We start from the raw sequence: 115343 nt of genomic DNA, 5'->3' as shown, positions 1-115343 counted from the left end.
AAAGCGTTTAACTCGAATCCCGGAGCAACTTCATTCCCCCAATATATTAATCCATGGTTGTTTAAAATTTGTAGTTTATCTAAGCTAAGATTGCATTTTGAAAATCTATTGAGGATTTTAGAATTATCAGAAGATGATAATAAAGAAATTGTTTCTTTAAAAATTTCAATATTACAATCATAGCTATTAGTAATAAAGCGTTCAATTACAATATCGAAATTCAAATTCTGTTTGAGTGCTGAAAAATTAGATTCAATTTCTGACAAACTTAATTTCTGAGATATTAAAGTTTTGTTCCAATGAGCATCTGCATGTTCTAAAAGAAATTCTAGAAGTTTATTCGTGTTATTAATTGATAAGTAAGTTGTAATGTTAGGCAATTGATCGAAATTCTGTTTTATAAATTCGTTATCAACTTGTTCATAGAAACTGTTAAGATCAATACCTTGTAGCTTTGTGATACTTGAAAAATGGTCTTTAAAATTGTCTAATGTTACTCTATCAGTTAAAACATCAACATCCCAAGGATACTTGTCAATATTTTCTAGTATAAAATCAATATTTAGGCGATTAGTTAATTCTAGCCAATCAAATTTTTCAATATAAGAATCTATTGTATCTTGAATTATGGAAACAGGTGTCTTAGAACTTATAAGATTCCAATTAACCTGAAATTTTTCAAGTAAATCAATAGAGTTATTGTTCCATATAATATTTGGTTTTTCAAGAACTTCACTCCAATCAATAATTGATATAAAATCAGTTAATTCATCAATTAAAAAAGCCTCTTTAGATTCAACCAATCTTTTACATCTAATCATTAGTTTGAGATAATCCGCTTTTAAAATGTTAGGATCTTTATTAATTTCTTTTGATAGTTGTTCATGAAGTTTGCTCTCATATATTACATTAACCGAATTATTACTTTCTGAAAACTGTAAATTCGTTTCTATCAATTCCAGGTTTGATAGAGGTTCAATATTATCAAATATTATCTCATCATTCTTTTTTAACCTATTCATTTGGAATTGATTAACAAGATTAGTGTCTGGAGCTTCTAATTCGGCTAAGTCCCAAGCCTTATTTAGATTCTGCTCATTTGTTAATCTAACATCAACACCAATTTCTTTAAATGTGAAATTGGATGCTTCATTCGAGAGCTCAATATCAAAAAACTCCGGAATTTGAATGTTTCCTGAGTAAAACGAATATTTACAATCGTCATTTATTGCTTTCTCTCCCCAAAAAGTTAATTGAATACTTTGGCTGTTGTATTCAATTAAATGACTGGTCTTTAGTTTTTTAAGATATGATTCAAAGAGTTGTATTTCAGCGATATCCTTTCGTATATGAAGATTAGGATTATCCTCAACAGCAAATCCTAAAACAGCACCAAGTTCACTAAATCCAAAAACACTATTATTTTGGTGAATCAACCCTAAAATTGCCTTCTCATATTTTTCCAAAGGTAAAGCACGCCTAAAAAGCGTTTTATACCCTCTAAGTCTAATCTTTATTGGCTCTATGATAAAAATATTTTGCATACTATTTTTCAATACGTTTCATAAGTTTTTCAAAATCCCAAACTTCTCCTTGAGGATGATTCTTCATTGTTTCAAAAACATTCTTATAGATTTCCTTTCTACTAAAATGTTTCGAGTTTCCAACCACTATTAATAGACGTTTAGCTCTCGAAAGTGCAACATTTAATCTGTTTGGAGATTCAGCAAAGCCTAGAGAATCATTTAGTGCATATCCATAATCATTATCAAAAGTTTCATAGTCTGGAACTTGATGCTCGTTTTCAGCAATGATGTTGCTTCTTACTAGAGAAACTATCACAATATTTCTTTCCATCCCCTGGAATCTATCAACAGGAGACACTCTAACATCAATACCTTCAGGAATATTTTTCTTAATTAATCCGGCTTGTGCACCGTAAAAAGTGATAACACCTAATTCTTTTTGATCCTTTTCATTCTCTTTCCAATGATTGATGAACGTAGAATAATTTTCATTGGACGTAATGGTGTTAATTATCCATTCAATTGCTTTAACTTCTCCGGGATTTATTCTACTTGTCCCTTTCTTAATTTCCGGAGTTTGTACATCAAACCACATTACATGTGTATCCTTTTTCTTGGTGATACCATGATATCTAGACATGGGATTGTTAAGATTCGGATCATCTACAGAATCCAATGGAAGTCCACATTCTAAATCTATTCCATCCTCGAAATCACCTTTATAGAATTGTTTGATAGTTTCATTAATAGCTGGGTGCATTCTATACTGAGTATCGAATGTTGATTTGAGATTAGTATCAATATTTGTAAAGAGTTTTTCAAAGTGTGAAAGCTCAAAACTTTCTCTATGCTGCTTAATAAAACGAATAAGCTTATTGATTTTTATGACTTGATTATCGTCCTTACTTTTATCCTTTAAATAAATCAAGCTTTCAATAAACTCATTAGTATCAATCATTGGAGGTAATTGTCTATGGTCTCCAATGATCACGGCTTTTTTTGCGAAAGTAAAAGGTAGTGCTAACTCAGGTGGAGAAGCCTTTGAAGCCTCATCCTGAATAACTAACTCAAACTCAATTTTCTTGTTTTTAAGAATACTTGCGGATGACCTGCTTGGAGATGATTTGAATTTTTTGAACTCATTAGGATAAAAAACATTGGAGAAATCTTGAAAGAACCGCGTAAATCTACCCTCTGAGTTTATTTTTCCTATTGAACTACAAGTAGCTCCAATTACGTTACAATTCTTTATATAAGAAGAATAGACATTCTCTCTAAGGACTTTTCCTTTCTCCGATAAATGCTCTTTCCAAAGCTTAATAAATGAATCATTACTTTGGTTTATACATCTGCTGTTTATTAAATCAACCCAGTCATCTAAAATCAAAGAATCACTACCATCCCATTCATTATTTTTCCAGTGATTAATTGCTTCCAAAGAAAACCTTCTCCCCTCATTATCAAGCTTTTCCTCACTACCAAATCGTATAGATTTCATTAACAGGTGCGTCTTACTTCTGAGCTTATCTAATGCATTATCTACGGCTAAGTTGGTTTCCGAAGTAACTAATATTCTGTACCGTTTATCGCTATCATTATTTGCTAAATGTTGCCAAATAAGCTCTGCAATAGCAGTTGACTTACCTGTTCCTGGAGGACCTTGAACAATAAACAGATCATCACTTAATAAACACTTAACTATTGCATCCTTTTGTCTTTCATTGATATAAGGGCTTAATAGGTCACCATTTACCTTTTGATATAATTCCTGGTATTCATTTGTACGAGTAATGTCTCCATCAATAAAAGATTCCAATGAGGATGAATCAATCAGAGCTTGTTTCAAATTCTTATTGCAAATTGAATTTCCCGAATCTGAATATATTTTCTCAACAGCATCTCTTAATCGCTTTACTTTATCTTTTTCACCCTTTAAGGCACTTTTAACTGTTAGATAATCCCCTTCTTCAAGAAGACTTTTGTCTTCAACTAGAAGTGTTAAGTTGGGATATGAAATGGATTTTAAAACACCTAAAGTCTTCTTCGAATCAACATGGGTTAATGACTCACCTCTAAGATTTTCTAACTTTTTTTGCACTTCTTCTTTGTAGCTTTCCTCGTCAAATTGGAAATAGTATTTTACGAAACCTCTATCAAAATCATCCCAATTCAATTGTATATTGTCTTGAGTGAAATTGCCGGCAGCATTCTCGATATTAGCTCTAACAATAGGGAGTAAACTAATATCCGACATCAACCCATAAACTTTTAGCTGATTACCTGATTCATTAAGAATTGTTTTAGTAAAGTTCAGCTTATCCAATTTCTCCTTGACTAGGAATAATGGAGTTATATTTCCAAAGGTTACTTTGTATTTATGATCGTCTCCAAAGCCTAAATAGTTCAAAGAATCATAGGTGTCCAACTTTTGTAGTTTTTCACTTAGTTCTTCCTTCGTTTTAAAATCGAAAGAAATCGTCTTTGCATCTGAACTTATCTGAAATTCTTCATAAGGAATAACTTCTTTAATATGTTCGAAGAACCTTTGTTTATCAATTCTAAAAATGTGCTCATGAACAATCTGTATATGCTCTTTTCCAAAATATCGTTTAAGCGTATTTAGAAAAAAGAAGATTTCAAATTGTAAGTCACTTAATGAAATGGATGCGGAAAAGGTTTGGATGAAAACATTGTTATCCGGATTAGGTAATATTACACCTTCAAGATTAGGTCTGTACTCTGATTTATAATAGATCTTCCTTTGCTTTCTAATCTGTTCAAATTTGTCAAACTCATCTGGAGTAATTGTGTAAGAAACGAGATGAAATGAATTTGAATAGAAGGTGTTTTCTTGAAAAGCTTCAAACGCTTCCTTTTTTAGAAATACATTCTTTAAATGTATTTGCTTTAAGAAACCCTCAACCTTATAAGGTAATAATCCAACATTTTCCTTTAGGTACCTAACAGCAATATCAAATTGCTTATTTATAAAGCTTTCACTTGCATCAATTTTATAAATTGCACCAAGAACCTCTTCGCGATAAACTTCCTGATTCGTTTCCAACTTAGAATCAATATGTTTCAACTCATCTAGAGTTAAAAATTGAGTTTTACCGAGGTTTTGATTAACAGTTGTATTTTGTTCTCTATGCCTGCGAGTAAAATTAGTTCTTGTAAAAACCGTGTTCAGGCTAATTTGGGGTACTCTTCCAATCTTTTCGGTTAAGATTTTAGCTATTTTATGTCTTATTTCTCCAATCTCAGCTTTACTAATCCTTTCATGAAGCTTAATGCTTAACTTGTTTTTTCTCTTAGAATGAGTGATAGCTAGAACATTGTCGGACGATATTGAAATATCAATAGGTGTAGATATTCCCTTAACAGAAAGTCTGTATTCAAAAGAATACGTAGTTCCCCACTCCTTAATTGTTACTCCCTCTAAATAGGTCTCATCCAAAACCACAATTTTCCCTTTGTTTTTCTCCTTGTATGTGGAATTGGGATATTTCTTTTTTATGTGATGAGTTAATGATTTTTCTTGTTGTCCAGCCTCTTCTGTTACGACATGTTCTCTTAAAAAATCTATTAAAGGGGTTTTTGGGTATTTGAAAGTACCCGAAAAAGCTGGCTTTGATGAAAACTCAAAATGGTTTGAATCTGCAAAGGACTTTAAATCCTCAATTTCAGAATTATTAATTTCCTCCACTAAAGGATATAATAGATGGTTGTCTTGATAATTGACATTCTCTTTATTTAAATTTGGAAACACCTTTAATAAACCTTTAAATATTTTGTCTCTTTGATTAGAATCAATATATCTATAAACAACTGACGAATCTTTCTTAGCCTCTAATATCTTAATATCGAAGGGTTCAGAATATTGATTTGTCAATATATCTAAAGCATCTATATATGATTTCCAAACTTCAAAATCATTCATGTGCGAATCTTTTTGAGCGTAGTCATTGATTGCACACTTTCACAAATCTCGGTTTGTAAAACAGTCTGTGCGAATTGAAAATGTATCCAATGTACGATGACTTCCTTAACTGTACCAAAGGGAAAAAGCCGGCGGGAAAAAACTATTATTTTCTTGCACCAACCTTCGATCAATGAGCCAATATTGTCTTTCCCTTCCTTCAAAATATTAATCCATTTATTTATGTGCCTATGTCTTTTTAGCTTCGCCTATAATAACCGAACAGACTCCCTAGGGTGAATTATTTTTATTATAAGTTTATAAATTTAACAATTAAATAAATTGCGAACAAGAGCTTTTAATATTTTGTTAATTCAAGTGGTAGCTTTGTTAAATTTCCCTCCTCTTTTCTGGGTTATGCTGTATTATAAAAACGAACGATCTTAATATTAACGAGTATCATACAATCAGTCTTTCTTAGGATCTAGCCTACATAGGCTGAAACTAAATCAAGATACCTATAATAAAAAAAAATGACCGCCCTATGGCAGTCATTAATATAATTACATATTTAATTGAGATACCCTACCCTTGATCACTTTTCTTCAAGTGAACGAGCAATTGATCCCTTAGTTCCTTGGGTAATGATTCTAGATCCACTCCTTTTATTTTATTTCTACCTGATTCAGTTGGCTTGATTAGCATTGAAAAAATTAAAATCCTTTTCATATCAATTATTGTATTTAGTGTTGAGAATAATTTAATGACCTTTAAACTTCAGAAAAACTTTAAGTAAATCAATAAAAATATCTTCTAAGATAAATAATTATTTTAACATTTAAACAACTACATATGAGAATCATACGTCTTATTGAATGTCTAAAACAATTTTTAATACTGAATTCTTTAGCTAAAATAATTGTGTAATTTAAAATGGGACATTATATTCGCAACTTCAATTCTAAGAAATTGATTTTATAAAAGGTTTTACCTCGTTAAATCAATGGAAAGATGCCCTGGTGGTGGAATTGGTAGACACGCAGGACTTAAAATCCTGTGCTCATTAGAGCGTGCGGGTTCAAGTCCCGCCTGGGGTACAAAAGCTGTTTGAAAGAACAGCTTTTTTTTGTTTAATACTATGGGTATATGGTAGATACGTATCGAATGAATCGTAATGCTCCTTAAATACAATCTTTAAGAATTTAAACTTAATTTCCTAAAAGCTTGATTAGTTCTTGATATAACTTTTGAGCTTGCTTTTCATAACCTGGCTTTAAAAAATGTACTCCGTCACGATTTGCTTCTTTTCTAGCCAGTGCTTTTCTGAAATATCCTTGTCCGCCCATTGCATTATAAAAATCCAAATAAGCAACATTCTCTTCTTGAGCGATTTCAGCTATCCATTGATTAATTAAGGCTATTTTTTGAGCAGATTTTATATTGTCAGTTGGTGATATCAAAAGAATAGGTTGCTTCTCATCTTTTTCTTTAAACCCAGCAATTAATTGTCTTGCATCTGCTTTAAAAGTTTCTTCAGTAATATCACTTAAGGATTCATTAGTACCTAGTGCAATAACCACAAGGTTTGCATTCAGGGCATTCATTTGTTCTAGTGTAAGCGAATATTTAGTAAAGTCGGCGTAGGTAGCTCCATTCACTCCTACCGTGTTTAAAACTACTCCTTTGTCAGTATTATTTAAAAATTGAAATCCATAAAAAACATTATTTCCAAAACCTTCTGTATGAAGCAAGAATTGATTGCGCTTCGTTGGTAGTTCAACAGTGGTGATCCCATGATCGAATTTAGATTTGAGTATCTTGTTTACTCCTTGCTCAAAATCGGTGTTGTATATTATTTTAGTTAACTCAGTTTTATATGAATTACCAGCTTTGTATGGTGTCGATCTATTTAGCTGATATAGTCGCGTGGTTGTAGTATAACTATTAGAGGCTAACTCTGGGAAAGTAACATCTTCTTGAACTTGAATGGTTTTTACTTGCTTATCTTTTTTGATATAATCTTTTAAACTTTTGTAGGTATCCCAAACTTCGAAAGAATCATCGGCCATTTCACGATCATGAAAAATGACAACTTTGTCAAAAGCTTCTTCTGGTTTCAAGGAAAACTCAATTAAAGAAGGTTCTTTATTTCCCATCACAAATCCACTGATGCCCATTTGTGGAAATACATCCTGATCATAAACCAATCTAAAGTTCTCCCAAGTGGTATTACTTACTGTTTTGATATCATCTAATCCATTAGAATTAGCAATAGAATATGGGAAAACCAGTCCTCTTCCTGCATTGCCAAACTTTTGTTGTAGTTCAATTCTTAAATAATCCGTAAACCATCCCGCTTGTATATGAGAATCTCCAATAAATAATATTTGCGTAACCGAATTATTCTCTTTCAGTCTATCTAAAAATGGTGATAGATTCTCTGCATTTATTATTTGTGCATGAGTTTGAAATGAGACAAACATGGATAGGAATATTAAATAAAAAGAATTTTTCATAAACGATGTTTAGATTTCAATGGTGTATTCAAGTTTTATACCCTGATTTAAATTGTTGGATTTTTAAATTTAGAATTGCAAATAAATAGGTAACACCTGTTCCGAAGATTTAAAATATCCATACAAAATCAAGAAACCAAAAAATACAGTTACATAATAAACGAGGGAAACCTTTTTGGGTTTGTCTAAAATCTTATCAATCAAATCATCTGGGATTAAATGAAGTGCCATAGCTAAAGCAATCATCCAAATGACGCTTTGGTAGTTTGCGTAAAATGGCAAGAACACCGACGTATCAAAATTAAAGAAAATTTGCTGGAGCATATTAACTGCGATTTCAAAATCAGCTGCCTTAAAGAAAACCCAACCAAAACATACGAAATGAAAGGTGATCAAGCCCATTACTATTTTATAAGGCATAGAATTGTTTATGCTTCCTAATGCTTTACCTGTTAGCAACATCCAAATTTTGTGTATCGCTAAACCAATTCCATGAATAGCTCCCCAAATTATGAAATTCCAACTCGCACCATGCCAAAAACCACCTAAAAGCATGGTTGTCAATAAATTAAAATTCGCAGCAATTCCTTTTGGATTCTTGGTAATTATCGCCGGAATTAAAAACAATATGAGCAAACCAATGGATATACCTAAGGCTACCAAATCAGAAAAACCAAATAGGTTCTTACTCATAAAAAAAGCTCCTACTAGGAATAAACCAACAAATATGAAGGATGAAATGGAGAATTTACGGTTACCTCCTAAAGGAATATAGAGATAATCTTTTAACCAAGTTGATAATGAAATATGCCAACGTCTCCAGAACTCTGTAATGCTTGAACTTTGATATGGTGAAAGGAAGTTTGCAGGTATATGAAAACCAAGCCATAAAGCTATACCAATAGCAATATCACTGTAGCCGCTAAAATCACAATAAATGACCATGGCATAACCGTAAACCGCAAATAAGTTTTCTAGCCCTGTATATAAATTTGGATTATCAAAAACATAATCGACCATATTAAGGGTGATAAAGTCTGAGATAATGAGCTTTTTAATAAGTCCGGCTATGATTAAATAAAAACCTTTTGCAAAATCTCTATCGCTTACAAAATAAGGCTTATTAATTTGCGGAACAAAATCATGTGCTCTAACAATAGGTCCCATCATTAATTTAGGGAAGAAGGCAAGAAATAGTAGATAATCCGTGAACTTTTTAGCGGGTTTAAAATCTCCTCTATAAACATCTATGGTATAACTTAAATTTTCAAAAGTATAGAATGAAATACCAATAGGTAAGATGAGGTTTAGTGGGTTAAAATCTGTTTCTAACCAATTATTGGAGATTTCTATAAAGAAGTCGGTATATTTAAAATAGAATAACATTCCTAAATTAAATATAATACTCAGCACCAATAAACCCGTTTTCTTAGACTTAGTTTTGGTCCTATAAATCGCATTGGATAAGTAAAAATCTACGATTGCAGAAATAATTACCAATCCCACAAACGCCCCACTTGCTTTATAAAAAAAGTAAAGTGAAAAAAGACAAAACACATATCTACGTGCTTGGTGGCGATGTCTTAATGCAAAGAATAAAACAATAAATAAAGAAAAGAAATAAACGAAAAACCCATTATTAAATAAAAGAGGATTTTTACTATCATATAAAAATTGTTGCCCGAAAGCCGCCCAGTCAAAGGAGTTAAATAGCTTTAAGATAGATTCCATTTAATTTTCTTCTAGTTTATTGTTATCAAACTTTTTATAATCATCAAGAATAGCATTAAACAAATTATTCGCTAAAATTCTTGTTCCTCGATGGTTAGGATGTACATGATCTTTATTGGCCAAAGAAGGTTTTTGACTGGCCCAATCCACAATGCTATTTTCGCCACCCATGCTTGCAAATTGATTATAAAAAGCCATATCATTTTCCTTAGCCATGGTAGCTTGTAATTTTATCAAATTAGGCAAACCAATGGCAGTTTTGAACTCTCCGTTATATCTAAAAGCACGATCAGCACTACTCACCAATAAAAAGTCGGCACCTTCAAAGGATTTTTTTAATTTTTCTATCACAGGCTGCATTCCTGTTTGATAGTAGTCGTAATTGGTATCTTTTGGTCTAAATAATAGATTCACACCATATTGTAAAACAATCAAATCGTAATTATTAACACTTTGAATCGTATTTAATATTTGGCTATTTACTTTGCCTAGTTCAAAACCAGTAGATCCTCTAAAAGAAAAATTATCGATAAAAATACCATCTTCCGACTCAAAGCTCACCCCAAAAAGAGGCATCTCTGCCGTTTTAGAGCTTATTGACAAACGCGTTGATGTATCGTTGGCTAAGACTGTCTTGTTCACTGCCTCTGCCCCATCCAATGTTTTTTCAGTCCCATTATGGTTTAATTTACCGTTATCTACCTTACCATAGATAATTGATTTCTCAATTGGTATTTGATTATTTTTTATAGTTCTATCATTGAATGATGCCTTTCCATTTCCAGTAAAAACATGTCCAGATATATAATAGCCTTTAGAAGATTTGTTCATGAAATGATCATCTTTCCAACCACTTGAATTTGCCGTAACGGTAGTTCTGAAACCAGCAATATTAGAGTAAATTGGCACAAAGCCAACCCCTTCACCCCCAAACTCATCTTGTAGCAACTCTCTCAATGTCATCGTCAACAAGTCACCTTCTATCATACTATCTCCCAAATAAGCGATACGAATTTTACCTTTCTTGGTATTTTTTAATTCTACCAATTTCTTAATGAAATTAGGCATAGCAGGCTGTTGAGAGTTACGCGTGAAATCGGTTATAAGGTGGGGTTCCAAATATAAATTGAAATCATCTACCTCTTCTTCAATAACTTCTTCTATTACATTTTCTTCCATTACAATAGATTCCGCCATTATTTCATCATTCTCAATATTTGGATTATTTATTAAAATAGAATCTGACATCACTTCTGCTCTAAAGATGTCTGAAACTAGATTTACATTCGCCAAAGGTTTCCAATTTGTCCCATAATATTGAGCAACTAAGGAAACTATCAGGTAAATTATAAAACAATAAACTACCAATGCGAAAACCTTATAATTTCTATTCTTGTTCTCTTCCAATGTTTTAATTTTTATAAAAGGAATTAAATCAGCTTTTAATTCAATATTTTAATTGTAATACTATGTTAACTCAATGATTCTATTACGATTACCTAGTGATTCCAAAGCTAAATTAAGTAGAGGTAAATTTAGTTAAATCGTTAATTATTTTAACAAAATAGATAGTCAATTCTACCTAATTCTCGCATGAAATTGTTATTATTTGTTAAAAAATCAAGTTCTATTATATAATTCATAATTTTGCGATATTATTTCTAATAAAAGTTATGTTGAAAGTATTTAAATTAGTCATCGTAAGTTTAGTTTTTGTTCTTTCTTTAGGAACTGCGACTGCACAACATCACAAGTACATCAAAAAGTATAAACCGATTGCAGAAGAATTATCACAACAATATGAAATACCTAGTTCTGTAATTTTAGCCGTTGCTTTTGTGGAAACCGGTGGTGGTACAAGTAAAAACTCTAAAATGTTGAATAATCACTTCGGAATCATTGGTAAAAACAACACTGGTGGAAAATCCGTCTATAAACAATACAGTTCTGTTAGAGCAAGTTACGAGGGGTTTTGTAAGTTACTCACTCGTAAAAAATACTATAAGAGATTAAAAGGTACAGATGATTTTTCGACTTGGGTAAAAGCTATTGCATCTGCTGGATATTCCACACAACCAGATGAATGGAAACGTAGATTGCATTTGATTTATGATACATTTAATCTTCATAATTTATAATTATACTTTTAGTCAATTGAGTTAACTTGAATTAATTAAATCTTTAATATTAAATAGCCGTCTTTCTTATATTTTAGGCGGCTATTTTATTTTTAAAATTTTATATTTTGAGTTTACATAAAACTAGAAACCGTTACTCTCATATAACTGATATATATTGAGTTAGTATTTATAATACCTCCCAATAAGGACTATATTTTTGATTGTAATACATTAACCCATCGGTTTTAAATCTATTATAAGAATCTAATTGCCCTATTGTAGCAACTTTAATACTTGGGCAACACGCAGCGTCCTCGCGCATATAAAACTCAAAAACCAACCATGATTTGCCATCTATAGTTTCTAAATAGGCTCCATTGAAACTCTTAGTTGTACCAACAATATTGTAAAGCTTTGCGAAAACTGGCTGTAGAGCTTCCATTTCATCAATTAAATGATAATAGTTATCGGTATTCTTGATTAAGGAATATCTATTAGAGCTTGCTGTTCCCCAGGATGTATTAATTTGCAACAAATCTTCATTTAGTTTCATAACTTCAATTGTTACGTGCTCAATTCCGCCATCTTCAATATCTGAAGCCCAATATTCTTTGCAATGTTCATAAATTAAAACGCTAAGATCATATTGCGAAATCGTTAGATTTAATTCTTCTATTGCTCTTTTGGATTCGACTTTAAGTAAATTATCAAAATTTGAATTTCCAGTATATAGAGTTTCAGATGAATCTATTTCTTCAATTGCTGAATGAGTATCATCTGAGAAAATTGGAATCTCTGGTACATACATCTGATCAGAATCATCATTATTCACTAAAGTTTCAATACGCTGATAAAATTCTGAATATTTTATTTCATCCCAGTTTTGCCAAACAAAATATCCTCCAATTAATAAAGCTATAATAACTAAGATTTTCCATCGAATTTTTCCTTCATTTGGAGCATAATCTTGAAGATCACTATCAACTTCAACTTCAGGTACGTTATCATTAGTTAATCCACTATCAAATAATAGACTTTCCTCATTAAATTTTGCTTGACCTTCTACTAGATTTAATCTATTTTTAAGATCATCTAAGTCCTTGGAATTTATAATCCCAGAATTTAATAAACCATTTAACTCGTCTAAGAAAACAGATTTGTCCTCTATGTCAAATTGATTAAATGAGTTTAATAATTCTAATTTCTTCTGATCATATTCCTTATTATCAATTATTCCTGCATTAAGCAAAGAAAATAATTCTTTTAAAACAGTAAATATTTCGTCGTTCATAAGTATTTATTCAAGTTGTTTAATATCCTAAGTAGGTTCCGGAATATATCATATACCAAGTTCCATTAGCATATGAGAATATTTTATAAAAGCTTCCCTCATATGTAGAGCATTCATAGATTAATTCTGGAATCCCATCTCCATCAATATCTATTTGTGCTATAAGTGTATCGTCTAATAGGTTTCCTTCTCCATCTTTTCTAGATTCCAATTCTGGTTTTCCTAAATCCTCTATATCTTTAATTCGATTTGTACCTATGATAGGATTATCAGTCAATATTGAAGACTTAGGCTTTTCATCAAGCTTTGCTGAAATATACCCAGGGTCAGATAAATGAAATAAAGTTTTTCCTTTTATCGCAATTGAACCTATTCTCCTTCCATTTTCTAATAAATATAAAGAATCAGCCTTAGAAATCACATTACTTAGAGTGTCAGCAATACTATGGGCATTCATAGAATCATGACCTTCGTGTAATTTAGATAATTCAAAGGTCGCCTCGTCATCCATGGTATAAGGAGGTTCTAGGAATATTTTTTGATTTGTATACAGAGCTATTGGTACTGCAACGATATCCTGGTCATGGTTTTCATAAACTTTAAAAATTACAGATGAGCCAATATCGACCTGTTTCATATATGAATCATAATACCAATAGGCTAAAATAAAAAGCGCACCTATTGCGAAAACGATATAACTCTTTTTATTCGAAGAATTATTAGAACTTTTATTTAAATCTTCCTTCTTTTTATCTTTAATTGCACTATTTGTACTAGTATCATGATGATTGTCGTCCTTCACTAACTGCTCCCTGGTCTCCTCTTCTGGAAATAATACATCTGATTTAGATTCTACTTCAGAGTGCTGTACCTCTTGAGATAAATCCAATAATTCTCTTTTTTTTATCTCAAAGTCTTCCTTACTTAAAATACCATTCTGATATAGTTCGTGAAGCTCTTTAATTTTTTGAATATTATTGTCCATCTAATTTCGAATATTTCTATTTAATTAGAAACACTTTTTCTAACAAAAGTCAACTTTCTATCTCCGACTTTATACGTGTTCCAATAGCATCTACCATAATTCCCCCTTTCTTCTTTTATAATGAAACGTAGTTGTAAAAATTCGGAATATTCGGATACTTTTTCAAAGCCATAGACTTCATAAACATTTGCACAATATCCTATATCAAAATAGTTTGAAATTGTACGCTTTGAATAATTGATTTCTGAAGAACTCTGCAATTCGTTAAATGGACTATGTTTTAATTCCTTAGGATGCTGATATTCTAGATCAAAGACTTTAAAACTATTTCGTGATCTTGTTCCTTTTCCTACCTCTAACAATACTAATTCTTCATCGTTGAAATTAGAAAAATCTATATTCTTGAAAAAAAATGGAACTTCGTCTATAAGGAAGGGATTGCTTTTTGATGTGGAACTTTTATCATAGGATAAGGTCGCCTTATTCTCTAATAATTGAACGACTCCACTACTTTCGTCTACTTTAATGAAAGGCACATCCTTTTCTAATATACTAATATATTGATGTGCTATAGAGAAGTTTTTTTCTTTATCAGGATGTTCAAAGGAAATTATACCTGGACCTTGTAAGTGTTCTCCAAACTTAATTTCTGGACGCCAAATTATAGATACATTAAAGCCATTTATTGGATTATTGTAATCCAAGTGAACTAATTTAGAGGTATTTCCAGATTTCAGCTTTTCAATTGTCTTATTTAATTCCTTTAACTCAGAAGTTAAATTCATATTTTCTAAAGTTGCTTCACTAAAACTCTCTCCCAAATTATGGACATCTAGCTCTGCCTTAGCAAGTTGTTCTTCAGTAGTTTTTAATTTTAAACTAATATTAGAAATTAAACTATCTTTTTTGTTTATTTGACTCTCTAGAACAGTTTTTTGCATGTTCAAATCACTGATAGATTGTCTTAATTCCTTTTTACTTTGGCCCATTAAAAGAGATAAATTTAAGACAAGCGATATCGATAACAAATATTTCATTTTGATTTGTTTATTTTTTTAAAACTAATATTATCATTTTATTACTTCTCCAGAGATCAGTTATTCACTTATTGGATTCTACTAGTTACAATCAGCAATTCCACCAACATAAACATTTATCACATCCAAGTCTTTAGCAACTTCACTACCTTCAAATCCAGAAATTTGATCATAGCTTAATTCTTTTTTATACTGACTTAAAAGTTGACTAGCTAAAGGCATATAAGACCAGTGCCATTTTTCCATTTCATAACCTTTACGGTTCTTTTCCTTTTTATCCGTGTAAACTTGACAGAATCCGTATTTAGGCCCATTCTCTACCAACCATTTGTACTCTTTGAGTCCTTTACCAGATTCAAAATAGCTGTTTTGTAAACTATTAATATCTATATCCGTCCCCCAGTGATGCCTAGAAGTCATTGGCATAGAACTATATCTCAAAATATCTTTAGCTCTAGCTACCGGGTCTTTAATATTTGAAGAATTCCACTTTCTTTCCCAAATAGATTTTTGGTGGTTAAAGTTTCTTGCTCCTGAAATTACGGTTAGTTTAATACCATCCTTTTCAGCTTGCTTAGCCATTTCTAGAAAAGCATTTAAGGTCTCCTTTCTAACATAAATTGATTTACTAGAGAGATTTGATGGAATTTTGGCGAATTTATCATCATTATGAAACTCTAGGTTTCCTATCAGATACTTATTTATATCTTCTACATTACCTAAGTTGATGGTATTTATTGCCCCTTTACCACTTCGAACTGTGCCTTCTGATCTCTCCATTTGGACATCCTCGTTTATAGATCCACTTGGTCTTTCAGAAGATAATATAATCTCATCTTCATTTTCCAGTTCCATATCATTTTCAATGACTATTTCTTCTTCAATAGCATGATTGTTTTCTGATAACTCTTTATTCTCAGATCCACAAGAAATCAAGAATGCAACTAAGCACGTATATATTATTTTTTTCATCGTTTTAAAAATTTAGAAAACACCCAACCTGTTTGTCCGTTATTTCTTCTCACCTTGTACCACTTATCTCCTGAAATAAAATCTAAATCACTCCCATTAACTGTAGCTGTCAATTTACCATATTCAGGATGATCAAAACTAACCCAATATTCACCATGGGTTTCTTCTAGAATCTCTACGGCTTTACCAGGAACCAAAGTATAAAGAAACCTACCATAATCATTATATAAATAAATTTGCTTTTTTGCTATTGCCTCGGTGTTATTTGCTGGATAATATTCATCTAAAATCTCAACTCTTTCTCCTTTAACATAATTACCCATATTATTGGATTTAGTTGTATGATTAGACCTAATAATAACTTTGTTTCCAGTAATCACTCCATAGTTATTTTCCTTTTCAATGGTCTTTTTTGTAGCAAAATCTGCTTCTGAGTTCGATTCAGCTTTTTGAGCTTGCTTTTCAGCTTTTTCTGCAATTTTTAATTCCTTTTCCTTAAGTTCTAATTCCCTCTCTTTTAATTCTAATTCTTTTGCTTTATTATCTTTATCACAACCTATAAACAAAATTGAAGTTAGAATTAAACCTGAATAAAATATTCTTCTCATATGAATATATTTAAAACATTAGCTTTTTAGAAATTTTTCCAAAAAAGTAATTGCTGTTTATAAATTATTGTATTTGAATGTTTATATAATCTTAAAAATCAAAGTAATTAAATACTTTATTAATAAAAAAGTCCAAAGTTGTCCAATTTAGGACATCTTCAAATTGGTATATAAAAATCATTTTCAAGTAATTACAAAAAAAAGTTGTCATTCATTATAAAATGAATGACAACTTTTTATGTAAATCAAACTTCCTATTTCAGGTTAATTGTTAAACCATATGTAAATTCAGGGTCAACTTGAAAGTCATCCATAAAGTTCATTATAGAAACTCCACCGATTAAATTAAAGCGATTACCTAATCTAACAGTCACCCCTCCATACCCTGTATAGTACTCTTCATCTATCAATACATTAGAATAAGAGTTTTCGTTATAGTATGAATCAACATATTTATATGAGGCATAATGATCCTGACCATTTTTAAATTTATAGAATCCATAACCTCCACCAATATTTAATATAAACCATTTAGTTAGATTCACACTCATACCTAATACTGCTTCATTTTTATTGTCGACAAACTCTTCAGTATTTTCTAATTCTGTCAAGTCCATTAAATTAGTCCTTGCATTTATAAAGAAGCCTAAATCTCTATAACCATTCAACTCAAACCTTAACCCATATTTAGCTATAGTGCCACCTTCAAAACCTAATGCAGTATATCCTCGATTAAATTTTCGTTGCCTTTTTGCTTTTCGCCTTTGAGCTTCTTCTCTCTTCTCTCTTTCAATTCGCTGTTTCTCTTCTGCTTTTAGTCTTGCTAAAGTTGCTTGGCGTTTCTTTTCTTCTAATTCCTTAAAGGCTTTAATATCTTTTGGATAATTATTTTTTAAGATGTTACTAACTCTTAATAACTCCCCATAATGTTTACTATTCTTTAATTCTTTATTATTTATTCTATTCTCTACTAAATGTCGAATAGTGGATATATCGTTAAAACTCTTATAGCTTTTTTGATTAAACTCCCAATAATCATACATAGTACGATAAAATAAAACATCTTTTTGATATTTAGTTCCTTCTGGAAATTCTGATAACATTAAGTCCAATTGATAATAATTAGCTTTTTCATATGCATTTTCAATTCTTGCCATCTTATCTTTTAACTCTTGCTCTATCCTCTTTCTTTCCATGTCTTGCTTATAAGCCGTGAATTCATCTATTGTAGCAGGATAGTTAGTATTTAAAATGTTTAAATTATCTTTAATCTGATTTGTGTAATTTATATCTTTGGATGAGTAATTTGTCAAATAGGATCTGAATATCTTTCTTGAATTTTCTATATCATTAAAACTCAAATTAGTCCTATTCTCAAGCAGCTTATAAACCGAATTAGCTTGATAATAATCTAAGTGATAATCATCTATTAAATCGTCTCTTCTTAAGCTAGAAATTTCCTGTAAAATTAAATTGTAATTACCATCTTGAAAATTGTTTTTTAACTCATTAAGTTTTTGAGTCTTCAATTTCAGTCGCTTTTGCCTTTCCTGCTCCTCTTTGATTGCCAAATATTCTTCATAAGATTGGGCGGGTTGAGCACTATTGAGTCTATCTAAAATCATCATAAGGTCATTTGAATAATTCTCATTTTTAGACCTATATAAATTCAAATAGTTTTTAAGTTTTATTCTTAGGCTATGAATTTCTTCAAAATCCTCAATTCCATAAATTTCATAGACTTTTTCAGTAGCTAATATTTGAAAATATTGAACTCTATAATCTGTTTGGTTAGCATTCTTTAAAAGTGATAAAGCCGATTCATAATTCCCACTTTTAATATTTTTCGCTGCCTCCATTACTGCAATATCGGTTTTTGTTTGTCCTTTCAAACCAAGGGAAATAAAAATAAAAATTAGTAATAAAAAGTTTTTCATATTATTTAATGTGTTGATAGTTCTAAATATTTTTACAACTAAAGATTTGTAGTTAAAGCAATTGTTAATGAGTTAATTACATGAATCTAAAGATTTAGACGTATAAGTTCTAACATCTGTGCTCATCTTTTTTATAATAAACTTGAGATATGGGAAGTCATATTCATCTTCTAATTTTTCATATACGGCAGAGAGACTCGAGTTGTTTTCATTTCCGACATTCTTAATCCTATCTAAATACTCCTTCAATTCACATGATTGATTTTTAAATTTATCAATATCCTCTAGAATTTTATCTCGCTGATTCTCGTACACTTCTAAGCCTTCAATATTTAATTGTTTTAGCTTGTATTTATAAATCCTGGCTTCTCTTTCGGTATATTTACTTCTAAAAAAATATTTATACTCCTCTTGCAATTCTTCGAATTCAACACTCTTATAAGTTAAAGATGTTACAACTCTAGGGTCGTCTTCTGCTACAATATTAACTGTAGTATCCTCCTTTACAGTATCACTACTAGTTTTTTTCGGCTGTACAGATTTCTGATAATCTGTACTTCCTAAAAGCTTCTCCTCGAGACTATTTCGAATCTGTCTAACCTGGCTGGTATAATTCGTATTATTCTTAGGATATTTAATGATATAAGCGCTGGCCAAACTATATAAATCTTGGATTTTATCTACATCATATAAACCCTTTTCTACCAAGTTATTACCCGCTATTATCTTAAAGAAGTTAACCCTGTAATCATTCTTATCTGCATCGTTAAGGAGTTTTAAAGCAGATACATTATCATTGGCTTTAATACTTTTAGCAGCATTCATTAAAGCCATATCAGTTTTAGTTTGGGACTGAAGATGGATAGAAAAAAAAAGCAGAACTAAAAGTGTTGTTTTTTTTAACATAATTAATCTATTGTTAAACCATTTTCTTGTTCCTGAGTAGGATTAGTGTCCTTCTTTTTATCCTCACCTTCCTCTTTTACCTTTCCTTTTTTTGAATTTTTCTTTTTATTTTTATCCTCTTTTACTTCATTTTTAGTTTCCTCTTTAGAAGCTTCATTTGTATTCTCTTTAACCACTTCTTGAGATTCCTCTACCACTGATGTTGGAGTATCCTTTTCGTTATTTGCAGCTTCTTCAGCTTTTGTGCTTTGTTCTTTTTCCGCTACAGCGCAGTTGTCTTCTAAAGAATCGGCTGTATAACTAGATAAGTTATTACTCATGTTCCTAACAACAGTTTTTAAATATGGAAATTGATACTTTTTCTCAATCTCAAGATATTTGGAACGAAGGGCATTGTTATCATCTTTAGCAAAGATTTTTAATTTATCTAACTCTTTTTTTAATTGGCAAGATTCTTCTTTATATTTTAAAATATTCTTTATCAATTTATCTCTATCATTGGATAAGCCTGAAAAATCCTGTAAATCCAAACTTTCTAATTTTTGAATATAGTCTTCGGCTGTGGAGAGCGTATATTTATTGTCAAAAAACTCTTTATATTCTTGATTGAGCTTAAAAAATTTTGTGTGAACAACATTAAACTTAAAGGCTTTTTGAGCAATAAGTCTATCTTTTTCTGACTGATCTTTATCAATTACTATACAATGTAAAATGGCATTGTAATTATTCATTGATTTTGTTAAATCCTCTTTAGCTAAAGATGCTTTGTGAAAATCAGGATCTTTTAAGTATTTGTTTGAAAATAAAGTATATAATAACGCATCATTAATATTCTTTATAATGTATTTATATTCATCGATAGAATTTATATTCTCGTTAATTTTAAGTTCCTCGTTAGCAATAGGCTTAGATTCCTTATTATTTTGATTTGATGTATTTTCTACAGATTGGGCATTTAAATTAACTAACTGATAGCTAATGAAAATTAAAGTTATAAGTTTTTTCATTTTTTAAATTTTAATCGAAGCCTGACATAGCCATTTGATATTGAACATAATCATTGTAATATTTTTGCAACCTTGCAAGAGAAGATTTCCTAGAAGATTTAACTGCTGGATGGGATAAAATAATTGGGGATATATTGCTACTCCCTTCAAGTTCGTTTTTCAAACTTAAATATTGATCAGAGTTATAATTTGCAAACGATTTTTTCACAAATGTTTCAACTTTAGATGGAACGCTTACTGTCCAATAATTATATTCTTTTAATATTCTTCTAAAATTTAAAACTTCATTATTTGCTAATCCAATAGTATTTAAATGAGTTAAATAAATTTCAACTTCATTTTGATTAATTGGATTTTTACTTAACTCATTATTTATCTTAGCTATCACTGCTTTTGAATACGCATCTGCTAATCTATTATCTAAATTAGTTTTAATACTGTTAGGGTACATTCCAGCATTGAGACCAGAAGATATTTCGGATTTCAACGTCGTATACTTAGTTGGTGTCACATTATGTTGTGATAAAGAATCGATTTTTTTCTCAATAACAACATGATGACTTATTGTAGAGGAAGAAGAATCCACCCTACTTGGAAGTTTGGTAACTGGGGAATCTAATCCTCCGGAAAAGGCAAATACTAGGAAAGCTAATAATAAACCTACAGCAATAGTTCCTCCTACTATATAATATATTCTATTTTGATTGTTCATTGTAATTTAATTATTTATCCATTATATCCCCTGCCTCTTCTAACATGTCTTTATTGTTATTAGAGTTGTCACCATCTGATGTAGATGTATTTTTATCGGTTGCACCATCCTTTGAACCACCTGTCTCACCTCCAGATTTTTCCTTACTACTTTTAGGTCCACTTCCTGTATTACTAGAACTTTTTGCATTGTTATGCAAATTACTTCCGTTAGTTTTTCTATTTTCAGATCCATCGTTAGAATCTTTTCCAGATGTTTGAGTGCTATTATTACCTGAATTTCCACTAGGGTTAGAATCATTTTCTTTATTACTTGAACCACTATCAGTATTGACTTGATTATTAGATGATTTAATTAAATCAAACCCAAATTCCTTTTCAATTTTTTTAATCTTGTTATCTTTAGATACTTTAGTTATAGTATTTTCATCTATAGCATAAAATTTATTTGTCAGAATGTATTCATATTTACCATTAACATTCCCTTTTAACACAACCCCATTAACAATAGCATATTTATTACCCTGTTCGTCTTTTATTATACCTAATGCATCAGCTTTTTCATAATTTTCTAATTCCTTTTTGACTTCATCTAAATTGGAAATTTCGTTTTGCTTTTCTTTAATCTCTTTTTGCAATGGTTTGTACTTTAAAAAATACAAGCCACCAAGCGATAGAGCAGCTAATAATAAAACTAATCCTGCTCCTAACATAAATGACCTTGGACTGAAGTCTTCCATATTTCTTTGATTATTACTTCTAGATTCAGGTATATCTCTTAACCGAGGACCCGCTATTTTTATATGAGAGTGATTTGGACTGTGTAATGTTCTTTCATTATCCTTATTTATAGATATTATTTCATCATTTTGGTGAACGAGTAATTTAATTTGCTCACCAAGACTTCCACTAACCTCCTGATTATTGATCAATATTTTACTTAAATGAGCCGATGAGTTATCAACAGAAATTATATTTAAACGAGTTTCTAATTGCTGTGCTGGCTGAAAGTTAAAATGAGAGATTGCGTTTGGTATAGCCTCTCCATTTTTAAAGATATAAAGTAGGTTGACATAGCTAGCAGCTTTAGAATTCAATAACTCACTTACACTTTGACCTGCATCTTTTAGAAAATAGTATTTGTCTGAGCTACTTAATTCTCTTGACTTAATTATTTTATTAGTCTCTACCTGAGCTTCAGCCAAAATATCTTTATAGTCTTGAATAGCTTGACTATTGGTCTGAATTGAATTATGATATCTCTGAGCTATTTTATTTAATACATTTTCTACATTCTTAATATTAGAGCTAGCTCCAACAAGTAAACGAACGGCATAAAAACCATCACGCTTACTTACGTCTTTAATAGATGCATTGATAAAAGAATATACTTTTATGTTATTGTAATTCATGACAGAATAATAGACTCCATTCGGAGCAATTTGCGCTGAATCTGTACGCTCATCAATTAATACTGAACTGAAGTTTGATAATTGATTCTTAGGCATTGTAGAATATTCAGTCGACAAACCATTATACGTTCTCTGAATTATTATCGCGATATTACTCATTTTACTACTTTTTATTAAATTTTAAAATTTCCAAAATTTCCCTCCTTTTACGACAAAGCTATCTTCTAGAACATTGCTAACAATAACCTCAGAATACTTAGGTTCGAAGTGAGTTAAAATTTTATCATAACTAACGGATCCAATAGAAAATGGAAAGACCTTAATTTCAAATTTATGTTTACTATTATCTCTAGCGTCTTTACAAATATTGATTAAACTTTTAAATTCCTCATTTAAAAATTGTACAGCTAAGTCGCTTTCCTTTTCAGCACTACCAAAATATTTGGTATTCATTATGGCATCGAATTTATTAGCTACTAAATAAATAGCATCCACGTTTTTTAATACACCTGAATCTTTAAACATGCTAATAATGTTTGAGTATGCAATACTCTGATCAACGTTATCAGTGAATGTTTCCATTTGAGTATGGTGAGCTAAGGAATCAATTACAAATATTAAAATCTTCTTATTTCTATTTTTAATATAATCAACAAATCCCTTTACTTCCTGTGATTGCAGACCATCATTAAAAATTTTAATATAATTTTCACCGGCCACTTCCACTATATTAAATGGATGGGACTTTCCTCCCTTATCCTTAATCGATGCTGCAATGTAATTATAAGATCCAGCTACAGTACCTCTTGGTAATAATCCTTTGTTGATACCACTTATAAGGTATTCACTATAAACATTCCCCGCATTATTATAAGAATCTGGTATCATAATACCTTCTTGATGAACATATTTCATCATACCTGCTAACATAGTAGATTTACCAGCGGCGGGAACCCCAATAAAAAACAAGTCAGTACGACCTTCTTCCATGATAGGTAACTTATCAACTGTATAGGTCTTTACTAATGCAGGTTGAATAAAATGCCTTAAAGAATTTACAATTCTTGGATTAATTCCACCCTCTAATAAATCATCAAAGCTTAATACATTAGATATTAGTAGATCTTTTATATCATCTGCATCTATGGTTTCTTCAAGAATTTTATTTAGCAAATCCTGTTTATTAGCAGCCGAAGATTTAGGTTGGTCTATATGGTTAGGCACAAAGAAATCTTCTTCTTCAACTACTTCTTCTGGAATAAATGTTCCATTTCTTTTTGCTTCTAATTCTAAAAGTTCATTGACTTTAGAAATTTCTAGATTATAATTTTTAAACTCTTCTATTGTTACATGACCTTCAGCCACTATTTTGTCTAGTGAACTTATAGGTAATAAATTACAATTTCTAAGAACTTGCTCCTTTACATGTTTTTCCATTTCAATTTTTTTAGATTCTATGTCCACCTTTAATTTCGCCTTTTTCTCTATTCGTTTTATTATATTTTCTAACCCTATGCGTAAAGAATGGTATTAATATGAAAAGATGCAATAAAACAACACTAACACTAGGAATGATATAGTCAGGTTTGTACATTTCATTTAAAGCAATAGGATCATTCAATGGTAATGTATCCATGCCTTCTTCATATTCAAAGTGTGCAACATCTCTAGGCAACTCATCTAATTTTTCATTTACCGAAGCGTAGCTTCTTTCTATAAATGAGTTTAGTCCCTCATATGAAGAAACGACATTCATTCTTTGCCAGTTTAAAAAGACATTTTGATACTGTTCAGCAGGAAAGACTATAGACTCATCAAGTTCCTTATAGTTCTGATTTATCTGGTAGTTTAAATGCTCTAATCTAGAATCAGTAACCTCTCTTACATTAATATAACTTGGCGTATTTAACACCAGCGAATCTATAGAATATGGAGTCGAAAGCAAAGTGCTCTTTAGTTCATTTGTTGGATTGCTTTTATAAGCCTGTAGCTTGCTAGATAAGTCTCCGTCGAATTCTAAAACTTCATTCTCTGCAACTTCTTTATACGCTTCTGGTAAATTAATTAACTCTTGAATTTTAGCATCGGTATCAGCTATAATTTTATCTTTCGCATTCATTTCAACATTAATAAAATGAGTCAAGAAAAATAAACTCGCCAAGCCAAAGATTATGAACACAAAGAAAAATAAGGTTTCAGGCACCATAAATGATTTATTCACCATTTTTTCTTTATTTCGTTTTAATAACTGTATCACAAAGTAGTAGCATACAACTATAAACAAACTTATTAAAACACTTACCGGGAAGTTGCCGTCTGTAATATATAATAGGCCAAATAAATTCCCGACCATTAAAAGCAATAAAAAGATTGCCGACACAATGTCAACAAATAAAAAGTTTTCTTGTTTCATATTAATTCAATGTTTTGTAGGTTAACACTCTTAACCCATTTTGTATTTCTGAGTTTTTAATTAGTAATTTATTTATTTGATCGAAGTCTCGATTTTTATCAACACTTTTAAGAAGTCCAACAAATCCCGAAACTATGGGAGCTGCCATACTTGTACCACTTTGTGGCTCAAATTGACGATTGGGTTTAGCTCCAAAAATCTCTACTCCAGGAGCATAAATCGTAGTATTCTTTCCAAAGTTTGAAAAACTTGCTTTTTGTCCATTAGAATCAATCGCTCCAACTTTTATAGTTTCTTTTGATCTCTGAAACGGATCAAAGCCTGTTAATATATTATCATTACCAGCGGCTAAAACGCAAATAGTCTTATTGTTTTCAGCATATTCAAATAGTTCTTTCCAAAAAGCTTCTTCATCCTTTGCGCCATTACCTATAAAGTTTTCTTGATAAGCAATTGGAATATTCGAAGTCCCAATGCTAGCTCCTAAAGACAGATTTATAACATCCGCCTTGTTTTTAATGGCATATAAAATTCCTTTAATAATATAATTAGAACTCAAAATACCATTATTATCCTCTACTTTAATCGGCATAATATTACAACTAGGGCATACCCCTTCTATATCGTTTATATTACTCCCTAATGCTATAGAAGCTACATGAGTTCCATGGTTTTTTGGACCCGGTGAAACATCACTTGAACCATCTGTTGCATTAAATGTTTTTGGGTTCTTTCTAGTGAAAGATGGATGAGATAAATCAAAGCCATTATCTATTATAGCTATGGTCACTGAATCAGGTTGAAACACATAATTCAATCTAGAAATGCCAGTTTTATCCAAATGCCAATTGGGTTGTAATGTCGACTTAGTTGCGTTTGATTTAAAAATTGTTTCATCCCAAACTAATAGACTAAACTGATCTAGTTTTGACTTTATACCCGTTTTAAAATTAACTCGCTCCGCCTCAGGTACTTTAATTTGAGCATAATTAATTAATGTATCTACGTAATTGATAACATAATCATTGGTGTCGTATGTAGAATTAAAACTTTGAATAAAATCTTCAATTCTATTCACGGAATCTTTTATTGCAACATTCACCAAATCAGAAACTATTTGTCTTTTACTCTCGTCATCATCTATTAAGTTTGGGTTCTGAATAGGTCTATAACCAATTAAATTAGGGGGAATATTTCCTGTATTATTTCCTGTATTATTTCCTCCTCCTATGGGAATAATTGGATTATTACCAATTCTACTAATAGGGTTATTTTGATCATAATCATATTGTTGATTTGCCCCATGATTAGAATTCCAAAACATGAATACCCAAAGTGCTATGGCTAGTAAAAAAATTAAGCCTAGTATAAAATAATATGTTAAGGGAAACTTTCTCATTGAGGGCAATTAACTACATAATCCCAAGCAGTAGATTCGTCTGGTCCGGTTACTTGAACTATACAAAAGTTAGGTTTACCCTGGCCTGCCTCATATCTAAATGATAATTGGCCCTGACCAGATACAAAGTCGTTGGTTGAGGCTACTTTTTGTCCATTATAAATCACCTCAAATTTATCGGGAATTGTTTGTGCATGATAACTTATAACAACCATCCCAGATCTATTTCCTAAATCATGTTTAGTCGATGTAAACCCATGTCCTCCAGAATTCACCTCTGCATTACATTGAACAATATCAGTTGTTTGGTTATTCTGACATTCTTCTAATGCATTGATTAAATTTTGATTTAGTCTATCAGCATCATTTAACCTCTGAATTAAATCCTTGTTTTGACCTATTAAATTTCTATTTTGAATAGCATTATTATCTAAATTCCTACCCCACAATAAGGCATAAATCAACACTCCCAAAAGCACAAACATTAGGAGATAAAACAGCCACCAGTTTCTATAAAAAAAGTTACTTCTCATTTAATTGGGTTTTAGGAATATGATACTATTAAATAATATATGAATATCAGCGCAATAAGACTAAGTAAGACGATTAATAACCACCAATAATTAGCTGCAAACTCTTTTAAAAACTCTAAAAACCCCTTCTCTTCTTCAACTGGTTCATCTTCAACTGGTACTTCCTCTACTAAGAATAAGTCTAACTCTTCCTCTTTAGGCTCAGGCTCGAATTTTTCTTCAATTGGTTCAGGTATAGAGATTGGCTCTTCTATTTCCTCAACCTCAATAGGTTCTTCTACAAACGGTTCTGGTTCTAAAATTTGAGGAGTATAATTATTATTTTCTTCAAACTTCCATCCCCATATGAGACTTATCTCCTTTCCATTCGTAAAGATGATGTTGTCTTCTGCATTAAATACTTTATTTAATAAATCTGCCCAATTTTGAGCATCTTTATCTTGGGCTACGTTTAAATTTTGGATAAAGCTGTCCAAAGTCTTTTTAAACTTCCAATACTCACGTAATGCAAATTCTCCTTCAACAGCATCATGTTTTTGCAATCCATCATAAGGAGAGAACCACTCAATATTATAATTTCTTTGTACTGGTTTAGCTAAAACATTTCTATACTTAGCGTCTAGTTTAGTCTTGATGAAGTTATTAACCCTATCATAATGATTGAATAAATAACTGTTGTCATGAGATATAGGTGCGTAACTTTCAGTAGAAATATGATAAAATAATTTCATAACAATCAGTTTGGATTATAGATTTGATATTTTTGAGTTAGACTCTTTAATTCATCATTAGCTTTTTCATTATAGTTCACAAAACCACTATTGATAATGAATGAGATTCTCAAAAAGTCCATCCAGCGCTTATACTTCTCCATGGCTAAAGTTCTAACATCTAAATTTTCATTATTAAATAAAGCTGCTATAGTCTGATCATCAACAGGATGTTTATACTCGAAACTAGAGCCAATTCTGTCTGAAGTCATTTTTCTAATCTCTTGCTTCTCATCTTCAGTTATGAAGTTTAAATCTAGGTTATATACAACATCATTTATAATAAGCGCAAATGTCTCAGCTAAGAACTCTTCTTGTCCTCTATTCACATCTATTTCAGATACAACTTCATTTAAGATTTTCACAAGTTTATTAGAAATATTACGCTTTTGTAAAATGGTTTTAAAATGATTTAAAACAAACTCAATATTCGACTGATTTACACCATTTTGAATAAGAACTTCAAAATTATCAAGATCATCTATATAGTCTTCCCAGTGATCTAAGACCAATTCTGTATAGATTTCAGATTTTGTTTTAGTATTAGCTCTACTTTTAAATAAATCTGTAACCTTAACCTCCATTGAATCTAAGTGAGTTTCTACCTCTTCATTAGAACTTAACCACAATCTAGATTTTAAAATATCGTAAACTTCTTCTTGAGATTGTGCATTTTCTAACTCTGGATATGTAATCATTAAAAGTTGCGCTGTAGAATTTTCTTTTACTTCATCAACTTGACCTACATCCACTACCATATTTTCATTCAATAAGTTGAAAATATCTACCGGTTGAATGGAAAGTATGTCTATAAATTTATTGAACAAATTAAAATCTTTGGTAAGCGCCATGGTGAATTGTAACTGAAACTGTGTAACAGCATTCATGTTTTTCTTACGCAATTCAGTGATATCATCTGTATGGATAAATTTCACCAAGTCTAACTTTAACTCCTCAATTGTAGAATTCAATAAATTGAGATAATGATTGATTTTAGCCTTATTGTTCGAAACTTTAGCTAAATTTTCAATGATCAAATTAGATCCGTCTTTATTTAACTCAGTAGCCTCATCCCAAGATTTTTGCGGATTTCTAAAATGTACCTTGACAAAACCAAAGTTTGTAAATGATTCCTTAAGAGCCTGTAAAAAACTAACTCTTTCGTCTCTAATTTTCAGCTCTCTTCCTTCATTCTCAAAACCAGCATAAGTATCATCAGAGTATTTATAATCTCGGAGTAAATAAAAGTTCTTAAAACTACCAGAAGATAAACTCCACTTCTTATGCCAGTTCCTAGCATTAGTCACGATTTCATTTTCAAAGAATCTAATGAACCTCGTTTGCCATTTATTATTTAAAACTTCAGAATTCGTCAAAAAGCCTTCATCATTAGTCGTATCATACCTCAATTGATTATTGAAGAAGGTGAAAATGACAAACAATGGTGGAATCTCTACATCTGCTAATGAATAAGTTCTTTCCTCAACCGATTTCCCAATATTTCTAGATATCCAGTTAAACAACAAGTAGGATAACTCATTAATCTCCAACTGCTTGTCGTTAATACAGAATAATAAATTATTTATACTAAAGTCATCTGTATACTTATTAAATAAGTAAGAAACCTTACCTCTCAATAGCATTTGAGATATATTCTTATGAATACTATTAGCTTCAATTCCTAATCTTGTTCTAGCACCAGGAAAATCTAATAAATCTGAGTTTTCAAGGAATTCCTTTTTATTCTTTAGCTCTTCTGGAATGGTAAAAATCAACTCAGAAATCAAGGCAGATAAATAAGTCTTGTTAATCTGACATTCTTCTCCGTTATCAGCTTTAAATGTGATATAAGCACTATCAGCATTCAGATTCAGTAAATTCTTTACATCTAATATTTCACCATGCCCACGCAAAACGCTTTCTATAGGTAGAAATCCTGTTTTAGCATAATTAACTTGGTGTAAATGATTTATTAATCGATTAAAAAGTTGAGTTAGATCTTCGTTTTTATTCCATAAAATCCCAAAGATTTGCACCCACATATCCTTATCAAAATAGCCTATAATTCTAGCTATTCTTTCAAAAAATCGAGTTTCATTCAACCCTTCGAAAATAATGCTATGCTTAGATAAGTGATTCTCGAAATAGCTTTTAATTTCTAAAACATCATACTCCGAAAGCACATTCTGTTTGAATTCATCTTTAGCTAATTCTAGTTTCTTTATGTGAACTTCTATATCATTTCTATTGATAAAAGAAGTAATCTCTTTCAGATCCAAGAAATAAGCATCCAAAATAATAATTAAGATGTCTTTAGGGCTCAGTAACTTTACCTTAATCGGAAAATCCTGAAACTTGACAACATTATCTATACTAAACCTTGTAACAATTCCTGTACTTTCAGCGCCAGTACCAGGAGGGTTAATATCTTTTAAAAAGTCAAAACTTTTATCACCATATTTAATTAAGAAGGGTTCACTTTCAGAACTTAATAAACTTTTGATTAAATAGGACTTACCCACTTGACTCGCCCCAAAAACAGCCATAACTGGTTTGCTATGGATATTTGTTGAGATTTTCTTTAAAGTATTGTTTGCACCTTTTAATTTGAGTAACAAATCACTCCTATCCTCATACTTCAAGTTTAAATCTACCCAATCAATAGTTTGCTGAATTAGGTTAGACTTATCATCAATATAAGATTTGATTTCGTTTATCTGATTTTCAGTATAATGATTCATACTCTCTTAATTAACTTTTAATATATATTCACAGGTATCTAACCAATATCCAGCCTCATCTGGTAAAGTTTGGAAATTGAGTGAAAAGTAGTTTACAGGCTTATCGTTTCCTTCAGCATCTTCCACACTTTCAATTTGTAATATTTCCTTACTCTCATCAAATTCACGAATTAAACTAATCTTCAAAGGCATATTGGTTAGAATCGCTCCCTTTTCTACATTAATTTGATCCTCAATATACCTTTCGTCTCGCCCAGGATATTTCATGCGTACTCGTCTATCTATTTCTGAGCTATTCAATTGAATACTGTACAAATCAGAATAAGGATAGTTTTTCTCTAAATATTTAGAATAGCCTATTTGGAATGGTAGCTTAGGCACACTTAACATATGATCGTTTTTCTTAGGGGTTAGAATTTCCTTTTTAACACTGTTCTCATTGTTAATAATATAATCCGCCGTAGAAACTAATTTTTCGCGCAAAGGAACTGTATTAAGCCTCAAATCATTTATTTTCATAGTTTTACCCGTCATCAAGGCAATCAATGCCCCAACGCTAACCACCGTTTTAGGCTCTTCTATGTAACCATTATTATCAGCAAAAGGATACCATCTTCCAATCCAATAATTATTTAGATTCACCAAATTAACAGGCGAAATACTTAAGTATTTTCTAAACATATTTTCTAGACTATTCAAAGAAGCTGGTTTCCCAGAAAGCACCACATAATCACAATCAAATTGGTTCATGACTACACTGATTTGTCGTATAAGACTATCAAAAACAGCCTCAACGGTTTCATTTACTCTTTCTTTGGTAATCAACCATTTAATATCTAATATGTTAAAGCCAAAATGCTTTTCGAAATATTTTAAGATTTCCTTGTTTTTGAAAGGACGATCTATAATCTCCTCAAAAGTTTTAATCTTTTGCTCATCGGAGTTGGCCGCTTTTAAAAACTCCATAGCTATTGGAATTGCAATTTGTTGAATAAATGCTTTCCTAACAACCCTAGCCTTATACCCCATTTGGTTGCTATCCTTACCAAAGAATCCGTTTAGCTTTTCTGCAACATCGCTTATGCCGATAGATTTAGCATATTGCCCTACACCATCTACTACATCACCGCCATCTATATTTCTGTTAGGGTCACCTTCAATTACTATACGTTGAATAATCTCACGTAACATATCATCTCCAGCATTTTTAAAAGTATCCCAAAACAAAGGTTGTGGATTTAAGAAATCTATTTCATTTTCTTTTTTGAGGCTGTATCTATTGATCATGATGTCGGTAGTTCCCGCTCCAATATCAATTGAGCCCAAAGTGATATATTCCTTATTTTTAAAGAAATAATGGTCTATAACATAATTGTTAGACTTTAATTTCTTTGCAAACATGCTATACAAGAAAACCAACTGACTACTTGTAGCCTCGTCATAATTCCAATCAACCTTTTCTTCTAACTGAGATAGGTCTTTGGATAAATCTTTAACAGAAGGTGTGATTTCTGGAACCTCGAACCAAAAGCTATCTGATTTTAATTCATAATAATAATCAGCATAGTTATTAAGTAGCTTACATGCATCTTCAGCGGCTTTTCTCAACATAATTTGCTCATGTTGAATCATTCCAGTTGGACACGAGATAGTAATTCTATCTAATCTTCTAGGAACAGTCATATTACCATGTTCTTGCCTGAATTCAAAAGAGTTAATTTGAATATAAGCATGAACTAACATCTCTAGAAACACAAACTTCATTAACGAACTTCTTGAGAATAAAGATTTAGATCCCGACAGTTGATTACCCTCAACTAATTCACCATCTATTTTGATTTGGTCAGAAATCCCACTTAGATAAACTTTCTTAACCTGCTTATTAGATTGTGGATTGAACTCCCACTCTCTTTCAGCTGGCGCATGATCCCATAAATATCTTTTAGGGCTCGAATTATAAGTTTTTAATTCATAACCCAAACTTAAATCCGTGATGGATTGATTAATTAATCTTTCTGCTTCAAATCCAATTCTAACAAAACTTGGTGTTATAAACTTATTATTATGATAGAATTCATTATCTAAGTCACCATAATTGGGCTCGGAAAATATTAAATTCATCGGAAATGGATCATCATACTCCAAATGAGGATTAGAATAATCTTGAATCTTTAATTTTTTAACATTTTCAAACTCAAACGATGAATCATTATCGTTATTTTCAAATAACAATGCACAAGTAGCTGAATTACCAATATCAATCACTAAATCAACAGATTTCTTTTTCCCTTCATTAGCAAAAAGTTGAATTTCTGGCATATCAATTAGTGAACTTAGCCAATGAATTAAAAGTATATAACTAGCTTCAAATTGCTTAACAGGCTTATCATATTGAAGTTCTGGATTTTTCTCGTAATACATCTGAGATAAGTACATCTCTATCCATGAACTAGAGGACTCCTTATTCGCTAAATATTTGGTAAGATTTAAATCATCATGATAAAGTCTAAATTTATTCTCCTCTGGATTTAAACTTAGTTTTGGTCCTGTATAATCATTTTCACTACGAGCAAGTGCAGTGTCTATCGAAAGTACAATTTTTGCACTCTCAAAATTATCATCACAATCAATATAGACACGTACCCAATCCGTAGGATACAATGTATCTCTATTGATCATATTATTTTTAAAAAAGGGTAAAGGAATCCATTTCCTTTGATAATGTTTTAGCGCATTCTTTAAATTACCTTCTACATAAACATTGTGATAACTAGTTAAATCATCTAAATCACTATTCCCAATTAAATTACCATTTATTAACTGGTTCTTATCTAGTAAATCTTGCTTACGATAATATAAATCAGTGCCATTTTTCTTGACCAATAAAAGTGGATCTAAAATAAAACTAAATGAGACTTCATCAAAAGGCTCATGGTAGTAAACCCTATTTTGTTTACCAAAATCAAGGTCTATTTTTGATTTAAATTTATAGTATTGAATACTTGAATTTGCTATTAAAGAAATTCTTTTCATTTATACATACTTGTTTCTCAAACGTTATATCTCCTATTATCTACAATAAGAAATTTTAATAGTTTTTATGATTATTAATGGAGTTGCGATTAAGCTCTACTGAACTTCAATATTACTAAAATTATCTTAAAATTAACAAATAAATACTAAAATATCATGATATTGAACACATCCACACTTATAATCAACGAATTATACATTTATTGTAAAAATTTACTTTTTATTTTAAAATGGCCAACAAAATTAACATATTGAAAGTTCTAGAAAAAGTCCAAAGTTGTCCAATTTGAAAAGATTAAAAATCTAGCAATCTACTTCCATTTTTAATCAGAAATTTAAATCTATAACATCACAAACAGCATTGATTAACAGTATTTTAAACCCATAAAAAAAGCGCTGAATATTTTAATCCAGCGCTTTTAACTCATATATAAATATGATGTTTTAAATCTAAATCATCTACAATTTAATCCTACTCGCAGCATCCGAAGCAATCACCAATCCGGCTGCCATCATAATAATGTCTTTCAAAACTAATCTACCTGCTCCCGATAGATAAGGAAACCCATAATGTGGTGTTGGCATATCTCCTCCTAAATTGGGCACATAAACCTCTGGCGTGGTAATCAAGAAAGATAAGGTTACGATAGACATTCCAAAGGTTAATAATCCTCCGATGAGTCCAACTTTTGGCATCCAGATTCCCAGCAATACAAAAATTCCGATGATCACAATGACTGTTCCTAAACCATAAGAAAATAAATAAGTGCCATTTGATTTATGCCACTCAATTTTCTTTTGAACCATCTTACCCTCCGGATTTTTATGTAATGTATACTCAGCTACCGTTTCGCCCTTATCATTGACAGCGGTGTTACCCGTATTTTGATAAAAGAAACTCATGAATGGACTATTGATTACAAAAGGAACAATGCCATCTGCCTCATATTGAAAGGCTTTCAGTCCTCCTATCCACGCCATAACCACAAAAATAGCGATGCGCAAAAAGTTAATATACTGAGATTGACTGCTGCTTAATAAATTAATTATTTGATTCATTCTTAAATAGATTAAACGCAAAAATACTAATATAGCTAAGAGTATTAAACATGAATTAATCTTTCCCTAGACCTTACACCTCCATCGTGCTTTTGATTTTGTCGATGTTGAGGCTGTTGGCCATGGCGTTGAAGATTTCGTAATAGGTACTCTCGTTTTCATATAAATCTTCGTGGGTACCTTGTTCGATTACTTTCCCTTGTTCCATCACAATCACGTGCTCGGCATCGATGATCTGAGAAATACTGTGGGATATCACAATTACGGTTCTCCCCTTTTTAATGGCGTCTATACTCTTCTTAATCTGTTCGGTGGCGATGGCATCTAGACTGGCGGTAGGTTCGTCTAAGAAGATTATTGGAGGATTCTTCAAAAACAAACGTGCAATAGACACACGTTGTTGCTGTCCGCCCGAGAGTAGCGTTGCTTTAGAATCATAAGCATCGGGCAGCTGCATAATTTGATCGTGGATATAAGCCTTCTTAGCCGCAGTGATAATCTCCTCATCGGTGGCATTGACCTGACCATACAGAATGTTTTCACGAATACTTCCATTAAAAATATGATTCTTTTGCAAGACCAAACCGATGTTATTCCTTAACCACTCAGTATCGTACTCTTGTAAATCAACGCCATCTAATAGAATCTGACCCGATGTCGGTGCATAGAATTTATCCAATAAATTAATCACCGTACTCTTACCTGCCCCACTCAATCCCACCAGGGCATTGATGGTATTCGGTTGTATTTTCATCGACACATCATACAAGGCCTTAGTTCCATTCGGATATGCAAAATCCACATTTTTAACCTCAAAAGAACCTTTGAAATCAGTTGGGATATATTTCCCACTAAACTCCGTTTCTTCGTCCGCATCCATAATCTCAAAGAAGGCATCCGAATAAATAATCGCATCCTGCACTTCATCATAAATTCGATGCAATTGCTGAATCGGCGCTGAAACATTATTAAACAATAGAATATGAAACATAATCGCACCTATCGTCATACTTCCATTCAGTACAAAATAAGCCGTAAGGATAATGATGATCACCACCCCAAATTGTTCGGTTAGTTTCTTCAAACCATCAAACAAGAAACTCAACTTCCTGGTTTCTAGTTGATTTTCGGTAATATCTAATTGAATCGCCTCGTGTTTCTTGCTCTCAAAATCCTCCCTGGTAAAGGATTTAATTACCGTAATCGAGTTAATCAGACTAATAATACTATTATTTTTAGTCTCTCTATACTTCCTCATGGTTCGCCTAAAGCCTTTCAACTTCTTGGCTTGCAAACTACTGATATAAAAAAACAGCGGGATGATCGCCAAACTCACCAAACCTATATACACATTAGCATTGAACATAATTACCAAGGCCACAATCGCATTAAAAAACAAAGGTAAAATGTCGATAAAGAAATTCTTTACCAATTGGGTAAGACTCGAAACTCCTAAATCAATTCGGGTTTGTAGTTTACCACTTTCATTGGTGGGCGAACTATAGAAAGCCATGCGATAAGTCAAGATTTTATCTACAATGTTTTGCGCAAAATCTTTAGAAATATAAATCTTCATCTTTTCGCCGTAGAACTTCTGTCCGAACTGAACAAAAGCATACACTGCCTCTTTCAATAAGAGGATGATACTAATCGTCGTCAATAAAGTGAGACCTTGTTTTAACGCATCATCAGACTCGGTCAATAAAGTCAGTTCATCGACGGTATAGCGCAAAACCAAAGCATTCACCTGAGCTAAAAATGAACCAACAACGGTCAAAATAAGCGAGGCAATCACCAAGTTTTTATACGGCAATACATAAGACCAGAGTTTTTTAATCAGGTCTAATAAAGATTGTTGAGGTTTTTCTTTTTTATTTTTTTTCAATACTTAAGTCATTTTATAGGATGTGATCATTTGAATTTAATTCGCTTTCGCGCTAAATACCAAGCCATGTCAGAACAGAGCTAAAGCATCTTACACAGAAAGCTTGCATTAAAGTTTATTGAAATGAATCACGAATGTTATCCTATATCTGACAAAAAGTTAGCCAAAAGGTTTAATGCATTATAAACAAACAAAAGCCTTCAACCTTTTAAATTAAAGTCATCAGAAAAATAATATACTTAAGATTTTATTTTATTCTAATCTCCTTGACCAAGGAAGAAATAGGAATGACTAAAACATTTTTACCTTTTACTAAAAAGATAACATCTTTGGTTTTTCCAATTAATTTTCCGGTATTGATTTCATTGTCTACTAATTTTATAGATATATCATTTTGCTTTACAATTCTTTCTTTGGTGTATCTACCATAATAATTGGCCGACAAGTATAAATAGAGCATAAAAGTAAGAACAAAAGCAACTAGTTTATAAGTTTTGTACCATGGTTTTTGATCATGCCCTAAGTTGGCTTTTGAATAGGATTTTGGCCAATATTGTTTCCAAACTAAATCTAGTTTTATCAATAGCAAAACAAACAAGATAGATGTTGTTGCAAATAGTAGAATATAAAAATCAGAAAAAGGAGCTATCAGAAAGTCAAAGACATCTGAATAATTAAATATGTTAATCTCAAATTGAGAATATTTCTGATAGTTAAACAACATGCCTATGCCCACAGCAATCACATAAGAAGCTGTTAAAATAGTTTGAATCTCTTTGATAAATAGCTCATAAGTAGCTCTAACGAATCCTTCTCTCATCGAATATCTTAGATTAAAATAGCCCTATAAGTCATCAAATTCGGTAAATTGTTACCAGAAATTCAATGTTTTTATAGGGCTGTCTCTAATTTTTTTTAGACGCTTAAAGCTAAATACTTACGGATTCTCTTCAAGTTTTAAAACAGGGCTACGCCCAAAAATGCACCAAAACTATTGATGTTTTCTTTCATAGGTCCGTAGCGATCTAAATTCGTTCCAACACCAAATTTGAATTCTTTATAGTTCACCCCAGCACGTGCTTGAATATAACTTCTAGCATGCGAATCAGGATTCAAATTTTGTCCATACAATGCTTGCAAACGGGTATATAAATTCCAATTATCGTTTATTTTGGGAGTGTATTCCAAAATGGTTAATCCTTCAATCACACCATCTTTCATGAGGTCTACACGCGGAGAAACCACCAACAAAAACTCAGGTGTCTTATAAGAATACATCAATCCAGCAGTAGGTCTAAATCCAGTTACATTGGTCACATGAAACCCTGCTAAAACATCTAATCCTTTGATGATTTGATAGGTCAATTGTCCTTGTGTCATTAGGTCTTTAATCTCTCTTTGATCCCATTCTCCAACCACGTTGGTAACACTAAAAAAGCCCAATCTCGGAATACTCTGAAACTTTTTATTTACCATCAAATCTACACTCACACCTCTATCGCTGATCAAGGTTTCTAGGTTTACGGGCGGATTTTTTACAGGTTGAGGTGATTCCTGTGCCCAGAGGCTGTGGAGAGTCAAGAACATGAGTAAGGTCAAAAGGTTCTTTTTCATTTATTTAAGGTTTAATATTTAAATTATAGTTAAAAATTTAGATTGTAAAAGGTTGAGATGTCGCTATGGAATTTAATTCCACACGCCAATTCTCTTAAAATTTATTCTAGGTTCTTGAGTATCTTTTGTAGCACTCCAAAGGCTATTTCACGCTCCTCAGCAGATACACCTCTTAACGCATCTTCGTTGGACTGGGCTGCACATTTCGCAGTTTCTTTTTTAAGAGATTTTCCTAAGTCGGTTAAATAAATTCTAAAAACTCGTTTGTCATTCGGGTCATCTCTTCGCTCCACCAAGCCTTTCTTTTCTAAAATATCTAAAATACGTGTTACGTTGGCACGATTGCGATTGGTAGATTGTGCCAGCTCGGTTTGCACCAGACCATCTGTAATCCATAGGTGCGCCAACACACGAAACTGATCTGGTGTAATGGGTAAATCAACTTCTTTCATCAACTTACTCAAATGCCTAAACATAGCCGTATGAGCTAAATTCAACATCCTTCCAAAAGATTCTTCAAAATTAAAGTCCATCTCTAGATTGTTAAGTGCGCAACAAAGTTAAGGCTATAGTTTAATTCTTCAAAATTCTCTAAATTCAATTATATGCTTTATGCGACATTGAGCAAATGTCTTATATCACCCTTAAATAATATCCAAATTCAAATAACCTTAAAGCCTTACTTCTACATCAATCTGTCTACCCTCTGCAAGAGCTTTTTTGTCCAAACGCGTACCAACGGCAATTCCTATCAGCATTCCAATAGGTAAGCCTATCGCCAATAAAGCCATATTATCGAGGACAGCACCAAATGCTACTCCTAGCGGAATACCAAAAGCAGCCATACCTAGAGCCAACCAAAGATTGCGATAATGATTTTTGGTTACCAACTTATGCTCTTTTTCAAGGAGTTTAATGATATGAGATTGAGTACTTTTTATTTCTTTTGCTAAGTCTTTATCTGAATCCGAAACAGCGTTTAACTTTTCAATTCCATTATTAATGGCTTTTAGCGTTTCATTTGATAACTTTTTCGTCTTCAACTCATTTAATAGGTTATTGAATTGAACATAAACACTATTCAGCTTTGTCGACTGATTTATGCCAGGTCTATCTTTTAGTTCTTTTATTTCCATGAGTAGTTATTTAGTTAAAGATCAGAATTTTAATTTAATTATGGTTTATAATTCGCTTTTATAATTCACACTATTAAAGCAAGTCGTACAAGATGTACTTTAAATAATCCTGCTTATTCATTTTCTTATTTAACGCTTGGACTACATTGCGAGCAATTCGCCTCTCCTCTTAGCCTACCCTGTTCGTCTAGTTCATATTGACAGCATTCATTGAACTTTTTCTTTAAAATTTCCTTTGCCCTACTTACCCTAGCCTTAACATTCTCAAGGCTGATATCTAAAGCCTCTGCCACCTCTTTTTGCTTTAAACCTTTGATATAAATCAATTCAATCACTTGATTATAAATTTCAGGTAAATCGTCAATGAATTGATCAAAACAGCAGATATGCTCATACTTTTCTAAAAGAGCTTCCTTAGGGGAATGCAGTTCATCTACATAAATAGATTCTTTGTTGAAATGATTAGAAATCTCATTACGTGCAATTTGAAAAACCCAAGCCCTCGCCTTCTCTTCTTTTTCGAGGCTGGATAAATTCTTATGAATTTTAAAGAAAGTATTCTGAAAAATATCGTTGGTGATATCCTTATCCTTCACCCTTTTTAAGATAAAGAAATAGAGTTCTTCATTAAAATTATCCCAAATATTTTGAGTCTCCATATCCAAAAATAAATAAAAGCCTAGTCTTTCGACTAAGCTTTGTTTTATTTAACAACATTCGCATTTTGTGCATTCACATTTCGTGCATGAACAATTGGCTTCTAAACAATTTCCGCAATTACATTGTGTACATTCGCAGTTGGTGCATTTACATGAATTCATTTCTTTTAATTTTTAAGTTCATTAAGTAGACCAGCGGAACTTAAAAAAGATACATTTTTCCTGTATTATTTTATAAAAGGCTATAAAACTAGAGATTATCCCCCGTTTAATGTTGAGTTTTCTAATGCTTAAAAATCCTTTAAACTCTTAAAACTAGTATATTGTTTTTTGGCACAGCGAACTTTTCCAATTAATTTATGTTGAAAGTACGCTAGCCTGCATCCGTATGAATCTATATAGGATTTGTAGCACTGAGTTCCTTCTTCCTAATCCATTGTACTTCATTTGGCTTAATGGCTAGAATATCGATAGGACCTCCAACGGTTTTAATTCTTTGTTGAAACTTAAAAGTCTCAATAGTCGTCCTCACAGCATAAATAGAAAAGTCAATGGCATCCTGTAGAGTGAAAAAGTTGAAAGGGATATTCGTTGCATTTACATCTGTCCACTCCTCTCCATTATGAATTTTAATATCGTTTAATAATCGTGTCATGACTTCAGTTTCTCCGCCCCAGTTTGCTCCATACTGTATTTGACCACCCGAATAATTAAGCCTTGTAGTGATGCCATGATGAATATCTATAAAATAAATATGAGGAATAGAAATTCCATTCTCTAATTTATAACCACACAAATAAAAACATGTTTCAGGCTTAGCTAAATAATCTCCGAAAAACTCATGAAGAGATTGAGGGATTTCATCAATTTCAGTATCTGTTTTGATTTTCTCCTCTATAAATTGATTGATATAACCCGAAATCGGAATACCATTGATATCCGCTGCACCAAAAGTAGCCAGGCCAAACTTTTCCTTGATCTGAAAAACTTTATTGTTTGAATCACTGGCCGTGATGGAATAGTTATTATTAATTCCATTATTTTCTTGATTCCAATTTAAGGTCAATCTGCTATCTCCCGCTAAAATAATTCCTTCAGGCGCATAGGTGGTAATGATCAATGACATGCTTGTTTAGTGTTTTTAGATGGTAAATGGATCATGAATATGAACGGTCACGAGTTTAAGCAACTAAATTAGCAAATACAAACCGAATAGAAAATCCGTTGTTTCGTTTGAGATAGGATTGTTTAAGCCGCTTTCATTAAGAAGTTTAATTTTTTTAAAAATTCTCTTCTAACTGACTAGGTTGTAATCTTTGTATTTGTAAAAATGATTTCACATATCCATTTCCAAAACTTTTGATTTCCAAGACAATTATTTCATTCTCATTCGCCTCAAAAGTTATTTTATGACTCTTTAGAAGTAATCCGCCTTTTGCAAATAGTGTATGTTTCCCTTTGCAAATGTTCCATTTTTTGATTTCTCCTCTATTTAAACAACCAATTCTCTTATTATCTAAATAAATATTTACACATACTAATCAAAAGGGGAATTCATTTTTTCGTTTGACAATTAATTTAGGCACGTTAATTTATATTAATTCAATACGATTTTTCATTCTCAGTATTGTATAACGTGTTATTGTATGATTTGTTTCGTGCTTCAAGCACCAAAGTTAGCAAATAAATAACTGATTGATAATCCGCGAGTACTTTCGTAAATTGGCTAAAACCAAGCAATTAATAATATACGGAACTGCCAATAGTTTTGATTCAACATTTAATGCTTTTATCGACAAAAACAATATAACTAATAAAAAAATCTTCTTTAACTAGAAATAAACATTAGAAAATCAACACATTAAAATACCTCCTTATATATAGAAGCATTTCCACCATATATTTTGACTAAATGTTTAATTGCTTTTTCCATTCTCTTTGGAAGATTGTTTTCAGAAAAAGTTAATTCCAAATAGATAGGAAGAAGATAATTTATATTGGGATCTTTAGAAGGAATAAATTTATTATTTATAATCTTTCCTTCTTCAATACATTTAATATTGTTTTTACAAAATAAATATATCTTGTATCCATCCTGAGTATTATTACCTTTAAAAGATTGAATTTCAAATTGATTAATTTTAGCTATTTCAATTTTACCGTAAAAATTTGTATCTCCAATTTTGGTTATATAAACCAAGTAGTTGCCATGAAATTCTAAATGACGTGGATAAAGAGATCTATAAGAGTGGTTATTGATGGTTGACTCTATCCAAACTTTTGTTTCATTTTTGGTTTGCCCCAATAAATTTATAGGGAATAATGATAATAGTAGTAAAAGCATTAAAATTTTTGATACTCTCTTCATTTTGTTTATTATTTTTTAATAAATAATCTTCTAAGATTTATACTTTGTAAAAGTATTGTGTTAGAGTCAATTATACCTAACATTTAAAATAGGTTCGTCTAAAGATATAACTCTTTGAATCCATTCAACATTTCCAATCTAATCTAATTCCATTAAGTCTTGTCCCGATTTTCATTAATACTAAATAATGATTATTCGGGATTTTTTATTCTTATACCTCGCCAAATATATCCACTCTTACCAAATTCATAAATTGATACACTCTCAACACCTTCTTGAATTTTGGGAAATGTTAACCAGAAATTAAAAACCTTTGGCTTTTTACTTTTTATTGAATATCTAGTATTCAATTTGTCATTACCTAAATCTGTAATAATACTACCTCCATTCTCCCATTTATAGCCATAGCCATAGGTAGACAAAAGGAGATCCTGTACTTCAACTTTCTTTTGAGCTGTTTGATGATAAAGTTTAAGTAAATATTCACTAGGCATGGTACTAGTAGTTAATTTAGGCATTTCCATTTCATAATCGAATAGTCCCTGTGATTCCATGCTTTTTCCAAGTTCAGATTCCACCATCATAGTCCATCGACTTAATGAGAAAATAGGCCTTCCCCTCTTTTGACTTGGTACTTGTATTAGTATTTTAGTTTTATTCTCATATATTTCTACTCTTTCAATTGTAAACGATGAAACATTTGTAGATTTAACGAATGGTTTGACTGTAACAAACTTTTGAGCATTTGATTTTTGGAAAACGCAAGTAATAATTACTAGCAAGATTAGTTTTACTCTATTCATATTTATTAACTCCTATACAATAATATTTAAATTCTATTTCTACACACTTCTTAAGTTAAGCTCAATAAATCCTTAATTAAATTATTTAATAAAATTAACAATTAAACATGTAGCCCACAAAAATAATTAATATTTTGTTAAAACCCATGCGCTATTGTTAAAATATTATACTAGCTTTTAAACTGTTCCCCTTATCTTAAACGCACAGACAACAATCCAAGCTAAAATCAACAACTCTATCATTCGTTGATATAATCCCACATAGGCCGATGTCAGATTAGAGGTGAATATAAACACAAAAACAGAACTAAGTAGGCCTAAAGCGAACGAGATATAAGCAAAGGTTTTATAGTTCGAGAACTTAATTAAACCAATACCAGCTATAATAATGCTTATGGGTACAAATGTATAAATCATGAGAGCTGATAGATTATGTATCACTTGCGACATACTGGGATTAATAAATTCTGGGTTGCAGCCACTATCACAGGGAAAGATGGAAACCACAACCGTTCCGATACCGTAGAAAATGCCTACTCCATAAAATCCAACCTTAATCATGCTAGATGAAGGAAAATAACGAACGACTAAAAAGCAAAACCATGTCAATAAGATTCCACTGGGTATATATCCTAAAAATCTTAACCAAAAGCCGTAGGCCGTGTCTATGGCAAATGTTTCGCTTATAAACTGACGACTTACACTATAATCCTCAATTAAAAGTCCTCCTGCCACGCAGCTGGCTACGAACAATAGCACCCCGATGATGCCGATTACAAATATACTTTTATGGTTCATGGGGTGGTTTTTAAGTGAACTAACCTATACGAGTAGACTAATTCTATAGATGAAAAATATTACTGTAGATCAGATCTGACGAAAGGCCATGGCTAATTAAATTATTCACTAAGTTAAGCCAATCCAAAGTAAAAACTGAGTATTCCTAAAGTATTAAAAAAGCCATGTATCATAATCAAAAACCACAAATCATATTTTCGAAGGTAGAATATTATGGATAAAAGTGCTCCGATAATCATAACAACAAGTTGCCCCGTAATCCCTTGCTGCATGTGCATGTATCCGAAAAAGCTACAAATTAATAAAATATTAATTGCCAAACTTAGTTTACTATCTCCGAAGAATTTAATGAACTGTTGCATTAGATACCCTCTAAAAATAATTTCTTCTCCAAATCCCGCAGTCGCCCAAACGATTAATAACCAAACGATGGTGACTTCAAGGTTACCTTCCAATTGGCTCATGCTTGAATAATCAATAGGCACTCCTGTCAGCATCTCAATCCCAGGAACTACGGCAATGACATAAAAGATAAATAATCCTAGTGCAACTAACGGCGCATGTACAAGGAGATTTTTAGCATTGAAGTTTTCTCGTTTAAACCCAAGTGCAGAAAATGGCTTTCCCTTGTATTCTATATAATTGGCTATAATAATGATGATAGCGATAATTATATTTTCAAAAGCAGTTCGGATGATAGGCCCAAAATACATAAAACCAATAATCGCTAACGTGATTAATGGAATTACTATTTGTCTTAAGCTAAATTTATTCAAATTTCATTTTTTTAATTATTATGAGTACAACCTGAATTAAATCTAGCTGTTTAGAAAGCTGTTCCTATCGGACGAGCCATCGGGCTAGTAAAATCTTTAATAATTACCCTGGCAATCTTAATATAAATTCAACTTTAGCTTAATTTAAATGTCAATTAAAGAATAAATTAGCCCGCTTATTTCCATTCTTAACTTATAAATCTAACAATTAAATCCATCCTCTGCATCACTCTTTTGCAATTTATAATATTAATCCCTTAACTCGAGATATGCTCATACTTGGCTTTGAGCTTGGTAATGGACATCAAACAATGAAAAAGATATTGGTAAATTCACCAATAACTTTGATAATTACTATTAAAAAGCATTTAAACTACTGCAAATCAAAATATACATTTAGATAGAGACGAAATATAATTTTAGATTAATCTCAGTGTTAACCTATCATAAAACCAATTCGGTTTTATACTCTGGAGTTGATTCATTTGCTAAAAATAAGTCTAATTCAGTTTGGTTATTAAATCCTTGAATTTTGCTTTTATATTTTGATGCAATTTTTGGATCTTCAATTTCTAATTTTCGATTTGTGCTAATCTTCAAGTATTCTTCTTCTTGATCTATACCCAAAAAACGTCTGTTTGCTAAATTCGCAGCAATTCCTGTAGTACTACTGCCAGTAAAGGGGTCTAAAATCCAAGCATTTGGCTTGGTTGAAGCTAAAATTAAGCGAGTCAATACTGATAAGGGTTTTTGTGTAGGATGTTTTGTACAGCTCTTTTCCCACGGTGCAATGGCTGGCAGCTTCCACACATCTTTCATTTGCTTACCCCCATTAAGTTGTTTCATTAATTCATAGTTGAAGTAATGTGGAGTTTTATCATTCTTTCTTGCCCAAATTATTTGTTCCGTTGAATGCGTGAAATATCGACAAGAAAAGTTCGGTGGTGGATTGGATTTCTGCCAAGTAACTATATTCAAGATTTTGAAATTTAATTCTGTAAGTATCTGGCCAACGCTGAAAATGTTATGCAATGTTCCACTTATCCAAATCGTAGCATCCTCTTTCATTATTTCTCGAGCAAATGAAAGCCATTGCCTATTAAATTTATTTATATACTCTGCACCAAGTGATTTATCCCACTTACCTTTATTTACTGAAACAATCTTACCACTTTGAATAGATAAACCATCATTTGATAAAAAATAAGGAGGATCTGCAAAAATCATATCGAATTTATGATTAATTTTTGGCAATATCTCCATTGAATCTCCATGAAGGAGATAGAAATTCTTATCGTTCGATATGTAGTATGGTTTTAACAATTTCTATAACTCGTTTTTTACTCTATTTATAAAATTAGGTAAAGTTTTTAAATTATACACATGAGGAATATGCGTATAGGCTTCTTGTAATTTATTTTTAGCGGTTTTCCAACCTTTGCCATCTGTTATCCAAACAAATTCAAATTTGTCATACTGATTAATTTTAGGCGCAAGATCCGTGTATGATCTTGCAACTTCATTAAGCTTTGAACCTCCAGAGTTATAAAAATTTGTTTCAATGAGATAGGTGTTTTCTTTGGTTTTAATAACAAAATCAAAGCGTTTCACATCTTTACCAAAATGAATTAATTCTGGAAAATTTGTATGTCTAACCTCTGCCTGATAGGGAATATTATTTTTAGAAAACATTTTCCCTATAGCTTTTTCCATATTTTTACCTCCTCTATTCTTACGTGCATTGGTATCAAGCCCAACCTCAATTCCAAAAACAAAATCAACTAAGTTCTTCACCTGTTTATTTTTAAACACATCAGCAAGCCCTGTTTTCACTAAATATTCATAAACCAATTCAGGTGTTTCAAAATAGCTGTAAAGTTCTCTTATATTTCCATCATCATCCAGAACCGCTCGATTGTCTCTAACTGCAATTATTATGTCCAAAACAGAAAAACAACTTTTGTTTTCCTTGAAAAGATTGACTACAGCAGATTCTAAATTTTCTTGACCAATCAAATAATTCAATTGATTTAATTTAATAGAAATCGAATCTACATTCCTTATGATCTTATCAAAATCAACAAAATAGTCAAGAGTAGAATTTGTTGTACTTAATTGTGATAGAAATTCCTCAAAAGATTTAGGCATATTTTATTTGTTATTAGTTATCAATAATTCGGTTAATTTTCCTCTTTTATTTGGATTTGCATTAATACTTCTTCGAGCATTTACTCTATGAATATTAAAATCTGCATATAAATCATCAAAGAAGTTATCGTTTGGATTTTTCCCTTTAACATCTGAATTACTCAATATCCATTGATGGTTCAAGTTATCCAATTTAACACAAAATTCTTTTAACCGTATTTGTTCTAGATCATTAAATTCGTCTTTGGCATAAGAATTAAAACTTGATGTTTCACTTAATGGTTTATATGGTGGATCAAAATAGAAAAATGTATTATCGCTTGCAAAATTAAGCGTATCAGAATAATCTCCATTTAATATTTCCACTCTTTGAAGCACTTCAGAAACAGCTATTAAGTTTTCTTTGTTACATATCAGTGGTTTTTTATAACTACCAATAGGAACATTAAATTCGTTTTTACGATTAACTCTATAAAGACCATTGAAACAAGTTCTATTCAAAAAAATAAATAAAGCACTTTGAGTGGTTTGATTAGAATTCCTTAAATTATATTGGGTTCGTTTGGCATAATAGTATTCCTTTTTTTCTACCTCATTTTCTGAAGCTAAATAATATTCGTTTTGCCAATCTGAAAGAATTGTAATTAAACCATCCACATCTTCTTTTATTGATATGTAGCAATTTGTTAAGTCTTGATTTATGTCATTTATAATTGCACTTTGCAAATTGGGAAACTTTTCCAACATCCAAAATAAAACTGCACCACTTCCCACAAAAGGCTCAATGTAGGTGAAGTTTTTCTCAAAGATATTTTCCGGTAATAAGTTTTCAATTTGTTCAATCATTTGAGTTTTTCCTCCAGCCCATTTTAGAAATGGTTTTGCAACTATTTTTGTCATAATCATTAGTTCATTGACCGTAAAAATACATTATTAATTTCAAATCAGAGGATGTTGAATTTACGCTTTATTACTTTAGAAAGCTCTAGAAGTATTAATACCTGATACTTATAGTTTTTAATATCTCATATTAAAAAAGTATTCTATTTATAAATAGTTATTTAAACACTCTTGCCCAATCATAAACAACATCAATTCGAATTATAAAGAAACAAAACTAGCTAATTCTATACTTAATATTTGAAATTGACATCTCAAAGTGTATTATTTCTATATAGGTTTCTTTTCCTTTCAAAGTTCGACTACCAATCGCTTTGAAACCAAGAATTACAAACTACTTTCATTGAAGCACTTGAGAACAACTGTTTTATATTTTACCGTAATGTATTATTTCATTTCTAAGAAAAATACAAGTAAAAGTCTCAGCGGGGTTATGTAGTTTAAGGAGTAGAAATACCTCTTGTACAGAAGTCGTTCCATATTCTATCTATTTAACTTTTAGTTTCTCGTGTGATCAATTAGTTTATTTTTTCAATTTTTCCAGCATAATAAGGGAATAAATTACTTGTTCTCTTATTTATATTTACATTTATTTCTTTGATTTTTATTTTTTGCCCAACCTTAAAATTTTCTTGAATTAATCTGTAATTAAGATAGTATTCCCCACAATAATAATTTCCGAAATTATCTTGTTCAATAATTCCTTCATATCCTCCCATAGGTAATTCTACTTCAGCTGATATAGAAGTAATATATTTCCATTTGCTTTTATTTTCTAGTTTATTGGAATTATCATCAATAAAGGTTTTTAGGTAATCTAATATTTCGATTAAAGAATAACACAATGATTGATATAAATAAGTAGAATTACTATGACTTAAATAGGAATCTGCCTTAAATTTCCCTCCAAGATTATGTGAAGCATCTTGTGTGATAGCTAGAACATACCTAATGGATTCTGCAATAATAGGATTTATAATCTCTTGATTATATTCATATCTATTGTCAGCGTGTGAAAGAAATCTACTTACACCATTTAAAGATTCATGGTAAACCTCATCAGGTATTAATCCTAGCTCGTTTAATTTTTTAAAAATTGCCTCCAATACTTTACGCATAGGATTTACAGAATCACTTGGATTATAGATGTCTTGAGGTGCTTCTATATCTTTAATGAACTGAAGAATTCTATCATACTCTTTCTCACCTAAATATTCATTATTACATAAGGCAAAAACATTAGGATATTTCAACTTTAACTTCGTTAATACTCTTTTGTCACACGCTTCCTTTATATCGCGCCATAAATCAGCTTGATCTTCGTCACTATTTTTATCATAGGTTCTCTTACCAAAATGTTCATCTTCAAAAAGAGCTTGAAAATTATTTTTACTTTTCACAAAGTTGGGTTGACCAGAAAATACAAACCAAGGAATCAAAATACCTTTTGCCTTCAGATCAGAAATAGCTTTGGCTACCTTACCAAACGCCTGATCTGTTACACTCTCATTTTCAGAATCCTTAACAAAGAACAACCCATCCAACAATATAGCATCAAAACTGCTCCATGAATTCAGTAACATTTCGATTCCCACCTCAGCATTAGAAACACCAATAAGCTCAATATACTCTTCATTTGCGTTGTCTATCGTGTTAATACCCTTGGTATTAAACTCATCATCGAACCATAAAACTCTATACATAATCATCTAAATTTATTGTAAACGGTAATGTAATTTCAAAAGAGGTAGAAATTAAAGGATAATCAATTCCCTCTGGACCACTTTCATCTGTAATTCCAACCTTTCCACCATGGGCTTCTATGATTTTCTTAATTAAGTAGCCGCCATATCCATCTCCGGAACTCCCAGAGCCTTTATGGCCTTTCCTAGTTAAGTCGTCAATGGAAAAAAACTCTGGCAATGTAGCACCATTATTAGCAATATCTAATTGCAACATATTATCAGAATCTAGATCAAACAAAATCTCAAATATTAAAATTGGATTGGGTTCATTTGCAAATGCATGTTTAACAGCGTTTTCTACAACATTATCCAATGCAATACGCAACAATTTGGTATCACCATAAACATTCACAGAATCAATCTTTTGACTATCTATCAAAGATGTGTCATATTTAAATTTAACCTTGTAATTATTAGAATTATTTACACTCAGTATATTGGTGTAATCCTCTATAAATTTAATGAAATTAAAATTTACTTTATTCATATCTAACAAATCAATTTCCAGGCTAGTCCTTTCTAAATTTGATTGAATTTCCTTCAATTCATTTTTAATGATTTCTATATGCTCTCCGAGTGTAATTCTAGAGCGTGGAGACTTTGTGAACTCCTTCATCTCTGGATATTTATCAAAGATTTGATTCTCTAAAATATCTTGTAATTTCATAAATGAATTCCTCATATTGGCAGAACTTCCGGCAATTGAATGCCTTAAATAGGAAATATTATCAGCTTCATTAATACCCGATTCTAGTTTTAACTGTCTCAAGGCATCTTCCTCTTTTCGAATTTGATTAATCTTTTTATCAAATATATAGTTCTCCTGAACCTTTATAGATGGGATAATAATTCTAAGCCCTAAAAGATCTCTTACTGACAATCTATAGTTTTGCGTTCCTTGTCCAGATATAGTCTGAATTTGATTTTGGATATCATCTGAATTAAAAATAAAGAAAAAATACTCTAAGTTCAACTTAACATTCTTCTTAGGTTCTAACAAAACATGATGATAGCTTTGGAAGTAAGTTTTTTCTCCCTCTCTAGTAATACCGCATAAAACCTTTCCACCTATAAGGTTAAATATAAGTACACTTTCATCTACCCATTTATATTGGCTAGGATTGAGTATATCTTTTTCTTCCAAAGAAGGAAGATATGGATTAGCCTTCTCCAAATCTTTAAATTGAACAACTGGAAGTTTTTGAGTTATATTTTCAATTTCTCCTTTTACTACATCAAAGTATTCCGAAATAGATTTCCCATCAAAATTCTGTTTCACTAAATGCTTTCCAACAGATAAGTTAAATTTATCTGATTTAATTTCCTGACGTGTTGAGCTAGTTGAAAAGGATTTATCAAGTGAAGAAACTTTCTTCAATGCTTTTTGAACATCAAAATTCCTTTTTGTTCTAACACTTTTGAAGGTGTCTGATAAATCAATAAATTTAATCGAGGAATTATCACTCCTATTTTTGTCAATCAAAACAATACTACACTTTATTGCTGAAGTAGGGAAAACACCAGAAGGAAGGCTAATAACTTTATCTATTAAATTTAACTCAATTAGCTTAGCCTTTATTTTAATATCCGATTTTAGTGAACTCTGTAAGAACTTCTCGGATACTATAATAGCTCCCTTACCATTAGCATTAAGCACATCTATAGCGTTCAATAAAGCAAAGCTTTCAGCGGTTCTAGGATCGTCTAATTCCTTTTTATTATACTTCAATGATATAAAAGGCGGTGTTGATAAAATAATATCATATTGACCCTTACGTGGCCAACTTGAGATAGAATCAGTAATCTCAACATTTGCATTTATTAACCCATGAACTCTTAACCTCAATTTAGCCAAAATAGCAATAACAGGGTCAATATCTTGACCATAAAAAGATTGATTCTTATCTAGAAGCAATGCATAAGAACCTAATCCCATAAAAGGATTGAAAACTGTACTCTCAGAGTCTATATTGAGACATTTTACAATAAATTCATTAACCTCTATTGAGAAGAAAGAATAACTATAATTACTCCCATAGCTTAATAAATCTAGAAAATACTCAAAAACTTCACTGATTCCATGTTTTGAAATCAAATCTCTATATAAAGAGATGCTTTTTAAATACCCCTCATTTCTAAGCGTAGTTTCAAGCTCCCTATTTGTATTCGAAAGAATATTATATACTTCTCCATAATAGGAGTCTGAGCATAAAGCATCAATCAAAACCTTGGAATTCGCCTCTTCCAATAAATCTATGGATATAAGTTCATCTTTAAGCGCGGATAGCAAGAATAAAGAAACAATCGGATAAGATTCAGCTAACCTATGAACACCTTTTGTTTTGATTGCTAAGCTTTGAAGATCTTTAAAAAATTCAGAACTCATAAAAAATTGACTATTGTACTTCATATCTATCTTGTAAGCAGTTGCAAAATAACACCAAATGTATGCAAAGTAATTGCACAATTAGTACCATTTTATTTAGACTTGTTTTTATCTTATGATATTTAGTAAGAATTACCTGCATTAACTACCTCATTTTTAAACATATAAATCATTCATTCCTATTACTTCATTTCGCATCAAATTAATTAATTCTTCTGGTTCAATTACTTGCACATCTTTACCATAGGACAATAATTGCTGAACCAATTCTCGATTAATTACGGTATCAAACCAAACTTGATCTCGTTTAGTATCTTCTAAGAATTCTTCATAATCTGGTTGAAACGGTTTTGTCTTAAAATAGTGCTCTCTTCCATTGTAAAACTTAAGCACAACCCTAACAATTTCTGCATCGGCATGTCTTGTTATTCCTACCATTGTCCGGAAATAAGAATCCCAATCCGTAGATGATTCTTTATACTCCACATCGTCTAAGACAGTGAAACCTTGTAATCTTTCATCTAAAGGAATGCTCCAATGATCTATATCTCTAGATTCATTTCTACCATAGACAAACCAACGTCTGTTATATTGTTTTAAAATATGTGGATGAAATTCAAATTCAAAAGTTTCTACATCTTTAAATCCTTTATATTTGATTTTTAACACTTGCTTTTTCTTTATCGAGAGATATAAGGGCTTTAAAAACGAAATTCCTTTATATTCCTCGTTATGATCATAAAAAAGTAATTGACTATCATCAATATCCTGATCTTCCTCATCCTGAAATTTAACTAAAGCCTCTGCCAACTTATTATATTTTGGATGATTTTCGAATCTGGCCAACAATTCCTGAGTGGCATTCATCAAATATTGTTCATATTCCAACAATGGTCGTTGGGCTATAGAGAACTCTTCTGAATATTGATAAGTTCTTAAATTAACCGGAAGAGGTGCTCCAAATCCATTTTCTTTATCTCTGAAAAGTTTGATATCATCTCTCAGAGTTCTCACAGAAATTCTTTCTCCTGGGTAATAATCATCTAAACGACTATTAACAAATTCTAGAAGTTCATCAAATTTTAGAGATTTCTCTCTAAAACAATAGTCAAGAATATTATATCTTAAATGTGCATGTGTACTATTAGCCATTAAACAAAAATGGTTTTATGAATAAAAAAGAGAAACTCAACTTCTAAAATAGCCATTTTAAATACATTTTTCATTATTCTTTTACCATACTTATTTATAGAGAACAATAATTTGTAAACATAAACACACAATAAAATTTTAAAAAGTCCAAAGTTGTCCAATTTGAGTTGTTTTTACTCTCCAGATTACTACACTTCTCTTATATGATTTTGGTAGTGCTACTACCCATTCAACGAAGTTTTAAAGGGTTGATAAAAACAAAAAATCATAAAATCCAAATTTATTTTGCACAAAGGCATAATTTATACACAATGCCTTCATCTAAACCTTCTATTTTTATCCCAATTGTTATCTAGAGCCATGGTTTACCGGGTTTTATACCCCGCTCGATGTAACCGATATACAAATTATAAGCTCGTAGGTTTTAGGGGTAGTTTAATTATCTAAAAATTATACATTATGAATTTTCATAATAATTTGAAAGTCCCTCTTGTTATCCAAGAGCGACTAAATCCACAGGATTTAACCGAACCTGGAAAATTTTATGTAAAATCGGTTAAAAGTGGTAATTCTGATCTTAGAAGATTGGCTTACCTAATCTCTAGTCAGTCCACTGTTCGTCAGGCGGATTGTTTAGCCGTGCTAGATGGTCTGGTGCTCAACATGATGGATGAGCTTTCTCAAGGTAGAGCCGTCGAATTAGGTGATATCGGAACTTTCAGAGTTGCGGTGACTTCCAACGGAAGTGCCACCCCCGAAGAAGTGAACGTTTCCAATATTCGATACTCGAGATTGAATTATCGCCCGAGTCGCGTCTTTAAAAAATGGCTCAAAACACTCAACTTTAGCATTATGAGCTAGCCTGCTAAAGTACCGTAAAGGTGAAAACCTTGAAGCCTGATATGTGTGTATCAGGCTTTTTTTATGGTTTTGAGCCAAAAAATAGTCGAAAAACTCCCCCATAAATATAAATTTCTTCAGGGAGTTTTGCTAAAAAGTCCGTGAAGAAATAAAAAAAGTTCACGGACTTTTACTTCAAACTCTACGAAGAAATAAAAAAAGTCTGTGAACTTTTTACAAAAAGCATTAGAGCTATGATTTCAAAGCTTTTGATGTAGCGTTTGAAAGCTTTTGATTGACTTTACTCTACCTAATGAGAGGCATTCCTCTATGCACCACTACAAGCTTCTCTCCAATTCCTATCGAAATTCTCAATGCACGTTTGCTAGAATAGCAATGAAAAGCTTCTGATTCTTCTGTCTAAAAGGGTTACATATTTCTCTCAAATAGTTTAAGTTCTAATTCAGCTATATTAGACAAAGTGCTATCTTTTAATTGAAGTTTAGCTGAAGCAATAATTTTCAAATACTCCTCCTTTCCTTTTTCCCCATCCATTTTCGTCCATGGGATAACTTTCAAACCTAATTTATTTTGAATTATACTATCAACTGGGAAATGTGGTGGTGTAGGTATTCTATCTAAACACCAATGATATTTTAAATAAAGATTTAAGAGCTTTTGAGAAACGCCAAAATTTAAACCATTAATTAAAACCTTATCGAATTGCTTGGTGAATTCACTCAAATTCTGAATATTATCAACATGTCTCTCCTCGGGCACCTCCTGAAAATATTCCGATTTTAGCAACTGATTGAGATGGTTTTTTAAGGCCTCATTAAATTCTCGTTTATCTTCCGCCTTAGCATCTGACCTGTATATCTTAACACGTTGAAATGCACCCAGACGACTAAGTAACCATATTTCGTTGTCTATGTATTTTGTTTTCATAAGGGGTGAGTTATAGAAATTTTAGACTTAATTTTCTTAAATTAAAGAAATCATACTAATTAAATAGCCAACATAAAAAAGCAATAATGTCAAAAACCAGATTAAATAAGACCAATTTGAACTGGTTTAATCATTCCATTCACTACTAGTTCTTACGATTCAACCGATATCTCTAACTTAAATTTATTCCATAAGAATTCCCTTTTGCATCAGCATTTGGTTGTTTGAGTAAAAAGGAACATCTGTTTCACCTAATACAGCTGCTGGAACATTGGTTAATTCATTCAAGTTATCCATTGGAACAATTACTGTTTTAGCTCCATTTTCTGATAACATCGTTATTTTATCAGCAAAATTGTTGGCTCTTTCTACTGCTCCACCTACAGATAAATTCCCCAATACAGCTAAACCAGGTTTTAAATTCTTTTTATAAATAGCAGATATAATCGCTATATAAACCGCAGATCCAATACCTGTTGAAATATTTGCTCCAAGCAAATTAGAAACCTGAATCGTGATATCAAAGTTCTTTAATGAGTGTTGCTCGTTGAGTATACTCTTCTCATTGGCCTTAATGTATTGGAAGGTGTTTTTCACATTTTCCTTAACTGGGGTGCTACTAATTCCACTAATATTCAATTTTCCAGAGCCAGAGGTTACTACTGCTTCTATTCGCACCAATACCAAACTTTCTCCGTCACTAGTAGCTGTATAGCAAACTCCAGGAGGCAAAGGATTATTCTCAATTAAGTGTGAACCTTTTTCTTCTGGAAGCCCAACGTAATGCTCTTCTTGTGTTTCCTTATCGATATATGAGAAATTGGTATCCCAAAACTCCATTCCCCCAATTCTTTTTAATTGTTCTTTCACACGACGACGCATTTCCATCGCTATTTCCAAATATTCCCTAACATCCTCTTTGGTGAAGTTACCGTCTGGATGCATTAATTTTATATATCCAGAAACAGTTTTCTTAACAGGCTTGGTATCCCTTTGTTTTAAATGAGAACCTAACGTAAAGTATTCTTCAATAACATCAGTATAAGTTGTTTTACGGAAAGATTTTAAACATTCTGAAAAATAGTCTGTACTAAATCCGAAATTACTTGTGAAGTTATTCGGAGAGAATTTAATCATTTCCCAGCCGGGTAAATAAAAATGAATCCTATCTAAAAAGGCTGTATCATTATTTACTTCATCAGAAAGAGGACTGAATAGATGGCTTGTTCTTAAAACAGTCTCTACCGGTTGATTAATATTTCCATTTAATATAATAGAAGCAACTCCGGTTATTTCACCTCCTGCACCAGCTCGTGAGAAAGACCCAGACTCCATATAATCCTTCATAAGTGGCACAGCATCCTGATCTTTAAATATCTTATCTGTGGCCTCATCAAAACAAATGGCATCCCATTGCCCTACAGCACCTACTCTACCTGTTCCACCATGAACAAATAATTTTGCCACTGTTCCTTGCCCACCAGAGATAAGCACAGCATAAGGTGTCAATTCTTTAAAGACAAATGATTTACCCGTAGACCTTGGACCTAATTCTATGAAATTAAAGTTAGATTCCACCATAGGGATCAACCTAGACAATAATAACATTTTAATACGATCTGTAAATCCTTCTGATTCTGGTTCATAACCACAGCTCCTCAATAAAACATTTAACCATTCCTTTTTATCAAATTCTTTTCTTTTTTGAATTATTTTAGAGTTGTCAAACGATGATAATTGAATAGGTTTAATATCTTGAATAATAAAAGGTGTTCCTTTATTTCCATCTTTTGAGAAGGCGTCATACTCAATGTCTATAATCGCCCAGATACCTCCCATCAGCATTTTATCATGGGTACTAACCATTTCGTCTGAAATAACACCATTTTTGATATTACTGTTCTGTAGATTGGCCCAATAAACATCTTTAGACGTATCCAATTTTACAGAAATTTTATCGATAATTTTATAACTACCTTTTTCTCTAATCTTAGATTGAATCAAATCACTTTCCTCTGGGTTTACATAATGCTCTGAAAGTATTTTCTTCACATTATTCATACCCTCTCTTATTTTCTCCTCATTATCTGTAGAACATGAGTTAGCTAACAAATATTCTAAAACAAATACAGGAACATTAGCTCCAACTTTCACAAGTCTCACTAAATCTTTCTTTACCACATAACCCCTAAAAGACTCTAAGAGTTTATTGTCTAAATCATCTAATGTTATCATATCTATAATGTTTTAAAATAAGCCACCTAAATCCCTTGCCGAACTTTGAGTGATGATAGCTTTGTCTAGTTGTTGTTTTGTATTAGCATCTAAAATTTTAACCTCAATTTGTTGATGCGAATCAAATTGATATTCTTTTTTTAATTCCTCCCCTTTTTCAATCGTGAATATATCACTCTTGTTTATTTCTTTTCCATCTGCAAAAAACATCAAGAAAACTTTTCGCTGCATAGCAAATAAATTATCTGCTTCTGCATTTCCTTTTAGTTTAATGGAGTATATATTACCCGTGATGTCTTTCAAATCTGACTTATTAGATATCACTACTTCTAATAAATCCTCTTGTGTTCCCGTATTTGTCCATTTAAGATATGGAATCAATGTTTCCTGTGGAGAGATTCCACCATGGCTAAATCCATATACTCCTGGAGTTTTAAAAGGACCTAATCTCTTCGAGAAATAGCAGTATTCATAATCCGAATAATTCTGTGAAATTTCCATCATAAGATGATCATCTATTTCCTGACGCTTCTTAGTACGGATATATCTCTCGTTCTTAGCTGCGTCACTAGATAATTGCACTTCTATTTTGTCTGAATTATCCAAAATCCCCGTTAGCGTATAACCATGATCCGTCAACAGATAAACCTGCTTATATCCGTTTCTTAATAGTTGTTTTATTTTAGCAGCATAAGTGTTAGCAACGGAATCAAAGTATTTAAGAGCTTGTTGTTGATAGGTCTCTCCTAATTTATCGGGGTCTTTACAACTACAGATTAAAAAATTCACCTTATCTGTAGTTTCATTCACATTATCTAAGTCAATGAAGCCTAAATCTAGATCTGCGTTATTTTTGGTTAAATATTCTTCTCTTTCTTTTTTAGTTGAAAACACCTCTCCCGAATCAACATAAAGTTGACTCATATTATGCTCTGTTTCAGATGGTAAACCTGCCAACATATAATCGCTCGTCAACTCATATTCTGTATGACCCATTGCATCTATAATATCCTTAGAAAACTCCCATGCAACACCATCACCTACAATTATGGCTGTTTTTGAAGAGTGCTTATTTAATATTTGTTGAATTCTACCGGTTTGATTAGACGAGTAATCTTCAATATATTTAAACCACTTGTCTAAAAATATATTCGAAAGATTCTTGTAGTACAATTGCCATGGTTCTATCAACTCCCTTTGGGTTAAAAACTCACTATATAATTTGCGTATAGCTCTATCTAATTTATAGAAGTGTTTTAAATAAAAATCCACCGCTTCTTGAAAAGAGCTAATCTGATTTATATTCTTTTCATCAAACTCTAAGATAACTTTTACATCGTTCCAGAATAGAATATTCAAGCTCTTCGCAACCTTATTTCCATTTCTTTGATTGATCAATGGCAACATTTTATCCACATAGGCTTTGTCCGAAATATGCTTACCTATTTCTATAAACCATTGAATATCTAAATTTTTAAATGGATGAGCCACATGAACCTCAAACAAGTCTTCTTTTTGGCCAGTTTTATAGTTATCGATATAAGCTAATAGTGAATCCTTATAACTATAACTATCTATCCAAGTATTGTAAACATTCAGAAGAGTCGGATGAATATTATTTTTTATTAACCCATCTAGTAAGTGATGAACAACCTCGGTTGCCAATGTAGAAACAGGTTTTTTAACATAAATCTGTTCTATTAGTTCTGATATCTTTTTATAAAAGATTTCTTGGGTAGATTCATCATATTTTTTGGAAAAAGATTTAGGATCATGTAAAAATGGTAACAACTCTTTTTCTAAATCAAAAATTTCTGAACTTCCTTTATGACTTAAATCTAACCAATAGGTTTCGGTTTTCCCAATACTCACTTTTGCAGCTGAAATCAGTTCTTCTTTACCTAAATTGATATTTAGATTTAAATGAACCTTGACTTTATTTTTGATATAAGTATCTAAACGAGATATCTCTATAGTACCATGAGTTTCGGTATATTCTCTTATGAACTTTAAGTCTTCTCTTGGAGTTGTAGTATAAATAATAAACTTATCCTGTGAATTATTAGACTTTTCTATTTCATATTTAATCTTTAGTTCTTCTAATTCATCCTTCGCTTTGAAAATAGTGACATCATTCCCAAGGCTATCTAATAGAAACCAAGACTCCTTGGTCACATCAATTACCACCACTATGGAGTGTGTGTCCCAAATATTTTCAATGTCTTTTTTAAACCAGTTGTCTATCATTGTTAATTTTCTATAATATTTGATTCTTCAATTTCTCGAGTCTTTGGTTCGAGCATAAATTCAAGCCCTAATACTTTATATTTCGTTTCTTCACTAATTGAGTTAAAATCTTCTCCAATATGCTCACATAAAAACTTGAGTATTTCCAAACCTCGCTCTAGAACTTTTTTAGGTGTCCAATCTTCTTCATTTGCTACTAACATCGCACTCATAGAGTCATATTTATAACCTCTATTTGGATATCCCTCTCCTTTATTGCTTTGATCTACTTTATACAAAAAAGGATCATTTTGAAGTGATGAATTATCACTTTTAGATAATGCTAATAGATTACCTAAACTATTAGCTAATTTTCTACGTTCTTCAGGTTCAAAGTTTTTGAAGTGGTGCCAATTGTTTTGAATTTCATAATAATCTGTCTCTACTTCACTTACTTCCTTTCCTCTTTTTTTAGCATACGCTTCTAAACTAACTGCGGCACTTTGGGGAAAGATATGTTCAATACTATTATTCTTAACGAAGTCTCTCCAAGATATGGCAGAGCTCTCTGTTGAGGTTTTGTTTACTTTTCGTAGATATACGTCGTACTGATATAATAAATAAAACCTACCCGACCATTTATAAAAACCTTCTTTAGGCCCTATTTCAAACAATTCATAAGTTTGATTTACAAACAATTTGAACTTGTAATACCAAGATGTATAGGTATCAATAGAAGCTTTGGTTTGCTCAGGAGTTTTGCTGCAAATATATACTTGATGGGCAAGTTCATAAATTTTACTATCTCCAGTATTTCCTCTTTTACCTGATAAATTGAAAAGTTTGAAACTAAATTTTTCTAAAGCTTTAATTGCTTCAACAAATTCATTTCTGTCTTCTCTTGATAAGATGGCTAATAGCAAAGGTTTAAATGAAGCTTTAAGTCCAACATGATGAATACCTTGAATTGCATTACTTATAACTTTTTCAGATTCGTCAAAATAATGTAGATTATGTAACTTATTAAACCAAATAGCACATTTCTGAAGAGATTTGATATAAGCCTTTATATCTTCTCTACTTAAATTGCCATTATATACGTTATCCAAACTGAAGTATTCATCAAATAAAAAATTGGCATATACATTGGCTTCTTTTCTGCTATATTCATCAAAGTATGTTATCCAATGATTCTTAATAAAGTCTTCATCATCTAAAGGACGTGTTTTATTTTGACCTAAAGATTTATATATGGTTATCCAGGCAGTGTTTATTGCCTTTTCCAAGTCTTTTCTTTCAGCATCATTTAAAACTTCACCTTCTGCTGAACCATCATCTACAATATATTTATCATTTAGATATAACAATCTATTCTTTAACTTTTCTAATTGAGAAAGTGGCTTCCCTCTATTATTCATAGTTTCAAACACCACATATTCATCTAATTCTTCGGGAAGAATATATTCATTAAGTTTGAGCTGGCTTGTTACTCTATTGAAAAGTAATTGGAGGTCGTGTTCCTCGTATTGAAGATATAGAGACACCATATCTTCAAAGAATATTTTTGCTTTTAATAAGTTTTCTGTGTAGATGCTTTCTTCGCTATCATCCTCAATTTCATCTAAAGCTAAAATATGTTTTCTGAAAAATTTATCGCTAGGATTATCTTTATCATAACCAAAGATATAAGCATTTACACTTTTATTGATATATAAATATTGCATTTCCACATCACCCTCTCTAATACCTAATATTATATTTGAATCTTTGGCTCTTTTAATGATAACACTTAACAATATTAGAATTGATGTGATTCTTTGCTGTCCATCTACAATGGAATATTGTTTATAATTTGGCAACCAATCGTACTCACAAGGCTTCACCTCAACTAAAGTTAACAAACCCGTATAATGCCATTTGCCTTCTGGAATATTAATAAGATCATTCCATAAGTCTATTAACTGTCCTTTAATATTCTTGAGCGGTTCATTCTGCTCTATATTGACTTGTTTATTATTAGACCATGCATAACCTCTTTGATAAGCAGGAATCCTTAATATCCTATTTGTAAATATTTCGTGTATTGACTTAAGATCCATATCCTACCAATCTGCATTTAAATATTTCTTTAACTGTCCTGCGGTTAAGACATCATAAGGTATCATCTTTTTCTTTTGCAAAGGTGCAATGTTTTTCCCTACGCCATCGTCTAAGATAGGATCATAACCTTCAGCTAACAATTCATCTATCTTTTGTTTGAAACTTTCAATTTCTTTTAACTGCTTATAGATTTTATCTAGTTCATTTTGGTCAGATGCTGAAAGAACTGATTTATTATTAAGATCACTTTGACGATTCTCTAGAGCGCGTTCTCTTTGCTCTATATAGCGCGAACGTATACTCAACAGCTTATCTCTATTCCACTTATAGATTATAATATAACAATCAAAGCCTTGCTCTGGACCTGAGCTAAGATGCCAAATAAATGGGGTCTTCGGCAGATACATAAACAAGTTAAGATGATCTGAAAATGCTTTAAAGAAATGATTGTTCAGATAGTCATTTAACTCTCTACCTAAGACAGAATCAAAAGAAGAATACTGTGCCATCGTAAAGCCTTTTTCTATGAACTTCTGCTCAATACGATCTAGTAATATCTTTTCTCCTGCATTTGGCACTAAAGGTATAATACCATCTTCATCTTCCATTAAAATCTCACGGAGCATATCGGCTAAAAACTCCATAGCCAAATCGTTCATACGTTGTTTTGGGATAACATTACTTTCCTTAAACCAATACCATACATTGATAGGATTTATTTGATGACGAATACAAAACTCTTCCAAATCGTTATTGCTTTGGTAAAGCTGTGGAAACTCATTTTCTATGGCTTCTCGTTCTTCCGATGTAAATTCTTTTTCTGGTAAGTTCTGTATGTAGTCTCTAATATGATCTAAAGGAAAATCCTCAACTTCACTTTCTAAATAGGCTTGTTTTGCTTTTTTACTGACAGCTAAACCCCCAATACTTTCACCTTCTTTAGCTAGTACCATAGCCTTATCTGAATCTGTTAATTCATATATTTCAAAGATGTTTTCATTAATGATTGATTCATTAAGAAAAATCTGTGTATTAAGCAGATTTTCTTTATCAAAAAATTTCTTTATTCTAATCTTTAATTCAGAACTTTCATCAATTAAAAATGGTGAAGTTTTGAATGAATATTCAATTAGACTAGAACTATTAAAAAACTCTGAAATTTTTATATTCTGAAGCGTTAAGTGCTCAATTTCAAATTCCATTTTTTTACTAGGTTTAAGAAATGGAATCCTCTTTAAGTCTCCTTGATTAGTATTGACAGTAGGATTTAAACAGTTAATTATATAAAAAGATAACTTTGAATTAAGAAAACCTAAAACGTAATTTATATTTTTAAAATTCTTTTCTAAATAGATTCCTGGACCTCCAGCATCAATAATGAAATCCTCTGGCATATAGCGAAAAGATGCTCCTTTTGAACCTGCAGCACTATATGTAATCCCTTTTTTGAAATAATATTTCTCATTCCTGACTACAGCAGATGAGTAACTCTTTGTATTGTTACCATTATTTCTCCAATCAATTAGCAACCAATTATTGCCAAACCATTTTTTAAATGGACCACCTTTTGTATAATATTTCCAACCATCTGGAAAATCATTATGATTGTTTAATTCAAACCAGAAACGTAAAAAGCGGTGGTTGTTCCCTGTAGATATTCCTTTTACAACGTCAATTTCATCTGAAACAATACCCATACTAAACTTCTCCCTAAACTCATCACTAATCCAATAAATAAATGGATAAGATTTAATGATTTTGAGTTTGGATTGCTCTAATTCATAAACACGTTCGTTTTGTTTATTCTCACAATGATCACTCAGAGCTTCTAAGAAATTATCTTTCTTAAATTTCTCTTGCAGATTTGTAGTCAAATTGAAATAAAGTCCCTTTTCTTTAGATGGAGATTTACTTAACACATAAAAAGTAGCATCTAGCAAAATTCCTGGACCAAACAGATTAACTCTGTCTAAACCAAAATCAACCATAACATCAATATGTGATTTTTCAATCATAAAGGTTCTTACATCTTCAAATGTTTTAATAAACATAAATGTATGAGGGTGTATCAAAGCCAATTTTCCATCCTCTTTAGTTAGATCATAACATCGTTTAATAAACGTAGCATATAAGTTTGTGTGAAACTTATAGGGCTTCTGATAATTTTTATTGATAAACTTTTTCAATTCAGGTCCAAAATCACTACTATCCGTATAAGGAGGGTTGGCTGTTGCCACGTCATACTTTTGAGTAATTAATCGCAAGAAAGTAATGGCATCCTTTGTTTTATCTGTCAAGAAAGAATTCCCTTGTTGAGTTGCATAACGTAAAAAGGCCTTTTCTAAATTGGATAAAAATGTTGCTTTAAACTGTGCACTCTGCTTCTCTTCTTGCTCACTAAATAATTGAGCCCCACTATTTCTTAAGGCTGAAATGTGAGCGTCTACTTTTTCATTAAGCCTAACAAGACTTCCAAACTTATGTGCATTTTGCAAGTCATTCCAGATAGTTTCAATGGTTTCCATTTCCTTACTATCTCTTATGTCTTCTTTGAAAATAGGATAAACAAAATCGAAATCTGGTAAAAAGAAATCAGAAGAAACTACATTAAAGTTCAACTTACCGATACTTCTTCGTTTTTGTTTGGCCTTAATCCATAAGCCCAATTGAGCCAATTGTATGGCGCGATCGTCTAAGTCTACACCATGCAGGTTGTTTTCAATAATGAGCTTCGCAATATCATCCTCATCATAATCTGCTCCATAATTATCTATTTGATCTTCGTACAATTTATAGAAAAACTCAAAGGCATATAAAAGAAAATTTCCCGAGCCAGATGCTGGGTCTATAAGCTTAATTTCATGTAGAGGCTTTGGTTCTCTGATTCGTTTCTCGGGTGCATTGGCAATCTTAAACTGATTTTTAATATCTGAATGAGGGTACATCTCTAGGTACATTTTTCCTAAAGAATTTTCAACCAAAAACTCTACTACCCAACGTGGTGTATATACCTGTGATTGTAAACTTACTTTGTGATATTCAGTTTTTGCTTTGCTATCCTTATGTTCTTGTTTTTTAACATTGTTGTAGCTTTCATATAACCACCCCAATACATCATCACTTTGCCAAATGTCCTCCTCTACTTGGCTATCTTCTTCAACTGCATTAAATGCATCAATTATTTCGTTTAGCTCTATCACATAAGGCAATAGTGCATAAGGATAATCCTTATGAAACAAAGGAATAGATGCTCCTAATTTGTTGAACTCATATTTAAAATACTCACGCAAGCCTTCTAACTCCTCTTGGCGCATATTTGGGTTTTGTTCTAACCACATCTTGTGTCCAAAAGAGCGATCTCCATGTTCTGCTTCTTTGGTGACAATAGGTGGAAACAACTGATATGCCTCCATTACCTTAATAGCCGCCAAGCGATTGAACAAGGTAAAGCTAAGCTCGTCTAATGCCTTTTCTCTGGCCTTGACATAACTACCTGTTTCATCGGTATGGCTGTCAATTAAATTCTCTATTTTTTGCCTTTTTGAATGATATTCGGTGGGTATTTTATCAATATCAAATAACTTTTTCTCGCCAAAACCTAGACGAGAAAATTGGTTGCTAAAAGACTTATATATTAAAGAGCGTAGGTGTTCTACGTGATCACTTAGTTTCATTGAAGTTAAAAGTTTTAAGTTGAGATAAAATAAAATTAGTTAATTGTTAATTTGAGGTAATGGTAACTTCAACCTCTTCATCATTACGCATACCTGCCATAGCTTGAATTTGAGCGGACAATAAATTACGATACTCTAATACCGTCATGACATTTTTATTCACACCTAGTTTTAATTTTTTAGGTGTTTTAACCTCCGGGCTCACGGGGTCGGGCTTCTCCTTAATAAAATTGCTCTTAAGTAGAACCAACTCTGTTTTCTTATTCGGTGCTAATTCTTTGTAGTTAATAATATCTGACAAAGAATATTTAGATTTTTGACATTCGGTATGAAACTCTAATTGAACATCATCTATCAATTTAGATTGAGCGTACTCTAATAAGGCCTTAAGTTTTTTCTTATTTTGAAGGTTCAGTTCCTCTGGATAATCTTGAAGCTCTTTCTGCGCCTCCTGAACTAAGCTATAAATCTCTTTATATGCCGCCTTCATTTCTTTAGCATTAGAAGACATTAAGCCGTGATACTCATCTTTAATGGCTTGTGCTGCACTTTGTAGATCTGCGAAGTTCTTTATCACATTGGCATCCATAGCCTTATTAAACGAATTTGATGAATCTAAAATGGATTGATTATTAATTCCGGCTTTAGTTAATTCATTGTTTACCTGAGTCACAAAACGCTGATAGCCTTTAATCTTATCTAAATTGTTTTTAATAAACTTTTCAGCTTTTAGTATGTTCTTAATCGCATCTCGATACTGCGATTTTGTATTCAAAAACTCTTCTGCTTTTTCTATAAAGTTAGATTCCGTTGTTTTCGCTGTGTAATGTTGTAAGACCTCTTTTTGCGAAACAATATTTGCGAAAAGTTTATCAAAATTACTCTGTGTATTTCTAATGGTATTTAACGAACTGATGAAGTGTTCAGCCAATTGTGTAATAGCCATAGAAACCTCAAAGTCACTTACGTTCCAACTAATAGATTTGTCTGTATGTTTTTCAAAATCTAAATCTATTAAACTTTGAATAATCTCATTTTTCTGAGTTGAGGACAGAGCCTTTGAAATAGACTTAAATCTAGCCGTTTTGAATTTGGTACTTGATGAGAAAACCTCCTTTGCCGCTCTATCTTGATAAGAATAGAATTCTGTGTCATTGTACTTTATAATCAATCTTCCAGCTCTGAACAAGACAGCTAAAGCTGTGGATATGGTACCATAAGCGTAACCCCAAGGTGCTAAAGCCAACTCTTCTTCTAAACTTTTTCCATCTATATATCTGTTCCCAAGTTTAGCTGTAATTTCTTCAATGAGTTTTAGATGCTCACCAACAAAATTACCATTGGCATCAAAGAAATTGAATTCTTCACCAGAGAAATACCTATTTAAATTGGTGTTATTTGTTTCGCTTAAAATATTCTCACCAATCTTATCTGATAATTGAGTAGATAATCTTTTAGTATAATTGTTTTTAATTAATTTTCTTTGAACCTCGTTGATGGAGCTTTTAAAATCCTCTGGGGAAAGAATAGTCTCATCAAACAAGTAAATTAAAGAACCATTGGCATAAGCCTGTTCAATTAAATTGATTAAATCCTTCTCTTTCTCCTCTCTTATGAGCGTAAAGTTACCTATGATTTGGCGTTTATTGGCATCATCATCGTTTCCATACTTTTCTTCCATATAACCGTACTTCTTCACCTCCTCTAGAAGTTTATCGATTTGCTGGAATCTACTGTTTTCTGGAACTAAAGTTATTAAGTCCTTTCTATATTGTGTATCTAGCTTAAGACTTTCTATAAAATCCTGCCTGTTTTCATTTATATTAAATAAACTATAAGCGGTTAATCTTAGGTTTTTGTTTTTTGAACCTACAATTTCATCATCTAGATCAGAAAGAATATTGAAGTTATAAGCAACAGAACCATCATTTAAGACTGATACTTGTCTGAATAGGGTTGATTTCTTAAGATAAGTAATTAGCTCTCTTTTCTTAATAAACAACTCCACATCAAAATCATTCATTTCTTCTAGAAGTTTCCCTTCTAGATTAGAGGTAATTTTATAAAGATGATTAGAAACAATAAGAAGCTTAGACTCTACCAAAATTTCTAAAGCCTCTTCTACTTTAGGCTTAACTTCATAATATTTAGAAGCGTCGGCTATATAAGACTTGGTAATATTCTCCACATTAGGTGAAGCTAATTCAGACTCTCCTAAAAAATGTAAAGTTTTAAGTAATAGTTCACCATCTAAATCTATATCAGAATTTTCTATTATTTTCTTAGCAATATGGTATTTATTTGAAAGATCTGCAGGTGGAGCTGTTTGAGCTTCATCGCAAAGATCATGAGCAGTCGTAAAGCTATACAATTCTCTATTACGCATTTCTTTGCGCAATACATCAAAAGTTGTAATAATCATCCCTCTAGCTGCTATTTGGGTAGCAACCAAAGCATTAGAACTAAAAAGGAATTTCTGTAAAAGATCAAATTGATATTTATGAAAAGGGTAATAGGTTGCAAATTCCTTTGCGTTTTGAGTTTTTGTAGGAAAAGTCGATTTTAAATTGGTTATATCACTTATGGATCCTTCATTATCCTTATAATAGTTTACCAATGCTTCAAAAGCTTCCTCCTTTTTAAGCAATAGCCTGTTTTTAATGATAACATCTACCTCTGTAGACTCTAAGTGAATCTTAGTTTTAAATCTATCTGTTACTTTTGTTAAATGACTTTTATTAACATTGGCATTGTTAATCACAGAATCTAATTTTTCTTGTGCAATTGCAATCGTCCAAACCTTTCTTTCGATACTAGAAAGACTTTCGCTCAATGCTTGTAAGTCGGTAATTTTAAATTTTCCTTGACTCAAAGCTTCACTTGCCTCATCAAAAACAAAAACCAAATTCTCATCTGGGAACTTTTCAAGATATTTCTTTAACTCCTCCTTAAACCTTTCGGAATCATAGTTTTGAATAGCAAAACTATAAGTGTTTTGCATATCTTGAAACTCTTCATCAGTATAACCCATAGACAAGAACGCTCTTCTCATAGTTCTTGCTACTTCTCTATTACTCTTTTTAATTTCGCGCCATTCCTTATTAAAGTTTTCTAGAGAAAATTTTTCCAATTCATTATATCTTCCTTCTATGAATAGATCATATTCTATATATCCGTAGATATCATCTCTAAAACCTAAGCTTTTAAGGAAGTTGGCAAATAAGGTAAATGCCAAGCCATTATCTGTATTTTGTTTAGCAATATCTAAAAAAATAACCTTACTCTGGATCGCATCTAGCTTTCTGATGTCATTCTCAATTAAACTTTGGTTGGCAACTCCTTCTAATCTTGGTAAAAACCTATCTCGCGCAGAAGTTCCATTAATATCAGGGTTATCAATTAAGTAACCTAACATCTTACCAAAATAAGACTTACCCGAACCATAGAACCCCGAAAGCCATACACCCGTTTCTTTAATATTACTGGTATATTCATTAATGAATTTAGACAAATGGTGTCCTAATCCATCTGTTATAATATAGGATTCAATTTCAGATTGGATTTCATCTTGTGATTTATCTTCTAAGTCAATAACATTTTTTATATCCTCCTGAAGATCAAGTTTTAATATATCGTTGATTGTTTTCATAAATTAATCGATTACAGTGCATCTATATTTAGAAGCAGGTTTAAAGTTTAAAAATAATAGGCTGTCGTTTACCAACTTGCTAGGGTATAAAATAACCAATGGCTGTTTAAGATTCATAACAATCTTATTTTCCATTATGTTTACATTCTCGATCCCCGTTCCATATAAAGCACCAGTTCTCAATAAAACAGGAATTTTATTTAAGCTTTCAGCCTTGCTAATTTCATTTAAAATAAGATCCATCAGATCTGTGGATTCATCGTCGGAATTAAATACAATATGGGGAGTGTTTTTAAAACTATTGTAGTAATATTTAAAATCTGCCCAACCATCCATGTCAATAAAGTCGACCAAAAGCTGGGCTATATTTATAAAGTAAAATTCATCTTTATCATTAATCTCTTCAAATTTAGAAATATATAGCTTTTCCTCCTCTGGTGGATAAGTAAAGATTATGCTATTCCCTCCGTTGGCCTTTCTCTTAAGTTCATCTCGTCTTTGTAGCGAAAGGCTTGTTCTTAAGTTATCAAACTTGGCCTTATGATCTTCTAAAAATGCCATCAATTATGTTTTTATTATTAAAATTACTTTCTACTTTTAAAGAATCACCGGTATAATGCATCTTAATCCAATCTCTTTTACCCAATCTTTTAAACCTTTCTAAAATAGATTCCTTTGAAATAAACATCCATGATGCAAATTCATGTTCTAAAAAGTTTGAATTTTGTTGACCTAAAAGAGTATAAAGATGTATTAAACAAGCTATCAACTCATCAGATATAGTGACAAAACAGAAAGATTTCTTTCTACTCCCTTCCAATAAATTCATTTTCTTTAATAAGGTTAAATATTTAGAAGCAATAGTTTTTACTGTTTCCTCAGACCATTGGGATTTCAGCTCAGGCTTCGTACTGATAAAATCTTTAAGAAAGGCTTGAACATCAGCGGCAGGTAATTCAGCTCTACCCATATAGTAGTACTTAAAAAAAACATGCTTATTAACCTCCTTGAAGAGCCTATTATTAATGCTGAATAACCAAAAAAGAAAAATAATTTTTGAATCTTGATTAATTTCATCAGACTCCATTACTCTACTTGTAAAATCATTAATTTCCCTTTCTTCATGCACAAAAGCAGAAGACAAGGCATTCATAAATCTTTTTCTTGACTTCTCTGTTCTTAAGTTGAATTCATTCTCTTTTACTAATATTTTATAAAGCTCATCTGCATCCCTATTAAGGATTGGTAAAGCTTTAATAATCAAATGATAATCTGGAATACTACCTACTATATTTATGTCTGAGTTGTACTTCACTAATGTTTTATTTATGTCTTTGCTGAAAAACAAATTCCTCTTCAAATCAAACTTTTAAGAGGAATCATTATATTAAGTTAGCTTATTCCCAAATATAATTAAAAGAACGAAGGAGTACAATTATATCAATTGAAAAACTATAATTCATTTAAATCAAATATTTTAAATTTTATTTTGGATATCCATTGAATCTAATTAAAAGATAGGACTTCAACCCACCAAAGTTAAACTTCTGAAAAATCAATAAAAAGTCCAAAGTTGTCCAATTTACTAAGTATGGTCGAGCAATTAATGATGCCCCTTTGCATGCTTAGCATGAGAATCTTATATAACTAAAGCATAATAAAAATAGTTATATCGATTGGATTCGGTGATGAATTATAGCATAAAATCGGCAACTTGAGATACAAATTTCACTCCCATTTAAGTATAAAAATTGAGCAGATCAGCCTCACTTCCATCTCCAAAAAGAGCAAAAACACCCACTAAATGTTGTAGAAATATCACATAATCGCTCAATTTTGAAACTTTATGAGCTCAAAATTCTCTTCAAAAAATTGCTTTCTGAAGAAATTGATGAGATTTTGAAAAGATGCAGACGAAAAAATATTTCATCCGTATGATGAATTCTGTTTATGCGCATGATGTAACAAGTTTATGCGCATAAATTCCAAAAAAGATCCGCATCTTTTGGCGCAAAGATGCGGTTGAAATCAACAAAAAAAATAGCCTGAAATCTCTTTCAGGCTATTGTATCTAATTTAAAAGGTTAAACTTATAACTCAATCTACGGCGTTTGAGCTCCTTGAATACTAAAATTCATCGTTTTCAAACGCTTCTTGATCTTAGAACTCGGGCGGTAATTCAAGACTACATTCTTGATGTTAGTTAAATTCACCTCCTCTGGCGTGTCACTTCCGTGGGACCTTACTCCCACTTGGAAGTTCCCCAAATCTCCTAACTCTACCACGCGCCCCTGCCCTAACTCGTCGAGCATATTGTGCACAAAGGCATTCAACACCGCCAAACAGTCTGGTTCGCGCACTGTGGATTGGTTAGAAATCAGGTAAGCTAGACGTTCTAGATTACAGTTGCCAGTCTTTACGGCTTTTACATAGAAGCGCTCTGGCTGCGTTAAATCCCTAGGATCTTTTCTAGGAAGAACTTTAAGTTTAATTTCCATTGTATGAAAAAATTTAATTTAATAAAAACCTCTTAAACCTGTGAGCTGATAAACTTTATCGATTGCATCGGGCAAGGTTGAAATCCCGGAAAATCATATCTCTTGTTGTTTATTTTATCTACTTCATAAGCATCTCATTTAAAATCTTAAGGCTAAATTAGGTAGACAATCAGCTGTAAACCAGGCAGAAATGCGGAGTTTACTCATCAATTTCGTCGAAAGCACTCGTGAATTTCAGCATTTTACTCAGCGTTTTTCCTAGTTGCTCATTTTCAGCACATTATAAAACACAAAAAAAAGCTTAGATTTCAATTGAAAACTAAGCTTTTGTACTAAATGCTGGCTTTAAGTTGAATTAACTCAATCCATAGCTTTTATATAATAATTCAACCATCGCACAACGTTCTTCTGTATGAGATTTAGAATAAGTATCGGTATGATTTTCCAGCTGAACTACATATTCCTGTGCATTAAACCAGTTTCTAAATTCTGTATCTCTAGCATAAATAAACGAGTCTTTCTCATGCATCTTTCTATATAGAAAACATATCGCGGGTCTTGATGCATATTTTTTAGCTACATCATCAAATAATTTATATGCTTTATAAGAGGCAAATATCTTTCTTGGATAATTCTTTTCTTTTTCTTCATAGACTTTAAAAAGATCCATACACTCCACCGCATAGCAAAAGTCTCTGAGGAGATCGTTTATAATTCGATCCACTTTTTTGAGGTCTAGGTAATAGAAGGAATCTCTTAGCATTTGTAAAAAATATCTAAAGGCGAACTTCTTTAGCTTTTTTTGAACTTTTCGTGGAAGTAGTTTATTATTTAAAAAATACTGTACATGAAATAAAGCATTCTCCATATGTAATATGCCAAATTCATCTAAGCTAAAATGCTGAATGAGCTCCTGGGTTACTTCATAAATCAATTTAATTTGATAATCATTTAAGTTTTCACTGATATTAAGAATTGTTTTCTCAGGAAGATTGATAGGATTATTTTTAATGTATTCTTCAAAACTGGGAAGATCCATCTTCGACCGGTCGAAGCTTATACCACGATCGATACTATGAAAGACGGGTTTAACTTGGCTTATAAACTGAAGAAACTTTTCCTTTTCCTCTCCGTCATAATTGGCCAACTGATACTCACAAAATGAAGTCAAAGGAGCATCCGCAGCCGAATTTGCTGTAAGCGAAGTTAGTTTCCCATCTAAAAACGCATGGTGAAGTACCTCTTGGATAGATTTAGCATTTTTGAAATACTTTAGTTCAAACAAAGAATTCTTCTTAACATAGTCTTCCAACATTGCCAAGGAAATCTTTTGCAGAGCCTCAGCTAAAGCTTGAACACCTACAGTTAACTGTTCTTTTTGACCTTCGGAAAATAATTCCTTTTTAATTTCAATACTCATGATGAATATATTTAAAAATTATTTATTAACCAATAAATACAAAGATTCATTGTCAAGTGTAAAATTAGGAATTTTAGGCGAGATTGGTAATTGAAATATCAACATGTTTTGAACATACCTTCATGTTAATAAGTAAATAATCAGTCGGTTAACAAGGATTAAAGGATAGAAATAAGCGCTCAAACAAAAAACTAAACAGTCTTAGCTTTCATAATTCGTAGGATTTTGTTTGTAATATTCTTTTTAATTAATAATCTGAGAATTAACAGAAGAGTCATCCCGTGCCTGCCCAAGGTTTGATGCTTTATTATTAAAGTAAGACGTGTGTCATGCTGAACTTGATTCAGCATCTAGCGCAATACTGGTTATATCTTATAAAGACTCTGAATCGAGTTCAGAGTGACGCTTCGGGGTTTAATTTAACGAAATGCTACGATGCGTGTCATTCCGGGCTTGACCCGGAATCTAGTATGCTTAATCGAAGAATAGATTTCTTTTTAACTTTTGATTTTAGAGCAACACATCTGCTCCACTTTTAAGGGGAGCTGTCTGTAGGACTGAGGGGTTCTAGTTATTATAGTTTAGGGAGTAGGTATATGGTGTAGAGTTGAAGGCTTCCTGTCACATGGAGGAGAATTTTTCCTTAGAGAAAAATGTATCGAAATGTCGACAGAAAAGGAACTTGACGTCCTTCGTGCTTCTCTTGTCTAAGTTTTCGATACATTTTTGTTTCACAAAAACACTCAAACTAACAAGAGGATTTACGTCAATTAAACTCTAAACCACTTGAGCAAGAGATTCCGCATCAAGTGCGGAATGACGCTTCAAGGATTAGCTTAGGGTGTAGGGTTTAGAGTTCAAGGTTTATTGTTCATTTTTCTCAGTTTACAGTTCACAGTTCTGCAGCAAGCAAAATCACTCAGCCTGACAAGAGGATTCACGTCAATTAAACTTTAAACCAATTAAACTACTTTTAAGCAACCTTTGCCCTACTTCAATAAGACTCTGAATCAAGTTCAGAGTGACACTTCGGGTTTACACTCCAGGATGAACTTAAACCACCTTTAAACAATTTTAAACAACCCTTTAAACCACATGAACAAAAGATTCCGCATCAAGTGCGGAATGACGCTCCGAAGTTTTATTGTTAAAGAAAGACGTATGTCATGCTGAACTTGATTCAGCATCTACTATGTTTTCTGTCACATGGAAGAGAATTTTTCCTTAGAGAAATTTGTATCGAAATGTCGACAGAAAGAGAGCTTGACATCCTTCGTGTTTCTCGTGTCTAAGTTTTCGATACAATTTTGCTGCACAAAATCACTCAAACTGACAAGAGGATGCTCTAGTCGAAAGTTTAAAGTAGAATGTAGAAAGAGGAAATAGTAGAGAGTGTAGAGTTCAGAACTTTATTTTTCACGGCTCACTCTACAACTAAATTCTAATAATTCAACAATTCACCTATCAGTTTTATCTCAGAGCATAGCCCCGTAGAGGCGAAATATTAATAGCATACGCAAATAGATAAAGTAATAAAGCTCCGTAGGAGCGACATTAGCAGTTAGTTTCTAGTGCCGCTCCTACGGAGCTCTTTAATCCTTCGTGGGTTTATTATATCAAATAATTATATGGTAAAAAAACGAAATACATGAGTTTTCTCTATCAGTTAAATACCAAACTATGAAGATGTGATGAAACTCAAAAAATAGCATTGAATTCACTTGCACCATAAAACTTGCACCATAAGATATGTTAACAAAATATGCTTTATCTTATCTTTATTAACACTACATAATCAGATATAATTTTAACTTTTTCAGTTAATGTTTTATTTGCTATCAATTGATCACTTGGTAAAGACACTTTATAATCTAAAACATCAACTAAATTCTTTAAGTAATTAGACTTAATCGAATATGATACATTATTCGCAACATCTGGACGTAGAATTGCCGAGTTGATACCAATTATATTACCATCGTAGTCAAAAAGAGGACCACCACTATTGCCGGGTTGAATAGGTGTTGTCGTTTGATAGGTTGTAATATTTCCCTGATAACCTGTTCTTGAACTTATTTTACCATCAGTAAATTTAATTTCCGTACCCATTACAGTTAACGCCATTGGATACCCTAAAGCAAAAACGTTTGAACCAACTTCAGAAATATCTGTCTTGAAATTATAAGGTAATTTATTAAACGGAATAAAACTTTCATCTGAAATTTTTATAATAGCTAAATCGTTCTGTTGATCTGTTTGAATAACTTTTGCACTATAATTCTTTTTCACCCCATTTTTAACAAATTCAATTTCTATATCCTGAGCATCTTCTACAACATGATAGTTTGTTGCTAAATAACCATTTTTATCTATAAAAAATCCTGTACCATTTCCTTTCCAAGCATTTTCTTTTTTGGAATTATTTGGTGATTTATTTGCCAATTCTTCATTTGTTACAAATTCTTTTATTTTAATATTCTCCAAAACATATTCTCCTTTACCGCCTACATACATACCAAAATTATTACCTCTTAATCTTTCTGATTCATAACGACTTACTATTTGGCCATTAATTGAAAAGAGAAATACATCATTAATTTTTATAACCTTCAATAAATTTCTCTCATTGCCCTTATTAATATATTCGGAAGAAGTCCATCCAGTGTTATCAAATGTAATTCCTTCAAATTTATGACCAATCCTATAAAATCCATTCCCAGAAATTACAAAAATATGGTAATTGTCCCAGTCTTTGAACCCAAAAAGCAAACCATAACCATTGATATCTTTCCCATTTTGTTTTTGTACAATAGATTCAATAGAATAATCAGAATTTTGATCTAGAGGTATATATTTCAATCTAAAAGCAGAATTTTCAGAAGTATGAGAAATCTCCAGTTGATTATTTTCAGTAACTTTTGATTTACTATCGTTATACTCTATTTCCCAATCGGATTTATTTCTATAAAAATTTTCTTCGTAGACAATTGCACCAATACCATCTTCATCATATTCAATATACTTATTTTCTAACAATTCACCTTTTTCATAAAAAGCAATTATTTTTAATTTACCTGTTTTGTACCATTGTTTATATTCACCCTCCAAAACGCCATAATTATAATTTATTTCCGATGCAATTTGACCGTTATCATAATACAAAGTAATCGTTCCGTTAGGATAATTATTCATATAACTCCTCCTTTGCTCAACCTTTCCATTTTTATGATACAAAGTTGCTTCACCCTCGTAAAAATTCTTTCCTTCATCATCATAATCAAGATAAACAGCTGTAAACTCTGCTTGAAGTTGACCTGAAATGTAGTAATCTCTAACGATACCATCTGGTGTATTTGGTGATTTATATGTTATTAAGCGATAGTAAGAGGCATCTTTCCGTTTACAGCGTTTCCAGTTCTCATCAAAATATTCGGTCACTCTTATACCTAATTTAGGTTGATAATTACTCTTACTTTGACTTATTCTTTTGACGGGATATCCTTGTTGGAAATAAGTTATTGTTCCGTCATAATCTGTAAATTTACCTGTGTAGTATTTACCTCTGACAAAAAAACCTTCAAAACTTGAACCATTAGGGTTATATAGCGAACCATTTCCGTGTCTACGATAATTTATAAAATCTCCAACATATTTATAACCGTCTTCAGTATGCATAATACCTTTCCCAGTCAATTGCCCATTAACAAATATTCCTTGTTTAACACTTCCATCTTTATGAGTAAACTTTCCATTACCTTCTCTAATACCGTTCTTAATTTCACCCTCATAAGTCGACTCATAAGCTCCGTACTTATACTTTGTTAATTTTCCATAGCCATTTGCTTTTCCATCTACACATTTTCCTTCCCATTTCATTGTAACACCATCACTGTAATATGGGTCGAGAGTTTTACATCCTTCATTGTTTACTTTTACCCATTCATCTTTTAGCGTCTGCCCATTTATAGTAGATATAAACAGAAATGATAGTAGTATTATCCTTAACGTTTTTATATTCATAATATCAATCTTCTAATTATTTAATAGAACCCATTAATATTAGTTCATTCAATTTTTTAGTATCATTTTCATTCTAAAACTCGCTTTTATTCGCATTACCACATCATTTATATGTATGCGCTATGATTTGCTCAGTACGTCCCTTTCCAAATTAAAATTGGCTATGGGGAATTCGCTCTCGGTAGCTATTGGTAATTCAAGTGAGGATATACCAAACTTAGCTTATAATCTGTATTTTACACAGTCTTTTATTCGATTGAGTTTAATGCGCTTCCTATTTCAATAGCAATTAATTGCATGAAAAATTCGATTTCGCTTCATTGCAAGAACAGCAGCATCAATCAATATTTTCAAGATTATCATAAGATTCAATAGATTCCTTTCTATACACTCCTAATCTCTTTTATCTTTGTCAAATTGGTCTTAATCCATTTTGTTGTAATAAACATAACCTATTCTACTTTTTATTTATTGTACCGCAAACATTACAAGTTTGTTTTAATAATCTATATTATTTCAAATTTATCATAGATTACATTGTTATACCCTGCATGAATTAAGACATTTTGACATTTAGTATTATAAATTTTTCTACACGGCTCTAATCATAAATAAAATTTATTAATTGGTATATTCATTTTTTCCGATTTTCACAGCTTTTGCGTTATATCCGAATAAACGTCCAAGGAAGTTTATTCCCATTTAAGTCAATAAATTTAACAATTAAAACTATTTCGAACAAGAACTTTTGATATTTAGTTAATTCATGCAGAAGTCTTGTTAAAATATCAAATTAGCTTTTTAGCTATGTATCTAAACTTAAATGCACCAACAAGAATCCTAGCGTGAATCTACAATTCAATCTTTCGTTGTTATAAAGCAACAAGGCGGATAAAAGATTAAATTTACATACAATCAAAAAACAGCTTTTAGAACTATTAAAATTATAGAGCTAAGAAATGTGCTTTTCTAAACTCACAAATAATCCAGCATTTAACTACAATTCCTCATTTTAAACCAAGCAAAAACAGGATTTAAGTATTATAGACATCTTGTAAAACAACTTACTTTTGAACCTTTTTCAAACCTGAAAACCTCTTGCTAAAAGATCATTTCGAAGAAAATCTTGTGGTTTTGAAAAAATCCAGTTGAATTAATTTTTTATTACGGATTAAAATCAGATAAAAAGAACTTCATCTTTTTATGAAAAGATGCGGTTGAAATTAAATAATAAAATATACTAAATTCATGTTTAAGCTGATCTTTAAAAATCAGAACTCTTCGCTTAGCCCATTCTTCGTACTCTTTAGCTTCTTTAGGTTTCATAAATTAATCACCTAGGTTTGAATTCTGTGGCCTTATTAGGCACAAGGATTAGCTTGAAATAAATGGGGCAATAAATAAGCAATTTCTTTACGGATTATCCGCAAGCTATGTTTTTTTTTGATTTTTATTATTTTGCTTAAAGCCAATCGAGGAGATACAACTTCTAATTATAAAATAGTGAAGGTAAGTCAAAAGATTTAGCGACTTCGTAAATTTACCTATAACTTAGTTTCTAACAACTACTTACCCTATTTTTTTATACAGGGAAGCCAAATGAATTTTAAACGTTTTCTTTCCGATTCTGTATTGACATATGCTTTCTGGTTAAGTATTCTTCGAGTTCAAATCGACCGTAAGAAATCTGCATAGTTTTAATAGAACAAGTATTCAGATATTTGGTCAACTCCAAATCTTCTTTATCGCTAAAATATCTTTCCCCTCCATTAATCGTTTGCAATTTAAAACCTATAATAGTTTCGCATAAATTTCTTCGAACAGCAGCAACTATGTTTTTTTCAGAATGGGTTGCATTTCTTTTACTAACACCTGAGCTTTCTCCGATGTAGATATGTCCATCGATTTTATGCTCAATCCTATAAATTCCAGCTCCACTATTTATTTGCATTGAAGTCCAGCCGAAATGCTTTATTTTAGCAAACTCCTTTTCACATTACTCGATTATTTGCAAATAATTTTCTTGAACTTCTTTCCACAACTTTTCATTAATTTCTGACTTGAATAAAATTCTTTTACTTTTTTGGAAATTATTCAGATTTGTTGGGAAATTCATTATCTTAAACTCCTATAATTCTTTTCGACCTATTAAATTCTTTATTGGTCGAAATTGAAAAACTTCTAATTTCAATCTTTATGTCAATTCGTTTGATTTATTATAATTTTTAAAAAATATAGAGATTTTTCTCTTAAGTGTTGTCTTATTCTTTTGGATGGATTATTGCTTTCTCCTGTATGACTCCAATTTTCATTTTTGTTCCTTATTAGGTAATTTCCATAACAATTTTCACCATAAGTACTGAAATTATTGGCTTTAACTTTAATAAACCTGCTGATAAAATCATATCAGAATTATCTTGACAATATTTCCAATTAATGTTCATCATTTTTTATATGCAATTTTGCTTACCGTTTAATGATTATCTCGCTTATCTAGTAGGGGTAAAATATGAACATCCTGTTATTTCATCTCCTGTACAATTATCACAAAACCAGAATGAATTGTCAATAACTTCTGTGTACATTTCTCATTCGTTTTAACAGGAATTTGAAACTGTAGTATTATAAAAAACCAAAAACACATTGCTCTTACAATAGCATCTCTATTTCGAACTGTAAAAGTCGCTTTATTGCCTTATATTAATAGTTAATAGAATGTTATTATAAAGATCTTATTATTCATAATTCCAACTAGCTTTTCTAATTACTTCAATTTGAAATTGCTTATTTATGGTTACATATAATAATTTCATTGTATGAACTATGTCCAAAACAACTAAACCATTTTATATATAGCATCAGAATATTCTATAATTGCTTTAAATTAGTTTTCTATTACTAAAATATCATTAGAGAATGTTAATATTTCTTTTCTCCTATGAAAAAGGTTAATTTTTTACCTTGTAGACTTCCGTTTTTAATTCTTTAAGAAATCAATATATTCATTTAATTCAGTAAGCTAATAATTATTGAAAGTGTCAACTTGTTATTTATCCTAATTTTCTGCTGAATTTTTCCTTTTTTAATACAACCCAGTTTCTGTATAGTTGAGTTTCTTCTGACTAAATAACTTCAACATTTCATTCTTCACTAATATTTTATATTTCCATCTTCATACATTGTCAATAACCTGATTGATTGTTCAATACTTCCTAAATTGAAAGTCCTCTATGCCTCCCAAAATCTATAAAGTAATATTTAGAATCCCAACTGTTATCTGGTAGTGCATATTCATATTCTTTGAACCTCATATTTCTAATTTCATTTGAATTAGGTATCGGAAAAGTATATTTTTTTATCTTGAGTTTCTAACCTTAAGTGTACCGTACTGATTTAAATATCTTTTGAAATTTGGTGCTGTTGAAATAATTCTGGATTATTGACAAATATTAAACTAACAATAACTTTACAAAAGTCAACTAAAGCTTTATTATAATTCCTCTGATTACCTATCAACATTGCTCGCTGATATACTAAATCCAAATTATTTGGCTTGGCTTTAATTCCTTTATTAAAAATAGGAAGCACTACATCAAATAGATTATTATCAACTACAATAATTGCTAAATTTCCAAATACTTAATATACATTTAGAGTGATTTCAAGGACTTTTTCGAATAAACTAATTACTTGTTAAGGTATAATTTCCAATGTCCCTTCTAAATTATTTACTGAAACATTTTCAAACTTTTGGAAGAAAGATTGCCCTAACAATAAAGGTGAATTATCATTACCTACACTAGCTTCAACATTTGTAACAATAAAATTTCCAACTTCTAATTTCCGCAAAATTATTTTTATATTTTCAATATCAGAACCGTCTGCAATACTATAAGTTTGTAATCCAATTACATCCTCTCTCCTAATCTTGTTAGCGTTTATTAATGTTTTAAATAATGATAAAGGAATATGAACATCACTAGCACCAGTATCAACAATAAAATCAAGTTCAATAATTCCATTTACTAAAACAGGGATTTGATAAACACCTCCAATTTTTTTCATTTTCAACTTATCCATTTTTATCTCATATTTTTCAAGAGACGGAACTAGGATAAGTCGTTCATCTCGACAATTACTTTTATAAATACCAGTATAATTAAAAATTATTTTTTTTGCTGATTCTCTGAAATCTTGAATTAAGGTTTTATTTTTCTCAATATTCGCACTAATCATATAAATATTACACCAACTATTCGATTTTGAATCTACTAAGTTTTTTAAGTATTTATTTGTAATTAAAAATTTCTCTTCTTCTTTTGCTCCTCTTATTCCAAAATCTAAATATAATTGAGAAAGCACTAACCCATAAATTATATTGTATGAATAAGAATTAGGATTCTTTTCTAATGCTTCATGTATAATCTTTAAGGGTTCAACAACCTCATTATAATCATCCATAATAGTTAAATAACCAATAATTAAATGTTCATCATTACTAATTTTGGAATAATCCAAATAGTCTAAAGAATATTTATTTTTTAAAAATAATTCAAAAAGTTTACTATTATTTTTTCCATCAATATGCCATCCCAATGCATTCACCAAAGCTAGTTTCTTATCAATTGAATTATTATCGCTAGCCAAATATGAAGCTAATTCATAATTTAATTTTCCGATTTTTTCCGCTTGATTGATTTCTGGAATCTCATTGAATGCCTTATAAAAGGGCGTTGAAGTTATTGGACTATCTGCAAAAGTATAAATTGAATTAATTAAAAGCAGTCCTATTAAAATTTTTCTTATCATAAATTTCAGGTTTTATTTGTGGTAACGGAAGCGTATTGCTGTCATATATGGGATTAAAGTTAATGATTTTCGGTTAAAAATTGAAGTTAGTAATTCGGTGAGCTAGTTTGGGCAATTATTTGTGTATTGATGATCAATTCATTTTGGTCAATTATTAAGATATAATCTCCTGCAAACTTTTTTATACATTCTATAACAGTAAGATTAATATTGACTATCTCTTATTTCCTATCCTCATTTTCTTTTCCATTATCTACAAACTCTCTAGTGAGTTCATTGCCATTATAAATCAATAAACTTAACAATTAAAAGCAATCTCAACAAGAACTTTTAATATTTTGTTAATAAAATTATAAGGAGTTATTTTAATCTTTTCTTAAAATTAAGATTATTCTAAAACCAAATCAAACGACATCAATCCCAGCGAGAATCACTCATTCAATGCCACGTTGATCTTAGAAATCAATGATTGAAAAAGAATATATGTATATATCATAGAAGCAATTTAGTGTCTGCCTAAAGCTAGGAGGAACTGAAGCTAAATTTTCAAAACTTTCAATATTATACTCAAGTATTTAACTTCACTTCCAAGCCAAAAAAAATATGTACTAAATGTTGTATAAAAATCGCTAAACATCTCAATTTTGAAGCTTACTTAGCATTAAATTCACTTAAAAAAGAGTATTATGAAGAAATTGCTGAGATTTTAAAAAGATGCGGTTGAAAGAAAAATTAGCCTGAATCACTTTCAGGCTATTCTGTTTAATTTAATGATTAAAACTTAATACTACCTCCATAACGTTTGAACTTCATGGATATTAAAATTGATTATTTTCTAACACTCTTAATCTTAGAACTTAGACAATTAATAATGGAAAAAGGTCTGAATGGAACGATGGGGAATCAAATAGTTCACTTATTGTTTAACTTTAAACAACCATCTATCGTAAATGCTTATTCTAAAGTAGACAATTACAAGGCTTACTGACCCTACACCCAACCTAATAATATTCTAATTAAGCATGATGGAGAATGTAGTACGAAAAATAGTAGCCTTATAAATTGCATTTTTAACGACATATTTATAAGCTTATCATAGCTTACGCTTTGAGATTTAATTTCAATCATATTGATTACTAGAGTCTATGATAAAATAAGCTTTTTCATATTTATTTTATTCCACTCTAAAAATAACAAATCCCGCATCAGAGTTTTTGTCTTTAATATTTATAATTACTCTCCCTTCATTCCCTGTGTTAACGACATAATTATCTACTCCATTAATTGTACTAACGAAATACTTATTTATAATTTCTCTTAAATCATTTGCTTTTAAAATAGCTCCTGACCAAGCAAATGTCATTCCTTTATTATCTTGTTTGACGGTATAAATACCTTGACCTGTCGGGTTTTGAAGAACATAGGATTCAAAATTGTTATTGTATTTATAATTATATAATGTCATCAGCTCCTCAAAGATATGTGAAGGCATAGAGACCGAATTAAATATATTGTTCCATGTTGGTGTGAATATTTTATAACCATTTTTAAGTTTGTAATCATAGCCAAATTCATCTTTATGCTGACTAAAAACAAAAGATGATAAAAACAAAACCACTGAAAGTAAAAGAACTTTTTTCATACTAATTAAATTATTATTAAAACCTAATTATAAAAATACAAAATTTTAAAATATTTTTAATATAGAATCATCAAAATAAAATAATTGCTTAAGGGCAAGTTCTATTTAATTATTAGGAAAAGAATTGCCTATGGAAGTTTAAAGCATTTGGACGTAAAATACTAAATTGAATATCTAAAACATACAGGAATACAACACCTTGATTACTTGTAAATATTTTCGAAATCCGTCTCTTATTTCTTATAAGTTGTTAATCTGAAGTTTCACTTCAATATTTAAATAGAATAAACCAAAACAACACTTAATATAAATAGCTAATTACCAAAAAACATATCTAGATATACTTTAGTGCAAATTATATTACAAGTTATATGATTCAAAAACTTTTCCCATTTAACTAATTGGTATTCTATATTCTTACATCTGAACTGTTTTATATATTTAAACCTCAGACTGCTTTTTAATTGATAAAGATGGAGTCTACTCTAACGATTGGCTTAACCAAAAAAATTAATTGCTTTTATTGAAGGTATAAAAGAATTAACTGTTTACGGAAACAAAACAATAACTTATATGGTTATAGAATTTCTTCCAAAAACAAGGTCTGAAAATGGGAGTTTAGTCCATCGCATGCTAATTAGGAACCATAAAAGTGATCGATGTACTGTTCTAATAACCTTTATCAAAACAGAAAATGGAACGTAAGGCCAAATACTATTTATTTCAATACCTGCACAGCTATAATTGTTTCATCTCTTTTAGAAGAATAACGTTCATTGAAAACACCTGAAAACTTGTTAAAAAAACAACCAAACTTACACACTTCATAGGATTGTGTTTGTAAAATTCTTTTTAATTAATAATCTGAGAATTAACAGAGGAGTCCTCCCGTGCCTGGCTCAGGATTGAAGCTTTATTATTAGAGTAAGACGTGTGTCATGCTGAACTTGATTCAGCATCTACTATGCTTTCTGTCACATGGAGGAGAATTTTTCCTTAGAAAAATTTGTATCGAAATGCTGGTTTGGTTTAGGGTGGAGAGTGTAGGGTTTAGAGTTCACGGTTCGTTGTTCTCAGTTTACGGTTCAACGTTCTGCAGCCTCCAGAATAATTCAAAATTTAGAATTTAAAATTCATCATTTCTTCTCTTGTCTAAGTTTTCGATACATTTTTGTTTTACAAAAACACTCAAACTAACAAGAGGATTTACGTCTTAAGCAATTTTTAAACTACTTTTAAGCAACCTTTGCCCTACTACAATAAGACTCTGAATCAAGTTCAGAGTGACGCTTCGGGGTTTAGTTTAGGGTTGAAAGTGTAGAGTTTAGGGTTTTAGGTTCTCTGTTTACAGTTGGTAGTTCAACGTTTTGAAGTATGCTGAACAACTCATCATTCAACATTTAGAATTTAAAATTTAAACTTAGAAGTTAATCACTACGCCGATTTGATTGGATTTAACCATCAGATTCCAGCTGACTTGTTTTCCGCCTTCGTTGTATTTTTCTGCGTATTTATGGTCTAGGTATTTGTCGATGGCTTCTACCGTAACAATACTGATAGCAGCACTCAAGGCTACATCACTCAACCAATGCGCACCCTCCCATAATCTAGAAATACCTGGCACAGATCCTACCAATAAAATTCCGCCTTTAACCCATGGATTCTTGAATTGTTTAGAAATCGCATAGGAATTGGTAAAGGCTAAAATCATATGCCCCGATGGAAATGAATGATAATCCTTGTCGGCTTCAAAAGGTTTGAAAGTCGTTGGGCTATCGCCACTTCTTGGTCGTGCACGTCCAAAGGTGTATTTACTGGTTTGTTGTAATAAACCTGCCGCTGAAGCTGAAGAGATTAATAAAACTCCTGTTCTTCTAAGCTTTTCATTATCGGTGAACAATCCTGTTAGATAAACCGCTCCCGTCAGCATATAGTTGTTTTGTGGACTTCCGTAGTACCATCCGTAATCTCTGACTGCCTTAGGTACGTCTTCTCTATGATCGGTCATGAACTCATTTACTGGCTCATCTACCAAGACCAATAAAGCTGTTCCTGCCAAGATACCTGCGGCTTGTTTCCATTGCTTGCCTTCCCAATGCAAAGGGCGCGTGTAGGCATAACCCATTCCACCAAATACATTCCCCATGTCATAAAGGAATTTCTTGCCTTTGGTTTGCTGTGGAATACTGTCTTGTGCCAGCGAATCTAGCGCTGTGTTTTCTTGAGCTGATAGTGAAAAACTCAACATTAAAAAGAATAAAATATATTTCATACGCGCTGTTTATGCTTGTTGTTAGGGTTTAACTTTCACCTGTTCTAGACTATAAAACTCCTCTTCCTCTTTTAAATTTAAATTGATATCGGCACGAATGGCTTTTAAGCCTACCGCATCTTGTAGATCTTCTAATTCCACAATCTCTAAATTAGGTCCAACATAGCCTTTGGCTTGTAAAAACTTAAAGTAAGACATGTATTCACGCTCAATATTAGAGTTGGAATATACCACAACTAATTTATTCGGTTGGGTTAATCTTTCGTTGGTATTCTTGATATGTGCTTTATCGATACGTTTTTTAATCATTTCATAACGCACATTATACGCGCCATCTACATCGAATTTCTTCTCATCAATACGATAACGAATACTCATCGGCGAATCATAGGCAAAGATCAACGAAGCCACCTTTAAGTTAATCGGATAATTCTCTTGCATGGCATAATACCTCGCCTCCATCTCACACATGATTTGCATTTGCCACATGCGCAGATTATATAACGCACTTTCATGGAATCTATGATCCTTGTTGATCGAAGGTCCTACATATAAATCATGTTCCACGCCATCGGTTTTATACTTCTGGAAATAATGCGGGAAAATGGCTTGAGCTTCATCTTGTTTTTCATCTAGGAATTGCGCCAAACCTTGATTGATGGCATCAATCGTAGCATCATATTGCTTACGCGCGTGGTAGATCGTTTGGTTTTCGTCTAATGAATTCAAGAATTTCTCTGCTCGCTTAGACTCTTGTGTATATTCGGCAAAATATTTTAAAACCGGCAGAATTCGCATTTCAAAGAAATTAGAAATAATCTGTTCGGTGTTGGTATAAATCGCGTTCTCTACCAAAGATAGATTTCGCTTGGCCTCGTGTAGCAACTGCTCATAGAAAGGCATGTTCTTGTTCACCGTCACCCCTTCAAGAATTAGCACACTTTCCTTTAATAAAGCTTTTAAGTCATGCTGAATCGCTTCATTTCGAGCCGCCGACGAGCCTACAATGTCGATTTGTCCATAGAGTGGATATACTTTCTCAAATACAATCTCTTGGAAAATAGGATTCTTACCGCCTTGTTGTTCTGCTAAAAATCTATAAGCTTCTTCTTCAAACTTCCATTTTACGGCCGGGTGGATAGATGTACACTCCTCTTGAATAATGGCATTTACTTTATCCTTGATACCATGCAAGGAGCGTTTTGCATAACTTTTAACAAAAGGTAAAATATCATCTATTTTAACAATGCTAATCTCGTTGATTTGGTTTTTCTCATAACCACCGATTTCAATAATGCTTTGTACACGACCATCAATCACCAATGGAATTAAGGCTAAACTCTTAAGACCGTTTTTAAGCATATTTTGACGCAAACGATTCTCTGGATGCTCGGCAGCATATAATTCTATATTAGGAATGATAAAGATTTCTTGGTGTTTAAGCAATTGTTCTTTCACCATCTTACAACCTAACTTATCAAACTCACAGCTTTCTTCGTTGGAAAGCATAATTGTTGGAAAGCCACCATCATAACCAGGAACCAGCAATTCATTCTCTAACATGGTCGTACCAATGTACAAATCCGGAATATTCAGAATCTTCCTAACATAATCCTGCATGGTCTGATAGGTGAAATCCCCCGTAGAACCAATCAAATGCTCTTTAAAACCATTGATTTGATCGTCTAGAGTAACATCTACCATGGTCAATAAACCAAAGCCTTCGACACGCCAACTTTCTTTAGGGAAATAATAATCCCAAAGCTCACGGTCGTGGGTATTGTTTAATAACTTATCTAAGATTTCTTCGGTGATTTCTATCGCATTCTCATTAGGTTGAATAGAAATAAAATCTCCATTGTAGGTGATTCTAAAAACTTTTCTATCGCCATTTTTTAATTCAACCGGAACCGTAATCGGACGATTGAAGTCGATTTGGTATTTATAATACTTATTGAGAATAATGCTATAAGGCATCAAGTTCAAGAAGTTGGTACTTTCCTCGTAGATGTGCAAAAAATCTAAATGAATCCCGTCTACAGAATCCTGTTTTAGATTCAGCATGCGTTGAGAATCATAAAAACTCTGACTGGAAAGTGGGTTCAAGGCCGATTTAATCTCATTGGAGGTTAAAGACTCTTGAAACAAAAAGCTCATCAGTTCATTTATAGGTTCTTGATGTCGGCTCAAATCCTCCATATTATCAAAACCCTCTACTAAGGCTGGATGTTCCTCAAACACTTTTAAGGCCCATTCAGCTTGTAATCTTTGTATTGAATTGGTACTCTCCTTTTGTTCCTCAAATAGATTTTTCAAATGTCTAAACGAGGTTCTAATTTGGAAAGTTCCGCTATCAAATTCATTTTTCATAGTCATTCTTATCCTATCTTTTTTAATACTATGAAACTTCTGCTATCATGAAATAACTCACGACAAATGCTAGGGCGCTTAATACAATTCCAATCATAAATACATTGTAGGTAATGCGTAATAGTCGGTATTTTCTTTCTAATACCAATCCCAAAAAGTATAAATCTCTGGTAAGCGAATTATACAATGTATCTTGATTTTCTATTAAATATTCTATGCCCCATTCAAATTCTTCTAGCGACATTTTATTAAAGTTTCCGAAAAATAAAATGTTGCTTTGATTGTTCTTAATCATCTCTCTCGTCACATGCACATTAGAGACATTCGGACGCGTACTCAACACCGACAGAATGATGGAAACTACGCTAAAGAACAATAATACCATGGTTGGGTAGACCAAAAAGGTATTGGAAATGGAATCCAATTTAGGTAGTAAATTAGCAATCGCCACCGAAATAATAATGGCATTGATGGAAAGTAAAATATTGGCTTTGGTGTCGGCAATAGCACTTAAATCCATGTGGTTTTTTAAGGTCACACGAAACATCGTTTCAACCCCACGTCCCATTTTTCTGGATCTCTTTTTATCTGCCAACTTTTCTTCTCTCTCTCGAATTCTCTCTTCTAACTTCAATCGGTTTTTATCTTTTTGTGCCTGCCAGTTTTCTTTTGCTGAGGTGGTAAAGAATTGATGTTCGTCTAAAAACTCTAGGTTACCTTGATCCCACTCCGCAGATTTAATTTTCTGATGTTGGTGTAGTTCTAGTTCTGTTTTTAAGGCCGTAGATACATCAAAGAAATATTCCGAACCGACATGACTGCAGTCGGCATCTTTCATTATTTTCTCTAGCAAAGTCTTAGGCTCTGACTTGGGAATGGTGGCCAGGATTAAAGATTTAATCTTTTCTATTTTATCAGCTGCTAAGTTTTCTGATTTAAAAAACTCTTCAGCTATCTGTGCCCCCACAATTTCATTATTTTCAAATTGAGTTGCATAGCCCACATCATGAAACCATGCCGCAAGCGTCAATAATTCCTTATCCTCTGCCGAACAATTTTCCCATTGAGCTAATTCCACTACTCTATGCACCACGCGCTCGGTGTGGGTAATGTTGTGATATAATATATCAGGAGATAGATTTTGAGCTAAATAATCTCTAACAAAGCCTTCTGATTTCTGAACTAAATTCATTTTGCAATTTACTTAAATTTTTAGAATCCAAAGCCAGCACCAATCACAAACCTACCGCCATCTTCTGACCTAAAATAGGATGCTTTTAGCCCTACCTTTTCTGCTCCATGCAGGAATACACCTCCTCCATATGAAGTTTTCCAAATGTCTGAAATGTCATAATCACTCCAAACACGTCCGTAATCAAACCCACCATAAATACCAAAGCTAATAGGTAGAATCGGAGTTTTAAGACTTCCTACTTTCCAACGAAGATCAGAGGATTGCGTAAAACTAGTTTTACCGGTAAACCTTTGGTTGCGGAAACCTCTTAGACCATTATCTCCTCCAATACTAGCCGCTTGATAATACTCTATATCTTCTGTAGAGTTGATTTGAGCCTTAAACAAAGTGGCTAAAACCAAATCCCCGCTTGGTACTAATTTATGACTAAAACCTAAACTTGGATGAATATAGGTATAGCCATGTCCGTCGCGATCTAAATTAGCTTTATAACCTGCTTCTACATTCAACAACATCGCTAAACTTGGGAAGACAGGATTGTCCTTGTTTTCATAATTAAAACGTCCAAACACGCCCACAAAGTTCTGCTGACTAAAGGCAGCTTCTTCTATCTGGTCGGTTTCTGAAACAAAACGATTCGCTGTTTTATCTAATTCCATACTTTGATAGCTTAAACCTAATTGATAAAACTGACCATTTTGCTTTTGCAGTTTTAAGGAAGGTTTAAATCTAAATTCCTCTACCAAGGTTCTGTTATAATCCAGTGCGACCTCATCATTATAAACGGAATTCATTCCAAAACCAAAGAAATTCTTACTATAATACGGGCTTTGGTAAAGTCCTTCAAGGATTAAGTTCGCACCTCCCAATACGCGCGCAAATTCCCCTAAATAACTCACTTCAACACCTTCGGTAGCCGTAAAGAATTTTAATTGTGCTTGATGCTTTTGAGAGAATGGATTCTGTTCGAAATTATTTACCGTATATGTCAAACTAGGTCCAATCATAATTCCATTATCTGGATTATACCCTAATGCAGGAAATGCCCAAACTAAATTATTATACTTGATGTTATGATAGTCGTACACATTAGTTTTATAATGATCGGTCAAGCGCTTATTTACGTTCTTATTCTCAAAAGTGGATTTCTTTGATTTATAATCATAAACCTTAAGTCTTCTAGAGTTTTCAATCTTATAAACATCATGGTTTTGTCCACCAATGATTCTAACTTTAATCTTTGCTTTTCCGTCACCATAGACATGAAACACATCCTTATCATCTAAGCCATACAACCAAATCTCTTTGGTAAACTCAGGAGAAAATACCTTGTGGTGAAATCTATCTTTCTTTTCTCCTCCTTTAATTCTATACACCGAAACTTCTGTTGAGCCGTCTGCTAATCTTTGAACTTCAAAGAAATCATCTTTATCAGTTCCTGTTATCGTAGCAGTTTTGTTGACTACTTCAAAGTACTCCATCCCATAATTAGACAGGTTATCTCTTCTCTTTTTAAGGGTTTCAACAATATGGGTAAATGACTCGTCTTGAACTTCTTTTGGCATTACGCTCATGCTTTGCTCAATCACCTCATCGGTTAAGTTCTCTTGAATAAAAGCAATTTCTTCTTGCCAATCTTGCATCGTCATATCAGGTAATAAAGCCACATCTAGCGGATAAGGCTCTAGGTTAAACCTTTTGATGTTGCGAGGCTCTGCAGTATACTTCTGCATAAGGCTTAAGTTCGGAATACTTCGGGTAAGATATCCCATCAACAAACCGTCTGACATATTCGAGAAGGCTTGGTCGCGATCTCGCGGAATAGCGACATAAGTTTCTTTCTTACCATCGTTTTTTACAGCCCATTTCCATTGGTCGTAATGTCTGTCCCAGTCACCAATCACCATATCAAACAAACGTGCTCTTAAGAAAGCTCGCTGATCTACTTGATTATCCTCGTCTTTTCTAATTTGTTTAAATAAATCGTAGGTATTAATCACCTCATCTGCATTTGCAAAGCTTTCCAAATCGCCATGACCATCGGTTACTTTTTCCTCAATCATATACAATTCATCCCCAAAGATTTCATTGTATTTACCTAAGGTTTTCTGCTTTGGAACATAGACTAAAGTTGGATTGGCATATAAAACACCTATCGATTCTGATAATCCAGCCACCGTGAAAGGTGCGTATGGATGAGCTCCCGTAAACACATCTAGAATTAAGTCTTCTGTAGCAGTTTCATTAAATGAATCTTGTACATATTGATCCTTAAAACCTACGGCTTGAATAAACTGAGTTGCACTTTTCTTTAACGCGCGCATCACATATTCCTTACCCTCTGGGTTCACCATGTGCAACGACTTCGATTGATGACCACCTCCTTTTCTTACAGGAGTTAATCCCCCATGATAGGTGCTTAAATCTACCGAAGGAACAGTAACTTCAGTTCCGTAGTGCTTTCTATGTCTTTTACCCCAAATAAAAGTGTAGAACTTAGATTTATTCAATCTATCATCTTCGTAAATCTTGGCAGTTGCTTGGGTTTGAATCTCTTTAAATTCCGGCTCTTTATATTCTTTATTTTCTGGAAATATTTTCGCTGCGTAAATCTCTTTTCCTAAATCACTCGAATAGAAATGAACTTGAGACGAACCATCCTTCATCACATCTAGTCTAGCATAACCTTGATCGGAGCTACTAAACTTACCGCCATTCGTAAGACGTGTAGCGCTTTTCTTCGCCCCTGAACCGCTAACAATCTGAGTAACATTATCTTTTTGAATGAATTGTAGGTTATGGTCATGTCCTGAAGCAAAAATGACTTTATTCCCAAACTGAGAATAAGCTTTAAGACGATCGCTCAACTCACGATATATGTTATTTTGATTATCGGTATTACTCACGCCTCCTGTCTTTCTGAATAAATTCTTAAGACTCCCCAAAACTGGTAGAGGTTTCATATGAGATTTAAATGAATACTGTCCGCCGTGAGAACCGTTAGTCAACACCGGATTGTGAATAGCGATTAAAGTTGTTTTACCATCCGCTTTCTTGATTTCGCTTTCTACTTCTTCCCAAAATTGAGCTTTGGTTTTAATATCACAATCATCGTTCATGGTCGGGTGATTGTCCCAATTGGTGATATACCACTGTGAATCGATAACGATTAACACTAACTCATCGCCCATTTTGATGCGTTTAAAACCACATCCATCATTAGGATAAAAACTCTTTTTACCAAGTGTCTCTTGTACGCGCTCTCGCTGACGTTCTAATCCTTTTAATCCCGAATACCAATCATGGTTACCTGCAATAAAGATGGTGTTGCCAGGAAACTGCTTGCCTAGCGCAATTTGTGCGACTAAGATGATTTCTTTCTCTTCTCGCTCTGGATGATCCTCTGCGGGCATACCTTTCCAATAAATATTATCACCCAGGAATAATAAAGTGCTATTCTCTCCAGCGTCTTTAGAAGCTTCTAGTACATCCTTCAAGACAACATCTTGGGTATAACGAATCCCTGCATCGCCAATTAAATAAAAGGAATGCAAAACTTCGGCATCAGAAGAAATAGCTTCCATGCTTTCATCGGCCGCATACTGTGTTTCGTAGGTAGCACAACTTTGGACAATGAGAAATAAATATAAAAGAGGTAAATATTTTATCATAAGCAATCCAATTAAGGGCGTTTGAATTTAAGAATTCTTCCACCTATGCCTTTCATTTCACTACTAATGTATAAATGATCGGCATCAAATGAAATTCCTTCCGCCTGTGGCAAGGCTTTTTTATCTAAAAAGATAAGTTGTTTAATTTGTTTATCAGTATCAAAAATGGCTAATGTTCCTCCGCGTGCAGAGATTATATAAATATCTCGGCTCTCCGGATGAATCTCAATCCCTGATGGAGCAAAGGCTTTCAGACGTTTTTCTAAGTTATCTTTTTGTTTGTCAGACATTTTTTGGCTTTCTAACTCCTTCGCTAAGTAGTTCATTAAAGCCTCCTCGCTGATTTTCATATAAGGTTTAGCGTCCAACTTATTCGAACTTAAATCGAAGCTATAAATCGCCTTATGTGGATAGTCTTTGTCGTAATCAATCGGTTCACCTTTACAAGCTAAGAGCAATACATTTTGATGCGTATCATAGGTGAGTCCTTCAACGTTATTTCGTTTTCCTAAATCTGTTTTAATTTTTTGGGTCTCTTGAGTCTTCGGATCATAGAAAAATAAATTCCCAGCGCTATTAACAATCACAATTTGATCTTGATAAAGTGTAATCCCTTCGTAGTCGCCGCTCTTAGCAAAACTAACTTTATCTAATACTTTTCCGTTTTTAGGATTAAGCTTAAAAATAACTCCCTCCTCATCATTATGCGTCCAAAGTACCTTTTCGATAGAATCATAAGTCAGCCCAGAGATTTCTTCTAACGAACGCTCAAGTTCAAATAGCTTAGGCTGGGTGAAATCATAGCTAGTTTGGTGTGTCTTAAGGCTAATAAAATTCGCTGATTTAAGATTACCATCTACTGAGACTTTACTTTTACAAGAAAATAAAGCGAAAGAGATGAAAATGATATACAGAAACCTAGAGCTCATAGGCTGCAAATTTACGTCAAAAAATGCGGGTATTAAAGCCAAGGCCTTGTTGTTTAAAGTAGTTTAAACTTTAATAACGTGAATGTCTAAACCCAAGGCGTCAATCCGCACCTGATGCGGAATCTTTGGTTAACGTGGTTTAAAGGGTTGTTTAAAAATAGTTTAATATTGTTTAAGTTGTGAATCCTCTTGTCAATTTAAATATTTTTTTGAAACAAAAATGTATCGAAAACTTAGACAAGAGTGGAGATTTTGAATGTTGAATTCTAAATTTTGAATTAACCTGAATGCAACAGAACGGAGAAGTCAAAACCAGGAACTGCCAACTGCGTACTGCGAACCCTAAACACTACACACTCCACCCTAAACTAATAACTAGAACCCCTCAGTCCTACGGACAGCTCCCCTTAAAAGTGGAGCAGCTTGCTTCGAGTTAAACCCTTAAATTATAGATCAAAAACATTCTTCGAATAAACATACTAGATTCATGGTCAAGCCCGGAATGACATGCGCCTTGGCTTGACAGCCCTATTTATGAATGGACTAACAGTGAACTGAGACCCCTGAACTCCGATGTGCGCTCTCTAAACTAACCCCTTTTTACTAACCTAAAATGAAATCAATAGAAAAAGGTTCAATACCTTAATAGCATTGAACCTTTAATATATTTATATTCTAAAAATTTTACTTAGCCATCTTTCTTCGGCTTTCTTTTCTCCAAGTATAAGATTTAGAAACCTTCTCTTTATTAGCAGACTTAATCATTGGAGAATTTTGATTAGACTGACTTCTCCATGGGTTTGGATTATCTATAAATGTTAATGCAGCTGAATAGTTTGCTGTGATTGTATTTTCACGATCATCCTGCACATTAATCTCTATATTATAAATATCACCCTCTTTAGTGACTACGATATCCCCAGATTTAATCGGAGCATAATTGACTGTATTATCATTACTCAATTCATAATACCAAGTTCCAAAATCTAATCCCAACTCCATTCCTGAACCAATACCAGCGTTCCCAGCTACTTCTTCTCCAATAGGATAAGTTCCTTCTGGGATATCATTAACTTCATCTGCTGATGTGTACAAAGTTAAACGCATATATTCTCCTGTTCCTTGAGAAGACCAATAACTATCTGGAGAGATGCTTACATTCTCATTTAATAAATATAAATTCCATCTATTATTATCCATGCCAGCTATTGGAGATTCACCTTTGAATTCTAAATAACCATGAGTTAAGCTTTCAATAGCTCGGTCTGAAGTAAAAGTTGATACAGTCACCTCATCTCCTTGTCTTACGAACCCTGTATACTTACCGATATGACGAGTGCCATCTTGTAGTTCAAGATTAAACCTTACTTCTTGATGTTCTCCAACTTCTAAAACCTTAATACTTCCTCCAGTTACAAATACAGCCCTATTAATACCAGCTTCTGAATCAACATGTTGCAATGAGGCATATTTATATAGAGGTTCTCCATTAGATATTTCTTCTTCTGTCGCAATATGAAAAGTCCCTACTTCGTAATCCGTTGATGCAGTATAAGTAACATTAGGAATTTGAGCCTCCCAAGGTCTAGCCGCTAATTCATGAAAGAAAGATAAATCCATATAATAACCATCTCCTTCCAACTCACCCCAGCTATTTGCTTCCCCTTGCACAAAATAACTCATGTACTCACCGACTCCTGGATATTCAAAAGGATTATCTCCCCAATACCAACCATTTTGAATTTCGTAAGCTACGTCATATACGGGTTCAATATCAATAGGTCCAGTGAAATCAATGTGGTATTCGTTATTCGACGCATCTAATAAGGTTCCTTCAATTGTATATATCTCATTATTAAATGTAACATCTAAATTACCTGAAGTCACTAGAGATAAATCATCATTCTGAATCCAATTGGTTTCCGTAGTTAGTGTATATTTCTCCCCTGAAGTACTTACGGAATAAGACTCTGAGTTTAAAATAGGATCTAATAATTCTTCATCTGCTACTTTATCGGAAATAAAGCTTAAATTAAAATCTACATCTTCTGAGGATAACGTAATATTGAAAGATCCCTTATCATCGTCTAAATGGTTGTAAATACCTTGTGCACTTTGAATCTCTGGTGTTTGTCCTCCAGATCCATTTCCGCTAGAAAAATCGTCATCGTCACTACACGCGACCAACACCCCTCCTATGAAGGTGAACATTCCTAACATTCTAAAAAATTTACTCATATATACTTGTTTATAATTTTTTACTTGGATTATTTGAATGATATCTATAAAGAAGATTAACCTACCTAAGCAGGTTTGAATACCCTAATCTAGTGAGTAAATACGGATCAGCATAGATATTCGCTTGGATTAACGATTGTTTAATACTTCTAAAAGCTTTTCTTAAAATTTTCTAGGTATCAATTCTTCTTTATCCATGAACTACTTGTTATCTTCGAATGGAGAGCACAGGCTGCTCCTATAAACCTTTATTGCATTTCCCGTTGGATGATGCTATTAATATTTCGCCTCTACGAGGCTAGACACTAAAAAAGCGCGCACGTAAAACTTTAAATTATTATGCACGCTACAGAACTTTGAACTGAGAACTCTAAACTCTAAACTCTCCACCCTAAATCAAACCTCGAAGCCCTTCAGAAATCCATGTTTAATGATGTTCAGCGTGCGCGTCCGCGGCCTTAGCAGTTCGGCCTTGGGAAGGCAAGCCGATGATCACTCATGTTCCCGCCTCGGAAATTAAAGGGGATAGGTAATAAAGCTAAGCAGGCGGGAAAACATTATTTCTGATTGATTTTTTGGTTCGTTTTTGATCAAGCAAAAATGAACAAGAAAGATTAATTAGATGATATTCTGAGTCAATCTCAGAATGACATGCGCTTGGGTATTCGGAGAAGTATAAAAACGGAGTGTCACTCTGAACTCTAAACCACGCACAATAAACCCTACACTCTATTCCAAAATCTCCTTGAAATGCTCAAATATCATTATCATCGCCAAGGTATCTAACTCACAATACTTTAATAAAGCCTTTGTAAGTTGCTCGCGCTCAGCCTCACTCATATCAGTGTATTGTAATTTAGCATAAGCCGTTAATGCAGCACCTCCATCCGCTACATCATATACCTCTGATAAAACTTCTCCTAATTCTTCGTCCGTCCACCCCTCAAAAACTTCTGGCAATAAATCGTAAGGGTTTACCACATGATCAGCTTCTAATTTGAGCCAAACATGGTCGGCATCAAAGTTTTTACTACTCAATTGTATTTGCGATATAGGCTGCGAATATTTTTGTTTTAAAAACTCACTGCTATGTAAAACAGCTGGCAAAACTTTCTTAATTGAATTGGAACCATTGGTATACGGATTATAATAAAAGTGTTTCACCATTAAACATAAATCAACCATATTTCGTTCACCTTCCCATTGGACAGCACTTTTTCCTGTACTTTTTGAAATATGTTGAATAAACTCAATCAACTCTTCTTTATCTACCTCATCAGAGTTATTAAGCTGTTCATAAATCGCATTTAAAATAGTATTTTCATGGGCAGCAAACCTAAAAATTGTTCCCGGTTGTTTTTCTAAGGCTAGTTTTAAATGTCTTAAAAAATCAAAATTTGGAAACTCACCTGCGCGATTGTTTATGTATTCAGAAGCGTGTTCTATGCTAGCATCTTCATAGTATATATGATGAGAAAACTGAAAAGCAATCTGTTCATAAGGCCGTCTTCCTTTATTGAATGGCAAGGCAACGGTACTGGTCTCAAAATCAATAAAATGCAAAGGATAGGTCCACGAGTCCATTTCTTGTTGAAGTCCTTCTTTATCTACCCAAATACTTTCGTCCTCTTCTCTGGATTTCGTAATCTGAATCCATTGTCTCTCTGAAGTAGAAAGTTTCCCTGCAGCTTCCTCATAATTAATATCTTCTAAAGTCAGTTGCTCCTTGAATATTTTGCCCTCTTGAAATAAATCAGCACCTCTTCTAAAGTTCCAAATATCAAAAATATTAGGTTTCTTAAAATCAGACGCCTTCCAAAAGTGCTGTTTCTGGAAGCAATATTTAAAACCAGATTTTAATCCTTTTGCTTCATCTTCATCGGTTGCTTTGAATTCACAAGATTTACATGCACGATAAGAGGTTGGAAAGTTCAAGTAATGATCCTTTAGATTGGCATCTCTTAAAGTATGAACAGCTTCTTCAAACAAAAAGTCGTCTGATATTGTGTGTTTATTATCTAATATGTCTTGAATAATTTCTGTGATTTCAACTTGTCCTAGAACTGAATTTCCAATTTCAGAAAGACTTTCAACTCTTCTTTCTATTCCGGTTCTATTATTGGCTTTTTGTGTAATTCGAAACATTTGATTCAATCCATCAACACTGGCCGAAGCCTCTTTGTTGGCGAGCATAAAATAGGATTTAATATTCCAGTTCGGTTGAACACTTTGCATGACATATTTCTGAAAAGCCACATCGAATAAATATAGCTTCCATCCTGCAACTAATCCACTTCTTTTCCCAATAAAAGTATTTTCATCTGAGGCGTTATAAGACTTAGCTTTAACTTCAATTAATTGAATATCATTTCCTTTTTTAACGAGTATATCCGATCTTACAAACAGACCTTTATACATAAAGGCAGCTTCGTAAATGACCACATTCTCACGTTGTAAAAGTTCTTGTGTTTTAAATGCCAACTCTTCGTAGTCCCAAGAATCACTCTCCACCAAAACACCTTCGGGGAAATGCATTCGTGCTAATTCCTCCACTTGAAAACCACCTTTAGCTAAGGCTTGCAAAAAAGTGTCTTCAAACTTTTGGTTTGCATAATCGGACTTTTGAGTAAAGTATAATTTGTTTGGGCATTCTAAGCCCATTTTAAAACGAGATTTGGTAAGAAGTCGCATAAAATTAATTTCATTAAAAGATGAGTTGAATAAAAATATAGAAAATTTAATTAAGATGAAAAGTATTTTAGGAGTTGGGCATCTATTCAATCAGAGTCATTTTGCAACAGAACTGAGAACTGCCAACTTTGAACTCGGAACCCTAAACACTACACACTTCACCCAAAACTAAATTCTAGAACCCCTCAGTCCTACGGACAGCTCCCCTTAAAAGTGGAGCAGCTTGCTTCGAATAAATCCCTTAAATTATAGCTCAAAAATATTCTTCGAATAAACAAACTAGATTCCGGGTCAAGCCCGGAATGACATGTATTTGAGTAACCCGAGAAGTATAAATCCAAAGAGTAATCTGAACTCGATTCAGAGTCTTTTATTAAAGTAGTTTTATATTGTTTAAGTTTTACTCACGACTAAGTCTAAATCCAAAGCGTCATTCCGCACTTGATGCGGAATCTTTTATTAAAGTGGTTTAAAAGTAGTTTTATATTGTTTAAATACTACTTGAGTCGAAAAGCCTCTTGTCAGTTTGAGTGTTTTTGTGAAACAAAAATGTATCGAAAACTTAGACAAGAGAAGCTCGAAGGACGTCAAGCTCTCTTTCTGTCGACATTTCGATACAAATTTTTCTAAGGAAAAATCCACTCAATGTGACAGAAAATAAAACGCCAATTGTCAGGCTGAGTGATTTTGCGCAGCAAAATTGTATTGAAGCCTAAGACAAGAGAAGAAATATTGAATTTTAAATTCTAAATTTTGGATTATTCTACATGTTTCAAAACAGCGAACTGAGAACTCTAAACAGAAAAAAGACAGCTCCGTTAGGAGCGGAATATTAATAATTTAAAACTTACGAATACCAAAATGAGCTCCCTAGGAGCGACACTTAAAACGAGTTGATCAATGTCGCTCCTACGGAGCTTTTTTACGCCTTCCATTTGATGAAGCTATTAATATCTCGCCTCTACGAGGCTAGACACTAATAAAGCTCACACGTAGATTTTTGAATTATTATGCACACTTCAGAACTTTGAACCCTGAACAGTGAACTGAGAACTGAGAACTATAAACTCTCCACCCTAAACCAAACCACGAAGCCTCTCAGAAATCTATGTTTAATGGTGTTCAGCGTGCGCGTCCGCGGCCTTAGCTGTTTTGGCCTTGGGAAGGCAAGCCGATGATCATCCATGTTCCCGCCACGTAAATTATATCAGAAGGACAAAATGCTCAACAAGCGGGAAAACATTATTTCTGATTGATTTTTTGGTTCGTTTTTGATCAAGCAAAAATGAACATGAAGGATAAAAAAGATGAGATTCTGAGTCAAGCTCAGAATGACATACGACTTGCTTTTTCGATGAATACTAAAAAGAAATAACGTCCTCTTTCCTTTCTATTGATATTTCCATACATTTTTCTCATTCCAGAAAAACTCCTTTATGTGACAGAGACACTAAAAAAGTAGAAAACAATGACAAATTTTAGATTCATTCAAACCTCTTAAATCAGCCTATCTTTATATCTTCGCAGCAAATTTTATAAAATGAGCACTCCACAGCAACATAAGCTTCACAATATCGATATCAACTTAATCGAAATGACCCTAGACATCATGAAATATGTGATTGGTCGTATTACTGATACCGACCCAGATTTAGGTTATTTTGAATCTGCAGAGGCTTTAAAAGAAAAAGTTGGCGAAACGATTACCGCAAAAGGTTTAGGCGGAGAAAAAGCTTTTGATCTTTGGAAGACAGTTCTTGCTCCCGCGTGTACAGTGATTGACCATCCTAGACATTTGGCATTCGTGCCGGCTGCACCCTCTAGAGCGGCCATCATGTTCGATTTAGTAACTTCTGCATCCTCTATTCACGGGGCTTATTGGATGGAAGGTGCTGGAGGAATCTTCGCTGAAAACCAAGCTATGGAATGGTTGGTATCTCTTACCGGGATGCCCGAACCTGCTTTTGGAGTGTTTACCAGTGGTGGGACAGCTGCGAATCTATCTGCCCTAGTGACAGCGAGAGAAACTTGGCGTAAAAACAATTCTGGAAATGATTCAAAGAGAGGTTTATTGATTACTTCATCTGGTGCACACTCTTCTATTAAAGCCATTGGTAAGGTAATAGATGCCGATGTTTATTTGATTGAATCAGAAGAAGAATTAAAAGCTAATGAATTACAAAATTACATCGACCAATTAAATCCAGAAGATAGAGCTAGAACCTTTGCTATTGTTGCTACAGCAGGTACAACTAACGCGGGAATCATTGATGATTTAAATGGCATTGCAAGCGTATGTAAGAAAGAAAACATTTGGTTTCACGTAGACGCGGCTTATGGTGGTGGAGCCTTAGCAACTTCTAAAACTCGTCCACTTTTTAATGGTATTAAACACGCAGATAGTGTAACCATCGATCCACATAAATGGTTGTTCTCACCATATGATTGTGGTGCGGTGATTTATAAAAATCCATCTTTAGCGAAAGAAGCACATGCACAAGAAGGATCGTATTTAGAGATTTTTAAGGATGAAGGTGCAGATGGGTTTAATCCTTCGGACTATCAAATTCAGTTGACCCGTAGACTGAGAGGTTTACCTTTATGGTTCTCTTTAGCTATGCACGGAACAGAGATGTATGAGAATGCTATTAATCGCGGGTTAGAGCTAGCACAAATCGCAGGAGACAAGATAACAGAACATCCTGATTTAGAATTAGTAAGAGAACCTAGTTTAAGTTGTGTTCTATTCCGTAGAAAAGGATGGAAAGCAGAAGATTACAGAAACTGGACTTATAAAAACCACAAAGATGGTTATGCATTAGTTACTCCTACTAAATGGAAGAAAAAAGACAAGACCTATGAGACCTGTGCTAGATTCTGCTTTATTAATCCAGACACAACCGTTGAGGATATTGAAGGTATTTTAAGTACTATGGAGTAAGGAGATTTGAGGTGGCTTAAAAGTAGTTTAATATTGTTTAAGTTTTATTCAAGACAAAGTCTAAATCCAAGGCGTCATTCCGCATTTGATGTGGATTCTACTGTTAACGTGGTTTAAGGCTTGTTTAAAAGTAGCTTAAGACTTGAATCCTCTTGTCAGTTTGAGTGTTTTTGTGAAGCAAAAATGTATTGAAAACTTAGACAAGAGAAGCACGAAGGACGTCAAGCTCTCTTTCTGTCGACATTTCGAAACAAATTTTTCTAAGGAAAAATCCACTCAATGTGACAGAAAACATAAGGCCTATTGTTAGCTTGAGTGTTTTTGATCAAGCAAAAATGAACATGATAGATTAATTAGATGAGATTCTGAGTCAAACTCAGAATGACATACGTCTTGCTTTAACAATAAAACTTTGAAAGGTCATTCCGCACTTGATGTGGAATCTTCTGTTAACGTGGTTTAAGGGTGGTTTAAGGGTGGTTTAAAAGTAGTTTAATATTGTCTAAATACTAATTGAGTCGAAAAGCCTCTTGTCAGTTTGAGTGTTTTTGTGAAGCAAAAATGTATCGAAAACTTAGACAAGAGAGGAAATTATGAATTTTAAATTCTAAATTAAAGTACACGCTGCAGAACTTTGAACACTAAACAGTGATCCGAGAACTATAAACTCTCCACCCTAAACTAAATTCTAGAACCCCTCAGTCCTACGAACAGCTCCCCTTAAAAGTGGAGCAGCTTGCTTTGAGTTAGATCTTTAAGTTACAGATCAAAAATATTCTTCGAATAAACTTTCTAGATTCCGGGTCAAGCCCGGAATGACATGCGTCTTAGCTTGATAACCCTATTTATAAAAAGAGAAACAGGGAACTGAGAACGCTGAACAGCGAACAATAAACCCTAAACTCCTGACCCTCCACTCTACACCAATTACCTATTTCCAAGTACCCTCTACCAATTCCTACTCAAAAAAGTATTAGTTTTGTGAACTCTAAATTTTTAGATTTTAAGATTCATAATTACTTGATTTAAAACTCAATCCTCAATTTTGTCTTGGTCTATTAATTAATCGAAAATTCTTTTTCGGTTAAAGTTTAGAATTAATTCCGCCCAAAGACTGACAACTTTGGCCTAAATATTACGACAGAATGAACACATTCGATGATTTCAAAATAAAAAAGCAATTAGTTAATGCCCTTAGCGATCTTGGTATCAGCAAGCCTACGCCTATTCAATCCGCGGCTTATGCTCCTATTAAGTCTGGAAGAGATTTCGTGGGGATTGCACAAACAGGTACAGGTAAAACTTTTGCTTACTTACTGCCTATTATTCAGGACTTAAGTTATTCAGAGCAGCCACATCCTAGGGTTTTAATCCTAGTTCCTACCAGGGAATTGGTGATTCAAACGGTTAAAGAAATCGAAAAACTTACGCCTTATATTCATTGTCGTGTTGAGGCTGTTTATGGTGGAACGAACATGAATACGCAGAAAAAGGCGATTGCACAAGGTGTAGATGTGGTTGTTGGTACGCCACAGCGACTTTATGACTTGGCCATGACCAATGTTTTGCGTTTAAATTCAATCAAGAAATTAGTGATTGATGAGGTTGATATTATGCTTGACTTTGGTTTTAGAACACAGTTGAGAAATATCTTTAGTTTTCTTCCTCAAAAACGTCAGAATATTTTATTCTCCGCAACTATGACTACTTATGTAGATGAAATGATTAGAGGTTTCTTGATCAATCCTTTAAAAGAAACTATTTCTATTAGTGGTACTCCATTAGAAAATATTAGTCAATCATCTTATCAAGCGGCCAATTTCTATACGAAAGCTAATTTGTTGAATTACCTATTAAGCGATGAAGAGAAATTCTCTAAGGTTTTAATCTTCGTTTCTTCTAAAATAAAAGCAGACCGACTTTACGAAACTTTGGACTTCCAAGATGATACTTCATTGATTCATGCTCGTAAAACCCAAAGTCATCGTATGCATGCTATTGAGAATTTTGTGGAAGGCAAGAGTCGAATCCTTATTGCAACGGATGTAATTTCTCGTGGTATTGACATCGACAAGATTGATACAGTGATTAGTTTTGATGTGCCAAGATATCCAGAAAACTATATTCACAGAATTGGTAGAACCGGACGTGCAGAGCATAAAGGAAATTCCATTTTGTTGTTTAGCGAAGCTGAAATGGAGTTAAAAACTGATATTGAGAACTTAATGAATTATCAGATTCCTTTAAATGAATTCCCTGCTGAGGTTGAGGTTTCTCGAGAACTTACGCCAGAGGAGGAAGACAAGCCGAAAGAGGAAGTTTCATTTTATAATGATGTAGATTTTATTCCAGGGGCTTCTTTTCATGAGAAAGCAGCTAAGAATAAAAAATCTAATGCTAAGCGAAAAAGCTATGGTGATCAGATGAAAGAGAAATTCAAGAAGCCAATTCGTCGTGGTGATAAGATTCAAAATATGAAAAAGAAGAAGAGAAAGCGATAAGGCTGACTCCTCTTCTACTTCAATTTATTTTTTAAGATGGACTTTATTTTAAAATTTTAGAGGATTATCAGTCATTCTTAAACTTAATTTGGATGCTAAATTGAATAATTGATTGATTTTGCTTGTATTGGCCACTATTTTATCAAAATATTTTATTTATTTTTAAAATTCTTTAATAGGCTAAAGCTAAAAGACTTAGCTGCATAAAAATAGATTTTAATTATAGATTTTTTTAGTTTTAATAAGATTATTCAATAAAACATTAGGTGGAGTGGATTATCCGTTCTATATTTGCATCACATAAAAACACCTACATAGTTTTATAGTATAGTATTTAGTGCAATTAGTATTTCGAGTTTTACTCTCTTTCCAATTAAATTTTTACAATTACTTTTTATTAGTGTTTACTTATCAAAGATGCATGGTGCATTTTAGTTAATGCTTTGTTTTATATAGGCGGTTTTTTGTAAAAATTATTAATCATTTAAATTAAATTAAAATGCAAGAAGGTACAGTAAAATTTTTCGACGAGACAAAAGGATTCGGATTTATTACAGCAGAATCAGGTGAAGAAATTTTCGTTCACAGTTCAGGTTTAAACGTAGAAATCAGAGATAACGATAGAGTTTCTTTTGACACACAAGAAGGTAGAAAAGGTTTAAACGCTATCAACGTAGAAGTTATAGACTAAACCCATTATTCACTATCCCAGCGATAGTGTTATAAAAGTACACAAGGAGATCAGTAATGATCTCCTTTTTTTGTTCCTAGTTTTTTGAAGTAATTATGCCGCTACATCCCAACCCAATCCGTTTCTTCTTATTTTAAAAAGAATTGATTATTAATGGCCTTAAGGCTAAGCACATAAATATTGAATATGTACTCTTCAGCTTTAATAATTATCAAGTTAATTGTTAAAATTTAAAATATTTTACGATTCACAAGCTAAATCTCATATTTAGTATAGATTTTGAGTCTAAATCAATCTATGAATTATGAGGACTTAATAACATTGGGAATTGCCTTTGGTTTAGGGCTATTGGTAGGCTTACAACGGCAGACGACTGATAATGCAATGGCTGGCGTTAGAACTTTTACGTTGGTGGCTATTTTGGGTGTTGTGGCTGGTTTTCTCACCCGCGATTTCGACAATCCTTATATTTTACCTGCCTTTGGTCTGGCTATTACTTCCTTGATGCTAATGGCCAATTATGTGCAATCCAAAAAAGAACCTGATACATCGGTAGGGCAAACCACAGAAGTGGCTTTATTACTCATGTTCGCCATTGGGTCTTATTTGGTCTTAGGCGATCAAGTCATTGCCGTGGTAATTGGGGGAAGTTTGGCTGTCTTACTCTATATTAAAGAAACGCTGCATAATTTCATTGATAGTCTTAAAGACAAAGACCTATCTGCAATAATGACTTTTGTAGGGATTTCTTTGGTAATCTTACCTGTTTTGCCCAATGAAACCTATGGTCCGCTCGATGTCTTGAATCCACATGATATTTGGTTGATGGTCACACTGATTGTTGGAATAAGTATTCTAGGGTATTTTGTCTACAAATGGGTTGGAAAAAAGGCTGGGATGATCTCCAATGGAATTCTCGGAGGTGTTATTAGTAGTACGGCAACCAGTGTGAGTTATGCGCGCTATTCTAAAAGCACCCAATCGATTAGCAAGGTCGCTGCTTTTGTAATTCTTGCAGCTGTAACCGTTTCCATCATTCGGGTTATTGTAGAGATTGGAATTGTTGTTCCACAAAAACTTCCGCAACTTATCCTTCCCTTTGTGGTTCTCTTTATTTTTATGACGATTCTTTCTGTGATATTATTTTATACCATTTCTAAAGATGAAAATAAAGAAGAAATGCCCGAGCCTAAAAACCCAGCGCAATTCAAAAGTGCTTTTGTGTTTGGAATTTTATATGGTTTAATTCTATTAGCTGTAGCCTTTACAGAGAAAGAGTTTGGAAATAGCGGACTTTATATTGTATCGATTATAGGTGGTTTGGCTAAGAAAGATGCCATCACGCTTTCCTTGGCCAATTCCATTAAAGGAGGAATGGCTACTGAATTAGGTTGGCGACTTATCATGACAGGTGTTTTAGCCAATTTTGCTTTTAAGATTGTGATTGTTGCTGTTTTAGGGAATCGAAAACTAACACTTTATCTAGGTGCGGCTATGCTCCTATCTATAATTGTGGGATTATTAATGATTTGGTTGTGGCCAGAGACTTGGCATTTTTAAAACCCAAATCCTTGATTCCAATCATTTCTTTGTAATTTTAGCGATAGTAATGCTAAATTAAACATTAGCATTTTCAATATTTAAAATTTATGAATCAAAATATATCTAAGGGTATTGGTGGAAGTACGCCAGCTATAGAACTCTCTAAATTAAAACCTAATAGCCAAGAGCCTCAACCCATTCAAAAAGAGGAGTTTCAAGAAAGATTAGCAAAAGCTTGTACGGCTTTGAAAGAACAAGGTTTAGATGCTTTATACATCAATGCTGGAACTAATCTGTATTACTTCACAAAAACCCACTGGAGTCCTTCTGAACGCTTGGTAGGCGCACTTCTTTTTGCAGATGGAAGTTTAAAATATATAGTTCCTGAATTTGAAATTGGAACCTTCGAGGATTTTATGGGGATTGAAGGAGATATTATTTCTTGGAAAGAACATGAATCGCCGATAGAAGTCATTGCAACGAATGTTTCTGGAAAAATAAAATTAGCAGTTGATGATTCCACTCGATTTACTTTAGTTTCTAAGTTTCAAGAAAATAAAAGATTTGAGATTTCGAGTGCTGAAAATCTCATTAGAGATATTAGAATGATCAAGAGCAAAGCCGAAATCGAGCATCTACAATATGCTATGGATTTAACTATGCAAGTGCATAAGGCAGCTGCGAAAATCTTAAAACCTGGAATAACGGCGCAAGAAGTTGAGGAATTTATTCATCAGGCCCATCAAAAATTAGGCGTTGAGAAAGGTTCTTATTTCTGTATCGTTCTATTCGGTAAGGATTCTAGTTTTCCTCATGGGGTTAAAACGCCTAAAGCGCTAGAAGAAAATGACATGGTGCTGATTGATACTGGTACGCGGTACAAGTCTTATATTTCTGATATCACACGAACCTATATTTATGGAAAAGCAAGTGACAAAGAAATTGATATTTGGAATAAAGAAAAAGCGGCACAATTAGCTGCCTTTGAAGCGGCACAATTAGGAAAGCCTTGTTCTCACATAGACGAACAAGTGCGTGTGCAATTGAAAACAGATGGATTAGGTCCTGATTATGATTTACCGGGATTGCCCCACAGAACCGGTCATGGAATTGGTATAGAAATTCATGAGCACCCGTTTATTGTAGGTGGAAATAATATTCCTTTACAAGCTGGCATGTGTTTTAGTATTGAACCTATGATTGTAGTTCCAGATGAGTTTGGTGTTAGATTAGAGGATCATATTTATATGACCGAAGATGGTCCGAGGTGGTTTACTGAACCAGCGCACAGCATTGATAATCCTTTCGGATATGTTGTAGATTAAATATAAATCGTCATTAAATCTTATTAAAGACAAATTGGGATGAAAGATTTAATTCTTCATCCCAATTTTTAGTATTGTATTAAGCATTTTAGTTTTTGCAATATTGCTCTAAAGCTTCAAAAACCATAAGATTATCATCTCCAAGTTCAATAGCTTTATTTAAATCCGAGCAAACTTTTTTAGCGCTAGCTACAGGAAGCTTTGTATTTTTAGCTATTTGCACGGTCATTTCTTTGGAGTCAGAAAGCTTTCGACTATTGTTGTTTTCATGTTTTCCGATGAGAGCAAAGGCACGATTAGCATAAGCTTCGGTATACAATGGTTCAATTACTAAGGCTTGATTATAATCTTCTATCGCTTCATCAAAATCTAAATTATTGACTTTAGCCGTAGCTCTTGCAAAATAACCCTCTGCCCAGTTATTATCAATCTTTAAAGCTTCTGAATACTTTTTAATAGCCGCTTTGAATTTAGACTGCGAATACAATTCTTGACCTTCGTTATATAAAGCAAAAGTCTCGTCTATCTTTTGATCTTTCTGATATACTCCATCTTTATAATTAATTTTAGCTTTCTGCTTTCCTGTGGAATAGAAAGAAATAGATTCTCCCTCCAAGTTTCCTTTAGCATTGAAGTTAGACTTTTGTTTAAGCACACCATTGTTGTGGTACATTTCCCAAACTCCAGTTTTCACGCCATTGGTGAAATTTCCTTTCTGCATAAGACTTCCATTTTCATAAAATCTCTTCTCTTCTCCATCTAATACTGCATTTTTATAATGGACTATATCTGAAGTACCTCCATTTTTATAATACATCATTCGTTTGCCATTTACTTTACCTTGCTGTAAATACCCTTCGCCCTGTTTTTGTCCGGTAATGTAGTAATCTATAAATCTACCTGTGTAGGCTTGATCATGATTTCTTAAGTACCATTTACCATCGTTCAGTATCATATTTTTGGAGGAAGGAATTTGCTTAAGACTATCAGCTCTTTGAACATAAGCTTTCGTGAAAACATATAAAATTCCATCTACATTATCATAGCCTTCCTGCTCTATCATTTGCTTGTCTTTAACGACTGCAATGTTATTTATATATTCAGGATGTAATTGACTTATTTGTTCTTGAGGTCTATCTAGAATGTGAATGGAATCCACAATGTATAGAAGATTTTGCTCGACTGTTTGAGCGAAAAGGTTGCTAAATAATAAGCTGAAAATTAAAAGAAAGAATTTATTCATCTTGGTTAAAACTTAAAATTAACCAAAGAAATCCTGATTAATTATTATTGAAGCGATGAAAGTAATAAAATTAAATGAAAAACATGGGTTCTTAAGAATATATTCAGCTGCTGAGTTTATATAAAGCATAAAAGTACTTAGTTACTCCCGAATTTATGAATATCAAAAAAGCCATCTAAATTTACATTCAGATGGCTTAGTTATTTTTTTAAAGCTTTGTATTATTTAGAAATATACAGCTTCGAATTTAGCTAAAGGAGTTCTTTTTCCGATATTCAAACTCAACTTATCGTCGTGGATAGTATAGTTATCTGCTTTTAAGAATACTTGCAAAAATTCAGCTTCATTGAAATCAACATCTTGACAAGCCTTCATCGTCATCGCCATGTTTTCGTCGAAGCTAATTCGCATTCCTTCTTTTAAAGTATACTTACCATTAAACGTATTACATCCTGCAAAACCAGTTATGGTATGATCACTTTTCAAAATAAAGTACTGCTCTTTTTCCTGGTTCTCTGACATGGTAACTTTCTTACCATCTAACTCGGTCAATTTCCAATATTTATTTACGATTTCGTTATCGCTCATTCTTCTCAATTCAGCGATAGGAGCGTTAAGACCAATACTTAAAGATATTTTATCTCCTGTAATATTGAAGTTATTTACTTTATCTAGCATTTCCAATACCTGTGTTTCTAAAGCCATTTGTTTCGGTTCACAAGCCATTCTCGTGCTTCCTAATTGACTAAACGTAATAACTTTATCTAGGGTTACGGTGTATTTACCCGTTACTTGGTTACATCCAGTATTACCACTTAGCATATTATTCTCTCCGAAATCTAAATAGACCGGTTGCGTGTTATTAATCTTTTCACCATTTAAAGATACAATCTCCCATTTACCTTGTACAGCTTTGGTTTCAAATGGATTTTGTACTGCGCAGCTTACCATAAAAAAGGCAAACATAATTCCTATAATTTTATTCATAATTCTAATGATTTTCTTTTGAAGCTAGGTATATTTCAAAGTTAGTGCCACTACGAAGGAATGAAAAGAATAATTTTGATTCAGGTTTTGCAGTTGATTTAAATCTTAGGATGAACTTTCTCCAAATATTGGATTTATTCCTTTCTTAAGAACAAAAAAAACCGAGAAATAAATTTCTCGGTTCATTGAAGTAAAATAATCTTTTCAAAAGATTAAACTGTTATTCCTCAATCGTCGGTTTACCCGGTTTGAAGAAGTTATCTATATCATATCCTAAGCTAATAGACCATCCGTCTCCTCCTTCGGTTGCGATATCGGTTAAACCAATATTATATGCAAAACCAAAGTTCAAGCGACCTAACTCAGCTCCTAACATAGGCGAAATACTCAATCCTTCTGACTGATCTCCGCTCATATCGTGTCTGTAGTTAGCTCCTGCCCAAAAAGCGTTGTTTCCTGAGAAAAATTTAGCTCTAAGATTAGCGTCTAATTGCTTTCTTTCGTCTTTGTTGAATCTGTACATCAATACAGGCTCTAACTCAAAACTCTCAGCAAGTCTTAATTTCTTACCTGCCATACCATAGAAATAAACAGGGCTTGGCTCTAATTCATTAACCATTGGTTCGTTATAAGCCAATGCTAAATCAAGAACTGATACACCAGCCATCCAACCTTTGTATTGAACACTACCACCAAAATTGATGTAAGGAATGAATACATTGGTTTCTCCGTCATATAATGGATCGTTTGGAATCTCTGTTACACCTCCAAATCTAAAGCCTGAAAAGCTTAAAGAAGTACCAAAAGAGAATTGTCCATCCTGACGAACACCAGGCTCTCCAATCGGAATGTGATAAGCTGCCGCTAAATTCAATGAATTCACCTTGGTGTTTCCATTTTGATCGGCTGCGAAATACATACCTAATCCTACTCTATCTATTATATTTCCGTGCACAGATGCTACTGTAGTCTCTGGTCCGTTATCAATATCTTTCCATTGCTGGCGGTGATATACCTTTGCTTTCACATCTTCTGAATCTCCAGCGAAAGATGGGTTAATAAGCATCTTTTCTGAAATGAAGTATGATTCGTAAACAGGGACACTTTGTTGGGCAAATCCAAAACCACAGATTAACATCCCAAAAACTGCAACTATATTGTATTTAAATTGTTTCATTTGTATTTATACTTGTTAATTATGGTTTATCTACCTTTTTCTGTTCTGTTCTTAACCGTTACGTGACCTGAGTATTTTCTACCGTCAGACACTTCTAAGATATACCAATAATCTTGTGTAGAAACTTTGTTTCCAGATAAATCTCTACCATCCCAAAGAACATTGCTATCTACCGTTGCTTCGTGAACAATTGCACCATATCTATCAAAGATTCTGATGTATGAACCTGGGTAAACTTCTAATCCTGGAACTCTCCAAGTATCGTTGATACCATCTCCGTTAGGTGTAAACATAGTTGGCCAAGATAAAATTGAAGCCACTTCTAATTCACTCACACATCCGTCTGCACCTCTCACATAAATGTTATAAGTACCTTGGTGTAAGTTTCCAAATACGTTTGAATCTTGGAAGATAAATCCACCTAATGAATATTCATAAGGTTCAACACCTCCTTCTGCTACAACAGTGAAAGAATTTTGTCCTACTTCAATGTTAGCAATGGTTGGTGCATTTCCTGGAACTACACTAAAGTTATGTCTGAAAGTACATCCATTAGCATCAGTTACATCTACCCAATAAGCTCCTAACTCATCAACTTCAATGCTTTGTGTAGTTTCACCTGTACTCCAATTATAAGTTTCAAAACCTGCTCCTGCATCAACGATTTCTGAATATCCTGAACAAATTGAAACCTCTGCTGGAATATTTAAATCTGGTTGAGCAAAGTAAGCTAAGTTGATCTCTGCAATACTTACACATTCCTCATCAGCTACTTGAGCATAAACAACACTTGGTACGCTCGCTGTATAAGATGTTGCATTTTCAATTGGATTGGTTCCGTTCATAGCATTTGCTTCTGAAGTATAGTAAGTAACTGTACCTACGTCTGAAACGTTAGCTGTAGTTAAGTCAAATGTTCCTTGTCCATTGTCTGCATAACAAACATTTAAAGTAACATCATTCACTGGAATACCATCTGTCAACTCAAAAGTAACCATTGCCACATCAGAACAATCTCCTGCAGATACATTAATGTAAACTGTAGTAGTTCCTGTTAAATCATATGAAGCTGGGTTAGCAATATTGTTTTCGTTACCAGCAACCGCATCAGCTTCGTTTAAATAATAAGTAGCTGTAAATCCAGTAGTATCTGCAATCACATCTGCAAAAGCAACTGTTAAATCTACAGTTTCTGTTCCGTCATTAAACAAATCACAATAAGCATAAGCTTCTGCAACATCATTTACTTGTGGAGCATCTAATACGTTTAATGTTAAAGTAGTTGTAGACTCACATCCACCTTCTGCACTAAGCGCAACATATAAAACAACTGAATCAGTTTCGTAAGCCTCTACATCTGTAATATAGTTATCATTCCAAGCGATAGCGTCTGCTTCGTTTAAGTAGAATCTAATATTTCCTTGGTTGGTACCTAAAATTTCTGAGGTATAATCATTTAAGTTAAATACTTCAACACCATCACCATCCAAATCACATACTGAATCCTCTACTGCGTTTAATACGATGCTCTCTACTACTTCTAAAGTGATAGTAGATGTACCATAACAATCACCAGCATCACCTCTAACATAGATTACAGTACCATCAGCAGCTGAATAATAGGTTGGATCTTCGATAGCGTTTTCAGGATTACCTTCGTCAGCAGCTTCTTGAGAAGTATAGTAGCTTAATTCTAATTCTTGCTCATCATTTGCATTTACGTCAGCCACCGTTAGGTCAAAGATTTCAACACCATCACCATTGTTATCGCAGAAACTAATCGTAGTATCTTGCATTTCAGGCTCAGGAATTAAGTTGAAACTAATAATAACCACTTCAACTTCACCCGTTGTGAAGTTCTCTAAACGAGCAAAAACAGTTAAAGCCTCATCTAAAGTAAATGTTTGAATTGGCTCAACAGTATCTGTATAGTTATATGCACCTTCTGATGTAGAGTGGAAAGTAACACCAATATTGGCATCTCCACCACTAATTTCATCGATATAGTTATCTAAGTTAACGGTCTCTTCTCCATTTCCATCATAATCACAGAAAGAATAAGTTGGCCCTAAGATAGAACAGTCGAATGTAGCTGTCATCTCAGGTCTAGGAATTAAGTTGATATAACCAGCTTGTCTAGAGAAGTTTGTAATCATAATGATATAAACCTCACCTGCGTTTACTACCTGAGGGTTTTCTGTTGGTTCTGGTCCACAACCATCACCACTATAGAAATCAATAACCTCAAATGCAGTAGGATCATAACTACTATCAACAACGTTATCAGCAGTTAATTCGTTACAAGCATGCTCGCTTTCAAATGGTCCCCAAACGGTAAAGTCAACATCTAATCCTTGACCAGTTTGATCCATCCCTGTATACTGAGTTAAATCAAAAATCGCTGTACCTGTAGTAGATACGCGCATGTAATACCAAAGTGGATTGGGTTGAGATGAGTTACATCCATAATTAGTCCCTGGAGCTTCGTTTGCTGTATTTTGCGAACCAATCTCACTTGGGATATTCAACCCGAAGTTGTTATCTGGACACACAGGCAAAGCCGTGGCACAAGTTGTATTGGTATTATTTTGCGCTAAAGCAAATGATGACACAAACAAGCTAAATATGGTTGCATTTACCCAATTTAATTGTAAAAGTCTTTTCATAATTATTCTTTTGTAAACAATTTTCTATAAATTCTCTTTCCACTATCGATGATTTCGATGAAATAATTTCCAGATGGTAAAGTAGAAATATCTATTTTATTAACTTGTTTTCCCCTAGTGATCTCAAATTCTGTTACAATTCTAGCATCATTAGTTGTTTTGTCCTCAGCTGTAAAAATATAAGTTGACAGCTGCATCGTATTTACTGGGTTTGACTCCAGTTCCAAAATGTTTGTAACATGTGTAGATGCAAGAGAGAATCTTGGATTTTCTTTTTCTTGCGCATGTAGCAATCCAATTAAACATATGAGCATAATGGACAGTAAGAATTTTTTCATAAAATGAATTATTAACAAATTAGCTTCAATTTTAGTGATTTTTTCGGATATAGGAAAATATATTAACATAAAGTTGCGCATTTACGCCAAGATTAGTTTCAGTAAAAATTAGGCATTACTATGCACATTTAGCAAGTTAGTAAATTAATAATGTTTTAATAACATGTAAGGCAACTATATATAGTATTTAGTTTAATTTTATTTACTTAAAGGGCTCAGCTAATTTTTATAAAAAATTATCAAAATATTCTTTCGCTATATTTCTTAAGTTTTAATCTACCTAGACAAGAAATTTATCCTTCTAAATTTAAACATAGGTCATATTAAAATAAATCTCCTAGATTTCATTAAATTTGCCATCCTATTCATAAAAAAATAAAAAGTTTAGCATGTCAAAAATTTATTACACCTTAACTGATGAAGCTCCCATGTTGGCGACACATTCCTTTTTACCCTTGGTACAAGGAATTACTTCTACTGCAGGAATTGAACTTATTCCAACTGACATATCCTTATCAGGAAGAATCTTAGCTAATTTTCCAGATAGATTAAAAGACGACCAAAAAGTAGCAGACGCCTTGTCTGAATTAGGTGATTTGGCTAAAACTCCAGAAGCCAACATAATAAAAACTCCTAATATTTCGGCTTCTGTACCTCAATTAGAAGAAGCTATTGAGGAGCTACAAGCTAAAGGTTATGATGTTCCAAACTATCCAGCTGAACCTAAAAATGCTGAAGAGGAGGAAATCAAGAAAAGATATGCTGTTGTTTTGGGTTCTGCCGTAAACCCTGTTTTACGCGAAGGTAACTCAGATAGACGTTCACCAAGACCGGTTAAAAATTACGCCAAAGCTCATCCGCACAGAATGGGTGAATGGAAAAAAGACTCTAAAACCAATGTTGCTCACATGCAACAAGGTGATTTCTACGGAACAGAGAAATCTGTAACGGTAGAAAATGATGGACAATATAAAATTGTTTTTGAAGCGGCTGATGGATCTAATGAAGTATTAAAAGATTATGCTCCTTTATTAGCCGGAGAAATCATTGATACCTCTGTAATGAAAATGAAAGAATTAAAGTCATTCATTGCAGAAGCAATTGCTGAAGCCAAAGAAAAAGACATTTTATTATCGGCGCATTTAAAAGCGACCATGATGAAAATTTCTGACCCAATTATCTTTGGTGCTATTGTAGAGGTATTCTTCAAAGATGTATTCGAAACTTTCAAAGCTGAATTCAAAGAATTAGATATCAACCCTAACAGTGGTCTAGAATCTTTATTAGATAAAATTAAAGGTCACGCTAAGGAAAATGAAATTAAAGCTGCTATTGATAAAGCTTTAGAAAATGGTCCACGTGTGGCGATGGTGAATTCTGATAAAGGAATTACCAACTTCCACGTTCCTTCAGACATTATTATCGATGCTTCTATGGCTGCAACCATTAGAAATGGTGGTAGAATGTGGAACAAAGAAGGTAAAGAAGAAGATACTTTAGCTATTATTC

76 protein-coding genes, 1 tRNA gene and 2 pseudogenes (2 of these 79 only partly in view) are annotated in these 115343 nt (G+C 32.5%); 10 read left to right on the top strand and 69 right to left on the bottom strand.

What is annotated here, in order from left to right; translation table 11 throughout:
* Together NLM59_RS07580 and NLM59_RS07575 are read right to left on the bottom strand one after the other, a co-directional pair.
* Positions 1 to 1544, bottom strand: partial view of a DarT ssDNA thymidine ADP-ribosyltransferase family protein gene (locus NLM59_RS07580; protein WP_304417159.1) — the beginning only. The gene continues 3214 nt to the left of window position 1, outside the view; 1544 of the gene's 4758 nt are visible here — the first part of the coding sequence; the start codon lies at positions 1542 to 1544; its stop codon lies off the left edge, out of view.
* 1 nt (position 1545) lies between these two features.
* Positions 1546 to 5466, bottom strand: coding sequence for an AAA domain-containing protein (locus NLM59_RS07575; RefSeq protein ID WP_304417158.1), 3921 nt, complete (start codon positions 5464 to 5466; stop codon positions 1546 to 1548).
* A gap of 992 nt (positions 5467 to 6458) precedes the next feature.
* On the opposite strand from NLM59_RS07575, the gene NLM59_RS07570 reads away from it, so the two are divergent.
* Positions 6459 to 6542, top strand: a tRNA-Leu gene (locus tag NLM59_RS07570).
* Between the two features lie 111 nt (positions 6543 to 6653).
* Here NLM59_RS07570 and NLM59_RS07565 read toward each other — a convergent pair.
* From NLM59_RS07565 to NLM59_RS07555, 3 genes are all read right to left on the bottom strand, one after another.
* Positions 6654 to 7961, bottom strand: a complete 1308-nt coding sequence (locus NLM59_RS07565) for a GDSL-type esterase/lipase family protein (protein WP_304417157.1) — start codon at positions 7959 to 7961, stop codon at positions 6654 to 6656.
* A 69-nt stretch (positions 7962 to 8030) separates the two neighbouring features.
* Complete coding sequence (locus NLM59_RS07560) at positions 8031 to 9692, bottom strand: MBOAT family O-acyltransferase (RefSeq protein ID WP_304417156.1); 1662 nt, start codon at positions 9690 to 9692, stop codon at positions 8031 to 8033.
* Positions 9693 to 11099: an SGNH/GDSL hydrolase family protein gene (locus NLM59_RS07555; RefSeq protein WP_304417155.1), complete on the bottom strand. Its 1407-nt coding sequence runs from the start codon at positions 11097 to 11099 to the stop codon at positions 9693 to 9695. It lies immediately after the preceding gene.
* Positions 11100 to 11365: 266 nt separating this feature from the next.
* On the opposite strand from NLM59_RS07555, the gene NLM59_RS07550 reads away from it, so the two are divergent.
* Positions 11366 to 11830, top strand: coding sequence for a glucosaminidase domain-containing protein (locus NLM59_RS07550; protein WP_304417154.1), 465 nt, complete (start codon positions 11366 to 11368; stop codon positions 11828 to 11830).
* 169 nt (positions 11831 to 11999) lie between these two features.
* Here NLM59_RS07550 and NLM59_RS07545 read toward each other — a convergent pair whose 3' ends face one another.
* The 36 genes and pseudogenes from NLM59_RS07545 to NLM59_RS07375 all read right to left on the bottom strand — a co-directional run bounded on the left by NLM59_RS07545 (position 12000) and on the right by NLM59_RS07375 (position 52996).
* Entirely contained in the window at positions 12000 to 13103 is a 1104-nt protein-coding gene (locus NLM59_RS07545) for a hypothetical protein (RefSeq protein ID WP_304417153.1), read from the bottom strand.
* Between the two features lie 19 nt (positions 13104 to 13122).
* Positions 13123 to 13992 (bottom strand): hypothetical protein, encoded by an 870-nt coding sequence (locus NLM59_RS07540; protein ID WP_304417152.1) that lies wholly within the window; start codon positions 13990 to 13992, stop codon positions 13123 to 13125.
* Positions 13993 to 14001: 9 nt separating this feature from the next.
* A pseudogene (locus NLM59_RS11875) lies at positions 14002 to 14088 on the bottom strand (SHOCT domain-containing protein); the annotation flags it as partial.
* A 20-nt stretch (positions 14089 to 14108) separates the two neighbouring features.
* Positions 14109 to 15125, bottom strand: a complete 1017-nt coding sequence (locus tag NLM59_RS07535; RefSeq protein WP_304417151.1) for a hypothetical protein — start codon at positions 15123 to 15125, stop codon at positions 14109 to 14111.
* Between the two features lie 81 nt (positions 15126 to 15206).
* Entirely contained in the window at positions 15207 to 16097 is an 891-nt protein-coding gene (locus tag NLM59_RS07530) for a M15 family metallopeptidase (RefSeq protein WP_304417150.1), read from the bottom strand.
* Positions 16094 to 16705, bottom strand: a complete 612-nt coding sequence (locus tag NLM59_RS07525; RefSeq protein ID WP_304417149.1) for an SH3 domain-containing protein — start codon at positions 16703 to 16705, stop codon at positions 16094 to 16096. Before NLM59_RS07525 ends, NLM59_RS07530 begins: the two co-directional genes overlap by 4 nt.
* A 254-nt stretch (positions 16706 to 16959) precedes the next feature.
* Positions 16960 to 18642, bottom strand: coding sequence for a hypothetical protein (locus tag NLM59_RS07520; RefSeq protein ID WP_304417148.1), 1683 nt, complete (start codon positions 18640 to 18642; stop codon positions 16960 to 16962).
* Between the two features lie 72 nt (positions 18643 to 18714).
* Entirely contained in the window at positions 18715 to 19476 is a 762-nt protein-coding gene (locus NLM59_RS07515) for a hypothetical protein (protein WP_304417147.1), read from the bottom strand.
* Between the two features lie 74 nt (positions 19477 to 19550).
* Positions 19551 to 20555: a hypothetical protein gene (locus tag NLM59_RS07510; RefSeq protein WP_304417146.1), complete on the bottom strand. Its 1005-nt coding sequence runs from the start codon at positions 20553 to 20555 to the stop codon at positions 19551 to 19553.
* Positions 20556 to 20565: 10 nt separating this feature from the next.
* Positions 20566 to 21267 (bottom strand): hypothetical protein, encoded by a 702-nt coding sequence (locus NLM59_RS07505; protein ID WP_304417145.1) that lies wholly within the window; start codon positions 21265 to 21267, stop codon positions 20566 to 20568.
* A gap of 10 nt (positions 21268 to 21277) precedes the next feature.
* The gene (locus NLM59_RS07500) at positions 21278 to 22774 is read right to left on the bottom strand and encodes a hypothetical protein (RefSeq protein WP_304417144.1); all 1497 of its coding nucleotides are present in this window, start codon (positions 22772 to 22774) and stop codon (positions 21278 to 21280) included.
* Positions 22775 to 22858: 84 nt separating this feature from the next.
* Positions 22859 to 24115 (bottom strand): hypothetical protein, encoded by a 1257-nt coding sequence (locus tag NLM59_RS07495; RefSeq protein WP_304417143.1) that lies wholly within the window; start codon positions 24113 to 24115, stop codon positions 22859 to 22861.
* Between the two features lie 10 nt (positions 24116 to 24125).
* Positions 24126 to 25091 carry a hypothetical protein gene (locus tag NLM59_RS07490; protein WP_304417142.1) on the bottom strand — a complete coding sequence of 322 codons (966 nt, stop codon included), beginning with the start codon at positions 25089 to 25091 and terminating at the stop codon, positions 24126 to 24128.
* A 1-nt stretch (position 25092) separates the two neighbouring features.
* Positions 25093 to 26490 (bottom strand): S8 family peptidase, encoded by a 1398-nt coding sequence (locus NLM59_RS07485; protein WP_304417141.1) that lies wholly within the window; start codon positions 26488 to 26490, stop codon positions 25093 to 25095.
* On the bottom strand, positions 26487 to 27023 hold the full coding sequence (locus NLM59_RS07480) for a hypothetical protein (protein ID WP_304417140.1): 537 nt from the start codon (positions 27021 to 27023) through the stop codon (positions 26487 to 26489). Before NLM59_RS07480 ends, NLM59_RS07485 begins: the two co-directional genes overlap by 4 nt.
* 11 nt (positions 27024 to 27034) lie before the next feature.
* Positions 27035 to 27754 (bottom strand): hypothetical protein, encoded by a 720-nt coding sequence (locus NLM59_RS07475; protein ID WP_304417139.1) that lies wholly within the window; start codon positions 27752 to 27754, stop codon positions 27035 to 27037.
* A 5-nt stretch (positions 27755 to 27759) separates the two neighbouring features.
* A complete protein-coding gene (locus NLM59_RS07470) occupies positions 27760 to 30534 on the bottom strand; it encodes a virulence factor SrfC family protein (RefSeq protein WP_304417138.1) in 2775 nt (924 codons plus the stop codon).
* 6 nt (positions 30535 to 30540) lie between these two features.
* Complete coding sequence (locus NLM59_RS07465; RefSeq protein WP_304417137.1) at positions 30541 to 33567, bottom strand: virulence factor SrfB; 3027 nt, start codon at positions 33565 to 33567, stop codon at positions 30541 to 30543.
* A 459-nt stretch (positions 33568 to 34026) separates the two neighbouring features.
* On the bottom strand, positions 34027 to 34626 hold the full coding sequence (locus NLM59_RS07460; protein ID WP_304417136.1) for a DUF417 family protein: 600 nt from the start codon (positions 34624 to 34626) through the stop codon (positions 34027 to 34029).
* 73 nt (positions 34627 to 34699) lie between these two features.
* Positions 34700 to 36424 carry an ABC transporter ATP-binding protein gene (locus tag NLM59_RS07455; protein WP_304417171.1) on the bottom strand — a complete coding sequence of 575 codons (1725 nt, stop codon included), beginning with the start codon at positions 36422 to 36424 and terminating at the stop codon, positions 34700 to 34702.
* A gap of 334 nt (positions 36425 to 36758) precedes the next feature.
* Entirely contained in the window at positions 36759 to 37331 is a 573-nt protein-coding gene (locus NLM59_RS07450) for a hypothetical protein (RefSeq protein ID WP_304417135.1), read from the bottom strand.
* A gap of 137 nt (positions 37332 to 37468) precedes the next feature.
* A complete protein-coding gene (locus tag NLM59_RS07445; protein ID WP_304417134.1) occupies positions 37469 to 38125 on the bottom strand; it encodes a hypothetical protein in 657 nt (218 codons plus the stop codon).
* A gap of 101 nt (positions 38126 to 38226) precedes the next feature.
* Positions 38227 to 38658: a MarR family winged helix-turn-helix transcriptional regulator gene (locus NLM59_RS07440; protein WP_304417133.1), complete on the bottom strand. Its 432-nt coding sequence runs from the start codon at positions 38656 to 38658 to the stop codon at positions 38227 to 38229.
* 138 nt (positions 38659 to 38796) lie between these two features.
* Complete coding sequence (locus NLM59_RS07435) at positions 38797 to 39261, bottom strand: hypothetical protein (protein WP_304417132.1); 465 nt, start codon at positions 39259 to 39261, stop codon at positions 38797 to 38799.
* A 125-nt stretch (positions 39262 to 39386) separates the two neighbouring features.
* Positions 39387 to 39920: a sigma-70 family RNA polymerase sigma factor gene (locus NLM59_RS07430; protein WP_304417131.1), complete on the bottom strand. Its 534-nt coding sequence runs from the start codon at positions 39918 to 39920 to the stop codon at positions 39387 to 39389.
* 394 nt (positions 39921 to 40314) lie between these two features.
* Complete coding sequence (locus tag NLM59_RS07425) at positions 40315 to 41046, bottom strand: Ntn hydrolase family protein (RefSeq protein WP_304417130.1); 732 nt, start codon at positions 41044 to 41046, stop codon at positions 40315 to 40317.
* Positions 41047 to 41781: 735 nt separating this feature from the next.
* A complete protein-coding gene (locus NLM59_RS07420; RefSeq protein ID WP_304417129.1) occupies positions 41782 to 42288 on the bottom strand; it encodes a hypothetical protein in 507 nt (168 codons plus the stop codon).
* A 191-nt stretch (positions 42289 to 42479) separates the two neighbouring features.
* Positions 42480 to 43091 carry a hypothetical protein gene (locus NLM59_RS07415; protein ID WP_304417128.1) on the bottom strand — a complete coding sequence of 204 codons (612 nt, stop codon included), beginning with the start codon at positions 43089 to 43091 and terminating at the stop codon, positions 42480 to 42482.
* A 177-nt stretch (positions 43092 to 43268) separates the two neighbouring features.
* Positions 43269 to 43889 (bottom strand): DUF998 domain-containing protein, encoded by a 621-nt coding sequence (locus NLM59_RS07410; RefSeq protein ID WP_304417127.1) that lies wholly within the window; start codon positions 43887 to 43889, stop codon positions 43269 to 43271.
* 113 nt (positions 43890 to 44002) lie between these two features.
* Complete coding sequence (locus tag NLM59_RS07405; protein WP_304417126.1) at positions 44003 to 44665, bottom strand: CPBP family intramembrane glutamic endopeptidase; 663 nt, start codon at positions 44663 to 44665, stop codon at positions 44003 to 44005.
* A 444-nt stretch (positions 44666 to 45109) separates the two neighbouring features.
* Positions 45110 to 45988: a DNA-methyltransferase gene (locus NLM59_RS07400; protein ID WP_304417125.1), complete on the bottom strand. Its 879-nt coding sequence runs from the start codon at positions 45986 to 45988 to the stop codon at positions 45110 to 45112.
* Between the two features lie 3 nt (positions 45989 to 45991).
* Positions 45992 to 46813, bottom strand: a complete 822-nt coding sequence (locus tag NLM59_RS07395; protein ID WP_304417124.1) for a type II restriction endonuclease — start codon at positions 46811 to 46813, stop codon at positions 45992 to 45994.
* Positions 46814 to 46816: 3 nt separating this feature from the next.
* The gene (locus tag NLM59_RS07390; RefSeq protein WP_304417123.1) at positions 46817 to 47713 is read right to left on the bottom strand and encodes a DNA adenine methylase; all 897 of its coding nucleotides are present in this window, start codon (positions 47711 to 47713) and stop codon (positions 46817 to 46819) included.
* Between the two features lie 518 nt (positions 47714 to 48231).
* Positions 48232 to 49416, bottom strand: coding sequence for a hypothetical protein (locus tag NLM59_RS07385; protein WP_304417122.1), 1185 nt, complete (start codon positions 49414 to 49416; stop codon positions 48232 to 48234).
* The gene (locus NLM59_RS07380; protein WP_304417121.1) at positions 49409 to 51844 is read right to left on the bottom strand and encodes an N-6 DNA methylase; all 2436 of its coding nucleotides are present in this window, start codon (positions 51842 to 51844) and stop codon (positions 49409 to 49411) included. The genes NLM59_RS07385 and NLM59_RS07380 overlap by 8 nt, the downstream gene beginning before the upstream one ends.
* A 156-nt stretch (positions 51845 to 52000) precedes the next feature.
* Positions 52001 to 52996 carry a helix-turn-helix transcriptional regulator gene (locus tag NLM59_RS07375; RefSeq protein ID WP_304417120.1) on the bottom strand — a complete coding sequence of 332 codons (996 nt, stop codon included), beginning with the start codon at positions 52994 to 52996 and terminating at the stop codon, positions 52001 to 52003.
* Positions 52997 to 53455: 459 nt separating this feature from the next.
* On the opposite strand from NLM59_RS07375, the gene NLM59_RS07370 reads away from it, so the two are divergent.
* On the top strand, positions 53456 to 53857 hold the full coding sequence (locus tag NLM59_RS07370) for an HU family DNA-binding protein (protein WP_304417119.1): 402 nt from the start codon (positions 53456 to 53458) through the stop codon (positions 53855 to 53857).
* A 408-nt stretch (positions 53858 to 54265) separates the two neighbouring features.
* Here NLM59_RS07370 and NLM59_RS07365 read toward each other — a convergent pair whose 3' ends face one another.
* The 15 genes and pseudogenes from NLM59_RS07365 to NLM59_RS07305 form a co-directional block, all read right to left on the bottom strand.
* Positions 54266 to 54784 carry a hypothetical protein gene (locus tag NLM59_RS07365; RefSeq protein ID WP_304417118.1) on the bottom strand — a complete coding sequence of 173 codons (519 nt, stop codon included), beginning with the start codon at positions 54782 to 54784 and terminating at the stop codon, positions 54266 to 54268.
* 183 nt (positions 54785 to 54967) lie between these two features.
* A complete protein-coding gene (gene brxL / locus NLM59_RS07360) occupies positions 54968 to 57019 on the bottom strand; it encodes a protease Lon-related BREX system protein BrxL (protein ID WP_304417117.1) in 2052 nt (683 codons plus the stop codon).
* Positions 57020 to 57031: 12 nt separating this feature from the next.
* Positions 57032 to 59266 carry a hypothetical protein gene (locus NLM59_RS07355; protein ID WP_304417116.1) on the bottom strand — a complete coding sequence of 745 codons (2235 nt, stop codon included), beginning with the start codon at positions 59264 to 59266 and terminating at the stop codon, positions 57032 to 57034.
* A gap of 2 nt (positions 59267 to 59268) precedes the next feature.
* Positions 59269 to 61344 carry a DUF262 domain-containing protein gene (locus NLM59_RS07350; protein WP_304417115.1) on the bottom strand — a complete coding sequence of 692 codons (2076 nt, stop codon included), beginning with the start codon at positions 61342 to 61344 and terminating at the stop codon, positions 59269 to 59271.
* 3 nt (positions 61345 to 61347) lie between these two features.
* Positions 61348 to 65019 (bottom strand): BREX-1 system adenine-specific DNA-methyltransferase PglX, encoded by a 3672-nt coding sequence (gene pglX, locus NLM59_RS07345; RefSeq protein ID WP_304417114.1) that lies wholly within the window; start codon positions 65017 to 65019, stop codon positions 61348 to 61350.
* A gap of 46 nt (positions 65020 to 65065) precedes the next feature.
* The gene (brxC, locus tag NLM59_RS07340; protein WP_304417113.1) at positions 65066 to 68668 is read right to left on the bottom strand and encodes a BREX system P-loop protein BrxC; all 3603 of its coding nucleotides are present in this window, start codon (positions 68666 to 68668) and stop codon (positions 65066 to 65068) included.
* A gap of 3 nt (positions 68669 to 68671) precedes the next feature.
* On the bottom strand, positions 68672 to 69229 hold the full coding sequence (locus NLM59_RS07335; protein WP_304417112.1) for a hypothetical protein: 558 nt from the start codon (positions 69227 to 69229) through the stop codon (positions 68672 to 68674).
* A complete protein-coding gene (locus NLM59_RS07330; RefSeq protein ID WP_304417111.1) occupies positions 69207 to 70028 on the bottom strand; it encodes a BrxA family protein in 822 nt (273 codons plus the stop codon). Before NLM59_RS07330 ends, NLM59_RS07335 begins: the two co-directional genes overlap by 23 nt.
* 742 nt (positions 70029 to 70770) lie before the next feature.
* Entirely contained in the window at positions 70771 to 71166 is a 396-nt protein-coding gene (locus NLM59_RS07325) for an HU family DNA-binding protein (protein ID WP_304417110.1), read from the bottom strand.
* Positions 71167 to 71521: 355 nt separating this feature from the next.
* A complete protein-coding gene (locus NLM59_RS07320) occupies positions 71522 to 72586 on the bottom strand; it encodes a hypothetical protein (protein ID WP_304417109.1) in 1065 nt (354 codons plus the stop codon).
* Positions 72587 to 74353: 1767 nt separating this feature from the next.
* Positions 74354 to 75778: a trypsin-like peptidase domain-containing protein gene (locus NLM59_RS11940; protein WP_407986229.1), complete on the bottom strand. Its 1425-nt coding sequence runs from the start codon at positions 75776 to 75778 to the stop codon at positions 74354 to 74356.
* A gap of 399 nt (positions 75779 to 76177) precedes the next feature.
* Positions 76178 to 76462: pseudogene (locus NLM59_RS11935) on the bottom strand (hypothetical protein); the annotation flags it as partial.
* A gap of 1750 nt (positions 76463 to 78212) precedes the next feature.
* Positions 78213 to 78557 carry a GIY-YIG nuclease family protein gene (locus NLM59_RS07310; RefSeq protein WP_304417107.1) on the bottom strand — a complete coding sequence of 115 codons (345 nt, stop codon included), beginning with the start codon at positions 78555 to 78557 and terminating at the stop codon, positions 78213 to 78215.
* A 248-nt stretch (positions 78558 to 78805) separates the two neighbouring features.
* Positions 78806 to 78991: a GIY-YIG nuclease family protein gene (locus NLM59_RS11870; RefSeq protein ID WP_369426781.1), complete on the bottom strand. Its 186-nt coding sequence runs from the start codon at positions 78989 to 78991 to the stop codon at positions 78806 to 78808.
* A 1308-nt stretch (positions 78992 to 80299) separates the two neighbouring features.
* Positions 80300 to 81415 carry a retropepsin-like aspartic protease family protein gene (locus NLM59_RS07305; RefSeq protein WP_304417106.1) on the bottom strand — a complete coding sequence of 372 codons (1116 nt, stop codon included), beginning with the start codon at positions 81413 to 81415 and terminating at the stop codon, positions 80300 to 80302.
* An 811-nt stretch (positions 81416 to 82226) separates the two neighbouring features.
* On the opposite strand from NLM59_RS07305, the gene NLM59_RS07300 reads away from it, so the two are divergent.
* A complete protein-coding gene (locus tag NLM59_RS07300) occupies positions 82227 to 82403 on the top strand; it encodes a hypothetical protein (protein WP_304417105.1) in 177 nt (58 codons plus the stop codon).
* Between the two features lie 186 nt (positions 82404 to 82589).
* On the opposite strand, the gene NLM59_RS07295 is transcribed toward NLM59_RS07300, so the two are convergent.
* The 8 genes from NLM59_RS07295 to NLM59_RS07260 form a co-directional block, all read right to left on the bottom strand.
* Positions 82590 to 83057: a hypothetical protein gene (locus tag NLM59_RS07295; RefSeq protein ID WP_304417104.1), complete on the bottom strand. Its 468-nt coding sequence runs from the start codon at positions 83055 to 83057 to the stop codon at positions 82590 to 82592.
* Between the two features lie 1420 nt (positions 83058 to 84477).
* Complete coding sequence (locus NLM59_RS07290) at positions 84478 to 85329, bottom strand: phosphatase PAP2 family protein (protein ID WP_304417103.1); 852 nt, start codon at positions 85327 to 85329, stop codon at positions 84478 to 84480.
* 21 nt (positions 85330 to 85350) lie between these two features.
* Complete coding sequence (locus NLM59_RS07285; protein WP_304417102.1) at positions 85351 to 87699, bottom strand: hypothetical protein; 2349 nt, start codon at positions 87697 to 87699, stop codon at positions 85351 to 85353.
* A gap of 28 nt (positions 87700 to 87727) precedes the next feature.
* Entirely contained in the window at positions 87728 to 88891 is a 1164-nt protein-coding gene (locus tag NLM59_RS07280) for a Pycsar system effector family protein (protein ID WP_304417101.1), read from the bottom strand.
* A 20-nt stretch (positions 88892 to 88911) separates the two neighbouring features.
* Positions 88912 to 92565 carry a metallophosphoesterase gene (locus tag NLM59_RS07275; RefSeq protein ID WP_304417100.1) on the bottom strand — a complete coding sequence of 1218 codons (3654 nt, stop codon included), beginning with the start codon at positions 92563 to 92565 and terminating at the stop codon, positions 88912 to 88914.
* A gap of 11 nt (positions 92566 to 92576) precedes the next feature.
* On the bottom strand, positions 92577 to 93494 hold the full coding sequence (locus tag NLM59_RS07270) for an SdiA-regulated domain-containing protein (protein ID WP_304417099.1): 918 nt from the start codon (positions 93492 to 93494) through the stop codon (positions 92577 to 92579).
* Positions 93495 to 94178: 684 nt separating this feature from the next.
* The gene (locus NLM59_RS07265; RefSeq protein WP_304417098.1) at positions 94179 to 95732 is read right to left on the bottom strand and encodes a hypothetical protein; all 1554 of its coding nucleotides are present in this window, start codon (positions 95730 to 95732) and stop codon (positions 94179 to 94181) included.
* A 729-nt stretch (positions 95733 to 96461) separates the two neighbouring features.
* A complete protein-coding gene (locus NLM59_RS07260; protein ID WP_304417097.1) occupies positions 96462 to 98423 on the bottom strand; it encodes a DUF2779 domain-containing protein in 1962 nt (653 codons plus the stop codon).
* A 1540-nt stretch (positions 98424 to 99963) separates the two neighbouring features.
* On the opposite strand from NLM59_RS07260, the gene NLM59_RS07255 reads away from it, so the two are divergent.
* From NLM59_RS07255 to NLM59_RS07235, 5 genes are all read left to right on the top strand, one after another.
* Entirely contained in the window at positions 99964 to 101364 is a 1401-nt protein-coding gene (locus NLM59_RS07255) for a pyridoxal phosphate-dependent decarboxylase family protein (RefSeq protein ID WP_304417096.1), read from the top strand.
* Positions 101365 to 102509: 1145 nt separating this feature from the next.
* Positions 102510 to 103865, top strand: a complete 1356-nt coding sequence (locus tag NLM59_RS07250) for a DEAD/DEAH box helicase (protein WP_304417095.1) — start codon at positions 102510 to 102512, stop codon at positions 103863 to 103865.
* A 499-nt stretch (positions 103866 to 104364) separates the two neighbouring features.
* On the top strand, positions 104365 to 104556 hold the full coding sequence (locus NLM59_RS07245; RefSeq protein ID WP_304417094.1) for a cold-shock protein: 192 nt from the start codon (positions 104365 to 104367) through the stop codon (positions 104554 to 104556).
* A 297-nt stretch (positions 104557 to 104853) separates the two neighbouring features.
* On the top strand, positions 104854 to 106116 hold the full coding sequence (locus NLM59_RS07240; RefSeq protein ID WP_304417093.1) for an MgtC/SapB family protein: 1263 nt from the start codon (positions 104854 to 104856) through the stop codon (positions 106114 to 106116).
* Between the two features lie 89 nt (positions 106117 to 106205).
* Positions 106206 to 107423, top strand: a complete 1218-nt coding sequence (locus tag NLM59_RS07235) for a M24 family metallopeptidase (RefSeq protein WP_304417092.1) — start codon at positions 106206 to 106208, stop codon at positions 107421 to 107423.
* A gap of 88 nt (positions 107424 to 107511) precedes the next feature.
* Here NLM59_RS07235 and NLM59_RS07230 read toward each other — a convergent pair whose 3' ends face one another.
* The 5 genes from NLM59_RS07230 to NLM59_RS07210 all read right to left on the bottom strand — a co-directional run bounded on the left by NLM59_RS07230 (position 107512) and on the right by NLM59_RS07210 (position 113810).
* On the bottom strand, positions 107512 to 108582 hold the full coding sequence (locus NLM59_RS07230; RefSeq protein WP_304417091.1) for a tetratricopeptide repeat protein: 1071 nt from the start codon (positions 108580 to 108582) through the stop codon (positions 107512 to 107514).
* Between the two features lie 309 nt (positions 108583 to 108891).
* Entirely contained in the window at positions 108892 to 109653 is a 762-nt protein-coding gene (locus tag NLM59_RS07225; RefSeq protein WP_304417090.1) for an META domain-containing protein, read from the bottom strand.
* Between the two features lie 220 nt (positions 109654 to 109873).
* Positions 109874 to 110830: a PorP/SprF family type IX secretion system membrane protein gene (locus NLM59_RS07220; RefSeq protein WP_304417089.1), complete on the bottom strand. Its 957-nt coding sequence runs from the start codon at positions 110828 to 110830 to the stop codon at positions 109874 to 109876.
* A 26-nt stretch (positions 110831 to 110856) separates the two neighbouring features.
* Positions 110857 to 113496: a T9SS type B sorting domain-containing protein gene (locus NLM59_RS07215; protein ID WP_304417088.1), complete on the bottom strand. Its 2640-nt coding sequence runs from the start codon at positions 113494 to 113496 to the stop codon at positions 110857 to 110859.
* A gap of 2 nt (positions 113497 to 113498) precedes the next feature.
* Positions 113499 to 113810, bottom strand: a complete 312-nt coding sequence (locus tag NLM59_RS07210) for a T9SS type A sorting domain-containing protein (protein WP_304417087.1) — start codon at positions 113808 to 113810, stop codon at positions 113499 to 113501.
* Between the two features lie 413 nt (positions 113811 to 114223).
* On the opposite strand from NLM59_RS07210, the gene NLM59_RS07205 reads away from it, so the two are divergent.
* On the top strand, positions 114224 to 115343 hold the 5' portion of the coding sequence (locus NLM59_RS07205; protein ID WP_304417086.1) for an NADP-dependent isocitrate dehydrogenase. 1091 nt of this gene lie beyond the right edge of the window; only the first 1120 of its 2211 coding nucleotides appear in the window; it begins with the start codon at positions 114224 to 114226; its stop codon lies off the right edge, out of view.

Source organism: Profundicola chukchiensis, assembly GCF_029664245.1.
Classification (GTDB): Bacteria; Bacteroidota; Bacteroidia; order Flavobacteriales; family Weeksellaceae; genus Profundicola; species Profundicola chukchiensis.
This window is presented reverse-complemented; position numbering and strand designations above follow the sequence as displayed.

Coding starts and splice junctions, on each gene's coding strand:
- NLM59_RS07320 (WP_304417109.1), bottom strand. CDS start 72,586: ATGAGTATTGAAATTAAAAAGGAATTATTTTCCGAAGGTCAAAAAGAA.
- NLM59_RS07535 (WP_304417151.1), bottom strand. CDS start 15,125: ATGAAATATTTGTTATCGATATCGCTTGTCTTAAATTTATCTCTTTTA.
- NLM59_RS07450 (WP_304417135.1), bottom strand. CDS start 37,331: ATGAGAGAAGGATTCGTTAGAGCTACTTATGAGCTATTTATCAAAGAG.
- NLM59_RS07395 (WP_304417124.1), bottom strand. CDS start 46,813: ATGCCTAAATCTTTTGAGGAATTTCTATCACAATTAAGTACAACAAAT.
- NLM59_RS07560 (WP_304417156.1), bottom strand. CDS start 9,692: ATGGAATCTATCTTAAAGCTATTTAACTCCTTTGACTGGGCGGCTTTC.
- NLM59_RS07435 (WP_304417132.1), bottom strand. CDS start 39,261: ATGGAAATAAAAGAACTAAAAGATAGACCTGGCATAAATCAGTCGACA.
- NLM59_RS07545 (WP_304417153.1), bottom strand. CDS start 13,103: ATGAACGACGAAATATTTACTGTTTTAAAAGAATTATTTTCTTTGCTT.
- NLM59_RS07355 (WP_304417116.1), bottom strand. CDS start 59,266: ATGATAGACAACTGGTTTAAAAAAGACATTGAAAATATTTGGGACACA.
- NLM59_RS07325 (WP_304417110.1), bottom strand. CDS start 71,166: ATGGAAATTAAACTTAAAGTTCTTCCTAGAAAAGATCCTAGGGATTTA.
- NLM59_RS07490 (WP_304417142.1), bottom strand. CDS start 25,091: ATGAAACAAGAAAACTTTTTATTTGTTGACATTGTGTCGGCAATCTTT.
- NLM59_RS07475 (WP_304417139.1), bottom strand. CDS start 27,754: ATGAAATTATTTTATCATATTTCTACTGAAAGTTACGCACCTATATCT.
- NLM59_RS07215 (WP_304417088.1), bottom strand. CDS start 113,496: ATGAAAAGACTTTTACAATTAAATTGGGTAAATGCAACCATATTTAGC.
- NLM59_RS07265 (WP_304417098.1), bottom strand. CDS start 95,732: ATGAGTAAATTTTTTAGAATGTTAGGAATGTTCACCTTCATAGGAGGG.
- NLM59_RS07495 (WP_304417143.1), bottom strand. CDS start 24,115: ATGGAAAAACATGTAAAGGAGCAAGTTCTTAGAAATTGTAATTTATTA.
- NLM59_RS07565 (WP_304417157.1), bottom strand. CDS start 7,961: ATGAAAAATTCTTTTTATTTAATATTCCTATCCATGTTTGTCTCATTT.
- brxC (WP_304417113.1), bottom strand. CDS start 68,668: ATGAAAACAATCAACGATATATTAAAACTTGATCTTCAGGAGGATATA.
- NLM59_RS07240 (WP_304417093.1), top strand. CDS start 104,854: ATGAATTATGAGGACTTAATAACATTGGGAATTGCCTTTGGTTTAGGG.
- NLM59_RS07350 (WP_304417115.1), bottom strand. CDS start 61,344: ATGGATCTTAAGTCAATACACGAAATATTTACAAATAGGATATTAAGG.
- NLM59_RS07285 (WP_304417102.1), bottom strand. CDS start 87,699: ATGAAAAATGAATTTGATAGCGGAACTTTCCAAATTAGAACCTCGTTT.
- NLM59_RS07280 (WP_304417101.1), bottom strand. CDS start 88,891: ATGAATTTAGTTCAGAAATCAGAAGGCTTTGTTAGAGATTATTTAGCT.
- NLM59_RS07390 (WP_304417123.1), bottom strand. CDS start 47,713: ATGACAAAAATAGTTGCAAAACCATTTCTAAAATGGGCTGGAGGAAAA.
- NLM59_RS07425 (WP_304417130.1), bottom strand. CDS start 41,046: ATGTCATTGATCATTACCACCTATGCGCCTGAAGGAATTATTTTAGCG.
- NLM59_RS07255 (WP_304417096.1), top strand. CDS start 99,964: ATGAGCACTCCACAGCAACATAAGCTTCACAATATCGATATCAACTTA.
- NLM59_RS07525 (WP_304417149.1), bottom strand. CDS start 16,705: ATGAGAAGAATATTTTATTCAGGTTTAATTCTAACTTCAATTTTGTTT.
- NLM59_RS07365 (WP_304417118.1), bottom strand. CDS start 54,784: ATGAAAACAAAATACATAGACAACGAAATATGGTTACTTAGTCGTCTG.
- NLM59_RS07295 (WP_304417104.1), bottom strand. CDS start 83,057: ATGAAAAAAGTTCTTTTACTTTCAGTGGTTTTGTTTTTATCATCTTTT.
- NLM59_RS07220 (WP_304417089.1), bottom strand. CDS start 110,830: ATGAAACAATTTAAATACAATATAGTTGCAGTTTTTGGGATGTTAATC.
- NLM59_RS07520 (WP_304417148.1), bottom strand. CDS start 18,642: ATGAAAAACTTTTTATTACTAATTTTTATTTTTATTTCCCTTGGTTTG.
- NLM59_RS11940 (WP_407986229.1), bottom strand. CDS start 75,778: ATGAATAATTATCCTAACGGAACGATTACTTTGTATTATGATAACGGT.
- NLM59_RS07500 (WP_304417144.1), bottom strand. CDS start 22,774: ATGCCTAAGAATCAATTATCAAACTTCAGTTCAGTATTAATTGATGAG.
- NLM59_RS07465 (WP_304417137.1), bottom strand. CDS start 33,567: ATGAAAAGAATTTCTTTAATAGCAAATTCAAGTATTCAATACTATAAA.
- NLM59_RS07235 (WP_304417092.1), top strand. CDS start 106,206: ATGAATCAAAATATATCTAAGGGTATTGGTGGAAGTACGCCAGCTATA.
- NLM59_RS07420 (WP_304417129.1), bottom strand. CDS start 42,288: ATGAAGAGAGTATCAAAAATTTTAATGCTTTTACTACTATTATCATTA.
- NLM59_RS07300 (WP_304417105.1), top strand. CDS start 82,227: ATGGATATTAAAATTGATTATTTTCTAACACTCTTAATCTTAGAACTT.
- NLM59_RS07480 (WP_304417140.1), bottom strand. CDS start 27,023: ATGAGAAGTAACTTTTTTTATAGAAACTGGTGGCTGTTTTATCTCCTA.
- NLM59_RS07440 (WP_304417133.1), bottom strand. CDS start 38,658: ATGGACTTTAATTTTGAAGAATCTTTTGGAAGGATGTTGAATTTAGCT.
- NLM59_RS07305 (WP_304417106.1), bottom strand. CDS start 81,415: ATGATAAGAAAAATTTTAATAGGACTGCTTTTAATTAATTCAATTTAT.
- NLM59_RS07460 (WP_304417136.1), bottom strand. CDS start 34,626: ATGAATCAAATAATTAATTTATTAAGCAGCAGTCAATCTCAGTATATT.
- NLM59_RS07375 (WP_304417120.1), bottom strand. CDS start 52,996: ATGGCTAATAGTACACATGCACATTTAAGATATAATATTCTTGACTAT.
- NLM59_RS07485 (WP_304417141.1), bottom strand. CDS start 26,490: ATGAGAAAGTTTCCCTTAACATATTATTTTATACTAGGCTTAATTTTT.
- NLM59_RS07445 (WP_304417134.1), bottom strand. CDS start 38,125: ATGAAAAAGAACCTTTTGACCTTACTCATGTTCTTGACTCTCCACAGC.
- NLM59_RS07290 (WP_304417103.1), bottom strand. CDS start 85,329: ATGAAATATATTTTATTCTTTTTAATGTTGAGTTTTTCACTATCAGCT.
- NLM59_RS07575 (WP_304417158.1), bottom strand. CDS start 5,466: ATGAATGATTTTGAAGTTTGGAAATCATATATAGATGCTTTAGATATA.
- NLM59_RS07250 (WP_304417095.1), top strand. CDS start 102,510: ATGAACACATTCGATGATTTCAAAATAAAAAAGCAATTAGTTAATGCC.
- NLM59_RS07385 (WP_304417122.1), bottom strand. CDS start 49,416: ATGTATAGAGTTTTATGGTTCGATGATGAGTTTAATACCAAGGGTATT.
- NLM59_RS07505 (WP_304417145.1), bottom strand. CDS start 21,267: ATGAACAATCAAAATAGAATATATTATATAGTAGGAGGAACTATTGCT.
- NLM59_RS07260 (WP_304417097.1), bottom strand. CDS start 98,423: ATGCGACTTCTTACCAAATCTCGTTTTAAAATGGGCTTAGAATGCCCA.
- NLM59_RS07380 (WP_304417121.1), bottom strand. CDS start 51,844: ATGAGTTCTGAATTTTTTAAAGATCTTCAAAGCTTAGCAATCAAAACA.
- NLM59_RS07270 (WP_304417099.1), bottom strand. CDS start 93,494: ATGAGCTCTAGGTTTCTGTATATCATTTTCATCTCTTTCGCTTTATTT.
- NLM59_RS07245 (WP_304417094.1), top strand. CDS start 104,365: ATGCAAGAAGGTACAGTAAAATTTTTCGACGAGACAAAAGGATTCGGA.
- NLM59_RS07510 (WP_304417146.1), bottom strand. CDS start 20,555: ATGAAAAAACTTATAACTTTAATTTTCATTAGCTATCAGTTAGTTAAT.
- NLM59_RS07310 (WP_304417107.1), bottom strand. CDS start 78,557: ATGCAAATAAATAGTGGAGCTGGAATTTATAGGATTGAGCATAAAATC.
- NLM59_RS07415 (WP_304417128.1), bottom strand. CDS start 43,091: ATGAATAGAGTAAAACTAATCTTGCTAGTAATTATTACTTGCGTTTTC.
- NLM59_RS07275 (WP_304417100.1), bottom strand. CDS start 92,565: ATGATAAAATATTTACCTCTTTTATATTTATTTCTCATTGTCCAAAGT.
- NLM59_RS07225 (WP_304417090.1), bottom strand. CDS start 109,653: ATGAATAAAATTATAGGAATTATGTTTGCCTTTTTTATGGTAAGCTGC.
- NLM59_RS07410 (WP_304417127.1), bottom strand. CDS start 43,889: ATGAACCATAAAAGTATATTTGTAATCGGCATCATCGGGGTGCTATTG.
- brxL (WP_304417117.1), bottom strand. CDS start 57,019: ATGATAACATTAGATGATTTAGACAATAAACTCTTAGAGTCTTTTAGG.
- NLM59_RS07470 (WP_304417138.1), bottom strand. CDS start 30,534: ATGAATCATTATACTGAAAATCAGATAAACGAAATCAAATCTTATATT.
- NLM59_RS07335 (WP_304417112.1), bottom strand. CDS start 69,229: ATGGCATTTTTAGAAGATCATAAGGCCAAGTTTGATAACTTAAGAACA.
- NLM59_RS07430 (WP_304417131.1), bottom strand. CDS start 39,920: ATGGAGACTCAAAATATTTGGGATAATTTTAATGAAGAACTCTATTTC.
- pglX (WP_304417114.1), bottom strand. CDS start 65,019: ATGAAACTAAGTGATCACGTAGAACACCTACGCTCTTTAATATATAAG.
- NLM59_RS07515 (WP_304417147.1), bottom strand. CDS start 19,476: ATGGCTTTAATGAATGCTGCTAAAAGTATTAAAGCCAATGATAATGTA.
- NLM59_RS07530 (WP_304417150.1), bottom strand. CDS start 16,097: ATGAAAAAAATAATATATACGTGCTTAGTTGCATTCTTGATTTCTTGT.
- NLM59_RS07550 (WP_304417154.1), top strand. CDS start 11,366: ATGTTGAAAGTATTTAAATTAGTCATCGTAAGTTTAGTTTTTGTTCTT.
- NLM59_RS07210 (WP_304417087.1), bottom strand. CDS start 113,810: ATGCTCATATGTTTAATTGGATTGCTACATGCGCAAGAAAAAGAAAAT.
- NLM59_RS07370 (WP_304417119.1), top strand. CDS start 53,456: ATGAATTTTCATAATAATTTGAAAGTCCCTCTTGTTATCCAAGAGCGA.